The following is a 115,343-nucleotide window of genomic DNA, read 5'->3' on the forward strand; positions in this document are numbered from 1 at the left end:
GGGCTGCCGTTGCCGAAACGGCCCAGCCCGGCGGGTGCCCGGCCGCGGTCCGCCAGGGCGACCCGTTCGGGCAGGCTGAGCGGCTTGCCCTCGGCCTGCTTGCGCCGGACCTCCTCGACCCAGCGCGCGTGCCGGGCGTGCGGCAGTTCGGCGCCGTCGGACGGGGAGAGGTAGAGGCCCACCGCGAGCCCGGCCTTGCGGGCCGCCCGTACGTACGCGCCGACGACGTCCGGCTGCCCGGGGCTCGCCTTCACGGTGTGCGGGGTGTAGCGGCTGGGGTAGAGCACGAAGCCGTCGTGGTGCTTCACGGTCAGCATGACCTGTTCGGCGCCCGCCGCCTTGTACGCGCGCATCCACTGGTCCGCATCGACACGCGGCGGCGCGAACCACTTCGGGTCCTCCGTGCCGGAGCCCCACTCGCGACCGGTGAAGGTGTTCATGCCGAAGTGCGTGAACGCGGTGACCTCCCGCTCCTGCCAGGCGCGCTGCGCGGCGGTCGGCACGACGTGGGCGGCCTTCTCGATGATCCGCGCCGGGGTGTCGCAGGGCAGGACGGTCATCTGGGAGGCGGGGCGCACGGGGCCCTGGCAGGGATCCGCGCCGGATGGACGGGCGAGGACCGGCGGCCGGTCGGGTTCCGGCCGGCCGGCGGCGGTGGCCTGGAACGGCAACGGCAGCGCGAGGGCAGCGGCGGCGAGCGCCGAGACGGTACGGAAGCGGGAGCGTGATCGGCTTCTTGCCATGGTTCCCTCCAACTCCCCGACCGGGAAGGGTCGGATCTCTTGGACGGCGTCCACGGCATGGTGCCGTACGGCCGGGGCGGCCGGAAGACGGCCGCACGACGGGTGCGGGCCGCCGTACTTTCCGGCCGTACCGGCCCGACTACCGCCGCGACATGCGCAGTTCCCTCATCAGCGCATGGAGGCGGGGGGAGGCGGTGATCTCCTCCAAGGACAGCGGGCGCCCCGCCGGATCGGCGATCGGCAGCCGCCAGTTGGGGTATTCGTCCCATGTCCCCGGGAGGTTCTGCGGCCGCCGGTCGCCCACCGCGTCCGGCAGCCACACCCCGACCATGCGGGCGGGCGTCCCCAGCAGGTAGCGGTGCAGGGCCTTGACCGCCGCCTCCTCGTTCCCCCGCCCCTCCGGCAGCAGCCCCAGCCGGTGCAGCGTCTCCAGCCACTCTCCGACCTCGACCGCCTCCGCCGCCTGCTCCTCGTGGAGCGGGCGGTCCAGCAGCCCGAGGCCGTGCCGGAGCGCGGCGTGCTGTCCGGTGAGCCGGGCAGCCGTGCTGGGCAGGTCGTGCGTGGTGACGGTGGCCAGACAGTCGGCGCGCCAGTCGCCGGGCGGCAGCGGCCGGGCCGGCTCCTTGGTGTAGTCGCGTTCGAACCACAGGACGGACGTGCCGAGCACCCCCCGTCCGGCCAGCTCCGTACGGACCACCGGCTCGACCGTCCCCAGGTCCTCACCGATGACGGCGGCGCCCGCGCGGTGTGCCTCCAGGGCGAGGACGGAGAGCATCGCCTCGGCGTCGTAGCGCACGTACGCGCCCTCCGTCGGCGGCCGGCCCTCCGGCACCCACCACAGCCGGAACAGGCCCATGACGTGGTCGATGCGCAGGGCGCCCGCGTGCCGCAGCAGGCCGCGCAGCAGACCGCGGTACGGGGCGTAGCCCTGGGCGGCCAGCGCGTCCGGCCGCCAGGGCGGCAGGCCCCAGTCCTGGCCGCGCGAGTTGAAGGCGTCCGGCGGCGCGCCCACGGACATGCCGGCCGCGAAGGCGTCCTGCTGGGCCCAGGTGTCGGAACCGGAGGGGTGGACGCCGACGGCCAGGTCGTGCACCAGACCGATGCCCATCCCGGCCTCCTCGGCCGCGCGCTGGGCGGCGGCGAGCTGCTGGTCGGTGAACCACGCGAGGCGGCAGTAGAAGTCGATGCGGTCCAGCAGGCTGCCGCGCATCCGTGCCGTCCGGGCCGAGCGCGGGTCGTCCAGGCCGGCGGGCCAGCCGCGCCAGTCGGACCCGTACCGCTCGGCCAGCGCGCACCAGGTGGCGTGGTCCTCCAGGCTCGTGCCCTGCTCGGCGAGGAAGTCGCCGTAGGCGGCGCGCCGCCCGGGGCTCAGCGGCACCTTCCAGAGCAGCTCCAGCGCTTCCTTCTTCAGCTCCCACACGGCGTCCCGGTCGATCAGCGCGCCCTTGCGGAGCACCGCATCGCGCAGCGTCCGGGCCCGTACGAGCAGCGCGTCGAACCGGGACCTGGCGTCGCCTTCGAGACAGCCCAGCTCGGGGACGTCCTCGATGCGCAGGTGAACGGGGTCGGGGAAGCGGCGGGAGGAGGGGCGGTACGGCGAGGGGTCGGTGGGCGCTCCCGGTACGGCCGCGTGCAACGGGTTGATCTGCACGAAGCCGCTGCCGAGCGTGCGTCCGGACCAGGCGGCCAGGTCGGCGAGGTCGCCCAGGTCCCCCATGCCCCAGGAGCGGCCGGAGAGCAGGGAGTAGAGCTGCACCATGAGGCCGTGGGTACGGCCGGGCGGCGCGGGCATCCGGTCGGGGGCGACGATCAGGTGGGCGCGGGCGGAGCGGCCGTCGGGCGTGTGGGCGCGCAGGGTGTGGATGCCGAGGGGGAGACGGCCCACGGTGCCGCCGGGAACTCGGTCGGGGATGCGAGCGGAGGCTCGGCGCGGTGTGCGGGCACCGTCCCGGTCCCGGGCGGGCGGCTCGTACCCGTCCTCCGGGCGGCCTCCGGGGTCCGGGCCCCAGTCGAGCACCTCGCCCGACTCGGTCTCCACCCGCAGGGCGGTGCCTTCGGGCAGGCGCGAAAGCTTCGGCGGGCGCCCCGGGCGCACCACGACGGTGGGCGGGAGCAGGGCCCGGCCCGCGCCGTGGTCGTACGCCTCCAGGGCGGCGCGTACGGCGTGCGGAGTCGAGGCGTCGACCCCGAGCGCGGCGAGGACGGCGACGACGGTGTCGTCACCGACGTGTTCGATACGGCCCGGTGCGGGCTCATAGGACGTGCACACACCGTGCAGACCGGCGAGCCGCGGTCGGCCCATCAGACCTCCATGGTCTCCGTACCCAGGCCGGCCGCGGTGGGCTCGCTGGTCAGCGGCAGCTCGGCGGCGATCGGGGACTCACTGGTGAGCGGGGCGGCGTCGGCGAGCGGGGGCTCGCTGGTCAGCGGCAGTTCGCAGAAGCAGAGCGAGCCGGAGCCGTCCAGGCCGGAGTCGGGGTCGGAGACGCCGTCGAACAGATCCGGCTCGACGGGTTTCTCCGGCCGGAAATCTTCCGGCTCGGAGGGTTTGACGCGCTCTGCCGGGTACTCGGGGGCGGACGACAGTGCGTCGAGGAGAAGCTGAGCGGACGCGGCCACGGAGGGCCTCCCGTTCGTCGGTAGTGGGACACGACCTGCCCTACCCACTCCGGGCGGTCGCAGACGTATCCATTCAACCAACGTGGTCCAGGTCACACATCCCTCGTGCAGGCGATTTGCCGGTGGCGGACGGGTGACGGCGCACGGCTGCCCACCGGAGAGGCTTTCCGGCGGAAGTCCTTCGGCGCCCCGCCGCGCCTCCGCCGCCCCTCCCCGGGAGCCCCCGAGCGCCCCTGGACACCCGCGTGACACGTCGCGACACGCCGGTCGCACAGGGCAAACCCGGCACTTGGTGTACTGCCGTTGACACCCTCACCGCCATAGTGGTGGGCTCACTGCCGAAGGCTGGTCCGGCGGGTTTCCACGGGGTACGAGGCCCCCGCCGCGTCAGCCGGCTCAGGGGCGCGCGGCCGCGGGGCGGCCGGGCTGCGGCCGTCCGGTGCGTCACCGGTCGGCCGGTGAGTGGGACGACGGGGACTGAGGAGAGACCGTGCGAGTCCGGAGCGGCGTTCGGGACGCCGGAAGGGTCGGCAGGCAGGGCGAGGGAACCGGCGGGGCCGGGGAGGGCAGAGCGGAAGAGGGCGACGCCTTCCGGGCCGGGGATGCCGCGGCCCGCCGGTCCGGGGATGCCGCCGCCCCGCTGACCGGCCCCACCAGCATCGGTGCCGGCAGCCTCGACCCGGGCGGCATCGGCCGTTTCGGCGCCGTACGGGCCGGGGCTCGCGCGCGCGTCGGGGCCACCGCCCTCGCCGCCGCCGTCATCGGCGGGCTCCTCGGCAGTACCTCCCCCGTCCACGCGGCCCCCGCCGACCCGGCCGTCGGCACGCCCGACCTGCCGGGGCAGTCCGACGGCACCGGCCGGGCCGTTTCCGCCGGGCAGTTGCCTGCCGTTTGGCCGCGCCCGCAGTCGATGCGGTCGGGCGGCGCGTCCGTAGCGCTGGACGGCGAGGCCACCATCGTCGCCGGTCCGGACACCGACCCGTACGCGCTGAGCGCGCTGCGCGCCGTGCTGCGCGACGCCGGGGTCCGTACGGTCCACGAGTCCGCCCCGGGCCGGGCGCTGCCCGGCGAGGGCCCGGTGTTCCGCGTCGGCGGCCCGGACGCCGAGACCGCACTACGGGCCCTGCGCGCGCCGGCCCGCGGGGACCTGCCCGCCGGCGGCTACCGTCTCGCGGTCGGCGAGGTGGCGGGCCGGGACACGGTCGCCCTGGACGGCGTCGGCCCGGACGGCCTCTTCCACGCCGTACAGACCCTGCGTCAGCTGGTCGTGGAGCGGTCCAAGAACGACAGCACGGCAGGCGGTGGCGAGGCCGACCGTGGCGAGGCCGGCGGCAAGGAGCTGGCCGCGGCCGTCGTACGGGACTGGCCCGGCACCGCCGTACGCGGCACGACCGAGGGCTTCTTCGGCCAGCCCTGGACCCGCGAGCAGCGCCTGGCCCAGCTCGACTTCATGGGCCGGACGAAGCAGAACCGCTACCTCTACGCGCCCGGCGACGACCCGTACCGCCAGTTCCGGTGGCGCGACCCCTACCCGGCGGCGCAGCGTGCGGACTTCCGCGCGCTGGCCGCCCGGGCCCGTGCCAACCATGTGACGCTGGCCTGGGCCGTCTCCCCCGGGCAGGCCATGTGCATGTCCTCCGAGGACGACCTGAAGGCACTGCGCCGCAAGGTGGACGCGATGTGGGCGCTGGGCGTGCGCGCCTTCCAGCTCCAGTTCCAGGACGTCAGCTACAGCGAGTGGCACTGCGACGCGGACGCCGACACCTTCGGCTCCGGCCCCGAGGCCGCCGCGAAGGCGCACGCCAAGGTGGCGGACGCGCTCGCCGCCCACCTCGCCGACCGGCATCCCGAGGCGGCGCCGCTCAGCCTGGTGCCGACCGAGTACTACCAGGACGGCTCGACCGCCTACCGGAAGGCGCTGGCGGCCGCGCTGTCCGACCGGGTCGAGGTCGCGTGGACCGGCGTCGGCGTCGTCCCCCGCACCATCACCGGCGGCGAACTGGCCGAGGCCCGCAAGGTCTTCGGCCACCGGATGGTCACGATGGACAACTACCCGGTCAACGACTACGCGCAGGACCGTATCTTCCTCGGCCCCTACACGGGCCGCGAACCCGCCGTCGCCGTCGGCTCCAGCGCGCTGCTGGCCAACGCCATGGCACAGCCCACCGCGTCCCGCATCGCCCTGTTCACGGCCGCCGACTACGCCTGGAACCCGCGCGGCTACCGGCCCGGCGCCTCCTGGCAGGCCGCCATCGACGATCTCTCCGGCGGGGACGCCGCCTCCCGCGCCGCGCTGCACGCGCTGGCCGGCAACGACGCCTCCTCGGTCCTCGGCACCGACGAGTCCGCGTACCTCAAGCCGCTGATCGAAGCGTTCTGGAAGGCCCGCGCCGACGCCACCGACAGCGACGCCCGGGCCGACGACGAGCAGTACACCAGGGCCGCCGCCCGGCTGCGGGCCGCCTTCCACACGATGAGCGGCGCGCCGGAACGCCTCTCCCCCGGCCTGGCCGACGAAGTACGTCCTTGGGCGCGGCAGTTGGCGCGTTACGGTTCGGCGGGCGAGCGGGCCGTCGACATGCTGGTGGCGCAGGCCCGCGGCGACGGCTCCGCCGCGTGGACCGCACAGCGCGCCGTCCAGGACCTGCTGAAAAAGATCAAGAAGAGTCCGGTGACGGTCGGAAAGGGCGTTCTGGGCCCCTTCCTCGACCGCGCGATGACCGAGTCCGACGCCTGGACCGGCGCCCGCTCCGACCGCTCCGACACCGCCCCGCCGCCGGACCAGGCCGCCCACCCCACCTCCCTGACCGTCCCCTTCGGCCGTCCCCGCCCGCTGACCGCGGTCACCTCGCTCACCGAGCCGAGTCCGTCCGCGGCCGCCGTGTCCGTGGAGGCGCACGTACCCGGCGAGGGCTGGCGGCGCCTCGGCGGCCTCTCCGGCACCGGCTGGACGCAGACCGAGGCGCGCGGCATGAAGGCCGACGGCATCCGGCTGGCCTGGAAGGACGGCGCGACCGCGCCGTCCGTGCACTCCTTCACCCCGTGGTTCGCCGACACCCCGGCGGCGGGCCTGGAACTGGCGCACGACGAGATCGACGCCGACACCGGCGGCACCTTCTCCGTGGACGCCCGGATCTTCTCCCGGCGCCCCGCCGACGTGGAGGGCAAGCTCACGGCGAAGGCGCCCGAGGGCTTCACCGTACGGGCGCCGGAGCACGTCACGGCCCCGCGCGGCGGCACGGCCACCGCCCGCATCCGGGTCACGGTCCCGCGCGACGCCAAGACCGGCACGTACGAGATCCCGGTCACCTACGGCGACCAGAAGCGGACACTGACCGTCCGGACCTACCCGCCCACCGCGGGCCCCGACCTGGCCCGCGGCGCCGCCGCCACCTCCTCGGGCGAGGAGACGCCCGAGTTCCCGGCCGGCGCCGCCACCGACGGTGACCCGAAGACCCGCTGGTCCTCCCCCGCCCAGGACGACGCCTGGCTCCAGTTCACCCTGCCGCGCCCCGCCCGCCTGGGCCGCCTCACCCTCTCCTGGCAGGACGCCTACGCGGCCGCCTACACGGTCCGGGTGTCGTCCGACGGCGTCACCTGGCGTACGGCAGCCACCGTCCGCGACGGCAAGGGCGGCCGCGAAACCCTCCGCATGGACGCGAAGGACGTCCGCTTCGTACGTATCCAGGGGGACAAGCGCGCGACCCGCTTCGGCTACTCGCTGTGGAGCGTGGAGGCGTACGCGGTGAAGGGCCCGGACCGGCCCGCACCGCCGCCCGCCCGGCCGCCCGGCCCCGGCCCCGGCGGCGGCCGGCCCGGCACACCGGCGCGGCCGGCGAAGACCGGGGGCACCTCCGGGAGCGGCCCGTCGGCCCACGAGGCATGGCCGGGCGACGGGCGGTAACGGGCGCACGACCGGGGCCGGGGCCCCGGTCCGTCCGATCCCCGCTCACCACACAAAAGACCCGGACCTATGCCGATACGGCATCGATCCGGGCCAGCGCGTCATCCGCCCCGTACGGCTGCAGATATGGCAGCCACCGGGGGTCCCTATGCCCCGTGCCGATGATCCGCCAGGCCAGGCCCGACGGCGGCGCGGGCTGATGCCGCAACCGCCAGCCGATCTCGGCGACATGCCGGTCGGCCTTGACGTGGTTGCAGCGGCGGCACGCGGCGACGACGTTCTCCCAGGTGTGCTGCCCGCCACGACTGCGCGGGACGACGTGGTCGACGCTGGTTGCGACGCCACCGCAGTACATGCACCGCCCGCCGTCCCGGGCGAAGAGGGCACGGCGGGTCAACGGGACGGGGCCGCGAAAAGGCACCCGCACGAACCGCTTGAGGCGGACCACACTGGGAGCGGGCATCACACGGGTCGCGCTGTGCATCAGGGCGCCGGACTCCTCAAGGCTGACGGCCTTTTCGTTGAGGACGAGGATGAGCGCGCGGCGGAGCGGTACGACGCCGAGCGGCTCGTACGACGCGTTGAGGACCAGGACATGCGGCACGGGTGCCTCCTTGTACGCCGGCGGCGCGTGGCTCGCGCCGGGACGATCTCTCCACAGTGTCCCCCGGTGCCTGGTCGGAGCGCCACCATCACCGGGTAACGGGTCCGAGGTGTTTTCGACCACACCGCTTTACTTCCCCCCAAACAGTCCCGTAATTGGTCCGGCCACTCTCGAACACCGGCGCGGACCGCCCTCGTTGCCCCGTTAGTGTGGTTGGTCTGCCCGGGGCACGGTAAGTCCCGACCCGGGTCTGCTGTCCCACACGGAGGTTCCTGCTGTGTTCTGGTCCGCTTCCCCAGCCGCCACGCCGCCCGGCGCGCACCGCCGGGCGTCGCTCGACGACGCCACGGAAAAGGCCACCAACGCCGCCGGATGGGTGGAGGAGAACTGGGCGACCTGGCTCACGTCCGCCCTGCAGATCGCGCTGATCATCATCATCGCCGTCATCCTGCGGCATGTGATCCGGCGCACGATCACCAAACTCATAGAGCGGATGAACCGCACCGCGACGGCCGCCCAAGGCACCGCGCTGGGCGGGCTCCTGGTCAACGCCGAACGCCGCCGCCAGCGCTCCGAGGCCATCGGCTCTGTACTGCGCAGCGTCGCGTCCTTCGTCATCATGGGCACCGCCGCCCTGACGGTGCTGTCCGTCCTCAAGATCAACCTGGCCCCGCTGCTCGCCAGCGCCGGCGTCGCGGGCGTCGCCATCGGCTTCGGCGCCCGCAACCTCGTCACGGACTTCCTCTCCGGCGTCTTCATGATCCTGGAGGACCAGTACGGCGTCGGCGACGAGATCGACGCGGGCGTGGCCACCGGTACGGTCGTCGAGGTCGGCCTGCGCGTCACCAAGCTGCGCGGCCCCAACGGCGCCATCTGGTACATCCGCAACGGCGAGGTCAAGCGCATCGGCAACCTCAGCCAGGGCTGGTCCACGGCCGCCGTCGACGTCATGATCGCCCCGGACCAGGACCTGGACCGCGCCCGCGAGATCATCACCGCCGTCGGCGAGGAGATGTCCAAGGCCGAACCCTGGAACGAACAGCTCTGGGAGGCCGTCGAGATCCTCGGCCTCAGCGAGGTCCACCTCGACTCCGTCACCATCAGCGTCTCCGCCAAGACCATGCCCGGCAAGGCCCCCGGAATAGAACGCGAACTCCGCTGGCGCATCAAGAAGGCCCTCGACGCCGAGGGCATCACCTTGGCCCCGCGCCCCCTCCCCACCCCAGCGGACGAACCCCAGACCCCCGACCCCACCGCCGCCGTATCGGCCCCGTCGGCCCTGGCCAGCCCGACGTCCCCACAGTCCCTGGCAACCACACCGATTCCGCCGCCGAACTTGGGGAAGTAGGGACCTCCGGCAAGCCGTCTGCTCTGCCCCGCCCTGCTCATGGGCCAGAGCAGACGGCTTCATAGTGGCCCTTTACTTTCCTCTTCGACGCCCTTGTCCGACATCACCCCAGCTGGCGCCTGCCCCCGGTGGCCACGGCTGCGACAAGTCGAAGAGCGAGGGCGCGTCGATGTCCCGGTCGGCCTTCCTCCAGGACGGCCGACCGGAGACCAAGAAGCCCTGCCCGTTCCCGGACTTCAGTACGTACGTGATACCTGGCTCGGCGCCTACTCCGTACCTGGTCGTGACATCCGCGACCCCGCTTTCATCTGCCGGTGCCACCGTCAGCCCGCGCATCAACGAATGCAGAAACATGGTTTGCACACCTCCCGCATAGATTTCGATGCGCGGCTGTACATTCATGGACAGATCTGTGTCACTGCGCAGCAGCAGCGTCTAATGGGAGACCGTGTACGCCCGTACCTTGAAGAGACGGTCCGGCTCTGCGAATTCCACCGCTCACCTGCCCAGAGCTTTGAATCGTCGTCTGCGGGACCGCAACGGTTCCGGCTCGGTATGTCGGGAACCACGCCCACGCCCGTCACCCGAAAACGCTCCGCACCTCGCCGCCTTCACCCAGGCCAGGTGCTCGGACACCCGCCACCGCGGCACCACCCTCGACCTCCGGCAATTCCGAGGGCTCTGCGGGCTCGGAAGATTCCGCCCCGGCTCCCACCGAGCCCCACGTCCCGTCCTCCCGCACCCGCTCCGGCCGCCGTCCCTCGATCAGCACGGCCAACCCGGCGAGCACCGACTCACCGAGATACCACCAACCCCCGTGGTTGACCATGAAGAGGCGACTCTGCTCGTCCACGGCCAGCAACGACTCTTCGCCATGGATGCCCAGCGGAAACGCACGGGAGCCGATCCGAGCACCGAAGTCATGGAAAGTCTGTGACGCGTAGCGGCCCTCGCGCGGATCAATGGAGATCCCACGCAATGCGACCTCCACGCCCGCGCCGTAAGCGACCGTCTCCAGGCCGTGGAATGCACGCAAGGCACGCTCAGCGGCGGGAAACATCTCCCACACCACACCTGATCGGGTGCCGACTGTGCTGACTGTTTCCAGAATCGCCAGCAGCGCGTCCGGTCCGGCGTCCCGCGCCGGATGCCAGCCCGCATCGGCAAGTACCGCGGCCGCGCTGCGCGCAATGCCGTTCGCACTTTCCTGCCCTTCGCCCACCTTTTATGCTCCGATGAACTCGATACCCAACTCGGTCAACAGCTTTCGGCAGGCAGAACACGGGGCCGTCGACTGGCCGTGCTCCGGGTCTCCGTGTTCACGTACCTTCTTGGACACCATGGCGGAACCGACAAAGTACGGCGCAGCATCAGCGAGAGAGAGCGAGGCGCCGGGACCCCCCGCATCGAGCCCCCACAGCTGGTCGGAAACCAGAGCGGACTCTGCGCAGTATCCGAGGAACGGCTCCCGGTCCTCTACCGGCAAACGATCGAAGAACTCCCGTACTGCTGGGTGCAGATTGGGCTCGCCGTCGCCGGTGAGATTGGTGTGGCTGAAAACCTTTCCCTGCACCAACAGCGACGAAGCCGTACCGGGAAGCAATCCTGACATGCGCTAACCCAATCCTTGATAGTTGTTCACCAGCCAATTGGCGAAAGCCTCACGCTCATTATCACCTAGGAAGTAACTGTCGGACCAATGGTGATAGTAGAAGCGCCCCGATTCATCAATCAGAATGCTCGCCGACTCAGGCTCATCGTACCCGACACGAAACAGTCCGACACCCAACTCCTCGGACAGTTCGGCGATATCCTCGAAGTCGCCCTCGTGCCCCCCGGCAGGGTTCGTCTCCAGCACCCAGTCAGACTTTCTCGGATGCCTGAGCTCCAGCAGCCCGTACGAATCAAGGAATCGCTTCGCAGCCTCGAACACCGGAGCAGGATGGCCGTCCTCCTCTGCTTGCCGAACGGCGTCCTCAATGAAGTCCGGAATCCGGTCGGAGACATCCCTTTCGGGCGTCCATCCGTTGCCACGAAGCCACTGATCGATGTCGTATTTCGATTTTCCGTCGGTCACGTCTCTCCCACAGGACAGCAGTTAACGATGAGCGATGATGCCCAACCTGTCCAGCATCGGCTGGCAGGAGTCGCAGGGCTTTTTGTACGCACCATGCGGCTTGTGCACGTACTTCTCCCTGGTTTCCGGGTCTTTTCTGATATCGTCTCCCAGCTGTCGAGTATGGATGACCCCGCCCTCCAGCGCCTGCCGAGCATCATCAGGAGTTCTTATCTTTGTTCCGTCCGGGTCCATCTGATGCAGGCGATCGGATATCAGCGACACCTCGGCACACTTTCCATGCCCGGCAGCAGGCTTCTCATCCATGTCCAAGAAACCCTGCTTCACATCATCGAGAACCTGTTGCAAAGCCGGGTGAGCCTTCGGGTATTCTTGAGGTTGTTCACCTCCCGATTTTAGAGCCCCAGAAGCTTTCCGGCGCGTGGAACTCGTGTGAGAGGTGATGATGCCATTGTGCAGAAAGCTTCCTGAACAACCGTCCTTGCGGTAATCCTTTCCCGGAACGTTGCTGTTCTGATGTTTCTTGTCCCTGGCCTCGTCGGCCAGCTTGACGGCCTCGTTCTCCAGATGGTTCAGCTGGGTCGGCCGGTCCTCGTCCGAGACATCGATGGGCTTACCACGATGGTGCCGCATCTGATCGGCGCTGTGCCCGTGCCACCAAGGATCACGTGCGCCGTCCCCGTTCCCACCGGTCTTTCCCTTCCCCGGTGGGCGACCTCCACCGCCCCCTCCACCGGCATTCACACTCTTCGGCCCCTTCGGGTCCGTCTTTCCTCCCCTGCCGAGGCCGGTGAAGTGGTCGGCGAGGCCCTTGTCGTTCTCCTTGTGGTTCTTGGCCATCTGTTTGACGCCGCGGGTCATGCTGTCGTCGAGGTGTTTGGCGGACTTCTTGACCGCGTCCTGGAGACCGTCGATGACCTTGTCGATCATGGGGTTGACCGCATCCGCGATCGCGTCCTTGCCGCGCGTGCGGCCATGGTGGCTCTTGGCGCGGCCGATCTTGCCGCCCGCGTTGTTGCGGAAGTGGCCGCCGGCGCTCTGCAAGCCGGTGACGGCCTTGTCGTGGGCGTCGTGGTCGAAGGTGAAGCCGCCGCTGCCGGAACCGCCACCGGCACCGCCGCCCCCGCCGCCCGCGCTCAGCAGCTGCATCGAGCTGCCGGCGGCGTCCTTGGCGCCTTGGACGCCCTGGGAGAAGCCCGCCTTGCCCGCTTTCGCCGTCTGGCCCAGGTCGACGCCGTCCTTGACTCCCAGCGCGTTGGCGCCGAGCTGGACGACCAGGTCGCCGACCATCGCGCCCAACGCCTCCTCGACGGGGGTCAGGGCGATGCTGACGACCTGTTCGGCGACCTGCTGGCAGACCTCCTTGAAGAGGCGCTTGACGATGACACGGGTGGTCTGGGTCGCCGCCAGGGCGCCGAGTTCGGACAGGCCGAAGGTGAAGGGGGCGGCGGCCTGCGCGGCGATGACCTCGGCGGCCAGGATGCCCAGCTGGACGATCGCGCCGAGCTTGGCGCCCTCGATCAGGACGGCGACGCCGTCCAGCGCGGTGGCGGCCAGCTCACCGCACTGGGCGAGTTTGGCCAGGTGGGTGCCGTTGACCTTGCTCCAGTGGGCGTTCAGGGCCTCCGCGGCCTGGCCCCCGCCCGCCGAGGAGACCAGCGCCTGCACCGCCTCGTGCGCCTGACCGGCCCCGTCGTTGATGTCGCCGGCGAACTCGCGCATGGCCGTCGCCATCTCGCGGTAGTCGTCCTCATCCACATTCGGCCAGGACACGCCGATGATGTCGAGAATCTCGTCGGCCCACCCCGGCAGTACTACGCCCATGCAGAACACACCCCCCGTTGAGCACACCTGGACACACTGGTAACAGTCCGGAGGACGCTGCCACCTGCGTAAACGGTTCTTCAAGAGAGGAACGAGCCGACTTCCCCGCCTTCTTTGGCAGGTCCATGACGGCACTGTGACGGCACATCGATCACTCCGTCACCTGTATGCAGTCGTTTACCACCTCCGCTCCGGGTGACTCGGCTGATCATGGAGACCGAGATCAGACTGCGCGTCGACGGGCAGGTGCACGAGCTGACGGTGGATACGCGGACCACCGTGCTCGACGCGTTGCGGGAGCGGCTGGGGATCACCAGCCCCAAGAAGGGGTGCGACCACGGGCAGTGCGGGTCGTGCACCGTGCTGCTCGACGGGCGGCGGGCGACGACCTGTCTCGCGCTGGCCGTGTCGTACGACGGGTCGGAGATCACCACGGCCGAAGGGCTGGGCGAGGACGGCGAGCTGCACCCCGTTCAGCAGGCCTTCGTCGACCATGACGCGCTCCAGTGCGGGTACTGCACGCCGGGCCAGGTCTGTTCGGCGGTGGGCGTGCTGCGGGAGGCGGCGCAGGGGTGGCCCAGTGTGGTCACCGAGGTGGGTGCGGAGGGGGACATCTCGCCGGGAGCGCTGGATCATGACGAGATCGCCGAGCGGATGAGCGGCAATCTGTGTCGTTGCGGGGCGTATGTGAACATCGTTCCGGCCGTAGCGGCCGCCGCCGAGGCAGCGGGAGCGGGCCGGTGAAACCGTTCCGGTACGAGCGGGCCGCCGACGCCGCCGGGGCCGTGGCCACCGTGGCGGCGCACCCCGGGGCCGCGTTCCTCGGCGCCGGGACCAACCTCGTCGATCATCTGAAGCTCGGTATCGCCTCCCCCGACCTGCTGGTCGACGTCAGCCGGCTGCCCCTGGACCAGGTCGAGGAGCTGGACGGCGGTGGCCTCCGGGTGGGGGCCACCGTACGGAACGCCGACCTGGCCGCGCACCCTGCCGTACGGTCGCGCTACCCGGTCCTCTCCCAGGCCCTGCTCTCCGGCGCCTCCGGCCAGCTCCGCAACCTCGCGACCACCGGCGGCAACCTCCTCCAGCGCACCCGGTGCGCCTACTTCCAGGACCCCAGCGCCCCCTGCAACAAGCGTGACCCCGGCTCCGGCTGCGCGGCGCTGGAGGGCTGGACCCGCTACCACGCCATCCTGGGCGCCTCCTCGCACTGCGTGGCCGTGCACCCTTCCGACATGGCGGTGGCGATGACCGCCCTGGACGCGGAGGTCGTGACGCTGGGCCCGGACGGCGAGCGCCGGATCCCGGTCACCGCGTTCCACCGGCTGCCCGGTGACGCGCCGCACCGCGACACGGTGCTGCGGCACGGCGAGCTGATCACCGCCGTCGAGCTGCCCGCGCTGCCGTACGCCACCCGCTCCCGTTACCGCAAGGTCCGCGACCGTGCCTCGTACGCCTTCGCGCTGGTCTCCGTGGCGGTGGCGCTCGACCTGGAGGACGACGGCCGCACCGTACGGGAAGCACGGATCGCGCTGGGCGGGATCGCGCACAAACCGTGGCGGGCCGAGCGCGCCGAAGAGGCGCTGCGCGGGTTGCCGGCCACCGAGGAGAACTGCCGGGCAGCGGCCGAGGCGGAGACGGCGGACGCGCATCCGCTACGGGACAACGCGTTCAAGGTTCCGCTCGTGCACAACACGCTGGTCGCGGTCGTACGCGACCTCGTAGGACAGGGGGCCCCGGAGGCTCCGGGCGGTCTGGAGGGATCGCGATGACGACACGTACGTCCGAGAGCCGGACCCCGGACCCGGCCGCCCGTCCCCGTGCCGTCGGCGCCGACCGGGAACGCGCCGACGCCCGCGACAAGGTGCTCGGCCGGGCCCCGTACGCCTTCGAACACCCGATGAAACGTCCCTGCTACGCACACGCCGTGCTCTCCTCCGTGCCCCGCGGCCGCATCACGGCCGTCGACACCGAGGCCGCGTGCCAGGAGGACGGCGTCATCACCGTATTGACGTACGAGAACGCCGAGCGGCTGGCGTCCACGGACGACGCGGAGCTGGCGATCCTCCAGGAACCCGAGGTGGCCTTCCGCGGGCAGATCGTGGGGGCGGTGGTGGCCGAGAGCCCGGAGGCCGCCCGGGAAGCGGCGTCGCTCGTGCGCGTCTCGTATGCCGAGGAAGCGCACGTATCCGAACTGAAACCGGGCGAGAGTGAGCTGTATCGGCCGGAGACGGCCAATGGTGGGGCGGGTACGGACAGTGAGCTGGGCGATCTGGACGCTGCCATGGAGGCGGCCCGGGCGGACCCGGGCGCGGTCGCGCTGGACGAGACGTACGCGACCGCGATGACCCACTGCAACCCGATGGAGCCGCACGCGACGATCGCCGTGTGGCAGGGCGACGAGCTGACGCTGTACGACTCCAGCCAGAGCGTGCACGGGCACCGCGACACGCTGGCCGAGGTGTTCGGCCTCGACCGGGCGCGGGTGCACATGATCTGCCCGTACGTCGGCGGCGGCTTCGGTTCGAAGGGCGAACCGCACGCCCACTCGGTGCTGGCGGCGCTGGCCGCGCGGGCGGTGCCCGGTCGGCCGGTCAAGCTCGCGTTGACGCGGCAGCAGATGTTCACCCTCGTCGGCTACCGCACCCCCACGTACCAGCGGGTTCGGCTCGCGGCCGGTGCGGACGGGTGGCTGACCGGCATCGGCATGGACGCCGTCGAGCAGACCTCGCGGATTAAGGAGTTCGCCGAGCAGTCCGCCAACCCGACCCGCACCATGTACGCGGCGCCGCACCGGAAGACCACCCACCGCCTGGCCGCCCTGGACGTGCCGGTGCCGTCCTGGATGCGGGCGCCCGGCGAGTGCCCCGGCATGTTCGGGCCCGAGGTCGCGATGGACGAACTCGCCGAACGCCTCGGCCTGGACCCCGTCGAGCTGCGCGTCCGCAACGACGCGCCGACGGACCCGGAGACCGGCAAGCCCTTCTCCAGCCGCAACCTGGTCGCCTGCCTGCGCGAGGGGGCGCGCCGCTTCGGCTGGCAGGACCGCGACCCGCGTCCGGGCGTACGGCGGGAGGGCCGCTGGCTGATCGGTACGGGCGTCGCCTCCTCCGCCTACCCGGTCAACCGCCAGCCCGGTTCGGTCGCCGCGGTCCAGTACCGGGACGACGGGCGCTACCGGATCGGCATCGGCGCCGCGGACCTGGGCACCGGCGCCTGGACCGTACTGGCCCAGATCGCCGCTGACGCGCTGGACGTTCCGCTCGACCGCGTCGAACTGCGCATCGGCGACACCGCGCTCCCGAAGGCGACCGTCGCGGGCGGGTCCTCCGGGACGGCGATGTGGGGGTCGGCGATCGTGGCGGCGGCGGAGACGTTCCGCAAGCGCCACGGACACGACCCGTCGCCCGGCGACCACGCCCAGGCCGAGACGCCCGGCAATCCGCACGCCGAACGATTCGCCATGCACGCCTTCGGTGCACAGTTCGTCGAAGTACGGGTGGACGCCGACACCGGCGAGGTACGGGTCCCCCGCCTCCTCGGCGTCTTCGCCGCCGGCCGCATCATCAACCCGCGCACCGCGCGCTCCCAGCTCATCGGCGGCATGACGATGGGCCTGTCCATGGCCCTTCACGAGGAAACCGTGACGGACCCGCGCCACGGCCTCTTCGTCAACCACGACCTGGCGAACTACCACATCACGGCCAACGCGGACGTCCAGCAGATCGAGGCCCACTGGATCGACGAGGACGATCCGTACGTCAACTCCCTGGGCGCCAAGGGCATCGGCGAAATCGGCATCACGGGGACGGCGGCGGCCGTCGTCAACGCGGTCCGGCACGCGACGGGGGTACGGGTGCGGGAGGTGCCGGTGACGTTGGACAAGGTGCTGGAGGGACTCAGTAACGGTCCGCCTTCAGGGCAGTGAGGAAGGCCGCCCAGGCCGGGGCGGGGAACAGCAGGCACGGCCCGCCCGGGCGCTTGCTGTCCCGTATGGGGAGGAGTGAGCGGGCGGCAAGGCCGTCGGCTATCTCCAGGCATTCACCCTGGCCGCCGCTGTACGTGCTCTTGCGCCAGGTGACGCCCGTGAGATTCATGCCGTGAACTCCTCGGAGACGGCGATGCGTTTGATCCTGGCCACCGACTCCTCAGGTGACAGGGCCGACCTTCGGGCGTCGTCGAAGAGGTCACGGTAGCGCGCCACCTCCGATTCCCGCTCCAGCCAGATGTGGCCGGTGGGGTGCTCCATGAGAACAACGTCCAGGGCCGACACCTGCGGGAGGCTCAGCAGCAGGTAGGGCCCGAACATACCCCCATGGGCGCCACGCGAGAACGGGAGGACCTGAACCGTCACGTTCGCCAGCTCGGTCATGGCGACGAGGTGTTCCAACTGCGCGCGCATCACATCGACGCCGCCCACCCGTTGATGCAGCACGCCCTCGGCCACGACCGCCCAGACGGACAGCGGCTGTTCAGCGGTCAGCCGCTCCTGACGGGCAGCTCTCACCTTGACGAACTGCTCGATCTCGTCCGGTGTCCGCCAGGCTTTGGAGGCGACGGTCACAGCCCACGCATACGCCGGCGTCTGCAGCAGCCCCGGGACCAGTTGGCTCTGAAACGTCCTGATGCTGTCGGACGCAGCCTCCAGGGCGATGTAGTCACGGTAGGCGTCCTCCAGCACCGGCCCGTACTGGTCCCACCAGCCCTCGCGCCGCCGTGGGTTGACGGAGCGGGCGAGAGTGGTGAGCCGCTTCAGGACGGCGTCGTCGCCGATCCCGTACGCGTGCAACAGAGCCGTCAAGTCGGGGACGCGCACCGGAACGCGACCGTTCTCGATCCGGCTGATCTTCGCCTTGGTGCAGTCGAGCGCTTCGGCGGCCACTGCCGTGGACAGCCCGGCAGCTTCCCGGTACCGCCTCAGCTCGTCGCCCAGTTGCCGGCCGAGCACGGTGGACGGCTGGGCGGTGACGTTACGTACGGACATGCAACCTCCCCTGGGGAGCGCCAAGTTTGGCGACTCGCAAGCGCGGGGTGCAACACAACTTCACCCTTTCGTGGCAGCGAGAAACGTTGCTCGAAGTGGCGGCCCGGGTGCGGTCTGCTGTACGTCCGTCCTCATCCCCTTCGAGGGTTTCGCCATGAACGGGATGTCACTGCTTCGCCCAGCCCCCGTGACCCATCACTTCCCGCGGAACCGGCGCAGCCCCGGCCGGGCGCGTGCGGCCTATCGGGAGTGGGCGGCCGCCCAGGAACTCGGCCCCGCGACCGTCGAGACCGGTGAGCTGATTCTCGGCGAGCTGACCGCGAACGCGGTGCCGGCCGCCACCGGGCCGGGGCGATGGAACGAGGTGCGGTTCGCGCTCGACCAGGCGGCGCTGCGCGTCGAAGTATCGGACGCCGGGGGCGGCGCCCCGGTCGTCCGGGTGCCGAAGCTGCTCGACGGGCACGGCCGGGTCATGGTGATCGTCAGCACGCTCGCGGACGGGCGGGGCGTGACCGTCAGGCCGGGGCAGGGTAAGACCGTCCGGGCGGCGCTGAAACTCAGTGGTCCAGACCCATTGACGGCGTACTGACGCGGCGCTTACGTTCCTGTGCATCGATTGGAAACTTTCCTAACAGATCGCGCAGCGAAGGGCGGGGCGGGCGTCATGGCCGGAGGGCAGGGCGGGCAGGGGACCCCTGGGACGCCGCGGGTGTTGCGGGCCATGAACGACCGGGCCGCGCTCGACCTGCTCGTGGCGCAGGGGCCGTTGACGCGGACCCAGATCGGAGAGCTGACCGGGCTGTCCAAGCCCACCGCATCGCAGTTGCTGGGGCGGCTGGAGGCGGCCGGCCTGGTGCGGACGACGGGGAACGTGACCGGGCGGCCGGGGCCGAACGCCCAGCTGTACGAGGTCGCTCCGGACGCCGCGTACGTGGCCGCGCTCACCGTCGACCAGGGCGGGATCACCGCCGCGGTCGCCGATGTCACCGGGCGGGTGCTCGGTGAGGAGCGGGTCGGTACGGATGCCGTGGGCGAGGGTGCGCCGAGCAGGACGGCGCGACTGGTGGCGGCCGCCGTGGACGGCGCGCTGGCCAAGGCCGGTCTGGAGCGGGAGCGGCTGCACGGGGCGGTGATCGGGACGCCGGGCGCGCTCGATCCGCAGACCGGGGTGCTGCGGTACGCGCCGCACCTGCCCGGCTGGCAGTCGCGGACGCTCCGAGAAGAGCTGGCCGGGGTGCTGGGCGTGCCGATCCTCATCGAGAACGATGTGAATCTGGCAGCGGTCGCCGAGCAGCACGACGGCGCCGCGCATAATGTCGATGACTTCGTGTTGGTGTGGGCCGACGAGGGGGTCGGTGCGGCCATCGTGCTCGGCGGGCAGTTGCTGCGCGGGGCCACCGGTGGCGCGGGCGAGATCGGCTACATGCCGCTGCCGGACGCGCCGCTCGCGCGGGACGGCGACCGCAGCGCGGCCCGGCCGGACGCCGGCGGAGGCTTCCAGCGCCTGGTCGGGGCGCCGAGCGTGGTGGAACTGGCCCGGGAGTACGGGGTACGCGACGCTCGTACGGTCGAGGAGGCGCTGGCCGACGACGGGGTGCGGGCCGAGGTCGCGCGGCGGCTCACGACCGGGCTGGCCGCGGTGGTCGCCGTCGTGGACCCCCGGCTGGTGGTGCTCTCCGGCGAGGTCGCCCAGGCGGGCGGCGAGCCCCTGCGGGAACTGGTCGAGGGGGAGTTCACCGGGCTGGCGCTTCCCCGGCCGGAACTCCGCCTCAGCAATATCGAGGGGAACCCGATTCTCATCGGCGCGCTGCGAACGGCGCTCGCCGAGGCGCGTAACACCGTGTTCGACACGGCCTGATGAGACGGTACAGCGGTGACGTGACGGGCCGATTATCCTCCGGCCACCGCACCACCACCGCCAGCGTCGGCGCGGTCGCGGGCGCCGCAATTCCCGCGCACCTCAACACCCGCAGCACCTTCTGTCATCACCCCTGCCGTAAAGGAAGTCCGCCATGCGTCCGCGTATGCGCATCTGCCTGTCGGCGGCGCTCGCCGGAGCCGGTCTGATTCTTTCGGGCTGTGCCAATCCGAGCGTCGGCAGCGATCGCGACGACCCCACCCAGCCCGTCACGCTGAAGTTCTGGCACGGCTGGTCCAACACCGCCGAGGTGAAGGCGATCGACGACAGTATCGCCCGCTTCGAGAAACTGCATCCGAACATCACGGTGGAAACGGTCGGCAACGTCAGCGACGCGACGGTGAACCAGGCGCTGCGGGCCGGCGGAGACGACGCTCCGGACGTGGTGTCGTCGTTCACCACCAACAACGTGGGGCAGTACTGCTCGTCCGGCATGTGGGTGAATCTCGACCCGTTCATGAAGAAGACGGGGGTGGAGAAGGCGAAGGTCTTCCCCAAGGCCTTCCTGGACTACACGCAATACCAGGGAAATCAGTGCGCCCTGCCGCTGCTCGCGGACTCCTACGGGCTGTACTACAACAAGGACGCGTTCAAGGAGGCCGGTATCGAGCGGCCGCCGCGCACCATGTCCGAGTTCAAGCGCGACGCGGCCAAACTGACCAAGCGGAAGCCGAACGGGTCGCTGGAGCGCGCCGGGTTCGTACCGAACTTCCGGCTGTACCAGAACAGCCCGGACCGGCTGTTCGCGCAGTGGGGGCCGACCTATTTCGACAGCAAAGGGAAGGCGCGGCTGTCGAAGGACCCGAGCAGCAAGCAGTTCTTCGCGACGCAGCGTGAGCTGATGGACGTACAGGGCGGTTATGCCGCGCTGGAGAAGTTCCGTACGTCGTTCGGTGACGAGATGTCGTCGCAGAGTTCCTTCATGACACAGAAGGCGGCGATGCATCTGGACGGCGAGTGGCGCGGTCTGATGCTGAAGGACGCGAAGGCGAAGTTCGACTGGGGGACGGCGCCGCTGCCGGTGCCGGACGATCAGCCGGAGACGTACGGCCGGGGCTTTCTGACCGGCACGGTCGCGGGAATCGCGCACAGCAGCAAGCACCAGAACGCGGCGTGGGAGCTGGTGCGGTTCCTGACGGTGGACACGGACCAGGTGGTGCGGTTCGCCAACGCCATCCGCAATGTGCCGTCCACCATCGAGGCCCTCAACTCGCCGAAACTCGATGCCGACCCGTCGTTCCGCACGTTCCTCGACATCGCGCGGAACCCGCACAGTACGGCGCTGCCGCCGTCCGTCAACGGCGGGCAGTACGTGGTGTCGCTGCAGGACTTCTCGTACTCCGTCGAGGCCGGAAAAGTGCCCGACCTCGACAAGGGCCTGCGCGAGCTCGATGCCCAGATAGACGCCGACAATCTCCAGTCCGTGAACTGACGGAGTCCTGCCATGTCCCTCGTCGAATCCCCCGAGCGTCCGGCGGTCGCCGCCGCGCCGGGTCCCAAAGCTCCCGCGCTGCGCCGCAAGCACATCCGGCAGCGGCTGCGTACGCTCGGTTTCCTCTCCCCCTGGCTGGTCGGTTTCAGCGTCTTCTTCGGCTATCCGCTCCTCGCCACCGTCTATTTCTCGTTCATGCACTACAACCAGATTCAGCAGCCGTCGTTCGTCGGGCTGCGGAACTGGAAGTACGTCTTCACGCAGATGCCACTGTTCGGCCCGGCACTGTGGAACACGCTGTGGCTGGTCGTGGTGATGGTGGCGCTGCGCGTGGTCTTCGGGCTGGGGATCGGGCTGCTCGTCACGAAGATCAAGTCGGGTGTCGGATTCTTCCGTACCGCCTTCTACCTGCCGTACCTCGCCCCGCCGGTCGCGGCGACGGTCGCGTTCGTCTTCCTGCTGAATCCCGGCACCGGACCGGTCAACGGGCTCCTGGAGGCCGTCGGCATCCCGGCGCCCGGCTGGTTCAACGACGCGGCCTGGGCGAAGCCGTCGCTGGTCATGCTGTCCCTCTGGGGCATCGGCGACCTGATGGTGATCTTCATGGCGGCACTGCTGGACGTACCGAAGGAGCAGTACGAGGCTGCCGAGCTGGACGGGGCCGGCGCCCTGGCCAGGTTCCGGTACGTGACCTGGCCGTCGATCACGCCGATCGTGATGTTCGCGGTGGTCACCGGCGTCGTGCAGACCATGCAGTACTACACGCAGGCGCTGGTCGCCGGGAAGCTGGCCTCCGGCGTGAACATCGGCCCCGGCTCGGTCATCCAGCCCGGGTACCCCGACCACTCCACCCTCACCGTGCCGCAGCTCGTCTACTCGCTCGGCTTCCAGAACTTCAACACGGGCGCCGCGTGCGTGCTCTCGCTCGTGCTCTTCGTGATCGCGATGGCCGTCACCACCCTGCTGATGCGCAAGCGCGCCGGCCTGCTCCCGGCGGAGGACTGAACCGACATGACCACGACGACCCTGAGGGCGGGCAGCGCGCCGGCCCGTACCGGCTCCACCGACCGGGGGCCCGCCGCGGCCCGCGCCCGCCGCAAGCGGCTGCTGCACTGGATCGCCGTGCACGCCGTCGCCATCGCCGCCGCGCTGTTCTTCGTGCTGCCGTTCGTGTTCGTCTTCCTGACGTCCGTCATGAGCGACGACCAGGCGATGAGCGGTGAACTGTGGCCGCACGAATGGAACTGGTCGAATTACGCGACGGTCTTCACCACCCCGGGTTTCCTGGACTGGTGGAAGAACTCGCTGATGTACGCGGGGCTGGGCACGCTCTTCACCGTCTGCTCGGCGATCCCGGTGGCGTACGCGCTCGCCAAGTTCCGTTTCCGTGGCCGCCGTACGGCGATGGTCCTGGTGATCTCGACGATGATGCTGCCACCGCAGGTCATCGTCATCCCGATGTACCTGGTGTGGGCGCAGCAACTGCACCTGTCCGGTTCGCTGTGGCCGCTGCTGATCCCGATGGCGTTCGGTGACGCGTACTCCATCTTCCTGCTGCGGCAGTTCCTGCTGACGATTCCGCAGGAGTATCTGGAGTCGGCGAAGGTGGACGGCTGCGGCGAGGTCCGCACCCTCCTGCGCATCGTCGTGCCGATGGCGAAGCCGGGGATCGCCGCGGTCGCACTGTTCCAGTTCTTCTACTGCTGGAACGACTATTTCGGCCCGCAGATCTACGCCGCACAGAATCCCGCCGCCTGGACGTTGAGTTACGGACTCGAATCGTTCAAGAGCGCGCACAGCGTCAACTGGAACCTGACCATGGCCGCGACCCTGCTCGTCATGGCTCCCGTCATCATCGTCTTCTTCTTCGCCCAGAAGGCTTTTGTCGAAGGCGTCACGCTCACCGGAGTGAAGGGCTGATCGATTCATGCTGTCGTCCGCCGGGGGAACGCCCCCGCACCCCCATCTCAAGATCGCCGTGGTCGGTGGAGGATCGACCTACACCCCCGAACTCATCGACGGGTTCGCCCGGCTGCGGGACGCGCTGCCGCTGGCGGAACTGGTCCTGATCGACCCGGCCGCCGACCGGCTGGACCTGGTCGGCGGCCTGGCCCGGCGGATCTTCGCCCGGCAGGGGCACCCGGGCCGGATCTCGTGGACGTCCGACGTCGACGCCGGCGTGGACGGCGCCGACGCCGTCCTGCTCCAACTGCGCGTGGGCGGGCAGGCCGCCCGCAACCAGGACGAGACCTGGCCGCTGGAGTGCGGCTGTGTCGGGCAGGAGACGACCGGCGCGGGCGGGCTGGCCAAGGCGCTGCGCACCGTCCCGGTCGTCCTGGACATCGCGGAGCGCATCCGCCGCCGCAACCCCGACGCGTGGATCGTGGACTTCACCAACCCCGTCGGCATCGTCACCCGGGCCCTGCTGTCGCACGGCCACAAGGCCGTCGGCCTGTGCAACGTGGCCATCGGCTTCCAGCGGAAGTTCGCGCGGCTGCTCGGCATCGCCCCGGAGCGGGTCGAGCTGGAACACGTCGGGCTGAACCACCTGACGTGGGAACGGTCCGTGAAGGTGGACGGCGAGGACGTGCTGCCCCGGCTGATCGCCGAGCACGGCACGGCCATCGCCGAGGACCTGCACATGCCGCGATCCCTCGTGGACCGGCTCGGCGTCGTGCCGTCGTACTACCTGCGCTACTACTACCAGCACGACGAGGTCGTGGAGGAGCTGCGCAGCAAGCCGTCGCGCGCGGCGGAGGTCGCGGCCATCGAGAAGCAGTTGCTGGACATGTACGGCGACCCGACGCTGGACGAGAAGCCGGAACTCCTGGGCAAGCGCGGCGGCGCGTTCTACTCGGAGGCGGCCGTGGCACTGACCTCCGCGCTGCTCGGCGACACCGGGGACGTGCAGATCGTCAACACGTTCAACAACGGCACGCTGCCGTTCCTGCCCGACGACGCGGTGATCGAGGTACCGGCGACGGTGGACGCGTCCGGGGCGAAGCCGCTGCCCGTACGACCGCTGGAACCGCTGTACTCCGGGCTGATCGCCAACGTCACCGCGTACGAGCACCTGGCGCTGGAAGCGGCCCTCAAGGGCGGCCGGGACCGGATCTTCGAGGCGCTGCTCGCCCACCCGCTCATCGGCCAGATCGCGTACGCGGACCGGCTGACCGACGAACTGATCGCGCACAACCGGGAGCACCTCACGTGGCTCTGAGCGAAGCCGAGGGGGGCGGGGTGGTGGCCGGGGGCGCGTGCACGTCGTCCTCCGCCGGTCCGGGCGCCGACGCTCCGGCGCGTGCCGCCGATGCTCCGGTGCGCGCCGCCGACGGCCTGGCGCTCGCCGTCGACGCGGGCAACAGCAAGACCGACGTGGCGCTGGTCGGCGCGGACGGGACGGTGCTGGCGACGGCCCGCGGCGGCGGCTTCCAACCGCCCGTGGTCGGCGTGGCGCGGGCCGTCGGCGACCTGGCCGTACTGGTGGACGCGGTACGGGAACGGGCCGGCGTGACCGGCCCGGTGGGCCAGGTGTCGGCCTACCTGGCCAACGCCGACCTCCCCGCCGAGGAGACCGAACTGGCCGCGGAGATCACCTCGTACGGCTGGGCCCCTACGGTCACGGTCGCCAACGACACCTTCGCGCTGCTGCGCGCCGGGCTCCCGGATCGCGTCGAACCGGTCGGCGTCGCCGTGGTGTGCGGCGCCGGGATCAACTGCGCGGGGCTGGGACACGGCGGCCGTACCGCGCGGTTCCCGTCCATCGGGCGGATCTCCGGCGACTGGGGCGGCGGCGGGCACCTGGCCGAAGAGGCCCTGTGGTGGGCCGCACGGGCCGACGACGGACGCGGCGAACCGAGCGCGCTCGCCCGCGAGGTGCCCGCCTACTTCGGGCTGGCGACCATGCCGGAACTGATCGAGGCGCTGCACCTGGGCCGCATCCCGCGTGAGCGCCGTTACGGGCTGACGCCGCTGCTGTTCGCGGTGGCCGCCGCCGGCGACGCGGTCGCGCAGGCCCTGGTGACACGGCAGGCGGAGGAGATCGCGCTGCTGGCGTCGGTCGCGCTGGACCGGCTTGGCCTGCTGGACGAGCGGACGCCGGTGATCCTGGGCGGCGGTGTCCTGGCCGCACGGCACCCGCTCCTGCACGACCAGGTGACCCGGCTGCTGGCAGCGCGCGCTCCGAAGGCGGAGCCCCGTGTGGTCACGGCCCCGCCGGTCCTGGGGGCCGCCCTGCACGCGCTGGACCGGGCGGGGGCGGAGACGGAAGCGTATGCGCGGGTGCGGGAGGAGTTCGGCTGAGGGGGCGTTGCCGGGTTCGGCTGGGGGCGTTGCCGGGGCCGGAGGAGGTGCGCTGCTGCCCGGTTGTACGCGGGAGGTCGCAGGCGGGAGACCGTACGCCGGAACCTCGTACAGCGAAGGCCCGTACGCCGGAACCTCGTACGCCGAAAAGCCGTACACGCGTGCCCATTTCGGGAACCGCGCCGACGGACCGCGCGTCGTGGGGGGCGGGGACAGGGGAAAAGCCCACCGGACGGGAGGATTCGGCGGGGCCTGATCCGCACATGATCCAGGCAATAACGGTGTGGTTGTCAGTCCCTGCGGCCATACTGACTGCTGGCCGTGCATCTGTTCCCGTGTGCCCGTCGCGCGGGGCCGGGGCCGCCGTCCGCGACCAGGGGGAGGTTCCGTGTCCAACCCGCAGACCGGCACTGCGCCGCCGACGTCGCCGTCCGGCCGCGCCGCCGGCTCCCCCGCCGCCTCCGCGGGCACGGGCTCCGCTGCCGGACCGGGCCTCGGCGGTGCGTACCCGGGCGGCGCGGACCCCGCCCAGGCCGCCCGGCGGCGTACCGCCTGGGCCGACGGGGTGGACCAGCTCCGGGCCACGGCCACGACCGAGCCCGGACGGCTGCGGATCATCGGCGCCGTACTGGCCTTCCTCGTCCTGGCGTTCGGCGCCGCCACGGCCTGGCAGGTCGCCGACCGGTCCGCCGCCGCGCGCGACGTCGTGGAGCGCAGCCAGCCGCTGACCGCCGACGCCGCGGACATCTACCGTTCGCTCGCCGACGCCGACACCACCGCCGCCGCCGGTTTCCTGGCGGGCGGCAAGGAGACCCAGGCCACCCGCGAGCGGTACGAGACCGACATCGCGACGGCCGCCCGACTGCTGGCCAAGGCCTCGTCCAACACCAGCGGTTCGGACGCCGCGGCCCGCCAGATAGGAAAGCTCAACAGCCTCCTCCCCCGGTACACGGGCCTGATCGAGACGGCCCGCACCAACAACCGGCAGGGCCTCCCCCTCGGCGGCGCCTACCTGCGCTACGCCAACGCGCAGATGCGCGACGAACTCCTTCCGGCGGCGCGCGAGTTGTACACGACCGAGACGGCGCGCCTGGGCGAGGACTACGACGCCGCGAAGGCGTGGCCCTGGCTCGCGCTCACCGCCGGGGTGCTGGCGCTCGGCGCCCTCACCTGGGCCCAGCGCCGCAACTACCGTAGGACGAACCGCGTGTTCAACCGCGGTCTGCTGGCCGCCACGACCGCCTCGGCCGTCGTGCTGCTGTGGCTGGTGGCCGGGCACTCCGTGGCCCGCTCGGGCATGAACACGTCGTACGAGAGCGGGGCCAGATCACTGAAGGTCCTCAACGAGGCCCGTATCGACGCCCTCCAGGCCCGCGGCGACGAGAACCTCACCCTGGTCGCGCGCGGTGCCGTGGTGACCAAGGACCAGCAGGACTTCTACGAGGTCGGCTACCGCGCCGGCATGCGGGACCTGGCGGGCCCTGGCCGTTCCGGCGCCGCCGCGGCGGACAGCAGACTGGGCACGGCCCTGACGCTCGCGGACGACGACACGGGCCGGCGCCCCGTCCGGGAAGCGGTCGAGACCGTACGGCAGTGGCAGGCGCGGCACGCCGAGGCCCGTGCCGCGGACGACCAGGGGGACTACGACCGGGCGCTGGCCAAGGTGATCGGCGGCGAGGCGGCGACCGGCCAGTCCTTCGACCGGGTGGACAGCCGGCTGGCCCAGGCCCTGGCCCATGAGCAGCAGGAGTTCCGGCGGGCCGCGGACGACGGGCGCGGGGCGCTGGACGGGCTGGTGGCCGGTGCCGTGGTGCTGGCCGTCCTGGGGGCGACGGGCGCGGTGCTGGGCATCGGGCGCAGGCTTTCGGAGTACCGGTGATGGGGCCTGGTGATGGCGACATGACGAAGCACGCGAGGGGTCTGCGGAACCTGCGGGCCGCGCTGGCCCCGGTGGCGGCGGGCGTGTGCGTGATGGCGGCGGCAGCCACCGTCCTCGTCCCGGTGCTCGGCCGGGACGCCCCGGCACCCCGCCCTCTGCCGCACGGGACGAGCACCACGCGCGCCGACGCCACGGCCGCGGACTGCACCCCCGGCAACGCCGCCGCGAGCCTGCGGCCCTCCCCGGACGACGGCCCCGCGGTGGACCGGATCAAGGCCCGGGGCCGGCTGATCGTCGGCGTCGACCAGAACACGTACCGCTGGGGTTACCGCAACCCCGCCACCGGCGACCTGGAGGGTTTCGACATCGACCTGGTGCGGGCGATCGCCGAGGACATCCTCGGCGCCGACCCGAAGATCACGTTCCGGGCGATCCCCACCAACCAGCGCATCCCCGCCCTCCAGGAGCGCACCGTCGACCTGGTCGTACGGACCATGACCATCAACTGCGCCCGCAAACGCCAGGTCGCCTTCTCGACCGCGTACTTCCAGGGCGGACAGCAGGTCCTCGCGCCGAAGAACTCCTCGATCACCGCCTTCGACGACTCGCTGAAGGGCAAACGGGTCTGTACGGCGGCGGGTTCCACGGGCGAGGCCCGGCTCGCCGAGGAGCGGCACGGCGCCCGGGTCGTGACCGTACCGAACCAGCTCGACTGCCTGGTGCGCCTCCAGCTCGGCGAGGCCGACGCGGTGGTGACGGACAACGCGCTGGCCGCGGCGCAGGCCGCGCAGGACCCGACGGTGCAGCTCAAGGGGAAGCCGTTCACCGACGAGCCGTACGGGGTCGCGGTCAACCGTGCCGACACCGACCTGGTGCGGCGGGTCAACAAGGTGCTGGAGGACTACCGCGACGGCGGCAGCGGGAGCCGGTGGATGGCCGCCTACAAGAAGTGGCTGCAGGCGGACCTGCCCGGCATAACCAAGGCGCCCGAGCCCCAGTACAGCGACTGATCCGTGCGGGGGCGCGGGCGCCGCGGCGCATATGGGGGGGGCCGGGCGGCGGGGTCGGGCGGCCCGGCCACGTCGGCCGGGCGGGAGTCGGGTGGCTCGTGGCGGGCCGGTGGCGTGCCGCGGACCGGCGTTCGCCCGCCGGTCGCGTCACCATGGAAGGAGCACCGCGGGCGCGGGGCCGGAGGGAGGGGAGGCAGCAGGGGCGTGCGGCAGGACCGCATGCAGGTGGGCGGCACACAGTTGCTCGCATGCGGCCGGGGCGATCGCGGTTGCCCGCATACGGCTGGGGCGATCGCAGTTGCCCGCATGCGGCTCGGGAAGCACGGCAGCGCCCGTCCCGTACCGCCGCACGGAAGCGCCCGCTCCGCCGTAATCGCCGCACCGGCTGCACACGCCGCAACCACCGCGACGACCGCGACCGTCACGACCGCCGCGCACAGCACGCACATTGGAGAGGTGATCGATGGGGGCCCCTGGACCCTTCCCCGGCTCTCCGGGGAAGTCCCAAGATCCGGTGCTGAGCCGTGAGGAGGTGGACCGCGCCCTGGGCCGGCTCGCTGCCGAGTACGAGGCGATCGAGACCTCGCTGCTCGCCCTCCAGGACCACGCGGGCCGCAGGCTCCTGGAGGGCGCCGAACTCACCGGCCTCACCAAGGAGCGCTGGGCCGCCACCGAACAGTCCATCACCGTGCTGTGGGCGCATTTCGACGCGTACACCAAAGCGCTCACCACCGCCCGCGAGCTGCGCGCCCGGCGTCGCTGGCCGTCCCCCGACGATCTCGCCGAACTGACCGAGCTGCTGCGCGGCACCCGCGTCACCGTCTCCGGCGCGGCCGCGGGCGGCGGCTCACCGCAGCCCGGCGGCGGCCCGGCCCGGCTGAGCGAACAGTTCAGCCTGGACGAACTGGTCGAGCGGATGAACGGCCTGTACGCGTCGGCGCTGGACGTGATCGTGTCCGCCGACGCCGTATGGTCCACGCTGCCCGCCCGGATAGACCTGCTCGCCGCCGAGCTGCGCCGGACCCTGTCCCTCGCGCGGTCGGTCGGCGTACGCCCCGGGGAGCACCCGACCGGCGACGATCTGGAACGCATCACGTACGAACTGACCCAACTGCGCGCCCAGGTGGTGTCCGACCCGCTGGCCTACTGGGTCCCGGACGCCGACCGCAGCGCCGCGCCCGGCGGCGGCCGCCCGGACACCGCCCGCTACGACCGCGCGGCGCTCGCCCTGGAGGACGCCCGGCGGGAGATCGAAGCGGTCCTGGACGTACGGCAGGACGCCGAGCGCCGGCTGATGCAACTGCGCGACGTGCTCTCCCGCGCGGACCGGACGCTCACCGAGGCGCGGCAGGCCCGCGGCGAGGTGCTCGCGAAGATCGCCGCCTCCGAGGTACCCGCCGTCAGTGGCCCGTCCACGGCGCTGCACGAGCAGTTGGCCACCGCGGCCGAGTACCGCCGGCACGCCCAGTGGCACCGCCTCTCCCCCTTGCTCGACAGCCTCGAACAACGCGCCGATGACGAACTGCACCGCGCCCGCGAGTCGTTGACGGCGGTCACCGCCCCACTGGCCGTACGGGCCGAACTCCGCGGCCGCCTGGACGCGTACAAGGCGAAGGCCGCACGGCACGGCCTGGCCGAGGACCCGCTGCTGATCGAGCGCTACGACGCCGCGCGGCGGATGCTGTGGAGCGCGCCGTGCGACCTGCGGGTGGCCGAACAGGCGGTACTGCGCTACCAGCGGACGGTGGCCGAGGCGCTCCAGCCACCGGGACCGGACCGCGGACCGGCGGACGGATCACAGGGGGAAACATGAGCGAGGAGCGGACCGGCGGCGTCCCGTGCCAGCGACGCGAGTGCCCGGGCACGTACGAGGACGTGGGCGGCGGCGAACGGTACTGCGACACGTGCGGCCTGGCGCCGGTCGTGTCACCGGAAGGGATGGTCGGCTCGCCGCCCACGGGGGTCACGGCGGCGGGGCGGGGGGCGGCCGGAGGGGTGGGGTTCGGGGAACCCGGGGGGTATGAGAGTTCGGGGGGATTTGCTGGTTCGGAGGGATTTGCTGTTTCGGGTGGGGCGGGCGGGGCCGATGGTCGTATCGGTCCCGACGGTTCGGCGGGCTCCGGTGGGGCGGGCGGGGCCGGCAGGGCCAGTGGCTCCGCCGGGGCCGGGGCGGCGGAGGGGCGCGGTTCCGTCTCCGGGACGTCCGCCGGCGGGCGTACGTCCGCTTCCGCTTCCGGCTCCGCCCGTTCCTCGACCTCGCGGCGCTCCGTCTCCGGCCGCCTCTCCCGCGCCCTGCCGGGCGCCTCGACGCGCTCGATGTCCGTGTCGGTACGCAGCGCGGGCCGCGGTTCCGGTACCGGGTCCGGACCGTCCCGCGGGCGGCTGGGAGCCGGTTTGGTGGCAATACCGGAAGTACCGCGTCCCGACCCGCGTACGGCCGTCCTGGAGAACCCGGAGGTCCCCGAGCGGAAGCGGTTCTGCAGCCGCGGCGACTGCGGCGCGCCGGTGGGCCGGGCCCGCGGTGACCGCCCGGGCCGTACGGAAGGTTTCTGCACCAAGTGCGGCCATCCGTACAGCTTCGTGCCCAAGCTGCGCCCCGGCGACGTGGTGCACGGCAGCTACGAGGTCGTCGGCTGTCTGGCGCACGGCGGTCTGGGCTGGATCTACCTGGCGATCGACCGCGCCGTCTCCGACCGGTGGGTGGTCCTCAAGGGTCTGCTGGACACCGGCGACGAGGAAGCCCTCGCCGTGGCCGCGTCCGAACGCCGCTTCCTCGCCGAGATCGAGCACTCCAACATCGTCCGCATCTACAACTTCGTCGAGCACCTGGACCGTACGACCGGCAGCCTGGACGGCTACATCGTCATGGAGTACGTCGGCGGGAAGTCCCTCAAGGACATCGCCAACGAGCGGCGTACGGCGCACGGCCGCCGCGATCCGCTGCCGGTCGAGCAGGCGTGCGCATACGGCATCGAGGCCCTGGAGGCGCTCGGCCACCTGCACAGCCGCAACCTCCTGTACTGCGACTTCAAGGTGGACAACGCCATCCAGCAGAACGACCAGCTCAAGCTGATCGACATGGGCGCGGTCCGCCGGATGGACGACGACGAGAGCGCGATCTACGGCACGATCGGCTACCAGGCGCCCGAGGTCGCCGCCACGGGCCCGTCCGTCGCCTCCGACCTCTACACGGTCGCCCGCACCCTCGCCGTGCTCACCTTCGACTTCCAGGGCTACACCAACGTCTTCGTGGACTCGCTGCCCGACCCGGACAACATCGAGGTCTTCCGCACGTACGAGTCCTTCTACCGGCTGCTGGTACGGGCCACCGATCCCGACCCGGCGCGGCGGTTCTCGTCGGCGGAGGAGATGGCCGAGCAGCTCACGGGGGTGCTGCGGGAGGTCATGGCGCTCCGGACGGGCGAACAGCGGCCCGCGCTCTCCACGCTGTTCGGGCCGGAGCTGCGTGTCGTGGACACGGACGTGGTGGCGCGCGCGGAGGGGGACACGTCGCTGCTCGGTGCGCGTGCGGTTCCGGTGCGGCAGAAGGGGCGGAAGGGGTGGGTGGGGCGGAAGGGGAAGTCGGTGGTCGGCCCGGCCATCGGGATCGGGGCGCCTGGGGGTGTGGGTACGGATGGGGGTACAGGTGGGAGCGGTGGTACGGCTGCGGTCGGCGTCTCCGCGCGGCAGGCCGCCGCCTCCCAGGCCGCTGTTCCCGCGCAGGTGGCCTACGAAGTCACGTCGGCCACCGGCCCGCAGACGATGAGCGGCGCCGCCGGAACGACGACCGGAACGGTGGCCGAGCCCGTCACCACGTCCGCCTCCGGAAGCACCACGGGAAGCGCTGCCGGAAGCACCGCCGGGGTGGCTGCCGTGACACCCGGCGGCGTACGCGGCGCGCCCGCTCTCCGTCCGCTCGACACCGGCCTCGCCGTACTCGCCCTGCCCGTACCGCGCGTCGATCCCGCCGACCCGAACGCGGCTTTCCTGGCCGGCTTGCTGGCCGCCGCCCCCGCCGAACTGGTCAGCGCCCTGCGCGCGGCCCCCGCCGACACCATGGAAATCCGGCTGCGCAGGCTGCGGGCCCACTTGGAGACGGGGGACGGCGCGGCGGCCCTGCGCGAACTGCGCGCCGTCGAGACCGAGCCCGGCCAGGGCTGGGACGAGGACTGGCGGGTGGTCTGGTACCGCGGCCTGGTGGCGCTGACGAACGACGACCACGAGACGGCGGCCCTGTCGTTCGACGCGATGTACGACGCCTTCCCCGGCGAGCCGGCGCCGAAGCTGGCGCTCGCCGTCTGCGCCGAGGTGCTGGGGCAACTGGACAACGCGGCGGAGTACTACCGGCTGGTGTGGGCCACCGACCACAGTTACGTCAGCGCGGCGTTCGGACTGGCCCGGGTGCGGCTGGCGGCCGGCGACCGGGCCGGGGCCGTGGCCGCCCTGGAATCCGTACCGGAGTCCTCCATTCACTACACTGCGGCGCGCATCGCGGCCATCCGGGCCCGGCTGCGGCAACGCCCCGGCCACGACGCACTGCTGGAGGACCTGCGGTCGGCGGCCGAGCAGGTCGAGCGGCTGGCGGACTCCGGGCTGGACGCGGAGCGCCGCGAACAACTGACGACCGAGGTGCTGGGCTGTGCCCTCGACTGGGTACTCTCCGGTAGCCGCGGTGCCGAGCAGCAGGGGCGTACATTGCCGTCCGGGGCCCCCGGCCCCGGCTCCGGCGGCACCGCCGCCCGGCCCGGTCTGCTCGGCAGCGCACTGGACGAACGCGGCCTGCGGTTCGGCCTGGAGCGGTCGTTCAGACTGCTCGCCCGGCTGGCGCAGCGCGGCGAGGAAAGGATCGAGCTGGTGGAACGGGCCAACCGCTTCCGCCCCAGGACGTGGGTGTGACATGGGTGTGACAGGGCCGTTCCGGTGTGCGAGCTGCAGCGAGCCGCTCGAACCGGGGGACAACTACTGCGGATTCTGCGGCGCCGACGTGGTGGCACCCGCCGGGCCGGGCGGGGCCGGTGACCGCCCCACGGTCCCGCTGGGCGACACGGCGCATCCCGCGTCCGGGGCGGGGGCCGCCCCGCCGGGACCCGTGGCGCTGCCCGCGTCGTTCTTGATGCCGGGGGCGGGAGGGGCGGTGGTGGGGCAAGAGGGCCCGGGGGCTCCGGGGGCTCCGGGGGCTCCGGGACAGGTTCCGGCGTCGCCGTCCGTGCCGTCCTCGCCGCCCTCGTCGTCCGTACCACCGTCGCCGTCCGTCTCGCCGCCGGCAGTCGTCCCGCCACCGGTGGCCGCGCCTGTCCCGGCTCCGTCGTACGGCGGGCCGACCCCGTCGTACGACGCGGAAGCCCGGCACGACAGCGGACCCGCGTACGCGTCGGGACCGGCCCACGCGAACGGATCGGTGCAGACCCCGCACGCCCCACACACCTCACACACCCCACACCCACCGCACGCCCCCGTACCGCCGCCGGCCTCGCCGGACTACGTACAAGGAGGGCAGCGGGCCCACGCGCCGGCCGGGGTCGGCGTGCAGACTCACGCGCAGGGCGACGCACAGTCCTGGGCGCCCCATGCGGAGGCAAGTGTTCCGCCATCGGCCGGCAGTCCGTACGGAGGCCATGCGCACCAGGCCGCCGCCTCCCACGGCGGAGCGCCGGACCCCCGTATCGCCGGTTACGACCTCGCCGCCGAGGCAGCGCACCGCTCAGCGGACGCGAGCGGCACCGGCCCGGAGCCCGGCCCGACCGGCCCGACCGGCCCGACCGGCCCGACCGGTCCGACCAACCCGACCGGCCCCGGCCCGCAGGCGCCCGGCGGACCGGCAGAAACACCAGCCCACCCCTCCGCCACTCCCGCCACTACCGCCGTCTCCTCCCCCACCCCTGAACACCAGACCCCCGCCCAAGGCACCCGTATCTGCGCGCTCTGCCACGCGGGGACGGTCACCGGCGACGGTTACTGCGAGAACTGCGGCCACGCCCAGCCACGCGAACGCGACCACATGGAGCGGGAGCTCCCGGGTGTGGCCGCGGTCACCGACCGGGGCCGCCGCCACCACCGTAACGAGGACTTCTTCGCGGTCGCCGAGGGAGCGTTGCCGGACGGCTCGCCCGCCGTACTCGCCATCGTCTGCGACGGCGTCTCCTCCGCCTCGCGGCCCGACGACGCGTCCGCCGCCGCGTCCGGCGTGGCGGCGCGGACGCTGCTGGCCGCCCTGCCCGGCGGTACGCACCCGCAGCGGGCCATGCACGAGGCGATCCTCGCCGCCGCCAAGTCCGTCAATGCCCTGGCCGCCGCGCCCAACCAAGCCCAGCAGCACGACCCGTACCGCCAGCAGAACGCCCCCGCCTGCACGTTCGTCGGCGCGGTGGTCGGCGGTGGGCTGCTCGTCATCGGCTGGGTCGGCGACAGCCGCGCGTACTGGGTCCCCGACGACCGCAGCGCGCCCGCCGTCCGCCTCACCGAGGACGACTCCTGGGCGGCGCAGATGGTCGCCAACAACCTGATGTCGGAGGCGGAGGCGTACGCGGACGACCGGGCGCATGCCATCACGGGCTGGCTCGGCGCCGACGCGTACGAACTCGAACCGCACACCGCTTCCTTCAAGCCCGACGGACCGGGTGTAGTGGTGGTGTGCACGGACGGGCTGTGGAACTACGCCGAGGCCGCGGAGCAACTGGCCGCGGTGCTGCCGGAGGATGCGCACGACCGGCCGCTGCACAGCGCGCGGACCCTGGTCGCCCACGCACTCACCGGTGGGGGCCACGACAACGTAACAGTGGCGGTGATGCCGTTCCCGGCGCCACCGGGACGGGCAGGATCGGCCTGAGCGTCCGCCCGGGGCGCGCCACCCGCCCTCGTCGGCCACGGTGGCCGGGAGCCGTGCTGCTCCCGGCCCCGCCCGGCTGACCCGTATCAGGAGCAAGGCGCCAACGGGGGGATGGTCACGGGGACTTCCGCCCGCCCAGGTGTCTCTTCACCGCCGCGACGACTGCGCTGCGGAGCCTCGCGGCGGCACAAAGGAGCGGAACAGATGGCCAATTTCTCCAAGTCCGGCGTGCCGCGGTTCGCCGCCGAGGTGTACCAGAACGCGTACCTGCCCGAGGGCGGGCGCGAGGTGAACGCCATCGTCACCGTCACCGCCACCGGGGGCGGCACCAGCGGTCGGCTGCCGCTCTTCGCAGCCGGTACGGACCCAGCCGGGAGCGGGAGCGGGGCCGGAACCGGAACCGGAGCCGGGGCCGGAGCCGCCCGCAGCCACGGCGGCGTACGGCACGCCGGCGTCGTGATCATGGTGGACTGCTCCGGCTCGATGGACTACCCGCCCACCAAGATGCGCAACGCGCGCGACGCGACGGCCGCCGCGATCGACACCGTACGGGACGGCGTCGCCTTCGCCGTGGTGGCCGGTACGCACCAGGCCGCCGAGGTCTACCCGGGCGGCGGGCGGCTCGCCACCGCCGGCCCGACGACCCGCGCGCAGGCCAAGGAGGCACTGCGCAAGCTGAGCGCCGGCGGCGGCACCGCCATCGGCACCTGGCTACGGCTGGCCGACCGGCTGCTGGCCGACGCGGACGTCGCCGTCCGGCACGGCATCCTGCTCACCGACGGACGCAACGAACACGAGTCGCCCCAGGAACTGCGCGCCACCCTCGACGCCTGCGCCGGCCGCTTCACCTGCGACGCCCGCGGCGTCGGTACGGACTGGGAGGTCAAGGAGGTCACCGGCGTCGCCTCGGCGCTGCTCGGCACGGCCGACATCGTCGCCGACCCGGCCGGGCTGGCCGCCGACTTCACACGGATGATGGAGGCCGCGATGGGCAAGGAGGTGGCGGACGTCACCCTGCGGCTGTGGACCCCGCAGGGCGCGCAGGTGGCCTTCGTGAAACAGGTGGCACCGGCCGTCGAGGACCTGACCGGCCGCCGTACCGAATCCGGCCCGCGGACCGGCGACTATCCGACAGGTTCCTGGGGCGACGAGTCCCGCGACTACCACGTGTGCGTACGCGTCCGGGCCGCCGAAGTGGGTCAGGAGATGCTGGCCGCGCGGATCTCGCTCGTCCTCCCCGCACCCGACGGTGGCACGCAGACCCTGGCCCAGGGGCTCGTACGCGCGATCTGGACGGACGACATGACCGCTTCGACCAGTATCAACCCCCACGTCGCCCACTACACGGGACAGGCCGAACTGGCCCAGGTCATCCAGCAGGGACTGGATGCCCGCAAGTCGGGCGATGCGGACGGCGCCACGGCGAAACTGGGCCGGGCCGTGCAACTGGCGAGCGCGTCCGGGAACGAGGACACTGCGAAACTGCTTGCGAAGGTGGTGGACGTCGTCGATGCGGCGACCGGTACTGTGCGACTGAAGGCGAAGGTCACAGAGGCGGACGAGATGACGCTCGAAACGCGCTCGACCAAGACAGTTCGCGTCAAGAAATAACAACTAGACGTACTACCGAACACAATCGGTACTGAGGGGGAAGATCCGACATGCCGACCTGCCCGAACGGCCATCAGTCGGTGGCCGAAGACTGGTGCGAGGTGTGCGGCCACCGGATGGCGGGCGCTGTTCCCCCGCCGCCCTCCCTGCCCGCGGGATTCCTCAACACCCCTCCGGCCGGCCAGCCGACTCCGCCGCCGTCCGCTCCGCAGGGCGGCCCGGGCCCCCGGAACGGCCCCGGGGCCCCCGGCGACACCGGCGCTCCCGGAACCCCCGGCGCTTCCGGCGCTTCCGGCGCTTCCGGCGCTCCCCAGGGCGGGCAGGGCTTCCCCGGCCAGACCCCGCCGCCTCAGCAGCCCCTCTCGCCACAGCAGGCCCCTTCGCCGCAGCAGACCCCGCCGCCGCACCAGGCTCCGGCCCCCCAGCCCCCGCTTCAGCAGGCTCCGCCCCCTCAGGCCCCGCCCGCGCCCGCACCGCAGGGCCCGATGGGCCAGGGCCCCGGCCCGGCTCCCGCCCCCGGCCCGCACGGCAGCCAGGGCGGTCACGGCAGCCAGGGCGGTCAGGGCGGCCCGGGCTCCCAGGGTGGCCAGGGCGGCTACGGCTTCCCGCCCCCGGCCCCGGCTCCCGGCCCGAACACCCCGGCGCCCCCTCCGCAGCAGGGCTTCGGCCCCGGCCAGCAGTCCCAGCCGGGCGCCCAGCCGGAACTGTGTCCCCAGTGCCGTACGCCGCGCGAGGCGATGGCCCCGTTCTGCGAGGAGTGCCGCTACAACTTCCTGACGCACTCGGCCACCTCGTACGCTCCGCCGCCCCCCGCCCCGCTGGGCGGCCCGGGCTCCCAGGGCGGCCAGGGCGGTTACGGCTTCCCGCCCCCGCACCAGGGCTCGCCCACCCCGCCCCAGCAGTACGAATACCAGGGCTCCCGCCCGTCGCAGATCAACCGCCCCGCCGAACCGCTCTCCCCGGACCAGTCGGGCCAGTTCGGCTCGCCCGACCAGCCCGGTCCTTTCGGCCGGCCCGACCAGCCGGGTCAGTTCGGCGCTCCCGACCAGCCCGCCCCGTTCGGCAACCCCGCACCCAGCGGCCAGCCCGGCCAACCCGGCCCGCACGGAGCCCCCGCCAGCCGGCCCGGTCCGACGCGCCCGCCCCGGGCAGCCGACGACGACTGGCCGCTGCCTCCCCCCAACTCCCAGTCTTCTCCCCAGTCCCCGCCCCAGACTCCGCCTCCGCAGCCCGCGCAGCCGGGGCCGCAGGGCGGCCAGGACCACAGCCAAGGCGGTCACGTCAGCCAAGGCGGTCAGGGCGGCCCGGGCTCCCAGGGTGGCCAGGGCGGCTACGGCTTCCCGCCCCCGCACCAGGGCCCGCCCACCCCACCCCGGCAGCAGGGCCCGTACGAGCCCCAGCAGCCTCCCCAGCAACAGCCGCCGCAGGCCTCGTACGACCCCCAGGCCGCCCAACAGGTTCCGCCGCAGGCTCCGTTCGAGCCGCAGCAGCCCGCCCCCTTCGGCCAGCCGCCGCAGCAGCCGGACGCACACCAGCAACCGCAGCCCGACCAGCAGTGGAACCAGCCCGCACCGGGGCCCGCCGCCCCGCCCGGACCGCCGCCGGTCGTCGGTGACGGTTGGGTCGTGGCGATCGCCCCCGACCGCGAGTACTTCATGGCGATGATGGGCCGCAGCGGCCCGGAGGCGGCCGGCCTGAACCTGCCCGCCTACTCCCCGGAGCAGCAGATCCCGCTCACCGGGACCCAGATCGCCATCGGCCGCCGCCGGCACAGCACGGGCGAGTCCCCGGACATCGACCTGGGCCGTCCCCCGGAGGACCCGGGCGTCTCGCACCAGCACGCCCTCCTGGTCCAGCAGTCCGACGGCAGTTGGGCCGTGGTCGACCAGAACTCCACCAACGGCACCACCGTCAATCTCGCCGAAGACCCGATCCAGCCCTACGTCCCGACCCCTCTCCACGAGGGCGACCGCATCCACGTGGGCGCCTGGACCACCATCACCGTCCGCCGGGCCTGACGACGGCAGTCCCCCGGCAGACAGGCCAAGGCCCGGAAAACGGCAGAAGGCGCCGGCTTCAGTGCACCCGCTGCGGCCGGCGCTTCCTGCTGTCGGACACCGTTCCCGCGAGATGCGGGGCAGCATCCATCCGTCCTAGCTCCCTGGCAACACCCACCGGTGCGGGCCCTCGGGAGAATCGAGCCACGCGTACTGACCAGTGCCGTGCACGGTGACGCCGAAGCGTTCCCGAGGGGGGCGGTTCTGCTGGTGCCACAGGGTGTGGGCTTCTTGCGGGGTGAGGGTGTCGGCGGTGAGGGTGCGGAGGAAGTGGAAGCGGTCGTCGCGGAGGGCTTCGCGGGGGAGGTGGTGGCGGCTTCGGTGTCGTCCGCCGCATTCGGCGGGTGGGCCGGGCTGCTCGGGGGCATCGGGGTGGGGCGGCTGTGCGGTGGGGTCGGGGCGGGCTCGCAGGGGGACGAAGTAGGCGGGGGTGGCCAGGAAGCGGCCCTCCGCCCGTACGGCATCGGGGTCCGTCACGCGGAGCGCGATCAGGCCGGTCGCCAGAGGAGCCAGGATCAGGGCTCCGGGGACGGACTGCGCGATCCACGCCGGCGGGACGGCGGGCAGGGCGCAGGTGGCGATGATCCGGTCGTACGGTGCGCGTTCCGGGCAGCCCCGGGCGCCGTCGCCGGTCACCACGGTGGGGCGGTGTCCTGCGGCGGCCAGCCGGTCGCGCGCCGGGCCGGTGATCTCCTCGTCCAGGTCGACGGTGGTCACGTGCTCCGCGCCCAGCCGGTGGGAGAGCAGGGCGGCGTTGTAGCCGGTGCCCGTACCGATCTCCAGGACGCGGCAGCCGGTGTCCGAGGGCTGCTTCTCGGCCTCCCCTGTCTCCCTGGCCTCCTTCGCCGCTTCGATCTCTTCGACGCGCAGTTCTTCCAGCATGATCGCCATCAGCGACGGCTGGCTGCTGGTCGACACCAGCTCGCCGTCCCGCATGTACGTCGCCAGCGCCCCGTCGGTGTAGACGCCTTCCAGCCAACGTGCCCGTCGCGCGGGGTCGGGATCGGAGCCGGAGAGCCGCTCGTAGCCGCGGGGTGTGGCCACGAAGTAGTACGGAACGAAGAGGTGCCGCGGAACCTCTTGGAAGGCGGCCCGCCAGCGCGGGTCGCCGAGGTGGCCACCCGCTCTGATCTGCCGGATCAGCTCGGCGCGGGCCGCGGCCGTCGGCTCGTGGTCCGGCTGCTGACCGGACGGTGTACCGCTCATGTCTCCACTGTCCTACGTCGCAGGTCCTCGGCCGAGCACGCCGGCACCGCCGAGTCGTCTGACACCATGGACGGGTGAACAAGATTCCGCGCGGCACGCTTCAGGAACAGACTTTTTACGAGCAGGTCGGTGGCGAGCCGACGTTCCGCCGCCTGGTGCACCGTTTCTACCAGGGGGTGGCCGAGGACCCGCTGCTGCGGCCGATGTACCCGGAGGAGGACCTGGGCCCGGCCGAGGAGCGGCTTGCGCTCTTCCTCATGCAGTACTGGGGCGGCCCCCGTACGTACAGCGACGGCCGTGGCCACCCGCGACTGCGGATGCGGCACGCTCCCTTCACCGTGGACCGCGCCGCCCACGACGCCTGGCTCAAGCACATGCGGGACGCGGTGGACTCTCTGGAGCTGTCCCCCGAGCACGAGACGCAGCTGTGGAACTACATGATGTATGCGGCGGCGTCGATGATCAATACGGCTGAGTGAGGCCGTAGCGGCTCAGGCCGACGCGGGTGGGGCGTCGGGGCGGGGCGTGAGGACCGGGCGTGTCCTGTCCGGTCGGCCTCTGCCCACCGGCCTCTGCCCGCCCACCCCGCGCTGACGTGGCCTCCTGGCGGACGTCTCAAGCGGGTGTCACCGGGAGCGCCGACGGCCCGCCCGTGCGGACCGCGACCGACCCGTACGGTGTCCGCAGCCGTAGCCAGCCGCCTGCGGCCAGCAGGGTCAGCGCTGGCGGTTCCGCCAGTGCGGCTCCTGCTCCCGCGGAGCCGGAGCAGGAACCGGAGCCGGAACCGCGGCCATCGCCCGCCAGCCCGTGAGCGCCGGCCTGCGCCTCGACCCGGACGGGACGCAGGAAGCCCAGGGACTGCGCGGCGTGCGCGGCGCGCAGCGGCAGGTGGGTGTCGCCCAAAGTGCGGGACCAGATCTCGCGGCCGATGCGGTCGCGCTCGGCGCGCGTCCGGCGTTCCGGCGGCAGCGCCTCGTCCCGGGCACGGAACTCGGCGACGGCGAGTGCGACAGTCCTGCCCAGCGCCTGCGGCGAGGGCAGTCCCGGCATCTGCTGCCAACCGCCCCGGGGCGGCAGGACGCCGGCCCACGGCGGGCCGGTGACGGCGGCGGGCAGCGTCAGGCTGTCCGCCGCCTCGTCGATGCCTTCGAGCAGGTCTCCGGCGGAGACGGTGAGGTCGAGACCGGCGGCGGGAGAGGCACCCGTACCGGCTTGCGGGCCGGTACTGGTCTGCCGACCGGTACCGGTCTGCGGGCCGGTGCCGGTGCCGGCCCCGCTGCCGGGGGGCCCGGTCGGCGCCAGGCGTGCCGTACGGATCGCCAGCACCTCGAACGACGGCGGGCGCCCGAAGACGGCGAGCACCCCGCCGCCCGCCTGCAACCGCACCGCGGCGGCACGGTCGTAGTGAATCAGCCGGGCCAGGAAGGCGGCGAGATCCGCCGCCTCCCCGGCATCGGCCAGGCGCAACGCCGTCATGCGGCGACGGCCCCCTCCTGCTGCTGGGCGCCGTCCGCGTCGTCCGCGCCGTCCGGGTCGTCCATGTACTCCTTGAGGAAGGACTTCTCCTCGGCGGTGATACGGCGGGGCCGCTCCGCGCCGAAGTCGTACGGGACGACGACGGTCGAGGCGCGGACGTACACCGTGTCCTCGTCCTTGATCTCGTAGGCGATCGTCATCGACGCGGCGCCTATCTTCGTCACCCACGACTCGACGGTCACCGGCGCGTGCCGGTGCACCAGCGGCCGTACGTAGTCGATCTCATGGCGGGCCACGACGGACCCGCCGGAGAAGGACGTACTGCCCTCGCCCGGCGCCAGCCGCCACATGAAGTCGATCCGCGCCTCTTCCAGGTAGCGGATGAACACCGCGTTGTTGACATGGCCGAAAGCGTCCATGTCGGACCAGCGCAGCGGGCAGGAGTACAGGTGTCGCACGCGGCTCAGCCCCGGGTGAGCTTCTTGTACGTGGCGCGGTGCGGACGAGCCGCGTCCGGGCCCAGCCGCTCGACCTTGTTCTTCTCGTACGACTCGTAGTTGCCCTCGAACCAGAACCACTTGGACTCGCCCTCGTACGCCAGGATGTGCGTGGCGACGCGGTCCAGGAACCAGCGGTCGTGGGAGACGACCACGGCGCAGCCGGGGAACTCCAGCAGCGCGTTCTCCAGCGAGGACAGGGTCTCGACGTCGAGGTCGTTGGTCGGCTCGTCGAGGAGCAGCAGGTTGCCGCCCTGCTTGAGGGTGAGCGCCAGGTTCAGGCGGTTGCGCTCACCGCCGGAGAGCACACCGGCCGGCTTCTGCTGGTCCGGGCCCTTGAAGCCGAACGCCGAGACATAGGCGCGGGACGGCATCTCGACCTGGCCGACGTTGATGTAGTCCAGTTCGTCGGAGACGACGGCCCACAGCGTCTTCTTGGGGTCGATGTTGGCGCGGTTCTGGTCGACGTAGGAGATCTTGACCGTGTCGCCGACCTTGATGCTGCCGGAGTCCGGCTCCTCCAGGCCCTGGATCATCTTGAACAGCGTGGTCTTGCCGGCGCCGTTCGGGCCGATGACGCCGACGATGCCGTTGCGCGGGAGGGTGAACGACAGGTCGTCGATGAGGACCTTGTCACCGAACGCCTTGTTGAGGTTCTCGACCTCGACGACGATGTTGCCCAGCCGCGGGCCCGGCGGGATCTGGATCTCCTCGAAGTCCAGCTTCCGGGTCTTCTCCGCCTCGGCCGCCATCTCCTCGTAACGGGACAGCCGCGACTTGGACTTGGCCTGGCGGCCCTTGGCGTTGGAGCGGACCCACTCCAGCTCTTCCTTCAGACGCTTCGCGCGCTTGGCGTCCTTCTGGCCCTCGACCTTCAGGCGGGTCTGCTTCTTGTCGAGGTAGGTGGAGTAGTTGCCCTCGTACGGGTGCGCACGGCCGCGGTCGAGCTCAAGGATCCACTCGGCGACGTTGTCGAGGAAGTACCGGTCGTGGGTGACGGCGACGACGGTGCCGGCGTACTGGGCGAGGTGCTGCTCCAGCCACTGCACGGACTCGGCGTCCAGGTGGTTGGTGGGCTCGTCGAGGAGGAGCAGGTCGGGGGCCTCCAGCAGCAGCTTGCACAGCGCGACGCGGCGCTTCTCACCACCGGAGAGGTTGGTGACCGGCCAGTCACCGGGCGGGCAGCCCAGCGCGTCCATGGCCTGCTCCAGCTGGGTGTCCAGGTCCCAGGCGTTGGCGTGGTCCAGGTCCTCCTGGAGCTTGCCCATCTCCTCCAGCAGCGCGTCGGAGTAGTCGGTCGCCATCAGCTCGGCGACCTCGTTGAAGCGCTTGAGCTTGTCCATGGTCTCGCGGGCACCGTCCTGGACGTTCTCCAGGACCGTCTTGGACTCGTCCAGCGGCGGCTCCTGGAGGAGCATCCCGACGGAGTAGCCCGGGGAGAGGAACGCGTCGCCGTTGGACGGCTGCTCAAGACCGGCCATGATCTTCAGCACCGTCGACTTGCCGGCGCCGTTGGGGCCCACGACACCGATCTTCGCGCCCGGCAGGAAGTTCAGCGTCACGTCGTCAAGGATGACCTTGTCGCCGTGCGCCTTACGCGCCTTGCGCATCGTGTAGATGTACTCAGCCAAGAGAAACCGTCCGGCAGTCTGGATCTGTCATGGTCAATGCGGCTCCGCCGCGTGGGCCGATGAGCGGCTCCGCCGCGCGAGGGCAGATACACCCCATCTTGCCGTACGGCCAGCCCGCGAAGGAAACGAGTACCTCGGGGGCACGGGGATTCGGGGTGGTGGGGCGGGTGGCGGTGCGGGTGTCGGGGCGGGCGTCGCGGTGGGGTGGCGGGCCGTGGGTGCCAGGTCCTGAGCCTTGGTCCCGGCCGGGCTTGCCGCCGCGCAGAAGGACTCTGCGGGGCGTCACCCCTCCCTGACACCTTGATCCCGGGCGGGAACGCCGCCGCCCTCCGTGGCCGAGGAGCGGTTTCGCTCGGCCACGGAGGGCGGTGGGTGGTGCGCGTACGGTCATGGGCGGCCGGGGCCGAGGCCGTGGGCGCGCCTCGTCAGACCGGGGTCAGGGCTGCGGCGCACTTCGTCAGACCGGGGTCAGGGCCCCGGCGCACCTTGTCATGCTGGGGTCACGGCGGCCGGAGCGTGCCTTGTCACTCCGGGTTCCGGGGAGCTTCCGCGCCCCGGAACCCGGGTGACGTCCGTACCTCGGTGATCTCGGTGACCTCGGTTACGGGGTGACGCCCGCCTTCTTCTTGCGCAGGAAGAAGACCGCGCCGCCGCCGACGACGACCAGTGCGGCCGCGACGCCCGCGATCACCGGGGTGGCGTTGCTGGAGCCGGTCTCGGCGAGGTCGCCGCCCGCGCCGCCGCCGGTGCCGCCGGCGCTGGTGCCGCCGGCCGAGGCCGGGCTGGGCTGCGAGGAGGGCTTGCCGGGAGTGGTGCCGGCGGTCTTGCAGTCGAGGACGCCGGTGAAGGTCTTCTTGAAGCCGCCCTCACCCGCGATCGTGATCTCGTACGCCTGGTCCTCGCCGACCGGGACGGTGATCGTCTCGGACTTGCCCGGCGCGATCACGTGCTCCTTGCCGGAGAGCTGGAACTTGAACGGCGCGTCGCCCTTGTTGGAGGCCGTGACGTCCACGCCGCCCTTGGAGCAGTTCTTCTCCGCGGTGACGGCCGGGGCCGCGCCCTCCTTCTTCCAGGAGGCGGTGGCGGTCGCGGTGGCGGTGGACTCGCTGGAGCCGGCCAGGATCATGGTCTGGCTCTTGACGGTGCCGACGCTGCCGGTGAAGGCGCGACCGACCGAGACCTTCGTGGCGGCCTGCGCGGTCAGCGAGGCGGCGCCGTCCTTCGTGCCGGCGGGCACGTCGAAGAAGAGCTTGGTGCCGTTGACCGCCTTGGTGACGGGCTTGCCGTCGGCGCCGACCACCTTGACACCGGCGGGGGTACCGGCGGCCGGGGAGACGGTCACGCTGTTGGCATTGGTGCGGACCGTGACCGGGCCGAGCTTGCTGCCGGACTTGCCGGAGACGGCCGGCGAGTCCAGCTTCAGCGACGCCTCGGGCTCGGCGAGGCTCTTCGCGTTCTTCTCCAGGTAGTCGGCGAGCTTCTCGGCCGCGGGATCGACGGCGTCGACCTTCACGTGGTCGGAGAAGCGCCAGATCGCGACCTGGGTACCGGCGGCAGCGGTCTTCTCGCTCAGGCTCCCGGCACCGGCCTTCTGGGCGAGCGAGGCCAGGTCGTTGACCTGCGGGTAGGAGTTCTGCAGGATCCAGCGGATCTTGCCGGCGTCCTGGTTGTCGTGCAGCGACGAGGCGCTCCAGGGCACCTCCTTGTACTTCGCCAGTTGCTGCGTCGGCGTGCCGATGTCGATGCAGTACGTCTGGAGGGTGCCGCCGTTGTCGACCTTCATCTCGAAGAGCCCGGCGCCGATCCGCTGGTCGTGGCCGTCGGCGTGCAGGACTGCCTGACCGTAGGTCTTCAGACCGTCGAGCGTCGCACTGGCGCCGCCGTGGACCGGCGCCGCGTCGTCAGCCGCGGCGGGACCCGCGGTGGCTATCGCGCCCGCCGCGACCAGGCCCGACGCCAGGACCGCGGCGGCAAGGCGGGCTGCGCCCCGCCTCTTCACTGAAAGCATGAATTTCCCCTCTGGGCGAGGCGGGATCGATTGGGGAGTTGCCTCGCCGGAATGAACCCAAAGAACTCAACAGCCGAATAAGTCAGGCCCCCGTGAGTACTCGTGAGTACCCGACGGATCCTAGAGAGCGGGCGCAACACGATCCCCCGCAATACCGTCCTATAAGCGATCCGAATCGCAATCGTTACCGACCACACCCCCCTTGACCTGGCAATATCGACAAATCACCGGGACTTTCCGGGCACTGATAGCTTCTCCGGCGTACTGCGCATCGGGGATGCGGCAGAGGGTCAGGCCGAGGCAATACCGCCCTTCTCGCGAGTGGGTGTCGGGGGCGGCGACGACCAGTCAGGTTCGGTATCGGACACGGAGTCTGGGGGCGTTGCGAAGTCTGCGGGGATCGGGGAGGCAGAGGGCGATGGGGAAGCGGCGGGCGTCGGGGAAGCGGCGGGCGCTGGAGAGACTGAGGGCTCTTGTGGGGACGGAAGGGATGGAGAGGGCGCCGGGAGCGGAGGGGCCGCGGCCTCGGTGGCCCCTCCCCCGCCACCCGGTCGGCCGTTCGGCGGCGTGGGATCCGTACCCGTCCGGTTGATCCGCCGGAAGGCGGAGGTGCCACGCGACAGGTCGTGCCCGACGGCCACGGCGTCCACCTCGACCGACACCCGCCGCTGTCCGCCCTTCTCCTCGGGCAGGTCCCGCTCCCACACCCGCATGCGGCCGTGCACGACGAGGGGTTCGCCGCGCGAGACCGAAGCGGCCAGGTGGTCCGCCAGCGACCGCCACGCGCGGACGGTGTAGAAGCTCGGGTCCCCGTCGACCCAGCACCGGCGCTCCTTGTCCCAACGCCGCGCGGACGTCGCCAGACGGAACCGCGCCGCCGAATCACCGGTCGTCGTCAGCCGGTGCTCCACCGCCGTCGCGGCGTTCCCCACCAGCGTCACCATCGTTTCGTACACAGCCGTCGCCTCCCCCGTCGTGGGCCCCGGCGGGCCCTGCGGCCCGGTCCCGGGCCTGCGTGGAACCCATGCTGCACGGAATCGCCGGAGCCCGCCGGGCCCTGTGTGCTACCGCGGGGTTGTGGACAACTTCGTCACCCCGGCGGGGGCTTCATCGAGTCGAAGCGTCCTCACAACGCCCCGGCGGGGCAGCGCCCGGAACCCGGCGCCCCGGCCCTCCGCCCCGCCGCCTCACAACCCGGCCGCCACCGCGTACTGCTCCCGCACCTCCCGGTAGCGCAGCAGTTCGGCGGCGACCGGTTCCAGCACCGCGGCGCGGCCGCAGCCCGCTGCCGCCGTACGCAGCCGGCGTTCCGCTTCCTGGCCGTACCGGCGGGCCGCACCGCGCCCCGACACCCCGCACACCCACGACACGACCGGGCCGCCCGTCGCCCCGATGGCCGTCACCAGCAACGCGGACAGCCACTCCCCCGCCTCCGCCGCGCCCACCACCACGGCCAGCAGCCACAGCACCCCGGTCACCAGCAGCATCGTCAACAGCCCCTGCGCCACGGCGGCCACCGACCACCACCGCGGCCGCACCAGCGGCCCGGCGCGCAAGTCCCCTTCCGAGACCGCCGCCGCCCGGTCCAGCGCCTCCGGCAGCCCCTCGGCACCCCGGAACGCCGCCTCGCGCACGGCCTGCGCCCAGGGCGCCGGAAGCCCTTCCGACGCCTCCCCCGCCACGGCCCGTACGGCCTGCTCGACCAGCGGCCGCGCCGTCGCCCGCCCGTCCACCGGTACCCAGCCGCTCACGGTGCCGTACTCGTCCTCACCGCCCGCTTCGTCCGCTGCGTCCGCCTCCGTGTACGCGTCCGGGTACGCGTCCCGGTGCCACAGCTTGGATCGTCCCGTACGCCCCGGGCTCGTCCGCCCGGACCGCCCGCGCACCGCCCCCGGCCGCCGTCTGCGCAGCCTCAGGCGCAGCCACGGCGTGCCGCAGGCCCGTTCCCCGTGGCGCAGCCAGTCGCGTTCCGCCGCACTGCCCATCGCCCCGGCACCGACCGCCTCGGCGAGCCAGTCCTCGAACTCCTCCCGAGCCGCTTCCGTCAGCCCGTACCGCCCGTCGGCCACGTACACCGGCCACAGCCGCCCTGCCGCCGCGTCCACGTCCGCGGTCAGCCGCCGGTCCGCCGCGCCGCGCTCCGCGACGAACTGGCGGAGCGCCTCCCTCAGGTCCCCGACGCCCTCCCCGGTGGCCGCCGACAGTGCCAGTACGGCGGCGCCCGGTTCGCCGTGCTCACCGAGCGCCAGACCGTCCTCGTCGAGCAGCCGCCGCAGATCGTCGACCACCTGTACGGCGGCGTCCCCCGGCAGCCGGTCCACCTGGTTCAGGACGACGAACATGACCTCGGCGTGGCCCGCCAGCGGCCGCAGATACCTTTCGTGCAGCACCGCGTCCGCGTACTTCTCCGGGTCGACCACCCAGATCACCGCGTCCACCAGCTCCAGCATCCGGTCGACCTGCTCACGGTGCCCGGCCGCGGCCGAGTCGTGGTCGGGCAGGTCCAGGAGGACGAGACCGGGCAGCGTGGCCGAGCCGGCGGCCGGCGCGTGCCTGCGGCGTACCGGTACTCCGAGCCGGTCCAGCAGGCCGTGCGCGCCCGGCTGCCCACCCGACCACACGCAGGCCACCGGCTCCGAGGTCGTCGGCCGGCGCGCCCCCACGTCGGAGTGGTCCGCCCCCACCAGCGCGTTGAACAGGGACGATTTTCCACTGCCGGTGGCTCCCGCGACGGCGATGACAGTGTGTTCCCCGGACAGCCGGTAGCGCTCGTCGGCCGCTCCGAGCACCCGTCCCGCCTCGGCGAGCGTCGCCCCGTCCAGGCGCGTCCGGGACAGTCCGACGAGTTCCCGGAGAGCGTCCAGGCGGGGGCGCAGCCGCTGCGCGGGGGTGGGCCGGGCTCCGGGGCCTCCAGGGGATCGGGAGGACCTGGTCCCGCCTGGGGCCACAGAGTCTTCGTGGTCTTGGGGGTTACCGCGTTCTCTGGTGCTTCTGGTGCTCTTGGTGCTTCTGGTATCTCTGGTGCCTCTGGTGTATCTGCTGTCTCTGACACCTCTGAGCCCCTTGGCGGTCCGAGGGTCAGGGGCGCACTCCTTCGCCTCCTGTGCACGGCCGCGCCGGCCCCGTGGCTCCTGTACGGGCTCCGCGGGGTCCTGGAGTACGGCGAGTACGGCTTCGAGTTCGCTGTCGCCCTCGTCCTCCCACTCCTGCCAGTCGCGCTGCTGGTGCCACTCGTTCCCGTCGTCCAGCCATCCGTCCCCGTCCCCGTCCCCGCCCGGGTGGGATCTCCGGTCCCGGTCCTCCCACTCCAGCCACTCGGGCCACTCACGCCAATCGGGCTGTCTGCCTTCGCGCGGCTCCGCCGCCGCTTCCCGCGCACGGGCGTGGCGCCGCTCGGCTGCGGGCCTCGCGTCGGCACCGTCCTTCGCGCGGCGTGCGATCAGCCCGTCGTTCCAGGAGGAGAGCGCCTCGACCGGCTCCGAGGCCGGCCGGGCCGCTGCCGCCTCCGGGGCCGCCGGGTCTGCCGGGTCTGCCGGGGCCACCTGGCCTGTCAGGGCCGCCGGGGTTGCCGAAGCTCCCGAGGCACTCGAAACCTCTGAGGCTGCCGTCGAGGCCGTCGCGGAGACCGCGTCTGCGGCCTCCGCCGAGTCGACGGCGGCCATCACCGGCTCAGCGGCCAAGACCGTGTCGGCAGCCATCGGCAGGTCGGCAGCCATCACCGGCTCCCCCGCCACCACCGACCGCGCTCCATCACCCCCTCCCGCACCCCGGCTCGCACCCACACCCACATCCCCGCCCGCGCCCACATCCCCACCCACATCATCCGTACGCCCCACACCAGCAGTCACCGCGTCACCTTCTCCTTCTGCAGTAGAGACAGCGCGGCGATCAGCGCGGCCTGGTGGTCCGGCCGTACGCCCAGCGACTCCAGCGGCGTCAGGCGCCGCTCCCGTTCGCCGTCCAGCGCGCGCTGGAGGTACGTGTCGAGCAGTCGGCCGCCCCGGTCGCGCAGCCGTACCGCGGCCTGTGCGCCCAGCAGGTCGGCGAGGGCCTCGCCCGCTGTACGGGCCCGGCGTCCACCCAGCAGGGTGGTGGCCAGCAGCGCCGCGGCCTCCTCCGGGTCGGCGGCGGACTTCGCGCGCTCCCCGGCCCGCGCCCCGCGCGCCGCGCGTCCGCCGCGTGGCGCGCGCGCTTCCCGTACGCCTTCCTCCGCCAGTTCCTCCAGGCAGCGCCGCCACCGCCGTACGACCACGCCCAGGCGGGCGGCCGAGGCCGCGGCGTCCGCCACCTCCGTCAGGGCCGCGTCCGCCGCCGCGGGGTCCCGGCGCCACGCCTCGGCGGCCCGCTCGTCGGCTTCTTCCACCGCGCAGCGCAGCAGGGAGGCCAGCCCGTGGGTCAGGGCGTCCAGCAGTTCGTCGGGGCGCCCGCCGAGTTCGTGGTCCCGCCAGTGGGCGCGGGCGTCGCCGGACAGCACCTCGCCCTGTTCGACCTCGCGGCGTACCCGGATCGCGGCCTCCTCGTACGCCTGCTCCACCTGGTCGGCCAGCCGCAGGGTGGCGGCGTGCTGGGAGGCGGAGGCCCCGGCGAGGGCCGGCATCCGGGAGCGCAGCGAGGCCAGGACGCCAGCGGTGGTACGGGCGGCCGCCGCGTTCCGGACCTCGGGGTCCTGCGCGTGCCGTTCCAGCCAGCGCCGCAGTGCCGCCACCGCCGTGGCGGGCAGCAGCCCGCTGCCGCCGCCGGCCGATTCGGGCAGCTCGGGAATGGTGAAGCGGGGTACGTCGCCGAGCCCGGCTCGGGTCAGCAGGGCGGCGTACCGCGCCGAGATGTCGGTGGCGATCTGGTGCGGCACCCGGTCCAGCACGGTGACGAGGGTGACGTCGTACTCCTTGGCCGTACGGAGCAGGTGCCACGGCACCGCGTCCGCGTACCGGGCGGCGGTGGTGACCAGTACCCATACGTCGGCCGCGCAGATCAGCTCGGCGGCCAGCTCCCGGTTGCGGGCGACGAGCGAGTCGATGTCGGGGGCGTCCAGGAGGGCCAGTCCGCTGGGGAGGGCCGGGTCCGTCTCGATGCGCAGGGGCGCCATGCCCACCGCGCTCCGCGCCGCGCCGCCGCCGTCCTCCTCGTCCGCACCTTCGTAGGTGTACTCGCACTCGCGTTCACACGCGTCGTCGTACGCGTCGAGTTCCTCGGGGCCGTCCTGCTCGGGCACCCAGACCCGGGTGAACTGCGGCAGTACCCGCCGCCCCGCGAACCAGTGGTGGTCGTCGGGGTGGCACACGAGTACCGGCGTACGTGTCGTGGGCCGCAGTACACCGGCCTCGCTGACGCGCCGGCCCACCAGAGAATTGACGAGCGTGGACTTGCCGGCCCCGGTGGATCCGCCGACGACCGCGAGCAGCGGAGCCTGAGGAGCGCGCAGCCGGGGCATCACATAGTCGTCGAGCTGGTCCAGCAACTCGGACCGGGTACGCCGGGCGCGGGCGGCGCCGGGCAGTGGCAGCGGGAAGCGCGCGGCGTCGACGCGGTCGCGCAGCGCGGACAGGACGTCAAGGAGCCGGGGTTGTACATCCAAGGTTGCCACTCGTGCAGAATGCCCAATTTTGGCAGGTTTTTGAAGCGTATAGCCCTCTGTGCGTGCCGCGTAAACCCGTACAGATCGGGATCAGCGACGCATGAGGCAGCCGCGATCAAAGGGGCTCAGGCATAACGAGTGCACAACACCCGACGCGTGAGGCCCCAAAAACGGTGCAGAATTCGTACCTGCCTGCGATTATCGGGACCGCTTCACCGAACCTCCACAACGTGCCACGGAGGTGAAGCAACCGGGACGAGGCACACGGAGCCCTATCCTTGTCGGCGGCCCGTGTGATCCACGCCCACCACCTGGCCCCCGTAGCTCAGTGGATAGAGCAGGTGCCTTCTAAGCACTTGGCCGCAGGTTCGAGTCCTGCCGGGGGCGCCACTTCTTCGGCCGTCGAGACTGCCCGGGTGGCGCGGTCGCCGCGCGGAAGCGGCAGCCGCCGTACGCCCGGCTACTTCGCCTGTTCGCGCTTCAGCAGGCGGCGCTCGCGGACGTTGGGATGGCGGACGATCACGCCGGCCATGCCGGCGGACCCGGTGAGCCGGATGAGCGGCGTGTCCGGGAGCCGCTCGGGGGTGGTCTTGTTCCTGAGGGCGCCGAGGCCCGTCGCGACACCGTCGCAGTTCGCGGCCCACCCCTCCGGGATGACGACCGTGACGCCCGCCATCTCCCCGTGCACCTCCACCTCGACTTCCGGGAGTCGGCACTCGGTACGGGTGAAGTCGAGCCGGACGCCGCCCATGCCGCCGTGCGCGGTGATGTGCGCGGGCACCTCCCAGCGCCCCGTACGGGACGCGCCGTGGATGCCGCCCTTGAGGACCAGCGCCTCGCCCGGGTCCGCCGCGGAGACGGCCTGCGGCAGGTCGGCGGTGAGCGGCGCGAGGTCGGCGAACGTCTTGGCGGTCAGCGCCCGTTCCAGCCGGTCGTCCAGCTCCGCGAGGTCGATCCGGCCCTCGGCCGCCGCCTCCCTCAGCCGTTCCACCACGGCCTCCCGGTCGGCGTGGGAGGCGCGCAGTTCGCCCCAGGAGGCGGATTCCGGAGTCTTGGCGGTCATGAGCCGATGATACGAACGATCCGGACAACAGCGGGCCCTGTACGGAGAGTACGAGGGGTGGACCAGCCACCGGATCCGCCCGCAGGGTGCTGTCCCCCTGGGCCTCGGTGAGGTTTGCCCCACCCTGATACGGGTTCTGGCCCGACTGCTTCCGCCGGCTTCTCGCACCAGCATGGAAGGCGATCACCCCATCACCTTCATGACGGACCCCCGGCAGGCCCGTGGCACGCCCATGCGCCGACCGTGTGCGAGAAGAGGAAAGCTGCCATGCGGAACGCCTTCATACGGGACGCCTCCCTACGGGAAGCCGCGATGCGGAATGCCTCCGTACGGGAAGCCGCGATGCGGAAAACTGCCGTGCCGCGTGCCACGGACAGGGCGGGTTCCGGAGCATGAGCCTGGACGAGCGGTCCCGTCCGCACATACCGCTGCCCGGCACGACCGGCCGCCTCCCGGTGATCCAGCGCGACCGGGCCGTCGACGGACTGCGGGCGCTGGCCCTGCTGGCCGTGCCGACCGGCCACTGGCTCGTCGGCGGCTTCGTCCGCGACCCCGACAGCTCGCTGCACAACGCCAGTCCGCTCTCCGCGTTCGCGCCGCTCGCACCGATCACCTGGGTGCTCCAGATGCTGGGCATCTTCTTCCTCGTCGGCGGCTACGCCTCCGTGCTGTCCTACCGGCGCGCCATCGGGCGGGGCACGTCACCGGGCGACTGGCTGCGCGGCCGGCTGGCCCGGCTGTTGCGGCCCGCCGTCGGCGTCACCGCCGTATGGGCCGTGCCGGCCGCTGTCCTGTACGCGGCCGGGGTTCCCCTCACGACGCTGCACACGGCCGCCACACTGGTCGTCCAGCCCCTGTGGTTCGTGGGCGTGTACGCGGTGGTGACGGCGCTGACGCCGTACTGCATGGCAGCCTCGCGGTGGCTCGGGGGCTGGGCGGCGGCCCCTCTGGCGGCGGTCGTCGCTGTCGTGGACTTCCTGCGTTACGGCCCGTACGCCGACTCGGTCCCGTACTGGGCCACACTGATCAGCGTCATCCCGGGCTGGCTGTTCGGCTACCAACTGGGCGTCTCCTGGGGCGAGAAACGGCTCGGCAAGCGCGGCGCCCGGCTACTGCTCGTCGGCGGCGCCGCCCTCTTCGCGGTACTGCTCCTCGTCTTCCACTACCCGGCGAGCATGGTCGGCGTCCCCGGCCAGGACCGTACGAACTCCCACCCACCGTCCCTGCTGGTGATCGCCCTGGCCGCGGCGCAGTCGGGCGCGGCGATCCTGCTCCGCGACCGGATCACGGCCCTCCTGCGGCGGCCCGCGCTGTGGACGCCGGTGACGGCCGTCAACCGGTCCGCGATGACGATCCTGTGCTGGCACCAGACCGCCATGCTGGCCGTCGCCGTACCGGCCTCGTTCGTCGGTACGACGGTGGAGGGCCTGACCACCGCGCCGGACTTCGCCGCCTGGATGGCGACCCGGCTGCCGTGGCTGCCGCTCTTCGCCGTCGTCCTCGTCCTCGTCGCCCGGGTGGCGCGGCGGCTGGAGATGCCGTGGACGGGGATCTCCCGGGGGCAGCGGGTGTGGGCAGGGGTGCTGGCGGTGGGATTCGCGGCGTTCGCACTGCGGCTGACGGTGGTGTGACGGTGATGACGGCGATGTGACAGTGAGGCAGGGGCGCCCCGAGCGCCGTCGGAAAGCGAAGAGCACCCGTTCCGGGACCGGAGCGGGTGCTTTCGCGTGGGGCAGGCGGCAGGCGGGAGGCTCAGTCGGCCATGGCCTCCGCCAGGCTGCGCGGCCGCATGTCGGTCCAGTGCTCCTCGACGTAGTCCAGGCACGCCTGCCGGCCCTCCGGGCCGAACACGCTCTGCCAGCCGGCCGGGATCTCCGCGAACGAGGGCCACAGCGAGTGCTGGTTCTCGTCGTTCGTCAGGACGTGGTACTGCGCCTCCGGGTCTTCGAAGGGGTTCGTCATGCGAGTGGCCTCTCGGTGAGGGAGTTACCAGTGGAGAATTGGATTATGCGTGAGGTTGCGCCGGCGTCGAAGTGCGGGGGGAGGAAATGGCGGGATTTGTGGCTGTTCCGTGCGGTTCGGCGGGATGCGTCAGGGCGGGGCGAGGTACGTCCGCGGGCGAGGTACGTCCGGAGGGGTGATCTGCGTCCGTAGGCGTGATCTACGCGAGATCACGCCTACGGAAGTCTGGGCGTACGTCCGAGGGCACCCCGTTAGCGGGCACGGAAAGGCGCGAGGGCTGCGGTGCCAGTGAGGCCCCGCAGCCCTCGCGCCCGTTTCTCGATAATCGATTTTCCATCCCCCGTCCGCTCCCCGCGGCCCTCAGCGTCTCCCGGGGCCCGCCGCATGACGCCGGCGGAGCGTGGGCCACACCGGCAGCAGGGTGCCCGCCGCGACCGTCACCGCCACCACCGCCACGATCACCCCGGCCTGCGCGGGTGGCAGGTACGGCAGCGTCCCGGCCAGCGGCAGGCTGAGCGCGATCAGCGGCACCAGCGCGACCACCGCGCCGACCACCAGGCCCGACAGCCCCACGACGGCCGCCTCGATACGCAGCATCCGCCGGATCTGGCGCCGTCCCGCGCCCACGAGGCGCAACAGTTGGATCTCCTGCCGACGGCCGATCATGATGAGGGTGAGGGTGCTGAGTACGGCGATGACGGTGAAGCCGCCGATCACGCTCACCGCGACCACGGTGATCACTTCTCCGACGCCCCGGTCCTCGGCTTCCCGCTGCTCCCCGGCCGGGTCCGGCACGAGACGCGCGCCCGGCGCGGAGTCCGCCAGTACCCGCTGCACGGCGGCCTGCACCCGACCCGCCGGGGAGTCGAGGCCGAGCAGGACGCGGGAGTGCAGGGGCGCGGCCATATGGGGCGCCAGCTCCTCGGTGGCGAAGAGGAAGTCGCCCAGGGCCAGCGAACGTTCGTAGATGGCCGCCACGCGCAGCGAAACGTTTGCCCCGTCGCCGTACCGCAGCGTGACGGCGGACCCGATACCGAGCCCCAGCGACCGCGCCCGGTCCTTGCCCACCGCGACCGTGCCACGGCCCAGCTTCGCCGTATCGCCCTCGACCACGCCCGGGTCCAGTACGCGTGGCAGCGCCGCGGGGCTGACCGCCAGCACCGGCAGCCGGTCCAGTCGCGGGTCGCCGAGGTCGTCCCGCGCCAGGACGACCGTGCTGTGCAACACTCCCGAAGCGGCTGCCACGCCCGGTACCCGCCGGACACGGTTGGCCGTCTCCTCCGTGATACCCGGGCCGTCCGCGACGACCGCCAGGTCGGCGCGTACCGCGTCCTCGCCCTGCCGGCCGCCCTGCCGGTCCAGCGTCGCGCCGCCCGAGAGCTGCACCGTGACGAAGGCCACCATCAGCACGATCGGCGTGATCGCGGCGCCCAGCCGACGTGAGTTGGCCTGTGCGGCGGCGGCAGCCAGATAGCCGCCCGCTCCGCCGAGCCGCCGTGCGGGTGCGCCGAGCACCCGCAGGGCGCCGCGGGCGATCCAGGGGCCGAGCAACGCGCACCCGATCACCAGCGTCACCGCCGCGGTGCTCGCGGCCATCGCGGCCACCTCGCCGAACTGGAGCACCGCCGTACCGGCCGACGCCACACCGAGAAACAGCGTCACGAGACCGGTCACGGTACGGCCGCGGCCCGGCCGCTCCGGCTCGCCCTGCGCCTCGCCCATCGCCTGCGCGGGGCGCACCCTGGCGATCCGCCGGCAGGACAGGGTGCCGGCGATCCACGCCACGAGGACGGTCAGTCCGGCGGTCAGCAGGGGCACCGCGTACAGCCACCAGGGCGTGGGCAGTTCGAGGCCCGCGGGTACGGCGTCGCGGCTGCGCAGCAGGCGGAGCAGGAGCCCGAAGACCGGTACCGCGCCGACCGCGCCGGTCACGGCGGCGACGACGGCGACCGTACGGACCTCCCGGCTCACCGTCGCGCGCAGTTGCCCCGGCGTGGCGCCGACCGCGCGCAGCAACGCCATCTCACGGGCACGCTGGTGCACGGCCTGCGCGACCGTGCCGGCCACCACGAGTACGGCGATCATCACGATGAGAGCGCAGACCGACCCCAGCAGTTGCAGCAGACTCCAGCGGCTGGGAGCCGCGTCGAGGAACTCCGGTTCCCCGCGGCTGTCGCCGGTCAGCACTCGCAGCGCGGTGCTGTCCTCTTTGTAACGCTGGCCGGCGGTGACGCTGCGGGCCGGATCGGCGCCGTCCAGTGCCGCACGTACCCCGGCGTGGATCTTCTCGTCACTCACCCCGGGTTCGGCGAGTACACCGATGGCGTCGGTGCTCCCGGGGTGCCCGGCCAGTTGCCGCGCGCGCTGGTCGGTGAAGAAGACGGCGCCCTGGTGTCCCAGTCCGGTGCGGTCGCCCTGCCCCTTGGGGGCGGCGATACCGCGGACCTCGTATGTCGCGGGGGCGCCGAGCGACTGCACCGTGATCTCGTCACCCACGCGTACGCCCGCGCGGTCGGCCAGGTGGCCGTCGAGGACCACCTGCCGGGGGCCGGTGGGGGCGCTTCCTTCGCGCAGCGTGAAGGGAGCGAGGGCGGCGGCTTGCCAGGAATGTCCGTAGATGGGGGCGGAGGTGGTCTCGGGGTCGGGGGTGGCCTTGGGGTCGGAGGCGTTCTCGGTGTTGGAGGAGGGGGCGGCGGATGAGGTGGAGGTGGGCTTCGCGGATATGGCGACCGGGAAGGCATCGTCCGCAACGGCGGCCCGTACGCCCGGCACGGCCGCGATCCTGGGCAGCACCGAGCGCGGCACCCGCACCCGTTCTGTCAGCTCCGTCGACGTCGAGTGGGTCTCGCCCAGGGCCTTCACCGTGTAGCGGGTGCTCTGGTCGCCGGTGACGACCGCGGCGGCGCCCGCGTAGCGCTCCACCCGCGCGTGACCGGCCACCGCGGACAGCGTGGCCAGTGCGAAGCCGCCGAGTACCAGAGAGGTGAGCACCAGTACCGCGAACACCGCGGCCCATGCCTTGCGGTGCAGCTTCAGCGAGCGGGCAGCGAGAAAGCGGGCGGTACGACCGGTGCGTACGGAGCTGTCGTGGGGCGCGTACGTCATGGCCTCGCGCCTCCGCCCAGCCGCTTCATCGCCTGCGCGACGCCGTCGGACTGCGGCTGGTCCAGTACGCCGACGACGCGCCCGGCGTCGATGAAGAGCGCCCGGTCCGTCCAGGAGGCGGCGACCGGGTCGTGGGTGACCATCACCACCGTGTGCCCCGCGCGGTCCACCGCGCCGCGCAGCAGGGTCAGTACGTCGATGGCGGTGACCGGGTCGAGGGCGCCGGTCGGCTCGTCCGCGAAGATCACTGCGGGGTCGGTGACCAGCGCCCTGGCGATGGCCACCCGCTGCTGCTGCCCGCCGGAGAGCAGCAGCGGGGAATCGTCGGCCCGGTCCGCCAGCCCCACCGACTCCAGGACGCGCAGCGCCCGCGCCCGTACGTCCGCGCTGTCCGGTGCCTCGCCGCCCAGCAGCAGCGGCAGCGCGGCATTCTCGACGACCGAGAGCGAAGGCACCAGGTTGAGCGACTGGAAGACGAAGCCGACGCGTTCGCGGCGGAGCCGGGTGAGGGCGGCTTCGCCGATCCGGGACAGGTCGGTGCCGTCGATGCGTACGGTCCCCGAGGTCGGCCGGTCCAGGCCGGCGGCGCACTGGAGGAACGTCGTCTTGCCGGAGCCGGAACGTCCCATCACGGCCACGAAACTGCCCCGGGGAACCGTGACGCTGACGTCGTCCAGGGCGGCTACGGTCCCGGCGCCGCGTCGGTAGCTGCGGGTCACGGACTCCAGCGTCAATGCGGCGCCGTCGTCACCGGGTGCGCGGAGCGGCTCCGCGTCCCTCGTCGCTCTGCCGCTTTCCCGCGGGCGAAGCCTGATCATTCCGTAACCCCTCCGGCCTTGCGCTTGCTCGCCGATGTTTCGGCTGCTCAGACGCTATGAGCGGAGCGTGGCGGTGACGAGGGCGTCCGCACCCCACTTGAGGGGGCACTCAGCAACACCATGGGGGTGGGGGCGACGGCACCGGGCGGCGGGGGGCGGGAGGCGGGAGACGGGAGGCGGGAGACGTGGGGCGGGAGACGTGGGGCGGGACCTCGCAGGCAGGAGCCCTGTACGGCCGGGGAAGGCCGACGAACGGCCGGCGGACGCCCACATGCGAACGCTGACCGTCCAGGAATCAACCCCGAACGGCCAGCGCACGATCATCGGCAATCAATCAGCCGACGGCTTCGGTCGATCAGCTACCGGCGAGCGAGTGCAGATACCGCATCAGCGTCATCAGTACGTCCCGGCTGGAGGTTCGCAGCCGGGCGTCGCAGTCGATGATCGGCACCTCGGCGGGCAGGTCGAGGGCGCCCCGGATCTCCTCGATGGCGTGGACGGGGGCGTCCGGGAAGGAGTTGATGGCGACCACGAAGGGGACGCCGCGCTCCTCCAGGCGGCCGATGACGTCGAAGCTGACCTCCAGTCGACGGGTGTCGATGAGGACCACCGCCCCCAGCGCACCGTCGAACAGTCCGTTCCACAGGAACCAGAAGCGCTGCTGGCCCGGCGTACCGAACAGGTACAGCACCAGTTCGTCGTTGAGGCTGATGCGGCCGAAGTCCATCGCCACGGTCGTCGAGGTCTTGCGCTCGACACCGACGATGTCGTCCACGCCGACACCGGCCTGAGTCATCGTTTCTTCAGTGGTCAGCGGGCGGATCTCGCTCACCGATCCCACCAGGGTCGTCTTGCCGACCCCGAAGCCGCCCACGATCACGACCTTGACCGCGGCGGCGGCCGTCTCGGGCAGTTCGTCCTCGCTCCGCGGCCCCTGAGCGGGGCGCTCGACGAGCGTTTCAGAGCTTTTGAAGTCCATGGATCACCGCCTCAATAAGGGCACGGTCGGGAAGTTGGGCGGGAGGTACGGGCGCGCGTGCCACCACCCGCCCGTCGGCCAGCAGGTCACCGAGCAGGACGGTGACCACGCTGACCGGCAACTGCAGGTAGGCGGAGAGCTCCGCCACGGACAGCGGGGAATGGCACAGCCGCATGATCGACGCCTGCTCCGGCTGCATCCCCGGCTTCGGCCCGGCCTTCGACACGATCAGCGTGACCAGGTCGAGGGAGGTGGTGTGGCCGGAGGCGCCGCTGCGCCCGCCGGTGATCACATAGAGCCGCTCGGGGCTCTGTTCCTCCCAGTCCTGGTCCGCTCCGCTCATGCCGTGTCCCCGCTTCGCCCCGCCGTACCCGCGCGCGGCCCACGCCGCCGGCCGATCCGCTCGCTGCGCCCGCTCATGCGTCCTGTCCGTCGTGGCGCGGTGGGCTGCTGAGGTGCTCGCCGATACGGGCCACCAGGTCCCGCATCCGCTGTCCTATCAGCCCGGCGTCCACACCCTCATCGGCCAGGACGGCGAGGTACGCGCCGGCGCCCGCCGCCATCAAGTAGAAGAAGCCACCGTCCAGTTCGATCACGACCATGCGCATCCGGCCGTCGCTGTGCGGGAACTCCGCGGACACCGCGCCCGCCAGACTCTGGAGTCCGGCGCAGGCCGCCGCCAGTCGGTCGGCGGTATCGGTTTCCGTACCGTACTGGGCCATGCGCAGGCCGTCCGAGGACAGCACGACCACGTGACGGGTCTGCGGAACGCTCTCCGCGAGATCCTTGAGCATCCAGTCCATGTTGGGCCGGTGCTGAATCATGGCTACTCACTCTTTTCCGACGACTCGTCACTCTTCTCACTGGCTGCACTTGCGGCACTGACTGAAGTCCCCGTACCGGCGGCCGGGCCCGGGTGGCCGGCCCAGCCGGCATCCGGGCCGGGACGCTCGGCGGCTCCGCCCCACCGGCCCTGCTGGCGCTGCCGGCCCTGCCGGTCGTTGGCCGACTGGCCGTACTGGTCGTACTGGCCGTGGTCCTGCTGCCCTTGGCCCGGCTGACCGTACTGGTCGCACCGGCCGTGGTCCTGCTGGCCGTACTGGTCGTGGTTCGGCTGGGGCTGGGCGTGAGGTTGAGGCTGCGCCTGGGCGTGAGGCTGCGCCTGGGCTTGAGGCTGCGCCTGGGCGGGAGCCGGGGTCGGCGGCTGGGCCTGCTGTCCTCGGGGCGGCTGCGGCTGCGACTGGCCCGAGGCACCCGACCCGCTCTCGCCGGACAGGCCGCTCTGGAACGCGGCGAGCCACATACCGGGCTGCACCGGCGCGGCCTCCTCCGTCCCGGCGGCGGGAGACGTGGGAGCGGGTGCCGCGTGGGCGCCGGGGGCCGCCGGGGGCACGGGCGCGGTGACGCGGGACTTGCGGCGCCGCTGCGGCAGTCCGTTGGCGGTCCGCTCGGTCACGAGAGGAAGGTCATCCTGGGTCTCCTCCCGGACGTCGTCCCGGAACTGCGGGGGCGCTGCCGCGGCGGCAGGCGCGGGCGCCGCGGGTACGGACAGCGCGGCCGGAGCTGGGGCAGACTGCGCGGACGGGGTCGCCGCGGCGTGCCGGGGACCGGCGGCCTGCGGGGCCGCGTTCACCTCGCGGCGCTCCGTACGGACCGTACGCGGGCCCGAGGACGCGCCGATGCCGTGCGCCCGTCCGGTCGCCGCGGCGGTGGTGATCAGGTCCTGCGGAACGATCAGTACCGCGCGGACACCGCCGTACGCGGAAGGCCGCAGCGACACATGGAAGTTGTACGCCTGCGCCAGCCGGCCGACCACGGCGAGACCCAACCGCGGCGTCTCCCCCAGGTCGTTGACGTCGATGCCCTGCTGTGCCTGCTGGAGCATCCGCTCGGCCCGCGCGCGGGCCTCCTCGCTCATGCTGACGCCGCCGTCCTCGATCTCGACGGCGATACCGGACTGCACCTCCACGGCGGTCAGGTGCACCCGGGTCTGCGGCGGGGAGTAGCGGGTGGCGTTGTCGAGCAGCTCGGCCAGCGCGTGGATCAGCGGTTCGACGGCGGTGCCGACGACCGCGACCTCCGAAACGGAGTGCAACTCGACGCGCTGGTAGTCGATTATTCGCGACATCGCGCCGCGCAACACGCTGAACAGCGGGACCGCGCGGCTCCACTGGCGGCCCGGGCGCGCGCCACCGAGAACGGCGATGGAGTCGGCGAGACGGCCGATCAGCGCCGTACCGTGGTCCAGGCGCAGGAGGTCGCCGAAGACCTCCGGGGACTGACCGTGCCGGTCCTCCATGTCTCGGAGTTCCTGCGCCTGTTGGTGGACGATCGCCTGCACGCGGCGGGCGATGTTCACGAAGGCGCGCTGCGCGGACTCGCGCAGGTCCTCCTCGGCGACGACGGCGTCGAGGACGGAGCGCAGCACCGCCTGGTGCGCCGCGGTGAACTCGGGCGTCAGCCCCGACTCCCGCCCCTGCCGCGTCACCTCCTCGGTGATCGCCGCGTGCACGTCCTCGGGAAACTCGCCGCGGCCGAGCCGGGCCACCACGTCGGGGAGCAATTCCTCGGCCAGCCGTACGGTCTCGGCCTCCTGCCGGCCCAGCGCCGCCTGCTGCGCCGCGGCCTGCGCACGGAGCGCGGCGAGCGCCCGGCCCCGGCGGGTGACCTCGCCGGTGACCAGCGCGACCGCCACAGTGGCGACCGCGCCGATCCATACCACCGGCGTAGTCGCCTGCGGGGGGACCGTCACCGCGGCGACGGCCGCGGCCACGGCGGTCGCCGCGGCGGGCAGTATCCACGCGAGAACCGAGGCAGGACGCGGCCCCTCGGGCGACGATCCTTCTCGAACCATCTGCACCCTAAAACCCTCAAAACATCGACAGATCACAGGACGTCTAGCGGGTCCCAGCTCCCCGTTCGGCGCCGCCACAGAGGTACCTGCGGTAACTGCCTTCATACACTGGGCCGGTAGTAGCATAACCGCCTTTGATCAAGGACTGACGCCAGGTCACTCCTCGGCCTCCGCAGGCGGATCCGCGCCCTCCGCCGGGGTGGCCGGTGGCGGAGCGCGGACCGGGACAAGTGGATGAAGAAACGGTTACCTGGAGCTGGATCGCCCGTGGATTCAAGGCGCATGGGCGCCGGCGGTTACCGTTACCGGTCACCCGTTGCCCGTGCGACGTCGGTGCCATCCGCCAGGCGTCCACGCCCCGCTCGTCAGGCGTCCACACCCGGTTCGTCAGACATCCACGTCTACGTCCGTGTCCACGTACACATCCGTGTCCACGTCCACTTTCACGTTCGCGTCCGATCAGAGCTCTTCGCCCGACAGCAGCGGTTCGAAGCGTTCGTAGGCCGCGTAGTCGCGGAAGTGCCGTGCGTACAGGTCGGCATCCTGTGTCAGGTCCTCGTCCAGCGCCGCGCTCACGTCCACCACGCACTTGAAGCACCAGGACACCGTCTCGCCCCGGTCGTTGAGGTAGCTCGTCTCCCGGGAGCGGGCTCGCCGCTCGGCCCGGCGCCGCGCGTCCGCCTCGTCCGTCGCGTACACGAGCAGCACACTCTCCTCGTACAGCGGATCACCGCCGCCTCCGCCCCGCGATCCGCCACCGCTCTCGCCCGGCGATCCGCCACCCTCGCTCGGCGTTCCGCCACCCTCGCCCGGCGACTCCATGAGGACCACCGCGATGTACGGTCTGGGCCCGCTGTCCCGGACCTCTTGCTGTCCGCCGGTTGCCACGGCGCGCTCACCGTCCTCGACGACCGACCGGGCGTGTGCCACGGCCCAGCGGCGTTGCGGGACCGAGCCCGTCCGCACCCGTTCAGCCGGCTGGAAGACCTTCGCGTTCAGCATGGGAGCCCGCTTCCCGCAACCGGCCCCGTGTCGATCATGAACGCCAACCGGTTCGGCATGATCGTTCCTCCAGGGTGAACGCTGACTCACCACGACCGGCCTCGCAGCCGGCGCAATCATCTTCACCCGTTTCAGGGGTTACCGCACGTCGACGGCTTCCGGCGGGGGACGGACGGGAAGCGGGCCCGCCGGCTCGGCACGGCGCCGCGCGCCTCAGAGCCGTACGGCCTTCCGCGGCTGCTCCATGGCTCCGGCCAGCAGCCCCTGCAGCGTGGCGAATTCGTCGACGCACCGGCCCGTACCGTTGACCACACAGTCCAGCGGGTCGTCGGCGACCACCACCGGTACGCCCATCTCCTGACGCAGCCGCTGGCTGAGGCCCCGCAGCAGCGCGCCGCCACCGGTCAGCGCTATACCGCGCTCGATGATGTCCCCGGAGAGCTCGGGCGGGCACTCGTCGAGGGTGCGGTGCACGGCCCGTACGATCGCGTCGACCGGTTCGGCGAGCGCCGAACGGATCTCCTCCTCGGTGATCTCCTGGATCCGCGGCAGCCCGCTGACGTGGTCCCGGCCGCGCACAGTGTAGGACGTACGGCGCTCGGGCTCGCCCTCCTCGTCCACGTCGACCGGGGTCCAGGCCGCCGAGCCGATCGCGATCTTGATGTCTTCGGCGGTGCGCTCGCCGATCGCCAGCGAGTGCTTCTTCTTCACGTACGAGATGATCGCCGCGTCCAGCGCGTCGCCCGCGACCCGTACCGACTGGGCGGTGACGATGCCGCCCATCGAGACGACGGCCACCTCGGTCGTACCGCCACCGATGTCCACCACCATGCAGCCGACCGGCTCGGCCACCGGCAGACCGGCGCCGATCGCCGCCGCCATCGGTTCCTCGATCAGGTGCACCTCACGGGCGCCGGCGCTGCGCGCCGAGTCGATGACGGCCCGCCGCTCGACGCCGGTGATGCCGGAAGGCACGCAGATCACGACCCGCGGCTTGGAGAAGCGGCGGGTGGGCAGCGCCTTCTTCATCAGGGCGCGCAGCATCTGTTCGGCCGCGTCGAAGTCGGCGATCACCCCCTCCTGGAGCGGGCGCATCGCGGTGATGCCGGACGGGGTGCGGCCGATGGTGCGCTTGGCCTCCGACCCGACGGCGATCACCTCGCCGGACGCGTTCACGGCGACGACGGACGGCTCGTTCAGGACGACGCCCTTGCCGCGTGAGTAGACCAGGGTGTTGGCGGTGCCGAGGTCGATGCCTATGTCGTACGTACCGGACGAAGTGCTGGACGCCATGGGAGGTTCGCTTGCTCTCTCTCGACTGGACGACAGGGCCCCGCGCGCAGGGCCCTCGAACATCGCGCCCCGGGCGGCACGGATGGCTCGCTGAGCCGCTCGGGCAGTGAAGTCCACCGAGCTCGTCAAGCTCGCCAATGGCGCCATTTGCGGGCAATTATCAAGACTACAGGCGGCGCCGAATGGTTCCGGGTGGCGCCGGGCGGTTCGGCGACACCGGACGGTTCCGCTCCGACACAGCCGGCCCGACGTGTCCGGCCCGACGCCTTCCGCCCGACGCGTCCAGACCGACGCCTTCAGCCCGAGGCGGACGTCCGCGGGATTCCCGGTCCGCCGTTCTCCCGCGCCACCCTGGTGCCTCCCGTGTCCCCCACTTTCCGTGTCTCTCCGGTATCCCCCACTCTCCGCAGCCCTCCCGTGTCCTTGGCCCCCCGCGTCGCCCGGTTCTTGCCGCCGGGGCCCCGTGACAGGGCCTCGGCCAGGTCGTCCAGCGCGTCCAGGAGCAGGTCGGCGCCGCGCAGCGCGACGCCGCGGGTCTCCGACTGCGCGACCCACTCCTCCCATACGGCGCGCAGCGCGCTCCAGTCCAGGTCGCGCCGCTCCCGTACGGCATCGACCGCGCGCGGCAGGGACTCGCGCAGCTCTTCCGTGAACGTCTGGGCACCCGGTGAAGGTTCCGCGTCCTTGTCCGGAAGATGCGCTTCCAGAATCATCACCACCCGGCCCATCGTGGACAGGGCGGACTGTGCCGACGCTGCCGCGCTCAGCGACAGCCCACGGTGGCGCACCGGTTCCTTCTCGGCGCGTGCCTCGCTCTCCTCCCAGGCGGCTCGGGCGGCGCGGGCGTCCAGGAGGGCTTCGCGGACCTGGCGGGGGCGGCGTTCGGCGGGCCGCGCGTAGATGTCGAAGACGGCGACGGCGTACCGGCCGTTGGCCTCCAGCCACTGGGCCAGCCGTTCGCGCAGCCGCGGCGTCTCCCAGGCGGGGAAGAGCGCGTAGGACAGCATGGCCAGCAGTCCGCCGAGGAGGGTGAGGACGACACGTTCCTGCACGGTCTGTTCCCAGCCGGCGCCCGCGATGCCGAGCAGGAAGACGACGTACGCGGCGACGCACGCCGAGGTCACCGACACCCCCGTACGCATCAGCAGGTACATCGCCAGGACGCACACGACCGCCAGCGCCGCGCTGACGTACAGGTTCGGATGGGTGAGGCCCATGATCGCGCCGCCCACCGCGACCCCGACCAGGGTGCCGATGAACCGTGCGACACCGCGCGAGTACGTCTGCCCGAAGTCGGGCCGCATCACCATCACCGAGGCCAGCGGCGCCCAGTACCCGTGGCCGAAGGGCAGCGCCTGGCCGATGAGGTACCCCGTGGCGGCCACCGCGCTGACCCGCAGCGCGTGCCGGAAGATGTGCGAGGACCAGCGGATCTCCCGGCGTACGGCACGCAGTGCCACCGGCACCAGCTTCGGCACACTCGGGCGCAACAGGTGCCCGCGCTCCGCCTCGGTGGTGGGCCGGGTGGCCTGGACGGGCTCGTCGGTGAACTCCACGGCGTCGGCGAGCAGCGAGATCAGCCGCAGCGCGGAGCGGCGGGCGGCGCCGGTCAGCCGCGGCCCGTCACCGTCCTGCGGCATTTCGAGAGTGGCCATCGCCTCGGGCGGCAGGCGTACGGGTTTGCCGCGCCGGATGGCGGTCGCGACGGCGTCCAGTACGGTGGCGGCCGCGCCGAGCAGTTCGCGCGCCCGGTCGCGTTCGGGCCCTTCCACCGGCGCGCCGACGACCGGGTCGGCGAGCGACGCCAGGACCGGTCTGACCTGCTCGGCCAGCGCCCGGGGCCCGTGCAGCTGGACGGGGCGGCGCTTGGCCTGACGCGGGGTCACGGCGGAGGCGAGGCGCGCGTTCATCAAGGGCTGCGGGTCGAAAGGAGCGACCGGGTCGTGCCGCAGCCGGCGTGCGTAGTCCGCTTCGGCGGCCAGCGCGTCGGCGAGCGCGTCGCGCTGCACACCCCAGGGCCGTACGGGAAAGAGCACGATGAGCGCGGCCTGGACGAAGCCGCCGAACGCGATGATGGCCGCGTGCTCCAGGGCACCGAGGATCGAGGTCGGCAGCGTGACGGTGACGAGCATGACCGAGACGGTCTGGGTGCCGACCAGCCCGGACACCGGCCCGACCGACCACGCCAGGCCGGCCAGGAAGGTCCACAGGGAGAGCAGGACCAGGAAGCCGACGATGTGCGCGGCGGCCAGGTAGCCGAGGAAGGTGGAGACGGAGAGGCCGCCCGCGACCGCGAGGGCCAGCACGGGCCGGGGCCGCCAGCTGCGCTGGAAGGTGGCGATGCCGGCGGCGAACGCGCCGAAGGCCGACGAGACGGCGAGGGCCGGGTTGCCGAGACAGAGGCACAGGCCGATGACGATGGCGACCCCGACCGAGCCGCGGATCGCGATCAGCGGGGTGAGCTTGGCCTTCTCGATGGTCAGCCCGGAGCGGGCGGTCTTCTTCAGCGCTCGCGACCAGGTCATGCCCCCGAGAATACGTACTCGCAAGCGCCGAAACGGAATGATCTGCGCCGGTTTGCGGACGGGTCGCGACGGGCACTCGGACGGGTTCACGCAGGGGGCGCGGAGGGGCGTGCGGAGGGGTGCCCGGGTGGGCGCGCGGGCGGGCTGCCGACGGCGGTGCGGGCGCGGGCGGGCGTGCGGGCGGGCGGGCGTGCGGGCGGGCGCGGTCGCGCAGACGGGGTAGCCGCTCGGACGGGACGGCCCGGACACCGCCGAGGCGGACCAGCCGTAGAGCCCGCCCGCCGCGCAAGCTCCCCCCTCCCGGCGATTCGCCGAGAAAATCACCGTAAAGGCGGTTTCTGCGACAGGTAAACCGCGCAGGTCACAGACGTGTCTCGCCGACGACGCCGATCCGCGTGGGCAACCCGACCGCCGGGAAGGGAAACCCCTGCACCGGCCGCACCCTCTTGTTCGGCAGCCGGACGCCCTCCGGCCCGCTCAGCAAGGAGAAGGTCCCGTGCGCAAGACCCTGCTCACCCCGGTGGTCGTACTGACCACCCTGGCCGCCCTCGCCGCCACCGCCGGCTGTGGCTCGGGCGGATCCGACGACACGCCGGTGCGCTTCGGTGACGCCCCCGGGTCCGGCTCGCACGGCGCCCAGCGGCCGGGCCAGGCATCGCTCGCCCGAATGCCGACCAACCCGATCAGCTTCAAGGAGCAGCGCAAGGTCGGCGGCGCCGGGGACGGCACGCCGATCGGTGTGGCCACGTACCACGGCCCCAAGTCCGGGTTCACCGGGAAGGTGTGGGTATGGGCGCCGCCGGAGTACTACGAGAAGAAGAACGCGGACAAGGGATTCCCGGTCCTGATGGCGCTGCCCGGCGCCGAGGGCTACCCGGTCAACTACTGGATCGGCGGCGACCTGAAGCTGGAGGAGAATCTGGCGCAGTGGTCGAAGGAGGGCAAGAGCCTGCCGTTCATCGTCGTGATGCCGGTGCTCAACCCCGACGCCAAGCAGTACTACGACGCCAGCGACATACCCGGCCGGCCGAAGATGGGCACCTGGCTGAACGAGGACGTCCCCGACTTCGTCCGGCAGAACTTCCGTACGCTCAAGGGGCGGGACGGCTGGGCGATCATGGGGTCCTCGTCCGGCGGTTTCGCCGCGCTGAAGAACGTCCTGCAGCACCCGGAGACCTTCAAGGCCGCGATACCGAGCGGCCCGGACATCGTGCCGGACTCACCACTCTGGCGCGGGCACGCGAAGGAGCAGCGGGAGAACAACCCCGAGGTCCTGGCCCAGCGGCTGATCGCCAAGGGCGGGCCCGATGTCTATCTGGGCTTCCAGGACGGTTCCAAGGAAGCCACGGTCGTGCCGAAGGTCAAGAAGTTCATCGCGCGCTACGGACGCGGCCCGGTCAAGACGCGGCTTCAGACGGTGGCCGGCGGAATGCACGGCGCCGACACCTACGTGAAGGGGATGGGCGAAGGCACGATGCAGTGGATCAGCGCCCACATGCAGGGGCCGGCGGAGTAACTTCCGCCCCTTCCCGCGCACAGGGCCCGTCCGGCCCACCGCATCGTGTCCCCTCCTTCTCGCCCCTCCCTCGGACCCCCGGGAGCGCGCCTCACTCCGCGGACTTCGCCCGCGCGCGCCCCGCGTCTCGCGCCCCTGGCCTCACACCGAGCAGGCCACGTCCAGCAAGGCGATGGGCCGCGTCGCGTCCAGGTCCACGTACGCGGTGAAGTGTTCCTCGCGGTTCCCGCTCCAGTACGTGGTGACGGTCGCCCAGCCGACGCGGGCGGACTGGGCGGTGGTGACCTTGCCCACGGAGATGTTGCGCGGCGTGTTCTGAGCGCACAGCAGCAGGTCGTAGTCGGGCGTCTCGGCTGCCTTCTTCTTGAGCTCGGCGGAGACCTGGTGCTCGCGCTTCCAGGCGCTGGGTCCGTGCTTTCCGTAGAAGGAGGCCAGGAAGCGGCGGATCTCCTCGGCGGTGTAACGGCCGTTCGGGTCGGTACGCAGGTCGGCCCGGGACTGCTGCTGTACGGAAGCGTCCGGGGCGGCAGCGGCCGGAGCGGCGGAGGCGGCGGGTGCGACAGCCAAGGTGAGGGCCATGGCGGTCGCTATGGCGATGACAGTGGCAGTGCCGGTGATTGTGGAAGTGGCGGTGCCGGTACCAGCGGCAGTACCGGTCGCGGTGGTGCGCGAAGCGTGACGGAGCATGAGATGTCCTCGACTTCCGACTTCTGTCCTATGTGCGCATTGCCGGTCTTCACCCACTGAGACAACCGGGAGTCCGAGTTGGTTGCGGGCTTTCGCACCCACCACCCGACTGGAGCAACGAGCCCGCCGGGCCCCACTCCGCTACGACACGATGTCCTTCTTCCCGAACCCCCGGAACGCCAGCGCGAACAGCACCAGCGCGTACGCCACGGAGACCGCCGCCCCCTGGAGCATGCCCGTACCGTCGAGCTGCGGCTGGAGCGCGTCGGCCCAGGCGAACTGCCAGTGCGCCGGCAGGAAGTCGCGCCACTGCTCCAGGGCGGTGACCTGGTCCAGCACATTGCCGACGATGGTCAGGCCGACCGCGCCGCCGACCGCGCCCAGCGGCGCGTCCGTCACTGTGGAGAGCCAGAAGGCGAGGGCTGCCGTGACGAGCTGGCTGACGAAGATGTACGCGACGGCGAGCGCGAGGCGGGGCAGTGCGTCACCGGCGGCGAGCGCGCCCCCGGTGGGCAGTTGCAGCGGCCCCCATCCGTACGCGGCGGTTCCGACGCCGAGGGCGACCAGCGGCAGCAGCACCATCGCCGCCGCGCTGAACAGCAGGGCCACGGTGAGTTTGCTCAGCAGCAGCCGGGTGCGCGGGACGGGCGCCGCGAGCAGATAGCGCAGTGAGGACCAGCTCGCTTCGGAGGCGACCGTGTCCCCGCAGAACAGCGCCACGGGAACGACCAGCAGGAAGCCCGCCGAGACGAACAGGACGGTCGCGGTGAAGTTGGCACCGGAGGCGGTCGCGGTGTCCATCAGGGTGACCCGGTTGTTGCGGCCGCCCGGGTCGCCGCCGATCGCGAAGGCCGCGACCAGGACGAACGGCAGGGCCGCCAGAATCGCCCCGATGACCAGCGTGCGGCGCCGTTTGAGCTGCCGCATCGCCTCGACGCGCAGCGGCAGGGTCCGGCGCGGGCGGTAACCGGGAGCGTGCGGCGCGCCGGACACGGACGAGCCCGCGGGCCCGCCGGAGAGCGTGGAGCCACTGGCGCGCGCGGGCCCGTCGGAAGGCGCGGGCTGCCCGTCGTGGCCGGGCTCGGTGACAGGGGTCACCGGTCACCTCCGATCATGGTGAGGAAGGCGTCTTCCAGGCGACGGTGGGGGCCGATACGGGCCACCGGGATCTCCAGCCGGAGCAGTTCGGGCAGCAGGCGCGAGGTGCTCGTCGTGCCGTCGAGCGTGACGAGCAGCCCCTCGTCGGCCCGGACGGCCGCCGCGATCCCGGGCAGTGCGGCCACCTTCTCCAGGAGGACGTCGGACAGCGGTTCGCCGCCCTCCACACCGACGAGCAGGGTGTCTCCGGTGCCGACGATGTCGGCGACGGGCCCCGCCTGGACGAGTTGGCCACGGTCCATGACGACCAGATGCGTACAGGTCTGCTCGACCTCGGCCAGCAAGTGACTGGAGACGATCACCGTACGGCCGCCGGCCGCGTACCGGATCATCACATCCCGCATCTCGCGGATCTGCGGCGGGTCGAGTCCGTTGGTCGGTTCGTCCAGGATGAGCAGGTCCGGAAGGCCCAGCATGGCCTGGGCGATGGCCAGGCGCTGTCGCATCCCCTGCGAGTACGTACGCACCGCGCGCTGCAACGCGTCGCCCAGCCCGGCGATCTCCAGCGCCTCGTCGATGTGCGCGTCCTCGGCCGGGCGGCCGGTGGCCTGCCAGTACAGGTCCAGGTTGGCGCGCCCCGACAGGTGCGGCAGGAAACCCGCGCCCTCGACGAACGCACCGACCCGCGACAGCACCGGCGCGCCGGGCCGGATCGCGTGCCCGAAGACGCGGATCTCACCGGCGTCCGGCCCGATCAGGCCCATGAGCATGCGCAAGGTGGTGGTCTTGCCCGCGCCGTTCGGCCCGAGCAGCCCGAGCACCTGGCCCTTCTCGACGCGGAAGGAGAGGTCCCGTACGGCGTAGCGGTCGGCGGACTTGGCGTACCGCTTGCTCAGACCGGTGATCTGCAGCGGTACGTCCGCCAGGTCCGGGTCGGGCGCGCCGGCCGCGGCCCGTCGCCGCCCGACGAGCAGGAGCAGTACGGCCACGGCCGCGCCCGCGGCGGGCAGCGCCCAGGTCCACACGGGCAGCGGGGCCGCCGCGCTCTTGACCGCGGGCGCGGTCGGCACGCTCAGGACGCCGCCGCTCTCCCCGTCGCCACCGCCTTCCAGGGAGGCGGTGTACGTGGCGGGCTCGGCGGGCGAGGCGTACGCGAGGTCCGTCGAGGAGAGCACCAGGCGCAGCCGGTGTCCGGCCGCGAACTCGTGGTCGATGGCCGGCATCCGCAGTTCGACGCTCTTGCCGGCCTTGGCGCCGGTGATGCGGTACGGCTCGGCGAGCCCGGCGGGCAGCACCGGCCGGCTGCTGCCGTTCGGCCCGATGTCGTACACCTTGGCGAAGAGCACCGCGTCGTCGCTGGTGGAGCCGATGCGTACGCGGGCGGTCGGCGCGCCGGTGACGCGCAGCGGATCGCGGAGCGGCTGCGACTCGAACCGGGCGTACTGGCCCGGGGAGTCGAGGGAGAGCCCCGCGCCGACACTGGAGAGGCTGTTGAGCGCGCCGACGCCGGGCACGGTGGAGATGGACGGCGGGCTCGCCCCGGCCGGATTGGCGAACCGCTGTTCGCGGCCGGTCAGGCGGACCGGCCGCGGATCGTTGTCCAGGCCGGGGTAGTGGTCGCCGCTCGCGCCGCGCAGCCGGGCGGCGCCGTTGGTGGAGTCCACGGCCCCGCCACGGCTGACGCGGAACGCCGGCCCGGTGTCCGCGCTCTTCTCGTCCTTCAGGTAGCGGTCGAACCAGGCCTTCGTACGGTCGGCGAGGCGGCCGGTCTCGCGGTCGCCGCCGTCGTGTCCGCCGGCGAGCCAGTCGACGGATACGGGGGCGCCGTTCGCGCGGAGTGCCTGGTACATCGCGTCGGCCTGGCCGAGCGGGAACAGCGAATCGGTTCTGCCCTGCATGAGGAGCGTCGGAACCTTGATCCGGTCCGCGACGGCGGAGGGGCTGCGGGCTTCGAGGAGTTCGCGGGCGGCGGCGTCGGGCTTGCCGGAGACGGCGATCCGCTCGTACATCTCGCACAACTGCCGCTCGAACCGGCCGCAGCCGTCGGTGCTGTCCTGGGGCCGGGGCGCGGTCTCCGCGGCGGACTTCCCGCTGCCACCGGCGCCCGATCCGCCGGTACCGGTACCGGCGTCGCTACCGGTGCCGGAATCGCTGCCGGCGCCACCGCCGTTGCCGGCTCCCGAGCCCCCCGTCGTCCCAGCCCCCTCGCCCCCCTCAGCCGCACCGACCGACCCCGTCGAGAAGAACATTCCGGCCCACAGCTTCTTGAAGACGCCGTTGGGAAAGAGCGCGTCGGCCAAGTTCCAGTACGTGATCTGCGGGGCGATCGCGTCGACGCGCTTGTCGTGACCGGCCGCCAGCAGCGCGATCGCTCCCCCGTACGAGCCTCCGGCCACGCCGACCCGCGGGTCGCCCGCGCCGTCGAGCCGTACCTCGGGACGCTCCGCCAGCCAGTCGATCAGCCGGCGGACGTCGGCCACCTCCCGGTCCGGGTCGTTGAGCCCGATCTTTCCGGTGGACTTGCCGAAACCGCGCGCCGACCAGGTCAGCACGGCGTACCCGTCCCGCGCGAGCTGTTCGGCCTGCCCGCGTACCGACTCCTTGCTGCCGCCGAAGCCGTGCCCGAGGAGGACGGCGGGACGGCGGCCGGTGCCGCCCGCGGTGAAGTAGGACGCGTCGATCCGGACCTTGCCCTCCCCGGGGCCGCCCGTCTCGCCCCCGCCGGCCCCTGCGCCACTGCCTTCGTCGGCGCCCCCGGCGCTCTCAGGCATGGCGAACGTCCGGTCCTCCCGGTGTACGGCGGGCGGGTCGTCCGCGGCCACGGCCGCCCACGTGCCTGACCCGGCGAGTACGGCCAGCACGGCCGCCGTCGCGTACAGCCGTCGTCCGCGGAGTCGGAAAGTCATACGGTGAATCCTAAGGACGTTCCGCTGCGGGCCACCGAGCCGCCGGGGCGAACCCGTACACCTCCTCCGGCAGTACGGCCGCCGCCACGCGTACCGCGCCCGTAGTACGGACAACGCGTCCGTGCGCCCCGTGGCCCTCTGTACACCGCACAACCCCGCCGCTACAAAAGACGATGTGGGGGCGGGCCGGGTCGGCCCAGGGGAGGCGGCAATGCGCAGGATCGCCATCGTCGGCGCTGGGCAGGCGGGGCTGCATCTCGCCCTGGCTCTCCTCGCCGCGGACTACGACGTCACGCTGGTCACCGACCGTACGGCGCAGGAAGTGCGCGCCGGGCGGGTGATGTCGACGCAGCTCATGTTCGGCCCGGCGCGGCGTCTGGAGCGCGCCGCCGGGCTCAATCTCTGGGACGCGACCGCGCCCGGCTCGGGTTCGCTGCGGGTGACGGTGTGGGATCCGCCCGGGAAATCCGCGCTGACCTTCACCGGGCAGTTCGACGAGCCGCCGCACTCCGTCGACCAGCGGGTGAAGACGGCCGGCTGGCTCGGTCTGTACGAGGCCAGGGGCGGCCGGGTCCGGTACGGCTCCGTCACACCCGCCCTGCTCCCCGCGCTCGCCGCCGAACACGATCTGACGATCGTCGCCTCCGGGCGCGGCGACCTCACCCGGATCTTCGCCCGCAATCCGCTGTACTGCCCCTTCGACCGGCCGCAGCGCACGCTGGCCTGCGTGTACGTGCACGGCATCGCGGCGCCGGCCGGTGAACCGGAGCCGCAGACGCGGATCAACGCGGTGGCCGGGGCCGGCGAGGTCTTCGTGCTGCCGGCGCTCACGACCGGCGGGCCCTGCGGCATCGTGCTGTTCGAGGCCCTGCCGGGCGGGCCGTTCGACTGCTGGCACGACCAGCCGTCGCCGGACGGCTGTGTGTCCCGCGCGCTGGGGCTGCTGCGTACGTATACGCCCGGGGAGTACGAGCTGTGCAAGGACGCCGTGCCCACGGACGCGGGTGCGACGCTGTACGGCGCGGTCACCCCCGTCGTCCGGCATCCGGTGGCCGAGGTCGCGCCGGACACGTACGTCCTGGGCCTGGCGGACGCGGTCGTGACCAACGACCCGATCACCGGCCAGGGCTCGAACACCGCCGCCCGCGGCGCGGCCGTCTACCTGGACACGATTCTGGAGCGCGGCGACGCGCCCTTCGATCCGGAGTGGATGCGGTCGGCCTTCGCCGCGTTCTGGCGGCACGCCCAGCAGGTCACGGAGTTCACGAACCTGATGCTGGAACCGCTGCCGCAGCATGTGCAGCGTCTGCTGGTGGCCGCCGCCGAACACCCCGCCGTGGCGCACCGTTTCGTCAACGGTTACGCCGACCCGGCGGACTACCACGACTGGCTGATGACGCCGGCGCTCGCCGAGGCCTACCTGGCCACCGCCACGGCGGGCACCAAGAGGTGAGAGCCGGCAGCCCGCCGGCCCTCCGCTCTCAGCCTCTGCCGCCCGTCTCCAGCGCCAGCGTGAAACGTTTCTTGTCCTTGCGGGTCGCGCCGAACCGGTCGTAGAAGCGGATCGCTCCGGCGTTCCAGTCGGGCGTGTTCCACTGCATCTCCGCGACGCCCAGCGCCTTGCCCTCGCCGATGACCGCCTCGACCAGCAGGGCGCCCAGCCCGAGTCCGCGGTGCTCGGCGCGCAGGTAGAGGCAGTCCAGGCTCAGGTATTCGCGGCCCTGCCAGGTGTCGAAGGCCGTCGAGCAGGTGGCGTACCCGGCCAGTTCGCCGCCGGACAGTTCGGCGACCAGGCAGCGCAGCCACTGCGGCCGCGGCCCGAAGAGCGCGTCCGCGAGCCGTTCCTCCAGGTCGGCGGCGGGCGGTGCCGACCGTTCGTACGCGGCGTGCTCCGCGGCCAGCGCGACCACGTCCGCCAGATCCGTACGGACCGCGTGGCGGATCACCGGGGCCCTCGTCATGGAGCACCTGCCGCGGCACGCTGCATCTCCACGGCTCCTGTGGGCTGTTGTTCGTCATTCATACGCAGCATCATGCGCCATCCGGCCAGAACGGTTCCCCGGTATTACGGCGGGATTTCCGCGACGGCGGTGACCGGCGGGACGCCACGGGCCCGTCCGGCCCCCGGCGCCCCGGCCGCCCGCGCCGACCGCCCACGCCTGCCGTGCCCGTGGACCCGTCACGCGCCGCCCGCGGATGTCCGCCGATGTCAGTGGTTGCTGGGGAAGCCCAGGTTGATGCCGCCGTCGGACGGGTCGGGCCAGCGGGTGGTGACGACCTTGCCGCGGGTGTAGAAGTGCACGCCGTCGTTGCCGTAGATGTGGTGGTCGCCGAAGAGGGAGTCCTTCCAGCCGCCGAAGGAGTGGTAGCCGACCGGCACCGGGATCGGCACGTTCACGCCGACCATGCCGGCCTCCACCTCCAGTTGGAAGCGGCGGGCCGCGCCGCCGTCCCGGGTGAAGATGGCGGTGCCGTTGCCCCACGGCGAGGAGTTCATGAGCGAGATCGCCGCGTCGTAGGTGCCCACCCGGACGACGGACAGCACCGGGCCGAAGATCTCGTCGCGGTACGCGTCCATCTCGGGCGTGACGTTGTCGAGCAGCGAGACGCCGATCCAGTGGCCGTTCTCGTGGCCGGCGACCGTGAAGTCCGTACCGTCGACGACGACGTCCGCGCCCTGGGCCGCGGCACCGGACACGTACGAGGCGACCTTGTCGCGGTGCGCCTTGGTGATGAGCGGCCCCATCTCGGAGGCCGGGTCGTCACCGGGACCGATGGTCAGCGCGGCGGCCCGCTCCTTGATCTTTTCGATCAGCGGGTCGGCGGTGTCGCCGACGGCCACCACCACGGAGACCGCCATGCAGCGCTCACCGGCCGAACCGTACGCGGCGTTGATCGCGGAGTCCGCGGCGAGGTCCAGGTCGGCGTCGGGCAGGACCAGCATGTGGTTCTTGGCGCCGCCGAGGGCCTGGACGCGCTTGCCGTTGGCCGTACCCGTGGCGTGGATGTAGCGGGCGACGGGGGTGGAGCCGACGAAGGAGACGGCGGCGATGTCCGGGTGCTCCAGGATGCGGTCGACCGCAACCTTGTCGCCGTTGACGATGTTCAGCACGCCGTCCGGCAGGCCCGCCTCGGCGGCCAGCTCGGCCAGCTTGAGGGCCGCGGACGGCACCTTCTCGCTGGGCTTGAGGACGAAGGTGTTGCCGCAGGCGATGGCGAGCGGGAACATCCACATCGGCACCATCGCCGGGAAGTTGAACGGCGTGATGCCGGCGACGACACCGAGGGACTGACGGATCGCGGCCACGTCCACGCGGGTGGAGACCTGGGTGGACAGCTCGCCCTTGAGCTGCTGCGGAATGCCGCAGGCCAGCTCGACGATCTCCAGACCGCGGGCGACCTCGCCCAGCGCGTCGCTGTGCACCTTGCCGTGCTCGGCGGTGATCAGCGCGGCCAGCTCCTCGCGGTGCGCGTCGATCAGCTCGCGGTAGGCGAACAGCACGGCCGTGCGCTTGGCCAGCGAGCTGGTGCCCCAGGTGCGGAACGCCTCCTTGGCGGCGGCGACGGCCGCGTCCACCTCATCCACCGAGGCGAAGGCGACCTGCTTCTCCTGGGCGCCGGTCGCGGGGTTGTAGACCGGGCCGAACGAGCCGGACACGCCCTCGGCGGGCTTGCCGCCGATCCAGTGGTTGACGGTCTTCATGCGGGGGCCTTTCTGGGTGACGGCGGTGAGCGGGTGCCGTGACGGGGGCGGTCGGTGGGCGGTGGGCGATCGGGGGGGAGGTGGCGGTTCGGGGGGGGGAGGCTGGCCGGGTCTGCGGGGAGCGTGGTTCAGAGATGGCGGCGGCGCGCGGTGGCGTGCCGGTCGTAGTCCTTACGGGCCTCGACCGCCGCCGGACGCGTCGCGATCTCGGCCACAGGGACATCCCACCAGGCTTGGGCCGCGGGCGCGCCCGGCACAGTGTCGGCCGTTGCGGTCTCGACATAGACACATGTGGGGCGCTCGTCGGCGCGGGCCGCGGCGAGCGCGGCGCGCAGGTCGCCGACGGTCGCGGCACGGATGACGTGCATCCCCAGGGACGCGGCGTTGGCGGCGAGGTCCACGGGCAGCGGGTCGCCCGTGTAGGAGGCGTCGGCGGCGCGGTAGCGGTAGGCCGTGCCGAAGCGCTCGCCGCCGGTCTGCTCGGACAGGCCGCCGATGGAGGCGTACCCGTGGTTCTGGACGAGCACGATGTTGATGTTGATGCCTTCCTGGACCGCGGTGACGATCTCGGTGGGCATCATCAGATACGTTCCGTCGCCGACCAGCGCCCACACGGGCCGGTCGGGCGCGGCCAGCCGCACCCCGATGGCGGCGGGGATCTCGTAGCCCATGCAGGAGTAGCCGTATTCGAGGTGGTACTGGCGGCGGGAGCGGGCCCGCCACAGTTTGTGCAGGTCACCGGGGAGCGAACCGGCCGCGTTGACGATCACGTCCTGGTCGCCGACGGTGGCGTCCAGCGCGCCGAGCACCTGCGTCTGGGAGGGGCGTACGGAGTCGTCGGGCGCGGCGTAAGCGGCGTCGACGAGGGACTCCCAGCGGGCTTTGGCGGCGCCGTACTCCGCTTCGTACGCCGGCGGGACGCGGTGTCCGGACAGGGCCTCGGTGAGCGCTTCGAGGCCGGTACGGGCGTCGGCGACCAGCGGGGTCGCGGCGAGCTTGTGGGCGTCGAAGGACGCGATGTTCAGGTTGACGAAGCGGACGCCAGGGGCGGCGAAGAGGGTGGCGGAGGCGGTGGTGAAGTCCGTGTAGCGGGTGCCGACACCGAGGACGAGATCGGCGCGGGCGGCCAGCACGTCGGCCGTGGCGGTGCCGGTGTGGCCGATGCCGCCCACGTCGGCCGGGTGGTCGTGGCGCAGGGAACCCTTGCCGGCCTGGGTGGAGGCGACGGGGATGCCGGTGGCGTCGGCGAGGGCGCGCAGGGCGTCCTCGGCCTCGCTGTGGTGGACGCCGCCGCCTGCGATGATCAGCGGCCGTTCGGCGGCGCGTACCGCCCGTACGGCGTCGGCCAGCGCGGCGACGTCGGGCGCGGGCCGGGGCACCCGCCACACCCGGTCGGCGAAGAACTCCTCGGGCCAGTCGTACGCCTCGGCCTGCACGTCCTGCGGCAGCGCGAGGGTGACGGCGCCGGTCTCCACGGGGTCGGCCAGCACCCGCATCGCCTGGAGGGCGGCCGGGATCAACGCTTCGGGACGGGTGACGCGGTCGAAGTGGCGGGAGACCGGGCGCAGGGCGTCGTTGACGGACACGTCACCCGCGTACGGGACTTCGAGCTGCTGGAGCACCGGGTCGGCGGGACGGGTGGCGAAGATGTCGCCGGGCAGCAGGAGCACCGGGAGGCGGTTGACCGTGGCGAGGGCCGCGCCGGTGACGAGGTTGGTGGCGCCGGGGCCGATGGAGGTCGTGACGGCGTGTGCGGAGAGGCGGTCGCGCTGGCGGGCGTAGCCGACCGCGGCGTGCACCATGGCCTGCTCGTTGCGGCCCTGGAGGTAGGGCATGGTCTCCGGGCCGGCCTCCAGGAGGGCCTGGCCCACACCGGCCACGTTGCCGTGTCCGAAGATGCCCCAGCAGGCACTGATCAGACGGTGCCTGGTGGGCGCGCCGTCCTGGCCACCGGGGGCCGCGGGGGCGTCCCGTTCCGTGTACTGGTGGGCCAGGAAGGTGACCAGGGCCTGCGCCACCGTCAGGCGTCGAGTGGTCATCGTGCGTCTCCCTCGGGGTGGGCTTCCGGGTCGGCTTCCGGGGCGTCGTTCAAGGGCGGGCGGGGGCCGGCTTCCGGAGCGTCGTACAGCGGCAGGCGGGGGTCGACGGGCTGGTCGGGCCAAGTGTCGCGGATCCAGCCGTGGTCCGGGTGGTCACAGATCAGCCACGCACGCTCCTCCCCCGGGCCGGCCATGACGTTGAGGTAGTACATGGTGTGGCCTGGTGCGGCGATGGACGGGCCGTGCCAGCCGTCGGGAATCAGCACGGCATCGCCGCTGCGGACCTCGGTGAGCACGTCCGTCCCGCGTCCGTTGCCGGAAGGGGTGACGCGCTGGTAGCCGAGTCCTCCGGAGCCGTGGGCTGGGGCGATCTCGAAGTAGTAGATCTCCTCCAGCTCGCTCTCCTCCCCCGGCCGGCACTCGTCGTGCTTGTGCGGCGGGTACGAGGACCAGTTGCCGCCGGGCGTGAGCACCTCCACGGCGATGAGCCGGTCGCACGCGAAGACGTCGGCCGCGCCGAAATTGTTGACCTGACGTGAGCAGTTGCCCGTACCGCGCAGTTCCACGGGCACGCCGCTCGCGGGGCCGTACCGCGCGGGCAGGCGGCGCGAGCAGCGGGCGCCGGTCAGCGCGAACCGGCCGCCGGCGGCGCTGCTGATCCGTGCCTCGGCGTCACGCGGTACGTACGCGAAGTCGGTGACCCCGCTGAACACGTCCTCGCGTCCGGTCAGTTCGAACGGAGCGCCGCCGTCGACCGCGACCGTACAGCCACCGTTCAGCGGTAGCACGATCCACTCGCTGTCGCCGGCGGCGAACGTGTGGCTCCCGCCGGGCGGCAGCCGGAGGACGCGCAGGGACGTGTACCGCAGGGCCGCAACCCCGTCAGCCGTCCGGCCCGGGTCGGTGTCCAGCTCGTACGGCCCGTGCTCGTCGGCCCCGTCACGAGCCCTGATGTGAAACTCGGTGTTGCGCAGCTCGGTCGTCATGGCTGCAAGTCTCCTCCTCACCACTGACAGTTACCGCGGTCGCTGCCGGGACGCGGTCGTCGCCGGGTCGCGGTCATCCGGAAAGCGGTCGTCGCCGGATCACGGTCGTCGCCGGACGCAGTCATCGCCGGAGCAGGGAAACGGCGGTGTCCACGGCCGCCGCCACGTCCCCGTCCGCCGGGTAGAGCAGCGAACGGCCCGCCACCAGCCCCTGCACGCTCGGCAGGCGCAGCGCCTTGCGCCACTTCTCGTACGCCGCTTCCTGGCCCCCGGCGCTGTCCTTGATGTCGCCGCCGAGCAGCACCGTCGGCAGCGTCGAGGTCTCGCAGACCTGCGCCATGTCGTCCGGGTCGTCGGTGACCGGCAGCTTCAGCCACGTGTACGCGGAGGTGCCGCCCAGGCCGGAGGCGATGGCGACGGCCTTCGTCACGGCCTCCGCGCTCAGGTCGTTGCGGACGTTTCCGTCCGCCCGCCGGGAGAGAAACGGTTCGACGAAGATGGGCAGCTCCCGCTCGGCCATCGCGTCTATGGCGCGGGCCGAGGACTCCAGAGTGGCCAGCGAGCCGGGGTCGCCGTAGTCGATACGCAGCAACAGCTTGCCGGCGTCGAACCGGAGCCGGGCGATGTCCTGCGGGCGGTGCCCGGTGAACCGGTCGTCCATCTCGAAGGAGGCCCCGGCGATGCCGCCGCGGTTCATGGACCCCATCACGACCTTGCCTTCGAGCGCACCGAGCAGGAGCAGGTCCTCCAGGATGTCGGCGGTGGCGAGCACACCGTCCACACCGGGGCGGGACAGTGCCAGGCACAGGCGCTCCAGGAGGTCGAGGCGGTTGGCCATGGCCAGCTTGCGGTCGCCGACGGCGAGTGCGCCCCGCGCCGGATGGTCGGCCGCGATGATCATCAACCGCCCACTGTCGCCGATCAGGGGGCGGCGGGTGCGGCGCGCCGCGGCCTGGGCGACGGCCTTCGGGTTCCGGGCCCGCAGCGTCACGATGTCGGAGATCCGAGTGGTCAAGGCGGTTCTCACCTTCTGGTGGGACGGGTTCGTACGGGGGCACCGGGCAGGGCGCTCGGATGGGCACTCGGGCGGGCTTTCGGCAGGGCGGAAGCTCGGTGACACCGAGAGGGGCGGGCCGGGCAGCCGGGCGTAAGACGGCCAGATCTACGGCGACCGCCCGCGGCGCTCACCGAGCGGCGAGGAACTCCTCGACCTCGGCGCACGTCGGCATGGCGGACGAACAGGCCAGCCGCGACGCGACGATCGCGCCGGCGGCGTTGGCGTACCGCATCATCGGCTCCAGCTCCCAGCCGGACAGCAGCCCGTGACACAGCGCTCCCCCGAAGGAGTCACCGGCACCCAGGCCGTTGACGACCTCGACGGGAGTGGGCGGCACCTCGGCAGTACGGCCGTCACGGTGCATGGCCAGCACGCCCTTGGGCCCCTGCTTGACGACGGCCAGTTCGACGCCCATGTCCAGCAACGTCTGCGCGCACCGCTTCGGTTCGCGGACACCGGTGGCGACCTCGGCCTCGTCGACGTTGCCGACCGCGACCGTCGCACGGGCGAGCGCGGCCTCGTAGTACGGGCGCGCCCGCTCCCTCGCCGCCTCGCCGGTGACGCCGCCGGCACCGGACGCGCCGCCCTCGCCGCCCCAGAACATCGGCCGCCAGTCCAGGTCGAAGACGGTGGTGCCCGCCTTGGCGCGCGCTTCCAGTGCGGCGAGGGTGGCCGTACGGCTCGGCTCCTCGCACAGTCCGGTGCCGGTCATCCAGAAGACGCGGGCGGCCCGTACGGCGTCGCGGTCCAGCTCTTCGGGGTGGATGACCAGGTCGGGCGCCTTGGGGCGGCGGTAGAAGTAGAGCGGGAAGTCGTCCGGCGGGAAGATCTCGCAGAAGGTGACGGGCGTCGGGTGCTCCGCGACGGGTGTCACCCAGCGGTCGTCCACGCCGAAGTCGCGGAGCGCTTGGTGAACATATTCGCCGAAGGGGTCACGGCCGGTGCGGCTGATGACCGCCGTCCGCCGCCCCAGACGGGCGGCGGCGACCGCGACGTTGGTGGCCGAACCGCCGAGAAACTTCCCGAACGTCTCGACCTGGGCAAGCGGAACGCCCGTCTGCAACGGGTAGATGTCCACTCCGATGCGGCCCATGGTGATCAGGTCGTACGGGCCGGTCTGTGCGGTCTGCCGCGGCTCGGTCATGTGCGCCCCTCCGGTTCGTCACTGAGCACAGGTCTAACCGGGCGCCCGAGACCCTGTCAATACTTTGTCCTTACATTCTGACGTCGAGGTCCGGGGTGCGGCGGTCGGCGCCACCACGGGGGTACCGGCCCGTACAAAGTCCTTAAGTCCTTATGTCATGACGAAGTCTTGACACTCCCCGGACCGGGATGGAGGCTGTGCCCCACAACCCAGCCCCGCGCCTCCCGGTCACCGGCGACCGGCGAGAGGAGAGCCGCAGCATGTCCGTTCCCCCTGCCGTCCCGCGCGTTCTGGACCGTCTGCGCATCGGATCGGCCCCCGACTCGTGGGGCGTCTGGTTCCCCGACGACGAGCAGCAGGTCCCGTGGCAGCGCTTCCTGGACGAGGTCGCCGAGGCCCAGTACGAATGGATCGAACTCGGCCCCTACGGCTACCTGCCCACCGACCCCGCCGTCCTCCACACGGAGCTCGCCCGGCGCGAACTGAAGGTCTCCGCCGGCACGATCTTCACCTCGCTGCATCACGGCCCGGACGTATGGGACAAGACCTGGGCGCACGTCAGCGAAGTCGCCACCCTCACCCGGGCGATGGGCGCGAAGCACCTGGTGGTCATCCCGTCCTTCTGGCGCGACGACAAGACCGCGGAAGAACTGGAGCCGCGCGAACTGACCACCGAGCAGTGGCACCACCTGAACAGCGGCATGGAACGGCTGGGCAGGCGGGTACGGGAGGAGTTCGGCCTGGACATCGTCGTGCACCCGCACGCCGACACCCACATCGACACCGAGGAACACGTCGAACGCTTCCTCGACGGGACCGACTCCTCCCTGGTCAGCCTGTGCCTGGACACCGGGCACTACGCGTACTGCGGCGGCGACAACGTCAAACTCATCAAGACCTACGGTGAGCGGATCGGCTACCTCCACCTCAAGCAGGTCGACCCGGAGATCCTCGCGGACGTCGTCGCGAAGGGCACGCCCTTCGGGCCCGCGGTCCGGCAGGGCGTGATGTGCGAACCGCCGCTGGGCGTCCCGGCGCTGCCGCCCGTCCTGGAGGCCGCTCAGGACCTGGACGTCGACCTCTTCGCCATCGTCGAACAGGACATGTACCCCTGTCCCGCCGACCAGCCCCTGCCCATCGCGCAGCGCACCCGCCGCTTCCTGCGCTCCTGCGGCGCCTGAGTCCCGACCGTACGGAGCGAGGAGTACCAGAAATGAGCCAGCAGCACGGAACGCTCGGCGTGGCCGTCATCGGCACCGGCCGCATGGGCGCCGACCACGTACGCCGTATCAGCGACGTCATCAGCGGAGCACGGGTGGCCGCGGTCGTCGACATCGACGCGGACCGGGTGAAGCGCGTCGCCGACGCCGTCGAGGGGTGCACGCCCTACACCGAACCGGCGGCCGCCATGGCGGACCCGGACGTCGACGCCGTACTCGTCGCCTCGCCGGGCGTGGCCCACGAGGACGCGCTGTCCGCCGCGTTCGCGCGCGACCTGCCGGTGCTGTGCGAGAAGCCGCTCACCCCGGACCCGGCTTCCGCGCTGCGCGTCCTGGAGGCCGAACAGCGGCTGGGCCACCGGTGCGTACAGGTCGGCTTCATGCGCCGGTACGACGCCGACTACCTCAAACTCAAGTCGCTGCTCGACCAGGGCGCGTACGGCCGCCCCCTGATGCTGCACAACAAGCACCGCAACGCCGGCACACCACCCGGCTTCACCAACGCCATGATGATCCACGACTCGGCCGTCCACGAGATCGACGTGACGCGCTGGCTGCTGGACGACGAGATCACCGCCGTACGCGTACTCCGCCCGACGCCCCTCGGCAACGCGCCCGACGGCCTCAGTGACCCGCAGCTCATCCTCTTCGAGACCGCCGCCGGGCAGATCGTCGACACCGAACTGTTCGTCAACTGCGGCTTCGGATACCAGGTCAGCTGCGAGGTGGTCTGCGAAGGCGGCACCGCGCGGATCGGCGACGACCACGGCGTGTTCGTCAACGCGGCCGGCAAATGGGGCGGCTCCATCACTCCGGGCTTCGTGGAACGCTTCGAGGAGGCGTACGACCGGCAGGTGCAGCGCTGGGTGGACGCCACGCGGCGCGGCGCGGTCGAGGGCCCGAGCTGCTGGGACGGCTACGCGGCGGCCGCGGTGTGCGCGGCGGGCGTACGCGCCCAGGCCACCGGCGAACGTGTCGAGGTCGAGCTGGGCGAGCGGCCGGCGCTGTATCGCTGAGTCGCGGTCGGTTTCCGTTCCGTACGCGTCGTACGTGCCGTACGCGTCAGCCGTGTCGCCATTCTTGGCATAGCGGCGCGCCGTTGCGTTGTGCCGCGGTCGGCGCGCCGCTGCCTACGAGCGCGGCCTGCGTGCCGCCCGACTTTCGTTGCGACGGGGTGCAGGCCACTGTCCGTTTCGACGGGGGGGCGCGGGCCACTGTCCGTTTCGGCGTGCGCGCTGTCGCTCGTCGCGGTCGGTACATCACGTCGCGTCGCGGCCGGCACAACGTCTCGCGTTACGTCCCGTGCAGCACCTCGCGTTACGTCCCGTGCAGCACCGCACGACCGCAGTTGGCGCGCCCCCTTCACGCCCCACCCGCACGCCCCCGCACGTCCCGGCCGTCTCGCCACCTGCCGCACGTCCCGTGCGCCGCCGCCCCACGCCACAGCGCGCGTTCCGGCCTGCCCCCGAACGATGACGCGGCACGCATCACCGGCCGAAAGGTCTACGTCAAGAAGAACTGGAGCCGCTGCCCATGGCTGCACCCAGCAGGCCCCCCACACCCCCCACGCCTTCTGCCCCCTCTACCTCGTCCACACCACCGTCCACAACTCCCGTGTGCACCACACCATCTGAACCTAACGCCTCTCTTCACCCTTCCTCCTCTCCCGCCCCTCCTGCCCTTCCCGCCCCTCGCAACGCCAAGCGCTTCGTCCTCGGTATCGCTGCCATCGCCGCTCTCGGCGGCGCCCTCTTCGGTTACGACACCGGCGTCGTCTCCGGCGCGCTCCCCTTCATGGAGTCACACTTCGGCCTCACCTCACTCGGTGAAGGCATCATCACCAGCGCACTGTTGATCGGTGCCGCGTTCGGCTCGCTGGCCGGCGGGCGCATGTCGGACAAGCTGGGGCGGCGCACCGCGCTGCTGTGGGCGGGCGCGGTGTTCATCGGCGGCGCCGTGGCCGTGGCGCTCGCCCCCACCGTCCCCTTCATGGTCGTGGCGCGCTTCGCGCTCGGTCTCGCGGTGGGCAGTGCCTCGGTGATCACACCGTTGTACCTCTCGGAAATCGCACCCCCGCACATCCGCGGCCGACTGGTCTCCTTCAACTCCCTCATGATCGTCAGTGGCCAGCTGCTGGCGTACCTGATCAACGCGGTGCTCGCCCGCTGGGAAGCGTGGCGCTGGATGCTGGGCCTGGCGGCGCTACCGGCCGTTGCTCTGTTCGTCGGGCTGTTCTTCCTGCCGGACACGCCACGCTGGTACATCAGCAAGGGACGTACGGAGCAGGCCGCGAAGGTTCTGCGGCGCACCCTGCCCGCCGAGGAGGCCGAAGGGGAACTGGCCCGCATCGGCCAGGCCCGCGCGCTGGAGGCCGACGCGCGACGCGGTGCCTGGCAGGAACTGCGTAGGCCCTGGGTACGGCGCATCCTGCTCATCGGCGTCGGGTTGGCGATCGTCCAGCAGATCACCGGTGTCAACGCGGTCATCTACTTCGCACCGAAGATCCTGGAATCCACGGGCCTGGACACCAACGCCGCGATCGCGGCCACCATCGCGGTCGGCGCCGTCTCCGTCATCGCCACCGCAATCGGCATGTCACTGATCGACAAGGTCGGACGACGACCGATGCTACTCACTGGCCTTTCAGGTATGACCATCTCACTGGTCCTCCTGGGAGCCTCCTTCCACCTCCCGAAGTCCACCGGAGTCAGCTGCCTCGTCCTCGGCCTCATGGTCCTCTACATGGGCTTCATGCAGGCGCCCTTGAACACCGGAGTCTGGCTGCTGCTCGCCGAAATGTTTCCGCTGACGGTGCGCGGCCTGGCCATGGGCGCGACGGTGTTCGTGATGTGGCTGGCCAACTTCACGGTGGCGCTGGTGTTCCCGGTACTCCTCGACACGGCGGGCGCGAGCATCACCTTCTGGCTCTTCGGCCTGATGTGCGCACTGTCCCTGCTCTTCTGCAAGCGGTACGCCCCGGAAACCAAGGGCATGGCCCTGGAGGACCTGGAGCACGAACTGCGCAGGACGGGTCGCGGAGGCGAAGACGGGAAGTGATGAGGCGAGCAGGTGAGGAGGCGCGGGTGTGAGGTGAGGAAGTGCGGGCGTGAGGTGAGCGGCGGTACGGAGATGGGAGAATCAGCAGCCTCCCCCATCCCCCATCCGCCTGCCTCTCCATCTCCCCGACCACTTCTCCACCCATCTCCCCCTTCTCCGTCCCGTGACAGCGATGCCCCGTTCGTCACAGCTGTCACCATTACGCGGGTCTTCCGTCACAGCCGATCAACAACCCCTCGCCCCTGCTCACCTGATGTCGTTCACCGGGCACAGGCTGAGTGATCACCAAACCGCGCGCGGTTCTTCCGTCGGCTCCCCCGGGCCGTCCCTGCGCGCGGCTGAGGGAGGTGCGAGACAGATGACCGACCGCAGACTCTGGTCGTACAAGGAGATCGCCGCACACATCCGAGTCCAACCGGACACCGTGCGGTCCTACCGGAAACACGGGCTACTGCCGCCACCGGACCTCGTGGAGGGCGGCAGACCGTACTGGTTCGCCGACACCATCCGCACCTGGGTCGCCCAGCGCCCCGGCCACGGCGGGCGCCGCGACAAGGACTGACGCCCCTCCTCCCCCGGGCCCCGCGCAATCGTCGCGCGGGGCCTCCGCACCCCGCCTGCGGCGGCGCTACGCTCGGCACATGCCGCGCATACCCGTACCGGCCGAGCCTGTTCGCATCGCTGTGATCGGTGGCGGCGCGATCGGCGGATTCGTGGCAGCACTGACCCGCCTGACCGGGCACGACGTCACGCTGTGCCTGCGCACACCGGTGGACCGGCTCGTCCTCGAAACGGACGGCGAGGTCATCGACGCCCCCGTACGTTTCGCCGTCGACCCGCAGACGGCCGAGCCCGCGGACTGGGTCTTCCTGGCCACCAAGGCCCAGGACACCGCCGGCACCGCCGGCTGGCTGCGCCGACTCTGCACCTCCGGCACGGTCGTCGCCGTACTCCAGAACGGCATCGACCACACCGAACGCGTGGCCCCGCACGCCCCCGGCGGTACGGACATCCTGCCCGCGGTCATCTACGCATCTGTCGAATGCACCGCCCCCGGCCGCGTCAGGCACTACGCGGGCAACGAGATCCACGTACCCGAAGGACCGTTGGCCACCCGCCTCGCCGGTCTCCTGACCCCCTGCCGCCTCAAGGTCGTGCCCGTACCGGACTTCACGACGGTCTCCTGGCAGAAGCTCCTCGCCAACCTCGCGGCCAACCCTCTCACCGCCCTCCTCCAGCAGCGCATGGGCATCTTCACCGATCCCGGTATGGCCGCCCTCGCCCGGGACATCCTGAGCGAAGCGGCCGCGGTCGCGCGGGCCGAGGGCGCGGACATTCACGACGCCGACATCGACCGCGTACTGGGGATGTACGCGATGGTCCCACCGGACGGCGGCTCGTCGATGCTCTACGACCGCCTGGCCGGCCGCCCCTTGGAGCATGAACACATCACAGGTGCCGTGGTACGTGCCGGGGCTCGCCACGGCATCCGCACTCCGCTCAACGGGATGCTGCTCACTCTTCTGCGCGCGGTCGACCGCGAAATCGCCGCCGGTAAGAACACGGGCGAACAGCACGCGAAGCCGTAGGAAACGCCTCGCCACTGAGCTGTCGGAGCACCCGAGCGCCTACCGCCAGGGGTTGACATCAGTATGTCATTACATGCACGCTGCGGCGGGGCCTTGGCGAGCCCCAGGCGGCCACAGCCCCAAGCCCTAAGCCGCTCGATCCCGAAGCCTCACCCCCCAAGCGCCGCGAAGAAACGTTCCCTCAACCGGCCGCCGTCCATCCAGACGACAGGAGCTGGCACATGAAGATCGGCCTGATCGGCACCGGACGCATCGGAGCGTTCCATGCCGAGACCCTGAAGTCCGTCCCCGGCGTGGACAGCATCGTCGTCGCCGATGCCGACGCGGCCCGCGCACGCGTGCTCGCGGACACCCTCGGTACCGAGGCAGCCGAGACTCTCTCCCGGCTGTACGCGGGCGGCCTGGACGGCGTAGTGATCACCGCAGCGACGAGCGCGCACGCCGGACTGATCCACCAGGCCCTGGACGCCGAGGTACCGGTCTTCTGCGAGAAGCCGGTGGCATTGGACGTCGCGGGCACGCTCGACGTCGTGAAACGTTGCAGCGCCGCCGGCACCGTTCCCGTACAGATCGGTTTCCAGCGGCGTTTCGACCGCGGCTACCGGGCTGCCCGCGAGGCCCTGCGGTCCGGTGACCTCGGCTGGGTCCACACGCTCCGCGCCTGCACCAGCGACCAGTCGCCGCCGCCCGCGGCGTTCATCCCCTCCTCCGGTGGGCTCTTTCGCGACTGCAGCATCCACGACTTCGACATCCTGCGCTGGCTCACCGGCCGCGAAATCGTCTCCGTGTACGCGCTAGGCGCCAACCGCGGCGACCCCTTCTTCGCCGACGGCGACGACGTGGACACCTGCGCCGCCCTCCTGCGCTTCGACGACGACACGTTGGCCACGGTCACCGCGACCCGCTACAACGGCGCAGGACACGACGTCCGCCTGGAAGTGTGCGGCTCCAAGGGCGCGCGCATCGTCGGGCTCGACGACCGGGCCCCGCTGCCGAGCGCCGAACCGCACGTCTCCTGGCGGCAGTCCGCCCCGTACGCGACGTTCATGGAACGTTTCCGCGACGCGTACATCACCGAGCTGGCCGCCTTCGTCGACGTGGCCGCCGGCCGTACGGAGAGCCCGTGTTCGCCTGCCGAGGCCCTGGAGGCGCTGTACGTCGCCGAGGCGTGCGACCGCTCCCGCCGCTCCGGCGAACCGGTGAGAGTCGCGGATGTGCGCACCGCCGCGTAAGGCACAGAAGGCACAGAAGCCGCAGCGGAAGCGGGTGCGTACGACCCCGACGACGCGCGCTCCCTCGGAAAGCGCGGAGCGGAGCGGAAAGCCCGGGGTGAGCGGCGAGGCCGGAGAGCACGCGGAGGACGGCAAGGCCGGAGAGCGCGCGGAGGCCAAAGCGGGCGAGGGAACCTGCCCCGCTCACCAGGACTCCGACGCCCCCTTCCGCGGCCCTTCCGGAATCGGCGTCAACCCTTCCGCGCCCGCGCGCAGCCGCATGGCCACCAGCGGGAAGACCAGCACGGAAATCATCGCCGCCCCCACCATGGCCGCCGCCTCGCCGGCGTCGAGCACACCGCTGTCCTGACCGATCGTGGTGATCGCGACGACCAGGGGCAGCGCCGTCGACCCGTACAGCATCAGCGCGGCGCGGTCCTTGCGGCCCAGGTCGCGCGGCGCGAGCAGGACGAGCGGCAGTCCGCGCACGACGAGCAGTAGAACGAGGAAGAGCGGGAGCAGCAGGAGTGAGCGTCCGTTCTCGAACAGGGACGACAGGTCGAACTCGATTCCGGTGACGATGAAGAACAGCGGCACCAGGAAGCCGAACCCCATCGCCTCCAGTCGCCCGAGGATTTCCTGGCTGCTGTCCGGCGCGGCCTCGTGCAGGACGAGGCGCATGATGATCCCGGCCGCGAACGCGCCCAGCAGGATGTCCAGCCCGAACACCTGCGAGATGCCGAGCATCACGGCCAGCAGCAGAACGAACAGCCGGATGGCGAACTGGCCACTGCTGTGCAGCGTGCGGGCGATGATCCGGTAGAACCAAAGGGGGCTGGGCTTCAGAGCCCAGTAGACGGCACCGGCGGTCAACAGGGCGAAGGCGAAGAGCAGGATGGTCGATTCGCCGGGGTCACGTCCGCTGAGCAGCAGCGCCATCGCGATGATCGGCCCGAATTCGCCGACCGCACCGGTGGCCATCATCACCGATCCGAAGCGGGTTCCCAGGTCGCCGGAGTCGCGCAGTACGGGCAGGACGGTGCCGAGCGCCGTACTGGTGAGCGCGGTACCGACCACGATCGCCTTGGTGAAGTCGCCGGCGGCGAATCCGAGCGCGACGGCCAGGCCGAGCACGAGCGCGGCAATCCATGCGTAACCGGCGCGCTTGAGGGTGTCGCCGCGGACCTTGGCGAACTCGATCTCGTACCCGGCGATGAACATCAAGGTGGCCAGCCCGAGGTCGGAGAGGGCGTTGATGACCTCTCCGGAGTGCGCCCAGCCCAGGACGTCCGGGCCGATCAGGATGCCCAGCACGATCTCGAAGATGACCAGAGGTACGGGCAGCCAGCGGCCGAGACCGTACGCGAGGAGCGGAGCGGCCACGGCGATCGCCATGATCAATACGAGCGTTGCGGACTGCGACATAAGCCGCTTTTCTACCACAGAGGACAGAACGGTCTCACGCCGCAGGGCGACAGGCCGGACACCTCTTCCGACTCGTCGACCAACGCGCCCGTCCACCCCGCCATCGCGCACGGCGGACACGGCAGACACAGCAAGCACGTCAGGCCCGACGGATTCGACGGATACGGCGAACGCGGCGAATCCCGGGATACACCGGCATCCCGTTCCCCACTCCTCCATTGCCGCCCCTGGACGGCGCAACGACCGACACGCCGCAGCACCCGTTCAGCATTCATCCGCGAGGAAGTCCGCTCAGGACCCGCTCCAGGAACATCCGCCTTCACACCCGGTGAAGCATCCCGGACCGTACGGGACCGCCGGAGCACCATGCAACCAGGCACCTCAACAGATCACCGAAGACCGCGCCACCCCTCCCCCCTGCCCCCATCGACACAAGCACACACCTGGCATCCATACCCCCTAGGGGTATAGAGTTGTGGCCGTCGGGAAGCACCGGGGACTCCCGGAACGTCGGAATTCCCGCGCCACACGTGCATGTCAGTGAAAACTTCGAGCACGGCGACCACACGCACCAAGGAGAAACCCATGACTGCCGAACAGACCAACGGTTCCTGCTGCTCCCCCGAGGGTTCCTGCAACTCCGGGGCCACCGACGTCCAGGTGGGCGATGTCACCACCACCTACAAGGTGAGCGGCATGACCTGCGGTCACTGCGAGGGCGCCGTCTCCGCCGAGATCTCCGAGATCCCGGGCGTGCACTCGGTGCAGGCGTCCGCCGCCACCGGCCTGGTGACCGTCGCCTCCAAGGCGCCGCTCGACGAGGCGGCCGTGCGCGCGGCGGTCGACGAGGCCGGCTACGAACTCGAAGGTCCGGCGGCCTGAGTCCGATGAGCGGTACGACCACGCAGGCGCGGGTCGAGCTCGCCATCGGCGGCATGACCTGCGCCTCGTGCGCGGCGCGCGTGGAGAAGAAGCTCAACCGGATGCCGGGCGTGAGCGCCACCGTCAACTTCGCCACCGAGAAGGCACGGGTCGAGTACGGCGGCGAAGTCTCTGTCGACGATCTGATCGCGACAGTCGAGAAGACGGGCTACACCGCGCAGCGGCCCGCGCCCGCCGTATCCGCCAATCCGCCGGAGCCCTCCCCGGGCGGCACTTCCGGTCAGGGCGCCGCGGCCTCGTCCACCACGGAGGACGGATCCGGCTCGTACAACGGCTCACACGACGGCTTTCACGACCGGGAACTGGCCGGGCTGCGCCAGCGGCTCATCATCTCCGCTGCGCTGGCCGTTCCCGTCGTCCTGCTGTCGATGGTCCCCTTGCTCCAGTTCCAGAACTGGCAGTGGCTGTGCCTGACGCTGGCCGCACCCGTCGTGGCCTGGGGCGCATACCCCTTCCACCGGGCCGCCTGGACGAACCTGCGGCACGGGGCCGCCACCATGGACACCCTGGTGTCTCTCGGGACGCTCACCGCCTTCGGCTGGTCCTTGTGGGCGCTGTTCTTCGGCGACGCGGGGATGCCCGGCATGCGGCACGGTTTCGACTTCACGGTGGTCCGCTCGGAGGGCTCCTCGGCCATCTACCTTGAGGCCGCGGCCGGGGTGACGGCGTTTCTGCTGCTCGGCCGCTACCTTGAGGCGCGTTCCAAGCGGAAGGCGGGCGCTGCGTTGCGTGCGCTGATGGAGCTGGGCGCGAAGGACGTGGTGGTACTGCGGGCCGGGCGCGAGGTGCGCGTCCCGGTGGAGCAGTTGGCCGTCGGCGACCGGTTCGTCGTACGTCCTGGAGAGAAGGTCGCCACGGACGGCACGGTCGTGGAGGGCTCTTCCGCCGTGGACGCTTCGATGCTGACCGGCGAATCGGCGCCGGTCGACGTGGCCCCCGGTGACAGCGTGACGGGTGCGACGGTGAACACCAGCGGCCGACTGGTGGTAGAAACCACCCGGGTGGGCAGTGACACGCGACTGGCGCGCATGGCGACTCTGGTCGAGGACGCGCAGAGCGGCAAGGCCGAGGCGCAACGGCTCGCCGACCGCGTCTCCGCTGTCTTCGTCCCTGTCGTGCTGCTGGTGGCGCTCGGCACTCTGGCCGGGTGGCTGTTGGCGACCGGCGATGCGACCGCGTCGTTCACGGCGGCCGTCGCCGTACTGATCATCGCCTGCCCCTGCGCTCTCGGCCTCGCGACGCCCACCGCCCTGATGGTCGGGACGGGCCGAGGCGCCCAGCTCGGCATCCTCATCAAAGGGCCCGAGGTCCTGGAGTCCACCCGCCGCATCGACACCGTCGTGCTGGACAAGACGGGCACGGTGACCACGGGACGGATGAGTCTGTACGAGGCCGTGCCGGCGCCGGGCGTCACGGAGGACGAGCTGTTGCGGCTGGCCGGGGCGCTGGAGCATTCCTCGGAACATCCGATCGCGCGCGCTGTCGCCGAGGGAGCGCGTGAGCGGCTGGGCACGCTCCCGGAGCCGGAACACTTCGAGAACGTGGCGGGCCTCGGTGTACGTGGCGTGGTGGAAAACCGTCGCGTCCTCGTCGGGCGCGAGCGGCTGCTGCGCGAGGACCCGGAAGGCGGGACGGCGTCCGGCACCCTTCCTGAGGCCCTGAGCGCCGCCAGGGACGCCGCCGAGACCGCGGGAAGGACCGCCGTGCTCGTCGCCTGGGACGGGCGGCCACGCGGCCTGCTGTCGGTCGCCGACACCGTCAAGGAGGGCAGCGCCGAGGCGGTACGCCGTCTGCGCGCGCTGGGGTTGTCGCCGGTACTGCTGACGGGCGACAACCAGGCGGTGGCCGACGCCGTGGCGGCCGAGGTGGACATCGACGAGGTGATCGCGGAGGTACTGCCCGAGGACAAGGTCGCGGTGGTCGAACGGCTCCGCGGCGAGGGCCGCAGCGTGGCGATGGTCGGCGACGGCGTCAACGACGCGGCCGCCCTGGCCGCCGCCGACCTCGGCCTGGCGATGGGAACCGGCACGGACGCGGCCATCGAGGCGGGGGACCTGACCCTCGTACGCGGCGACCTGCGGGTCGCGCCGGACGCCATCCGGCTGGCCCGCCGGACACTCGCCACGATCAAGGGAAACCTCTTCTGGGCCTTCGGCTACAACGTCGCGGCCATTCCGCTGGCGGCGGCCGGCCTGCTCAATCCGATGATCGCGGGGGCGGCGATGGCCTTCTCGTCGGTCTTCGTGGTCAGCAACAGCCTCCGGTTGCGGCACTTCCGCTGACGGATGCGCGCGGCGCGGACTTTTTTCGCCTTCACAACTTCCCTACAACTGACACAGCACCCATACGGAAGGGTCTCGATCTGCAGATCGAGGCCCTTGACCGCATTCGCCCAGTTATGGCAAGAGACCCAGATCACACCGCTTCGAACGTAACCATTGTGGGGGGTCGCGAGTCTAACCGTGCGGTGCAGGCACCTCGGCGGGGCCTGTACCGCAACGGCCAGGCTGGTCTTGGGGGACTTTGCCCGGCAACGCGTGGCCGGGGCGACGTGCCCGGGGAGCTTTGAGCGGCCCTCCCGTACGTGCGCGTCCCGGCAGATCGCGGGCACCACCCTGAAGCGCCCGGACGGATCCCGTGGGGGGAATCCGACCCGGGGAACAAGGGAAGCGCCCCGCGCTCCGGACCCGTGGGGGGATCTGGAGGCGGGGCGCTTTCTGCTGGACGGACCGGCCCGGGCCGCCACACGGGCGGCCGGCCGGTCAGCAGCTGTCCCGGCGGACGGAGTCGCTCAGCGCTCCTCGACCGGGACGAAGTCGCGCTCGACGACTCCGGTGTAGATCTGGCGCGGGCGGCCGATACGGGAACCCGGCTCCTTGATCATCTCGTGCCACTGGGCGATCCAGCCGGGCAGCCGGCCGAGCGCGAACAGCACGGTGAACATCTCGGTCGGGAAGCCCATGGCCCGGTAGATCAGACCGGTGTAGAAGTCCACGTTCGGGTAGAGCTTGCGCGAGACGAAGTAGTCGTCGGAGAGCGCGTGCTCCTCCAGCTTGAGCGCGATGTCCAGCAGCTCGTCGGACTTGCCGAGCGCCGAGAGGACGTCGTGCGCCGCCGCCTTGATGATCTTCGCCCGGGGGTCGAAGTTCTTGTAGACGCGGTGCCCGAAGCCCATGAGCTTCACGCCGTCTTCCTTGTTCTTCACCTTGCGGATGAAGGCGTCGACGTCACCGCCGTCGCGCTGGATGCCCTCCAGCATCTCCAGCACCGACTGGTTGGCGCCGCCGTGCAGCGGGCCCCACAGCGCGTTGATGCCGGCCGAGATCGAGGCGAACAGGTTCGCCTGCGAGGAGCCGACCAGGCGCACGGTGGAGGTCGAGCAGTTCTGCTCGTGGTCCGCGTGCAGGATGAGCAGCTTGTCCAGAGCGCTGACCACGACCGGGTCGAGGTCGTACTCGGCGGCCGGCACCGAGAAGGTCATACGCAGGAAGTTCTCGACGTAGCCGAGGTCGTTGCGCGGGTAGACCACCGGGTGGCCGACCGACTTCTTGTACGCGTACGCAGCGATCGTCGGGAGCTTGGCCAGCAGCCGGATCGTCGAGATGTGGCGCTGCCGCTCGTCGAACGGGTTGTGGCTGTCCTGGTAGAACGTCGACAGCGCGCTGACCACGGAGGACAGCATTGCCATCGGGTGGGCGTCCCGCGGGAAGCCGTCGAAGAACCGCTTGACGTCCTCGTGCAGCAGGGTGTGGTAGGTGATGTCCTGCTTGAAGGTCGCCAGCTGGTCGACGGTGGGCAGCTCACCGTTGATCAGCAGGTAGGCGGTCTCGACGAACGTGCTGCGCTCTGCGAGCTGCTCGATCGGGTAGCCGCGGTACCGAAGAACCCCGTTCTCACCGTCCAGATAGGTGATCGCGGATTTGTACGCGGCAGTGTTGCCGTAACCGGAATCCAGGGTCACCAGACCGGTCTGGGCGCGCAGCTTCGAGATGTCGAAGCCCTTGTCGCCGACGCTGCTGTCGACGACCGGGTAGCTGTATTCGCCGTCCCCGTAACGCAGTACTACAGAGTTGTCGCTCACGTCATCCCTCACCGACGTTGTGCCTCTTCTTCGAGGTGCCCTGACTGCCTATACCTTCCCCCATTTGGACCTTGGCTGTGCACTCGGGGTCGGCCATAGGGCCTGTGGGCGGCACTCAGTGCCGCTCCAGCTGCCCATCCTGCTCCCCTTCGCCCCGATTGGGGAAGAGGTGACCACGCACCGCACCGACGAGTCGGTGGCGCAGCGCGGTCCACCTTCGACCGGCGGACACGGTGCGTACAGCCTGCCCCAAAGCCTTGCGCGAGCCGACCAGCACCACCAGGTTCTTCGCCCGGGTGACGGCCGTGTAGAGCAGGTTCCGCTGCAGCATCATCCACGCGCCGGTGGTGACCGGAATCACCACCGCCGGATACTCACTGCCCTGGGAACGGTGGATGGTCACCGCGTAGGCGTGCGCCAGCTCGTCCAGCTCGTCGAAATCGTACGAGATCTCCTCGTCCTCGTCCGTGAGCACCGTCAGCCACTGCTCGTCCCGGTTGATCTTGGTGACGACACCGACCGTGCCGTTGAAGACGCCACTGTGCCCCTTCTCGTAGTTGTTGCGGATCTGCGTCACCTTGTCGCCCACCCGGAAGACCCGGCCTCCGGAACGCCGCTCCGGCGCTTCGGGCCGTGCCGGGGTGAGGGCCTGCTGGAGGAGGCCGTTCAGCGTGCCGGCACCGGCCGGGCCGCGGTGCATGGGGGTGAGCACCTGGACGTCCCGCCGCGGGTCCAGGCCGAACTTCGCGGGGATACGACGCGCGACCACGTCGACCGTGACCCGGCCGGCCTCCTCGGAGTCCTCCTCGACGAACAGGAAGAAGTCGTTCATCCCCTCGACGATCGGCAGGACGCCCTCGTTGATGCGGTGGGCGTTGGTGACCACGCCGGAGTGCTGGGCCTGGCGGAAGATCTGGGTCAGCCGTACGGCCGGGACCGGGCAGTTCTCGGCGAGCAGATCCCGCAGCACCTCACCCGCCCCCACCGAAGGAAGCTGGTCCACGTCGCCCACCAGGAGGAGGTGGGCGCCCGGCGGCACCGCCTTGATGAGCTTGTTGGCGAGCAGCAGGTCGAGCATGGACGCCTCGTCGACCACCACCAGGTCGGCGTCGAGCGGCCGGTCCCGGTCGTACGCGGCGTCCCCGCCCGGCTTGAGCTCCAGCAGCCGGTGCACCGTGGACGCCTCGGCGCCGGTGAGCTCCGCCAGCCGCTTGGCGGCCCGGCCCGTGGGAGCCGCGAGCACCACCTTGGCCTTCTTCGCACGGGCCAGCTCGACGATCGAGCGGACCGTGAAGGACTTGCCGCAGCCGGGCCCACCGGTGAGCACGGAGACCTTCTCGGTGAGCGCCAGCCGTACGGCGGCCTCCTGCTCGGGCGCCAGCGAGGCTCCCGTACGGTTGGCCAGCCAGGCCAGCGCCCTGTCCCACGCCACGGTCCGGAACGACGGCATCCGGTCCTCCTGCGTCCGCAACAGCCGCAGGAGCTGCGCCGCGAGAGAGGTTTCGGCCCGGTGGAACGGGACGAGGTAGATGGCCTTTATGGGGCTGCCGCCCTCCGGCGACGGCACGGTCTCGCGGATCACTCCCTCCGGGTCGCCCGCCAGTTCCCCCAGACAGTCGATGACCAGCCCCGTGTCGACCTGGAGCAGCTTGACCGCCGCGGCGATCAGGTCTTCCTCCGGGAGGTAGACGTGCCCTTGGTCGGTGGACTGCGAGAGCGCGTACTGCAGGCCCGACTTGACCCGGTCCGGGCTGTCGTGCGGGATGCCGACGGCCTGCGCGATGCGGTCGGCGGTCAGGAAGCCGATGCCCCAGACGTCGGCGGCGAGGCGGTAGGGCTGGTTCTTGACCACGGAGATCGAGGAGTCGCCGTACTTCTTGTAGATGCGCACCGCGATGGAGGTCGAGACGCCCACCCCCTGCAGGAAGATCATGACCTCCTTGATGGCCTTCTGCTCTTCCCAGGCGTCACCGATCATCTTCGTGCGTTTGGGGCCGAGCCCGGGCACCTCGACGAGGCGCTTGGGCTCCTTTTCGATGATGTCGAGGGTGTCGAGGCCGAAGTGTCCGGTGATGCGGTCGGCCATGACCGGCCCAATGCCCTTGATGAGGCCGGATCCGAGGTAGCGGCGTATGCCCTGGATCGTCGCGGGCAGGACCGTCGTGTAGTTCTCGACGGTGAACTGCCGTCCGTACTGCGGGTGGGAGGCCCAGCGGCCTTCCAGCCGCAGCGACTCCCCCGGCTGCGCGCCCAGCAGCGAACCGACGACAGTGAGGAGATCGCCGGAGCCGCCCGTGTCGACACGCGCGACCGTGTAACCGGTCTCCTCATTGGCGTAGGTGATCCGCTCCAGGACCCCTTCGACCACGGCTGGAATGAACATGAACCGACGGTACCGCCGAGGTCCGACATCGCGTTCAGGCCTGTGGATAACTCGGTCGGAAGGCTCTGTGGTGCGGCCCGACGACTGCTGTCCGGCGACTCCCACAACCGTCACGGACAACTTCGCCGCGCCGGATCGCCACCCGTGCCGAGACGCTTCGAGGGGCCCGGTCCGAAGACCGGGCCCCTCGATTCCCCCTCCGTGCGGCCCCCAGATCCCCCCTCGGATCCCCCCGGTTCCCTCTCCCCTCGGGAGCCCGACGACAAGTACGACCCGCCGGGCCCGGGAACGGTTGCACGGATCCGTTGAGTTATCTCATCGTTACCTGGCGTGCATGACGTGGCGGGCGAACCGCTCGACGACTTCGGCCAGCACCTCCGTCCCCGGCCGCTCCCACAGCGCCGGATTGAAGATCTCCACTTCGACGGGCCCCCGGTAGCCGGCGGCGTCCACCTGCTCCCGGAACCAGCGCAGGTCCACCACGCCGTCCCCGAGTTGCCCCCGCCCGAGCAGTACGCCGGCGGGCAGTGGCGTCACCCAGTCGGCGAGCTGGAAGGCCGCGATACGGCCTCCGGCACCCGCGCGGCCGATCTGCGAGCCGATCGTGTCGTCCCACCACAAGTGGTAGGTGTCCACGACCACGCCCACCTGCTCGGCCGGGAACCGTTCGGCCGGCGCCAGGGCTTGGGCGAGGGTGGACACGACACAGCGGTCCGCCGCGTACATGGGATGGAGCGGTTCGAGCGCGAGGCGCACCCCTGCCTCGGCTGCGTGCGGGACGAGTTCGCCCAGCGCGTCGGCGACACGTTCACGGGCACCGTGCAGATCGCGGCTGCCCGGCGGCAGCCCGCCCGAGACGAGGACGAGGGTGCTGGTCCCGAGAGTCGCAGCTTCCTCGATGGCGGCCCGGTTGTCGGCCAGCGCTTCCGTGCGTTCCTTCGAGTCGAGGGCGGTGAAGAAACCACCGCGGCAAAGGCTGGTGACGGTCAGCCCCGCGTCCCGTACGAGCCGGGCGGCGGCGGCCACTCCGTATTCCTGCGCAGGAGCGCGCCAGAGACCGACGCCGCGTACTCCCGTTTTCACGCAGCCGTCGACGAGTTCGGGCAGGGACCATTGCTTTACGGTCTGCTGGTTGATGCTGAAGCGGGAGAGCAGAGCTTCGTCCGTTTCTTCCGAACGAGGCGGCAGGGCGCTGCTCATTCCGTACCTCCGTACACCGAGGCGAGTCGGCGCATACGGGCCGCCGCCAGCTCCGGGTCCGGGAACAGGTCCAAGGCGTCGGCCAGTTCGTACGCCCGCTTCAGGTGGGGCAGCGAACGTGCCGAGTGGAGGCCGCCGACCATCGTGAAGTGCGCCTGGTGCCCCGCGAGCCAGGCGAGCAGGACGACGCCGGTCTTGTAGTAACGCGTCGGCGTCTGGAAAAGGTGGCGGGAGAGCGCGACGGTCGGGTCCAGCAGTTTGCGGAAGCCGACGGTGTCGCCGCCGTCCAGAAGGCGTACGGCGTCAGCCGCCAGCGGAGCGAGCGGATCGAAGATGCCGAGCAGCGCGTCACTGAAGCCGTGCGCGTCACCGGCGATCAGCTCGGGGTAGTGGAAATCGTCGCCCGTGTAGCAACGCACGCCCTCCGGGAGGCGCCGGCGCAGCTCGACTTCGCGGTCGGCGTCCAGCAACGACACCTTCACACCGTCCACCTTGGTGGGGTGCTCGGTAATGATCTGCAGAAACGTGTCGGTTGCCAGGTCCAGGTCCGGGCTGCCCCAGTAACCCTTTAGAGCGGGGTCGAACATCGGGCCGAGCCAGTGAAGGATCACCGGCGCGGCGGCCTGGCGCAGCAGATGCCCGTAGATTTCCACGTACGGTTCCGGTCCGGTGGCCGTCGCGGCGAGCTGCCGGGAAGCCATGACGACGGCTTGGGCGCCTGCCCCCTCCACGAGTGAGAGTTGCTCCTCATAGGCGGCACGGACATCAGCCAGGCTCGCTTCAGGCACGGTCAGTTGGTCCGTGCCGACTCCACAGGCGATACGCCCGCCCGTTGCCGCGGCTTCGGCGGCGGAGCGGCGGATCAGTTCGGCTGCCGAGGACCAGTCGAGGCCCATGCCGCGCTGCGCGGTGTCCATGGCTTCGGCGACGCCCAGGCCGTGCGACCAGAGGTGGCGGCGGAAGGCCAGGGTGGCGTCCCAGTCGATGACGGCAGGGCCTTCGGGCGTGGTGTCGGCGAAGGGGTCGGCTACCACATGGGCAGCGGCGAAGACGGTACGGGATGGGGTAGGAGGTGTGCCGGCCGTGGATGGCTCGCTGGATGCACCACTCCCCCGACCGCTCATCGCCCGAGCTCCGGTACGTCCAGGCGGCGGCCCTCCGCCGACGACTTCAGTCCCAGCTCGGCGAGCTGGACACCGCGCGCGCCCGCGGCCAGGTCCCAGCGCCAGGGTTCGTCCCGTACGACATGGCGCAGGAACAGTTCCCACTGCGCCTTGAAGCCGTTGTCGAATTCCGCGTTGTCCGGTACCTCCTGCCACTGTTCGCGGAACGGTTCGGTTGCCGGAATGTCGGGGTTCCAGACCGGCTTGGGAGTAGCGGCGCGGTGCTGAACGCGGCACTTCCGAAGCCCGGCGACGGCGGAGCCTTCCGTGCCGTCCACCTGGAACTCGACCAGTTCGTCGCGGTGAATCCGCACCGCCCACGAGGAGTTGATCTGCGCGACGATGCCGCCGTCCAGTTGGAAAATTCCGTACGCGGCGTCGTCCGCGGTGGCCTCGTACGGCTTGCCGTTCTCGTCCCAGCGACGCGGTACGTGGGTGGCGACCTGGGCCTGCACGGTGCGTACCCGGCCGAAGAGTTCGTGCAGGACGTACTCCCAGTGAGGGAACATGTCGGCCGCGATGCCGCCACCGTCCTCGGCCCGGTAGTTCCAGGACGGGCGCTGCGCCGACTGCCAGTCGCCTTCGAAGACCCAGTAGCCGAACTCACCCCGCACGGAGAGGATGCGCCCGAAGAACCCTCCTTCGACCAGGCGGCGCAGCTTGAGCAGGCCGGGCAGGAAGATCTTGTCCTGTACGACGCCGTGCTTGACGCCGGCCTCGTCGGCCAGGCGGACCAGTTCCAGCGCGCCATCGAGACTGGTGGCGGTGGGCTTCTCGCAGTACAGGTGCTTTCCGGCAGCAAGCGCTTTCTTTACGGATTCCTCGCGCGCGGCAGTGATCTGGGCGTCGAAGTAGATGTCGACGCTGTCGTCCGCGAGCACCGTGTCGAGATCGGTGCTCCAGTGCTCCAGGCCGTGGCGCTCGGCGAGCGCCCGCAGCTTGGGTCCGGCGCGGCCCACAAGAATGGGTTCCGGCCAGATCACCGTGCCGTCACCGAGATCCAGTCCGCCCTGTTCTCGCAGTGCGAGGAGGGATCGGACCAGGTGCTGGCGGTAGCCCATGCGTCCGGTCACGCCGTTCATGGCGATGCGTACGGTCGTGCGTGTCACGGTCCGGCCCTTCCTTACGGAGCACTCCGCTCACGGGGCACGAGCGCGGTACCAGCGCCGACGCGCACGGCGGGCGGAGGACAGTGGTTGACGTTTCATGACGACGATGGCCAAGCCGACGGCGAGCGCGGGCCAGAAACGCGTAGTAAGCGCTTTCCATCGCCGGAGAAGCTAGCCTGCGGCACGAGGCAAGGACAAGAGGCACGACAGCGGGCGGGACGATCGATGGCAGTGACACTGGCGGATGTTGCGGCGCGGGCGCGGGTTTCGACGGCGACCGTCTCGCGCGTACTGAACGGCAACTACCCGGTCGCCGAGAGCACCCGAGCGCGCGTGTTGCGCGCCGTGACGGACCTGGAGTACGTGGTCAACGGCCCGGCCAGCGCGCTGGCCGCCGCTACTTCGGATCTGGTGGGCATTCTCGTCAACGACATCGCCGACCCGTTCTTCGGAATCCTCGCCTCGGCCGTGCAATCCGAGGTGAGCGGTGGCTCGGGCACGCCGACGGCCGACGGAATGGGCACACGAACGGGTGACGGCGGTGCGCGCCGTCACCCCGGTCCCCCGAACCAGATGGTGCGGATCGACGAAAAGCTGGCCGTCGTGTGCAACACCAGTGGCTGCCCGGAGCGAGAACTCACCTACCTGACGTTGCTCCAACGGCAACGCGCGTCCGCAGTCGTTCTGACCGGCGGCGTGGTGGAGGACGCCGATCACGCTGAGGCTGTCGCCGCGGCACTGACACGGCTCGCCGGTGCGGGTACGAGGGTGGTGTTGTGCGGACGCCCGCCTGTTACGCCAGGGGCAGGCGGCGGGGAGCGCCCTGAGGCCGGTCCGGCCCCGCAAACGCGCACCACCGTGGGACGCTCCCATGACCGTGCCGCCTCTCATGGCGGCCTTTTCGCCCCGCCGCCAGTCCCCCCGCAGCTCGTCACCCTTGCCTTCGACAATCGGGGTGGCGCCCGACGTCTGACCGAGCACCTGGTCTCGCTCGGCCATCGGAACATCGGGTACGTCGCCGGGCCGCCCGGCCGTACCACTACCCGCCACCGCCTGGAGGGCCACCGGGCCGCCCTCGCCGCGCACGGCATCCCTGACCCGGCCCACCGCACCGTCCACGGCGCTTACGACCGCGCCGCCGGCTACGACGCCGCCCAGGAACTGCTGCGCCGTGACGCTTCCTTGACGGCCGTCGTCGCGGCCAACGACACCGCCGCTCTCGGAGTGTGCGCCGCGCTGCGCGACCGCGGCCTGCGGATACCCGGCGACATTTCCGTGGCGGGCTTCGACGATCTGCCGTTCAGCGCGGACGCGGCTCCGGCGCTCACCACCGTACGGCTGCCGCTTCAGGAGGCGGGCGCGCGGGCCGGGCGATTGGCGATGGGGCGTGAGGCGTCGCCGCCGGGAGAAGTCGCGACGCTCCGCGGCGAGTTGATGGTTCGCGCGTCCACGTCCGTCCCATACTCTTGACGCAGTCAACCTTGACTGGGTCAACGGTAAGGCGGGATGCGCCATGTCAGCCCACGAGGTGCAGGAAATCCGCAGGTTCAACCACTTCTACACGAACCTCCTCGGCGCGCTCGACTACGGCCGCCACCTCTACACCCCGTTCACGCTCACCGAAGCCCGGGCCCTGTACGAGATCGCGCACACCCAGCAGGTTGACGCCGCCGACCTGCGCGCCTCGCTCTCCCTGGACGCGGGCTACCTCAGCAGGCTGCTCAGCAGGTTCGAGGAGAGCGGTCTGATCACCCGCGGCCCTTCCGAGCGGGACGGGCGGCGGCAGCGCATCATGCTCACCGAGGAGGGCCGTGCGACAGCGGACCTCCTGGAGGAACGTTCGTGCGACTCCGTGGGAACGCTCCTCAACCGACTTGCCCCCTGGGACCGGGCGCGCCTCGCGGAGTCGATGGCGACCATAAGAGAGCTGCTCGGCGACACGGCGGAGCGCCCGGAGCCCGTGCTGCGGCTGCGCGCCCCCGCGCCCGGCGACCTCGGCTGGATGGTGCAGCGCAATGCGGCCCTGTACGCGCGGGAGTACGGCTTCGACCTCGACTACGAGGCGTTGGTGGCCCGTATCGTCGCCGAATACGGCGAACGTCGCGACGCGCGCTGGGACCGCGTCTGGATCGCCGATCTGGACGGCGAACGGGTGGGCGCCGTCATGTGCGTACGGGACGGTATCGACACGGTCATCGCCCCGGCGGACGAGACGCCTCCTCGAACGGCCCGGCTGCGGCTGCTCCTGGTCGAACCGGAAGCACGCGGGCGCGGCGTCGGCCAGGCTCTCGTGTCCGCGTGTGTCGGCTTCGCCCGCCAGGCCGGCTTCCGCGAACTGGTCCTGTGGACGAACTCCGTACTGAGCGCGGCGCGCGTCCTGTACGAGCGCGCGGGCTTCGAGCTGACCGCCGAGAAGCCGCATCACAGTTTCGGGCGGGACCTCGTCGGACAGGACTGGCGTTTGCCGCTCTGATCTGTGTTCACATGGTTCTCATGAGCGATATGCGATATGCGTTCTCGACACTCGGAGTGCCCGGGATGCCGGTGGGCGAGGTCGTGCAGCTGGCGGCCGGCGCCGGATTCGACGGGGTGGAGCTACGGGCCCACCCAGAGGAACAGGTGCATCCGCGCATCGGGCTGCGCGAACGTGCAGCGGTACGTCAGCAGTTCGCCGATGCCGGAGTGAGCATTCTGGCGGTGTCCGGGTACGCGCGAGTGGCCGCGGCCCATGACGAACGTGGCGAGGAGGAGCTGGCGGCGGAGCTGACCGAGCTGGTCGTCCTCGCTTCGGACATGGGAGCCAAGTTCGTGCGGGTGTTCCCTGGTGGGGGTGACCGTCCCGTCGCGGAAGCCGATGCGGAGGCGGCCCGGCACCTGGCCGCGGTCGCGCCGTTCGCGGCGGAGCGGGATGTACGCGTTCTTCTGGAGACGCACGACTCGCATCCCCGCGGTGCCGACGCGGCGCGGATCGTGGGCCCCGTGGGGCACCGGCACATCGGCGCGCTCTGGGACGTACTTCACCCGTGGCTCGGCGGTGAGGCGCCGGCCGACACGTTTGCGGCGCTCGCCCCGTATCTCGGGTTCGTGCAGGTCAAGGACGTTGCTTCGGCCGAGGACGCCACTCCCCTGGCGCTCGGCGCGGGCACGGTCCCGCTGGCCGACTGCATCGGGGCGCTCGTCCGCGCGCAGTGGGACGGTTGGCTGTGCTGGGAGTACGAGAAGCGGTGGTACCCACGCGCCGCCGACCTTCCCGGGCTGCTGAGCGCGGGGCGCGAGCACCTGGAGCGGCTGGTGGCGTCGGCTGCGGCCTGAGGAGCGCGGCATCGGGAGGCCGTGCCGCGTGCGGCCGTTTGTCGCGCCCGGCCGCGCGGGTGTCGTTCGGTAGAAGGCACCACGTGTTCAGGTACGCGACGGCGGCGGGCGCCGAGCCGGCCCGGACGGGCAGGGATACGGAGGTACGGGGGCTTCGGGGGTACCGGGTTACGGAGATACGGGGAGTACGAAGCCACGGCCGTACGAATCCCCGCCCACCGCGCCCGTTCCCAGAAACGTTTCTGCACCACTCGCTGCGGCCTCAAGAACACATCGCCCCACATCCGTACCTTTTCCCGTATTCACGCCGAACCGGGGAACCCACCCGGCCCGCCGACCGTCAAAACGGTGTGCTGTGTGACCCCGCAGTGCGGTGTCGGCCTCGCTGCTGGCTGCGTTGCTGACCACCCTCTCCGCCGCCTGCGGCCGGCAGCACCCGCCACCGGTGCACCCCCTCCAACGCGCCGGTGGCGGATCACCGCCCCCCCCGGGCCGGGCCGTCCGTCACCGGCGACCACCGCGTCCCCCGACTGGCAGAGCCGTCGAACATTGACCGGCCATCCTTTTCCGGCTACTCGTGACTTCTTGGAAGTTTCCTTCGGACCGCCGGGGCAGCACTCGGCGAGGAAGCTTTCCGGAAGGAGCGCCGATGCACTCCAGACGTACCGTCCTGACCACCGCCGCGGCCGCCGCCTGTGCCATGGGTACGGGCGGCGGCGCCGTTCACGCCGCCGCTTCCGGCCCGCGCGCCTCCGGGGCCACCGACGCCCGTGCTCGCGCGGCTCGGCTCGTTTCCCGGATGAATCTGGAGGAAAAGGTCGGCCAGTTGTTCGTGATGCGGGTCTACGGGCACTCCGCGACCGATCCGGACCCCGCCGACGCCGAGGCCAACCGTAAGGAGATGGGGGTCTCCAACGCCGTCGAACTGGTCGCCAAGTACCACCTCGGCGGCATCATCTACTTCGGCTGGGCGCACAACACCCGCGATCCCCACCAGATCGCCGACCTCTCCAACGGCATCCAGCGGGCCGCCGCCGCCCAGCGTGTCCCCGTACCATTGTTGATCTCCACCGACCAGGAGCACGGGATAGTGGCACGGATCGGCGCGCCCGCCACGCTCTTCCCGGGCGCGATGGCGCTGGGCGCCGGGCGATCGCGCGAGGACGCCCGTACGGCCGCACGGATCGCGGGCGAGGAACTGTGTGCGATGGGCATCCGGCAGGACTACGCGCCGGTCGCCGACGTGAACGTCAACCCCGCGAATCCCGTGATCGGCGTACGCTCCTTCGGTTCCGAGCCGAAGGCGGTGGCGCGGCTGGTCACCGCGCAGGTACAGGGGTACCAGCGCGCCGGGGTGGCCGCGACGGCCAAGCATTTCCCCGGGCACGGCGACACCGGCACCGACAGCCACGTGGGGCTGCCGTACATCCGGCACACCGCCGAGGAGTGGGAGCGGCTGGACGCCCCGCCGTTCCGGGCCGCCATCGAGGCCGGCATCGATTCGATCATGACGGCGCACATCGTCGTGCCCGCGTTCGACGCGAACGAGGACCCGGCCACGCTGTCCCGGCCGATCCTCACCGGCGTCCTGCGCGAGCGTCTCGGTTTCGACGGTGTGGTGGTGACCGACTCGCTCGGAATGCAGGGCGTACGGACGAAGTACGGTGACGCCCGGGTGGCCGTGCTCGCGCTCAAGGCGGGGGTCGACCAGTTGCTCAATCCGCCGGACATCGCCGTCGCTTTCGCGAGCGTGCTCAAGGCGGTACGGACGGGCGAGCTGACCGAGCAGGACATCGACGAGAAACTGATGCGCATTTTCCTGCTCAAGGAGCGGCGCGGGCTGTTCGACGATCCGTACACGACGCACCGCGCGGTGGAACGTTCCGTCGGTACGCGGCGGCACCTCGCCACGGCGGACCGGATCGCGGACCGTACCACCACGCTGCTCGTCAACGACGGCGGGCCGTTGCCGCTGTCCCGGCGCGCGCAGCGGCGTCTGCTGGTGACCGGCGCCGACGCGGCATCGCCGTCCGGGACCGGGGGCCCGCCCACCAAGGTGCTCGCAGAGGCCTTCAATCAGCTGGGTTTCACGACGACCGCGCTCCCCACCGGCACCGCGCCCACCCGGGAACTGATCGACCGGGCGGTTTCGGCGCTCCGTACGCAGGACGCGGCGATCGTGGCGACGTACAACGTCACGGCGTCGTCGTCGCAGCGCGCCCTGGTCGCGGCACTGCTGGGCACCGGCAAGCCGGTGGTGCAGGTGGCCGTGCGCAATCCGTACGACATCGCGCAGTTGCCGGGCGTACGGGCGGCGCTGGCCACCTACTCCTGGACGGACGTGGAGCTGCGGGCCGCGGCCCGGGTGATCGCCGGGCGGCGCGATCCGCAGGGGAAGCTGCCGGTACCGGTGATGCGTGCTGATGCGCCGGGGAGCGTTCTCCACCCGGTCGGGCACGGGCTGTCGTACTGAGCCGACGGTGCCGGCGGCGTAAGCGGTATCGGCAGTGTCAGCGGTACTGGCGGTGTCAGAGGTGTCAGTGATGCCCACGGCGCCCACGGTGAATCTTCGTACGGGGCTTCGGCGCTGCCGGGCTCCGTACGGACCGTGTACCGCCGGCCCCGCAGCGCTGCGTACTGCGCGGCCCGTACCTCGTGCGCAATGCGTCCGTTACGCCTGGCGTGCGCCCGAATGGGCGGGCCAGGCTGAGGTGCACGCACCGGGGGACGCAGGGGGCCGCGATGCGCAGGGTCAAGGGGTACGGGAACGGCGCCGTGGATTGCGTGATGGCGGCTCTGCTGCTCGTGGCGTTGTCCGCCTGCCAGCGCGACGGCAGTGGCTCGGCCGCGAACGGTGACGGAAATGGGCAGGGGAACGGAAGCGGGGGCGGAAGCGGCGGCGGTGCGGCCACCGCGTCTCCGTATCCGTCTCCGGCAGCAACGTTTCTCGCCCCGGGTACGTGCAGCAGCCGCGGACGTACCGTCTTTTACCAAGTGTCCTGCCGCAGCGAGAGGGCCGCTGCCCTGGTGCTCTCCCGGCACGACGGTCCGCAGGCGCAGGGCCCGCTGTGTCCGGAACGGACGGACTTCGTGCTGCACATCAGCGAACGCCGGCCCGCTTCCGACGAGAACGGTGACGGCGCGGTACCGCAGGGCTACGCCTGTATGCGCAATCTGGAAGCGCCGCACCCCGGTGATCCCGGCGGGGGCGGCGGCCCGCGCACCATCGTCGGGGACTGCGTCCGCCCGTCGCGGCAAGGCGAGGTGAAGGAGACCGCATGTGACGGGACGGGGGCTCGGGCGCCGCAGTTCACAGTGACAGCGGCGGTCCGTTCTCGTTCTGCCTGTCCGGCCGACACGGACTTGTACGTGCAGTTGGGCGGCGGGGCACCGGTAGGGTGCGCCCGCCGCCTGTGAACCGCCGGCCCGTGCTCCAGGCCGTCCCTCAGTCGTGACGCGTCTCGCGTCATACGCCACGCGCCACACGTCACGCATCCGGCGTCGTACGTCACGCGTCTCGCACCACACGTCACACGTCACAAAGAACGCGTCGCACGAGACGCATCACACGAGACGCGTCACACACCGCGCGCCGACATCACGGACGCAGCATCTGCATCTCCGAGACGTCCCGCTTGTCCAGCTTCTTGTCGTACGGGGCCAGCGGCGCGGCCTCGGCGCCCTGCGGAGCGTCGACGTCCGCCCAGTCGAGCAGGGCCTCGGTCGCCTTCTTGCGGTCGGGCTCCCGCAGCTTCGCGATGTTCGAGCCGTGGTTGCCGCCGGGAACCTTGTAGACGTACGAGTCCTCGGAACCGGAGCCCAGCCGGAACGGCTCGGAGCTCCACGGGTCCCACTCACCGTTGACGAACATCATGCGCTCACCGTGATGACGCACCCACCGGTCCACGTCCCGCATCGCGTTCTTGTCGAAGTGCAGGGGGATGTCGCGCGGCACGAAGGTCCGGGAGTTGTTGATGCCCGGGTAGCGCAGCAGGTCCTTGAGGTGGTCGTACTTGTAGCTGGGCTCGCCGAGCTGGGTGCCCGCCTGGTAGTAGTACGGCAGATTGCGCTCAAGGCCCTGGTCGGTGTAGCTGTCGAAGCCACCGACCTTGTCGATCCACTTCCACAGTTCGTCGGTGGTGGCGGTCTTCTTGGGGACCTCGGGGCAGGCGGTGGCAGCCGGCTGGTACTGCCAGAAGCCGAACACCAGGTCGGTGACGAGGACCTCGTACGCCTTGTCGATGGTGCCGACGAGCTTGAAGGTCTTCTTGTTGTCCTGCGCCCACTTCGCGTAGCGGTTGACGATCTCGCCGCGGCGCAGCAGTGCCTCGCGCTCCAGCGCCGCGAGGTCCTTGCGGCACTGGGCGGTGCCGACGGTGCGGAGGAACCGGTCGTACGCCGAGTCCTCCTTGTTGTTCACGTCGTTCGGCGCGACGTAGGCGACGGTGCCGTCCATGTCGTCCGGGAAGAAACGGCGGTAGTACGTGGCGGTCATGCCGCCCTTGCTGCCGCCGGTGGATATCCAGTTCTGGTCGTAGATCCGGTGCAGCGCCTTGAAGATGCGGTGCTGGTCGTTGGCTGCCTGCCGGATGGTGAGCTTCTTCCAGTCGGCGGGCTGCGGCCGCGACGGCGTGAAGTACCGGTACTCCATCGACACCTGGTTGCCGTCGATGATCTGCGTCGGTTCGCTGCGCCGTACGTCCGTATTGAGGTTGTAGCCCGAGGTGAAGAAGACCGTGGGCCGGTCGACGGACTTGTGCAGCAGGGTCAGCCGCTGCTGGAAGGTCCCCTTGGAGGGGTGCTGGTGATCGATCGGCTGGGTGTAGTTGAGGACGAAGAAGCGGTAGCCGTCGACCGGCTTCTCCTGGACGAGACTCATCCCCGGGATCGCCAGGATCCGGTCCTTGATGTCGGTCGCTTTCGGCTTCACGGCGGTGGCCGCGGTCGCCGACGCCGTGCCCGCACTCGCCGTGCCTATGAGCACCGCGAGTGACAGCAGGCATCTGATGGCCTTGCGCATTGCACCCTCCCCTTGGGACAGCAAAGGTCGGGGTGAACCTATCGGCGCGGCAACGGTCCCACCAGCCCCTTCTTTTCGGAGAGGAACGGTGGTAAGTGGTCGCGCCACCCGGCGCCCACCGCCCACCGCCCGCCACCCGCCACCCGACGTCGTCGTCCGTCGTCGTCGTCCGGTCAGCTCAGCGGCCGACCGGACGCCGGTGCGCACGGCACCTTGGCGGGCAGGGCGTCGTCGCGGGCGTTCAGGCAGCCACCGGCTCTTCCTCGCCCGTGAACGCGCGCCACAGTTCGGCGTAGCGTCCGCCCCTGGCGAGGAGTTCGGCGTGGGTTCCGTCCTCGGCGACCCGGCCGTGGGCAAGGACCACGACCCGGTCGGCGCGGGCCGCGGTGGTCAGGCGGTGCGCCACCACGAGCGTCGTACGCCGTCCAGACAGCCGGTCCGTGGCCTCGTTGACCGCGGACTCGGTGGCCAGGTCGAGCGCGGCGGTGGCTTCGTCGAGCAACAGGATGTCGGGATCGACGAGTTCGGCGCGGGCGAGCGCGAGCAGTTGGCGCTGGCCTGCGGAAAGGTTACGGCCGCGTTCGGTGACCTCATGGAGATAGCCGCCGTCCAGCCCGGCAATCATGTCGTGGGCGCCGACCGCCCGGGCCGCGGCCTCCACCTCGGCGTCGGTGGCGTCCGGGCGCCCGTACGCGATGGCGTCGCGCACCGTACCGGGGAACAGGTAGGACTCCTGCGGTACGACGCCGAGGCGGTGCCGGTAGCCGGTGAGGTCCAGTTCGCGCAGGTCCGTACCGTCGACGCGGACGGTGCCGGCCGTCGGGTCGTAGAACCGCGCCACCAGCTTGACCAGGGTGGACTTGCCCGCACCGGTCTCACCGACGAAGGCGACGGTCTGCCCGGCGGGGATGGTCAGGTCGATGCCGGAGAGGGCTGTGGCGGTGGAGCTGTCGGAGTTTTCGGAGGCGTTGGAGCTGTCGGTGGCGTTGGGGCTGCTGGAGGCGTGTGAGGCTCCCGTGGCTTCGGAGACGGTGCCGGTTTCGCTTTCGGAGGCGGCACCCCCGTACCGGAAGTGCACGTCCTCGAAGGTGATCTCGCCCGCCAGCTCGCGCACCGCGCGCGGATTCTCGGCCTGGGGTGTGGTGGTCGGCTCGCGCAGCAGTTCCTGGATGCGGCCGAGCGAGACGGCGGCCTGCTGGTAGCCGTCGAAAACCTGCGAGAGCTGCTGTACGGGGGCGAAGAACAGGTCGATGTAGAGCAGGTACGCGACCAGCGCGCCCGCCGTGAGGGTGCCGGCGCCGACCCGGCCGGCGCCGACGATCAGGACGAGCGCCGCGGCAACGGAGGACAGGAGCTGGACGAACGGGAAGTAGACCGAGATCAGGAACTGGCCGCGGATGCGGGCCGCGCGGTAGGCGTGGCTGCGTTCCGCGAACCGGTCGGCGCCGCTGCGCTCGCGGCGGAACGCCTGCACGATCCGCAGTCCGGCGACGCTCTCCTGGAGGTCGCCGTTGACGACGCTGATGCGTTCGCGGGCGAGTTCGTACGCCTTCACGCTCTGCTTGCGGAAGAAGTACGTACCGATGATCAGCGGCGGGAGGGTGGCGAAGACGACCAGGGCCAGCTGGACATCGATGACCAGGAGCGCGACGAGGATGCCGAAGAAGGTCAGTACGGAGACGACGGCGGTGACCAGACCGGTCTGCAGGAACGTGGACAGGGCGTCCACGTCCGTCGTCATCCGGGTCATGATCTTTCCGGTCAGTTCGCGCTCGTAGTAGTCGAGGCCGAGGCGCTGGAGCTGCGCGAAGATTTTTACGCGCAGCGAGTAGAGGACGCGTTCGCCGGTGCGGCCCGTCATGCGGTTCGAGCCGATCTGGGCCGCCCACTGGGCGAGTACGACGAACAGCGCGAGGCCGGCGGCCGTCCAGACGCCCGCCAGTTGTGCGCGCCGTACGCCGTCGTCGATGCCGTGCCGGATGAGGACCGGGAGCAGCAGTCCGGCGACGGCGTCGACGGCGACCAGGGCGAGGGCGACGGCCAGCGGGCCGCCGAAACCGCGCAGGAGCCGGCGCAGACCGTAGGACTTCTCGGGGCGGGCGGCCCGCTCCTCGTCGATGTCGGGGGTGTCGGTCGCGGGCGGGAGGGCGGCGACCCGGGCGAGGAGTTCCGGGCTGGCGGCCATGCCGGGCGCGGCTTCGGGGGCTTCGGGGGCTCCGGCGGCCGTGCCGGGCCCGGTGTCAGCTTCCGTGTCGAAGCGTTTCCACAAATGGGGAGTGATGCCGTTGACGCGGTGGTCGGGTACCGCTTCGGACGGAGCGGGCGCGCCGGAATCCGCCGTAACCGGGCGTTCCAGCAAACCGCTCGCCGCGGACTCTCCGCCGAAGCCGGGGCGCTCCAGGCTGGTACCGCCCAGCTCGCCGGAGCCTCCCAGCTCATCGACCCCACCCGGCTCGTCGGCACCGCCTGGTACACCGGTACCGCCTGGTACACCGGTACCACCCAGCTCGTCCGGATCGGTCAGCAGGCGGCGGTACAGCTCGCAGCGTCCTTCCAGTTCCTCGCGCGTACCGATGTCGACCAGCCGGCCGCCGTCCAGGACGGCGACGCGGTCGGCGAGGGCGAGGGTGGAGGCGCGGTGGGCGATCAGCAGCGTCGTACGGCCCGCCATCACCCCGCGCAGGGCCTCGTGTATCTCGTGCTCGACGCGGGCGTCGACGGCGGAGGTCGCGTCGTCCAGGACGAGCAGCCGCGGGTCGGTGAGGATCGCGCGGGCCAGCGCGACGCGCTGGCGCTGGCCGCCGGAGAGGGTCAGGCCCTGTTCGCCGACCTCGGTGTCGTACCCGTCGGGCAGGGCGGATATGAAGCCGTCGGCCTGTGCGGCACGCGCGGCGATACGTATCTGCTCGTCGGTGGCGTCCGGGGTTCCGTAGGCGATGTTGTCGCGCAGGGAGTCGGAGAACAGGAAGCTGTTCTCCGGTACGAGGCCGATGGCCGCGCGCAGCGACGCGAGGCTCAGGTCGCGTACGTCGTGGCCGCCCACCAGAACCCGGCCCGCGGTCGCGTCGTAGAAACGGGGCAGCAGCAGCGAGACGGTGGACTTGCCGCTGCCGGACGTGCCGACGACGGCGACGGTCTCGCCGGGCTCGATGCGCAGCGAGAAGTCCTCCAGCACGGGCCGCCCGTTGCCGTAGCCGAAGGAGACCTGCTCGAACTCGACAGTGGCCGGCGCGTCGGCGGGGAGTTCGAGCGCGTCCTGGCGCTCTTCGATCATCGGCTCGGTGTCGACGAGTTCGAAGACCCGCTCCACACCGGCCCGTGCCTGCTGTCCGACGGTCAGCATCATCGCGAGCATCCGCACGGGCGCGACGAGCTGCGCGAGGTAGGTGGAGAAGGCGACGAAGGTGCCGAGGGTGATCTGCCCGTTGGTGGCCAGCCAGCCGCCGAGGGCCAGCATGGCGACCTGCCCGAGCGAGGGCACGGCCTGGAGGGCGGGGGTGTAGCGGGCGTTCATCCGTACGGTACGGAGCCGGCCGGCGAAGAGGCGGCGGCTGACCGTACGCAGCTTGCCGGTCTCCTGCTCCTCCTGGCCGAAACCCTTGACGACGCGGACACCGGAGACCGCGCCGTCGACGACGCCCGCGACGGCGGCGGCCTGGCCCTGCGCGTACCAGGTGGCGGGGTAGAGACGGTTGCGGCTGCGCTGGGCGATGAACCACAGGGCGGGGGCGACGGCCAGGGCGACGACGGTGAGCAGTGGGGAGAGCACCACCATCACGACCAGCGAGATCGCGAAGAGCAGTACGTTCCCGATCATCATCGGCAGCATGAACAGCAGGCTCTGGATGAGCTGCAGGTCGCTGGTGGCCCGGCCGACGACCTGGCCGGTGCTCAGTTCGTCCTGCCGGTGCCCGTCCAGCCGCGCGATCGACCGGAACATCCGGGTGCGCAGGTCGTGCTGGACGTCGAGCGCCAGCCGTCCGCCGTAGTAGCGGCGTACGTACGTCAGCGCGTAGACGGCGAGCGCGGCGACGACCAGCAGAGTCGCCCACGGGGCGAGCGGGCGGTCGCGGCTGACGATGACATCATCGATGATCAGCTTCGGGATGAGCGGGACGAGGGCCATCACGCCCATTCCGGCGAGTGACGAGCCGAGTGCGAGCAGTACGTCCTTCTTGTACTGCCAGCACAGGCGCGTCAGCCGCCGTGCCCAGCCGCCGCCCTTTTCCGCTGGACCGCTCCCCGTCCCCGTCACGCGCTGCCTCCCGCGTCTCGTCGTTCACCAGGAGGCTCCAACGCCGTGGGCAGCGGATTTCATTCCGCCGCAACAATCGGGAACGGGAAAACCCTTGACGCCGTCAACGATTAACGGCCGCCGGGCCGCACCGTCAGGCTGTAGAGGCGGGTGATCTGCTTCGGGCTCTCGTTGTCGTCGCTGACCAGGATGACGCGCAGCCGCCCGCCGGGCGCGCGGCCGGTGATCGCCATGCCCTCGATGTTGTCCAGCAGCGGATTGGTCTGCGGCTGGTGTGCGGGGGCGCCCAGGGAGGGGCAGGCGCCGAGGTCGGCGAGGAGCTTCTTGCGGGCGGGGCGTACCGCCTTGCCACCGGGGAGTGCGCCGATGCCGCTGACGTCGCTCGCCCGGCGCGGATCGGCGAGATAGAGGCGCACCGTGTTGCCGACGCCGGCGGTGAAGCCGCGTTCCAGGACGAGCAGCCGGCCGTCGGTGAGCGCGGCGATCTCGGAGACGCCCAGTCCGGCGTCCACCGGGTACGCGTACTGCCTGCTCAGCCGGTACGGGGCAGGGCGGGTTCCGGAGCCCTGCCGCTGCCAGGTCTGGAAGCGCAGCAGGGGGCGTCCCGCGCTGTCCTTGCCGTCGCCGGTGAGCTGTCCTTCCATGGCGGCGGTCAGCGTGCCGCTACCGGGGGCGAGCGTGAGGCCCTCGAAGGTCTGGTTGGACTGGGCGCGCCCGGCCGGCGCCACTTGGAGCGCCTCGGGGAGGGGCAGCCGTCCGAGGAGCGCGCCGGAACGGTCGTAACGCCGTACGGAAGGTTCCGTCTCTGACGAGACGAGGTAGCGCCCGCCCGGTTCGACGGCCAGGCCCTCGGCGTCGAGAACGGCCCCCTTCTCGTCAGTGATCTTGGTTGTCCGTGCCGGCCGGTGGCTCCGTCCGTCCAGGCCGATCAGTACGGAACGGTCGGAGAGGGCGGCGAGGGAGCCGTCGGTGTCGCGGGCGAGTGCGGAGAGGTTGCCTACGAAGGTGCCCTGGAAGGTGGTCTTGTCCAGGGCGTCGGAGTAGCGGTCGAGGGAGACGGACGGGGAGCAGGGATGGCCGCCCGCGGCCGAGGAGCGGTCGTTGTGGTCCG

General features: G+C 71.5%; 81 protein-coding genes, 1 tRNA gene and 1 pseudogene (2 of these 83 cut by a window edge). 36 read left to right on the forward strand and 47 right to left on the reverse strand.

Features of this window, described 5'->3' with window-relative positions:
• The 3 genes from ACZ4QV_RS06420 to ACZ4QV_RS06430 form a co-directional block, all read right to left on the reverse strand.
• Positions 1–743, reverse strand: partial view of an alpha-L-fucosidase gene (locus tag ACZ4QV_RS06420; RefSeq protein WP_361582437.1) — the 5' end (the start) only. 988 nt of this gene lie to the left of the window's left edge; 743 of the gene's 1,731 nt are visible here — the first part of the coding sequence; its start codon is at positions 741–743; its stop codon lies off the left edge, out of view.
• 139 nt (positions 744–882) lie between these two features.
• Positions 883–3,045 (reverse strand): 4-alpha-glucanotransferase, encoded by a 2,163-nt coding sequence (gene malQ, locus ACZ4QV_RS06425; protein WP_361582440.1) that lies wholly within the window; start codon positions 3,043–3,045, stop codon positions 883–885.
• The gene (locus tag ACZ4QV_RS06430; protein WP_361144346.1) at positions 3,045–3,362 is read right to left on the reverse strand and encodes a hypothetical protein; all 318 of its coding nucleotides are present in this window, start codon (positions 3,360–3,362) and stop codon (positions 3,045–3,047) included. Before ACZ4QV_RS06430 ends, malQ begins: the two co-directional genes overlap by 1 nt.
• 688 nt (positions 3,363–4,050) lie before the next feature.
• On the opposite strand from ACZ4QV_RS06430, the gene ACZ4QV_RS06435 reads away from it, so the two are divergent.
• Positions 4,051–7,266, forward strand: a complete 3,216-nt coding sequence (locus tag ACZ4QV_RS06435; protein WP_467762703.1) for a beta-N-acetylglucosaminidase domain-containing protein — start codon at positions 4,051–4,053, stop codon at positions 7,264–7,266.
• A gap of 67 nt (positions 7,267–7,333) precedes the next feature.
• On the opposite strand, the gene ACZ4QV_RS06440 is transcribed toward ACZ4QV_RS06435, so the two are convergent.
• Positions 7,334–7,870: an HNH endonuclease gene (locus ACZ4QV_RS06440; protein WP_003982442.1), complete on the reverse strand. Its 537-nt coding sequence runs from the start codon at positions 7,868–7,870 to the stop codon at positions 7,334–7,336.
• A 277-nt stretch (positions 7,871–8,147) separates the two neighbouring features.
• Between ACZ4QV_RS06440 and ACZ4QV_RS06445 the strand changes: the two genes are divergently transcribed.
• Complete coding sequence (locus tag ACZ4QV_RS06445) at positions 8,148–9,218, forward strand: mechanosensitive ion channel family protein (protein WP_361615868.1); 1,071 nt, start codon at positions 8,148–8,150, stop codon at positions 9,216–9,218.
• A gap of 580 nt (positions 9,219–9,798) precedes the next feature.
• Here the strand turns inward: ACZ4QV_RS06445 and ACZ4QV_RS06450 are convergent.
• From ACZ4QV_RS06450 to ACZ4QV_RS06465, 4 genes are read right to left on the reverse strand one after another with little or no spacing between them, the layout of a single operon-like run.
• Positions 9,799–10,440 carry an SUKH-3 domain-containing protein gene (locus ACZ4QV_RS06450; protein ID WP_361615870.1) on the reverse strand — a complete coding sequence of 214 codons (642 nt, stop codon included), beginning with the start codon at positions 10,438–10,440 and terminating at the stop codon, positions 9,799–9,801.
• A 3-nt stretch (positions 10,441–10,443) separates the two neighbouring features.
• Positions 10,444–10,830, reverse strand: coding sequence for a YwqJ-related putative deaminase (locus ACZ4QV_RS06455; protein ID WP_361615871.1), 387 nt, complete (start codon positions 10,828–10,830; stop codon positions 10,444–10,446).
• Positions 10,831–10,833: 3 nt separating this feature from the next.
• The gene (locus ACZ4QV_RS06460) at positions 10,834–11,295 is read right to left on the reverse strand and encodes an SUKH-3 domain-containing protein (RefSeq protein WP_361615873.1); all 462 of its coding nucleotides are present in this window, start codon (positions 11,293–11,295) and stop codon (positions 10,834–10,836) included.
• 21 nt (positions 11,296–11,316) lie between these two features.
• Positions 11,317–13,119 carry a YwqJ-related putative deaminase gene (locus tag ACZ4QV_RS06465; protein WP_361615875.1) on the reverse strand — a complete coding sequence of 601 codons (1,803 nt, stop codon included), beginning with the start codon at positions 13,117–13,119 and terminating at the stop codon, positions 11,317–11,319.
• 210 nt (positions 13,120–13,329) lie between these two features.
• Between ACZ4QV_RS06465 and ACZ4QV_RS06470 the strand changes: the two genes are divergently transcribed.
• Genes ACZ4QV_RS06470 through ACZ4QV_RS06480 form a run of 3 tightly spaced genes read left to right on the forward strand, consistent with a single transcriptional unit; the run spans position 13,330 to position 17,044 of the window.
• Entirely contained in the window at positions 13,330–13,863 is a 534-nt protein-coding gene (locus tag ACZ4QV_RS06470; protein WP_361582458.1) for a (2Fe-2S)-binding protein, read from the forward strand.
• Entirely contained in the window at positions 13,860–14,888 is a 1,029-nt protein-coding gene (locus ACZ4QV_RS06475) for an FAD binding domain-containing protein (RefSeq protein ID WP_361582461.1), read from the forward strand. Before ACZ4QV_RS06470 ends, ACZ4QV_RS06475 begins: the two co-directional genes overlap by 4 nt.
• Positions 14,885–17,044 (forward strand): xanthine dehydrogenase family protein molybdopterin-binding subunit, encoded by a 2,160-nt coding sequence (locus tag ACZ4QV_RS06480; RefSeq protein WP_467762628.1) that lies wholly within the window; start codon positions 14,885–14,887, stop codon positions 17,042–17,044. The genes ACZ4QV_RS06475 and ACZ4QV_RS06480 overlap by 4 nt, the downstream gene beginning before the upstream one ends.
• Here ACZ4QV_RS06480 and ACZ4QV_RS06485 read toward each other — a convergent pair.
• Both ACZ4QV_RS06485 and ACZ4QV_RS06490 read right to left on the reverse strand, forming a co-directional pair.
• Positions 17,016–17,213, reverse strand: a complete 198-nt coding sequence (locus tag ACZ4QV_RS06485; RefSeq protein ID WP_467762629.1) for a DUF397 domain-containing protein — start codon at positions 17,211–17,213, stop codon at positions 17,016–17,018. The genes ACZ4QV_RS06480 and ACZ4QV_RS06485 overlap by 29 nt on opposite strands.
• Positions 17,210–18,100, reverse strand: coding sequence for a helix-turn-helix domain-containing protein (locus tag ACZ4QV_RS06490; protein WP_467762630.1), 891 nt, complete (start codon positions 18,098–18,100; stop codon positions 17,210–17,212). The genes ACZ4QV_RS06485 and ACZ4QV_RS06490 overlap by 4 nt, the downstream gene beginning before the upstream one ends.
• Positions 18,101–18,287: 187 nt before the next feature.
• Between ACZ4QV_RS06490 and ACZ4QV_RS06495 the strand changes: the two genes are divergently transcribed.
• From ACZ4QV_RS06495 to ACZ4QV_RS06560, 14 genes are all read left to right on the forward strand, one after another.
• Positions 18,288–18,689, forward strand: a complete 402-nt coding sequence (locus ACZ4QV_RS06495) for an ATP-binding protein (protein ID WP_467762631.1) — start codon at positions 18,288–18,290, stop codon at positions 18,687–18,689.
• A 132-nt stretch (positions 18,690–18,821) separates the two neighbouring features.
• Positions 18,822–19,958: an ROK family transcriptional regulator gene (locus ACZ4QV_RS06500; RefSeq protein ID WP_467762632.1), complete on the forward strand. Its 1,137-nt coding sequence runs from the start codon at positions 18,822–18,824 to the stop codon at positions 19,956–19,958.
• Between the two features lie 154 nt (positions 19,959–20,112).
• Positions 20,113–21,450 carry an ABC transporter substrate-binding protein gene (locus ACZ4QV_RS06505; RefSeq protein WP_361615887.1) on the forward strand — a complete coding sequence of 446 codons (1,338 nt, stop codon included), beginning with the start codon at positions 20,113–20,115 and terminating at the stop codon, positions 21,448–21,450.
• 12 nt (positions 21,451–21,462) lie between these two features.
• A complete protein-coding gene (locus tag ACZ4QV_RS06510; RefSeq protein WP_361144376.1) occupies positions 21,463–22,455 on the forward strand; it encodes a carbohydrate ABC transporter permease in 993 nt (330 codons plus the stop codon).
• 6 nt (positions 22,456–22,461) lie between these two features.
• Positions 22,462–23,370: a carbohydrate ABC transporter permease gene (locus ACZ4QV_RS06515; RefSeq protein ID WP_361144379.1), complete on the forward strand. Its 909-nt coding sequence runs from the start codon at positions 22,462–22,464 to the stop codon at positions 23,368–23,370.
• Between the two features lie 7 nt (positions 23,371–23,377).
• Entirely contained in the window at positions 23,378–24,670 is a 1,293-nt protein-coding gene (locus ACZ4QV_RS06520) for a 6-phospho-beta-glucosidase (protein ID WP_361582475.1), read from the forward strand.
• Between the two features lie 98 nt (positions 24,671–24,768).
• On the forward strand, positions 24,769–25,752 hold the full coding sequence (locus tag ACZ4QV_RS06525; protein WP_361615911.1) for an N-acetylglucosamine kinase: 984 nt from the start codon (positions 24,769–24,771) through the stop codon (positions 25,750–25,752).
• A gap of 388 nt (positions 25,753–26,140) precedes the next feature.
• Positions 26,141–27,631 (forward strand): hypothetical protein, encoded by a 1,491-nt coding sequence (locus tag ACZ4QV_RS06530; RefSeq protein ID WP_361615892.1) that lies wholly within the window; start codon positions 26,141–26,143, stop codon positions 27,629–27,631.
• Between the two features lie 20 nt (positions 27,632–27,651).
• Positions 27,652–28,641, forward strand: a complete 990-nt coding sequence (locus ACZ4QV_RS06535; RefSeq protein WP_361615895.1) for a glutamate ABC transporter substrate-binding protein — start codon at positions 27,652–27,654, stop codon at positions 28,639–28,641.
• 463 nt (positions 28,642–29,104) lie between these two features.
• Positions 29,105–30,454 (forward strand): hypothetical protein, encoded by a 1,350-nt coding sequence (locus tag ACZ4QV_RS06540; protein ID WP_467762633.1) that lies wholly within the window; start codon positions 29,105–29,107, stop codon positions 30,452–30,454.
• Entirely contained in the window at positions 30,451–33,537 is a 3,087-nt protein-coding gene (locus tag ACZ4QV_RS06545; RefSeq protein ID WP_361615897.1) for a serine/threonine-protein kinase, read from the forward strand. The genes ACZ4QV_RS06540 and ACZ4QV_RS06545 overlap by 4 nt, the downstream gene beginning before the upstream one ends.
• A 502-nt stretch (positions 33,538–34,039) precedes the next feature.
• Complete coding sequence (locus ACZ4QV_RS06550) at positions 34,040–35,467, forward strand: PP2C family protein-serine/threonine phosphatase (protein ID WP_467762634.1); 1,428 nt, start codon at positions 34,040–34,042, stop codon at positions 35,465–35,467.
• A 204-nt stretch (positions 35,468–35,671) separates the two neighbouring features.
• Entirely contained in the window at positions 35,672–37,078 is a 1,407-nt protein-coding gene (locus ACZ4QV_RS06555) for a vWA domain-containing protein (RefSeq protein WP_361582488.1), read from the forward strand.
• A 50-nt stretch (positions 37,079–37,128) separates the two neighbouring features.
• A complete protein-coding gene (locus ACZ4QV_RS06560; RefSeq protein WP_467762635.1) occupies positions 37,129–39,096 on the forward strand; it encodes an FHA domain-containing protein in 1,968 nt (655 codons plus the stop codon).
• A gap of 135 nt (positions 39,097–39,231) precedes the next feature.
• Here ACZ4QV_RS06560 and ACZ4QV_RS06565 read toward each other — a convergent pair whose 3' ends face one another.
• Positions 39,232–40,341: a methyltransferase domain-containing protein gene (locus tag ACZ4QV_RS06565; protein ID WP_467762636.1), complete on the reverse strand. Its 1,110-nt coding sequence runs from the start codon at positions 40,339–40,341 to the stop codon at positions 39,232–39,234.
• Between the two features lie 74 nt (positions 40,342–40,415).
• Here ACZ4QV_RS06565 and ACZ4QV_RS06570 point away from each other — a divergent pair, with 74 nt between their 5' ends.
• A complete protein-coding gene (locus ACZ4QV_RS06570) occupies positions 40,416–40,820 on the forward strand; it encodes a globin (protein ID WP_467762637.1) in 405 nt (134 codons plus the stop codon).
• 136 nt (positions 40,821–40,956) lie between these two features.
• Here ACZ4QV_RS06570 and ACZ4QV_RS06575 read toward each other — a convergent pair whose 3' ends face one another.
• The 7 genes from ACZ4QV_RS06575 to ACZ4QV_RS06605 form a co-directional block, all read right to left on the reverse strand.
• The gene (locus tag ACZ4QV_RS06575) at positions 40,957–41,817 is read right to left on the reverse strand and encodes a DUF8010 domain-containing protein (RefSeq protein WP_467762638.1); all 861 of its coding nucleotides are present in this window, start codon (positions 41,815–41,817) and stop codon (positions 40,957–40,959) included.
• Complete coding sequence (locus ACZ4QV_RS06580; protein ID WP_361144412.1) at positions 41,814–42,275, reverse strand: acyl-CoA thioesterase; 462 nt, start codon at positions 42,273–42,275, stop codon at positions 41,814–41,816. Before ACZ4QV_RS06580 ends, ACZ4QV_RS06575 begins: the two co-directional genes overlap by 4 nt.
• A 5-nt stretch (positions 42,276–42,280) precedes the next feature.
• Positions 42,281–43,945 carry an energy-dependent translational throttle protein EttA gene (gene ettA, locus ACZ4QV_RS06585; protein WP_361144415.1) on the reverse strand — a complete coding sequence of 555 codons (1,665 nt, stop codon included), beginning with the start codon at positions 43,943–43,945 and terminating at the stop codon, positions 42,281–42,283.
• A gap of 601 nt (positions 43,946–44,546) precedes the next feature.
• A complete protein-coding gene (locus ACZ4QV_RS06590) occupies positions 44,547–45,953 on the reverse strand; it encodes a Cys-Gln thioester bond-forming surface protein (protein WP_361144419.1) in 1,407 nt (468 codons plus the stop codon).
• Positions 45,954–46,243: 290 nt separating this feature from the next.
• The gene (locus tag ACZ4QV_RS06595) at positions 46,244–46,897 is read right to left on the reverse strand and encodes a single-stranded DNA-binding protein (protein WP_467762704.1); all 654 of its coding nucleotides are present in this window, start codon (positions 46,895–46,897) and stop codon (positions 46,244–46,246) included.
• Positions 46,898–47,140: 243 nt separating this feature from the next.
• A complete protein-coding gene (locus tag ACZ4QV_RS06600; protein ID WP_467762639.1) occupies positions 47,141–49,669 on the reverse strand; it encodes a GTPase in 2,529 nt (842 codons plus the stop codon).
• A 128-nt stretch (positions 49,670–49,797) separates the two neighbouring features.
• Positions 49,798–51,528 carry a dynamin family protein gene (locus tag ACZ4QV_RS06605; protein ID WP_361145287.1) on the reverse strand — a complete coding sequence of 577 codons (1,731 nt, stop codon included), beginning with the start codon at positions 51,526–51,528 and terminating at the stop codon, positions 49,798–49,800.
• Positions 51,529–51,842: 314 nt separating this feature from the next.
• Here ACZ4QV_RS06605 and ACZ4QV_RS06610 point away from each other — a divergent pair.
• Positions 51,843–51,918 (forward strand) — tRNA-Arg (locus ACZ4QV_RS06610).
• A 70-nt stretch (positions 51,919–51,988) separates the two neighbouring features.
• On the opposite strand, the gene ACZ4QV_RS06615 is transcribed toward ACZ4QV_RS06610, so the two are convergent.
• Positions 51,989–52,591 carry a DUF1707 SHOCT-like domain-containing protein gene (locus ACZ4QV_RS06615; RefSeq protein ID WP_361144425.1) on the reverse strand — a complete coding sequence of 201 codons (603 nt, stop codon included), beginning with the start codon at positions 52,589–52,591 and terminating at the stop codon, positions 51,989–51,991.
• A 392-nt stretch (positions 52,592–52,983) separates the two neighbouring features.
• Here ACZ4QV_RS06615 and ACZ4QV_RS06620 point away from each other — a divergent pair, with 392 nt between their 5' ends.
• A complete protein-coding gene (locus ACZ4QV_RS06620; RefSeq protein WP_467762640.1) occupies positions 52,984–54,222 on the forward strand; it encodes an acyltransferase family protein in 1,239 nt (412 codons plus the stop codon).
• Between the two features lie 121 nt (positions 54,223–54,343).
• Here ACZ4QV_RS06620 and ACZ4QV_RS06625 read toward each other — a convergent pair whose 3' ends face one another.
• The 10 genes and pseudogenes from ACZ4QV_RS06625 to ACZ4QV_RS06670 form a co-directional block, all read right to left on the reverse strand.
• Entirely contained in the window at positions 54,344–54,553 is a 210-nt protein-coding gene (locus tag ACZ4QV_RS06625; protein WP_030018958.1) for an MbtH family protein, read from the reverse strand.
• 360 nt (positions 54,554–54,913) lie between these two features.
• The gene (locus ACZ4QV_RS06630; protein WP_467762641.1) at positions 54,914–57,658 is read right to left on the reverse strand and encodes an FtsX-like permease family protein; all 2,745 of its coding nucleotides are present in this window, start codon (positions 57,656–57,658) and stop codon (positions 54,914–54,916) included.
• Entirely contained in the window at positions 57,655–58,476 is an 822-nt protein-coding gene (locus ACZ4QV_RS06635; RefSeq protein WP_467762642.1) for an ABC transporter ATP-binding protein, read from the reverse strand. The genes ACZ4QV_RS06630 and ACZ4QV_RS06635 overlap by 4 nt, the downstream gene beginning before the upstream one ends.
• A 355-nt stretch (positions 58,477–58,831) precedes the next feature.
• Positions 58,832–59,455 carry a GTP-binding protein gene (locus ACZ4QV_RS06640; RefSeq protein WP_361144437.1) on the reverse strand — a complete coding sequence of 208 codons (624 nt, stop codon included), beginning with the start codon at positions 59,453–59,455 and terminating at the stop codon, positions 58,832–58,834.
• Positions 59,436–59,798: a DUF742 domain-containing protein gene (locus ACZ4QV_RS06645; protein WP_031004537.1), complete on the reverse strand. Its 363-nt coding sequence runs from the start codon at positions 59,796–59,798 to the stop codon at positions 59,436–59,438. The genes ACZ4QV_RS06640 and ACZ4QV_RS06645 overlap by 20 nt, the downstream gene beginning before the upstream one ends.
• Before the next feature lie 73 nt (positions 59,799–59,871).
• A complete protein-coding gene (locus tag ACZ4QV_RS06650; protein ID WP_030018953.1) occupies positions 59,872–60,279 on the reverse strand; it encodes a roadblock/LC7 domain-containing protein in 408 nt (135 codons plus the stop codon).
• Between the two features lie 407 nt (positions 60,280–60,686).
• Positions 60,687–62,309, reverse strand: a pseudogene (locus ACZ4QV_RS06655) (sensor histidine kinase); the annotation flags it as partial.
• 459 nt (positions 62,310–62,768) lie between these two features.
• Positions 62,769–63,311 (reverse strand): DUF4288 domain-containing protein, encoded by a 543-nt coding sequence (locus tag ACZ4QV_RS06660; protein ID WP_361633279.1) that lies wholly within the window; start codon positions 63,309–63,311, stop codon positions 62,769–62,771.
• A gap of 213 nt (positions 63,312–63,524) precedes the next feature.
• Positions 63,525–64,604, reverse strand: a complete 1,080-nt coding sequence (mreB, locus tag ACZ4QV_RS06665; RefSeq protein WP_361144443.1) for a rod shape-determining protein — start codon at positions 64,602–64,604, stop codon at positions 63,525–63,527.
• Between the two features lie 296 nt (positions 64,605–64,900).
• Complete coding sequence (locus ACZ4QV_RS06670) at positions 64,901–67,129, reverse strand: FUSC family protein (protein ID WP_361633276.1); 2,229 nt, start codon at positions 67,127–67,129, stop codon at positions 64,901–64,903.
• A 496-nt stretch (positions 67,130–67,625) separates the two neighbouring features.
• Between ACZ4QV_RS06670 and ACZ4QV_RS06675 the strand changes: the two genes are divergently transcribed.
• Positions 67,626–68,645 carry an alpha/beta hydrolase gene (locus ACZ4QV_RS06675; RefSeq protein ID WP_361144449.1) on the forward strand — a complete coding sequence of 340 codons (1,020 nt, stop codon included), beginning with the start codon at positions 67,626–67,628 and terminating at the stop codon, positions 68,643–68,645.
• Positions 68,646–68,786: 141 nt separating this feature from the next.
• On the opposite strand, the gene ACZ4QV_RS06680 is transcribed toward ACZ4QV_RS06675, so the two are convergent.
• The 3 genes from ACZ4QV_RS06680 to ACZ4QV_RS06690 all read right to left on the reverse strand — a co-directional run bounded on the left by ACZ4QV_RS06680 (position 68,787) and on the right by ACZ4QV_RS06690 (position 73,336).
• Positions 68,787–69,224, reverse strand: a complete 438-nt coding sequence (locus tag ACZ4QV_RS06680) for a hypothetical protein (RefSeq protein WP_361582523.1) — start codon at positions 69,222–69,224, stop codon at positions 68,787–68,789.
• Positions 69,225–69,473: 249 nt separating this feature from the next.
• The gene (locus ACZ4QV_RS06685) at positions 69,474–70,259 is read right to left on the reverse strand and encodes an ABC transporter permease (protein ID WP_361145290.1); all 786 of its coding nucleotides are present in this window, start codon (positions 70,257–70,259) and stop codon (positions 69,474–69,476) included.
• A 167-nt stretch (positions 70,260–70,426) separates the two neighbouring features.
• Positions 70,427–73,336: an alpha/beta fold hydrolase gene (locus ACZ4QV_RS06690; protein WP_361633273.1), complete on the reverse strand. Its 2,910-nt coding sequence runs from the start codon at positions 73,334–73,336 to the stop codon at positions 70,427–70,429.
• Between the two features lie 211 nt (positions 73,337–73,547).
• Here ACZ4QV_RS06690 and ACZ4QV_RS06695 point away from each other — a divergent pair, with 211 nt between their 5' ends.
• Positions 73,548–74,789 carry a styrene monooxygenase/indole monooxygenase family protein gene (locus ACZ4QV_RS06695; RefSeq protein ID WP_361144456.1) on the forward strand — a complete coding sequence of 414 codons (1,242 nt, stop codon included), beginning with the start codon at positions 73,548–73,550 and terminating at the stop codon, positions 74,787–74,789.
• A 28-nt stretch (positions 74,790–74,817) separates the two neighbouring features.
• On the opposite strand, the gene ACZ4QV_RS06700 is transcribed toward ACZ4QV_RS06695, so the two are convergent.
• The 6 genes from ACZ4QV_RS06700 to iolC all read right to left on the reverse strand — a co-directional run bounded on the left by ACZ4QV_RS06700 (position 74,818) and on the right by iolC (position 82,265).
• Positions 74,818–75,297 carry a GNAT family N-acetyltransferase gene (locus ACZ4QV_RS06700; RefSeq protein WP_361144459.1) on the reverse strand — a complete coding sequence of 160 codons (480 nt, stop codon included), beginning with the start codon at positions 75,295–75,297 and terminating at the stop codon, positions 74,818–74,820.
• A gap of 248 nt (positions 75,298–75,545) precedes the next feature.
• Positions 75,546–77,039, reverse strand: coding sequence for a CoA-acylating methylmalonate-semialdehyde dehydrogenase (locus ACZ4QV_RS06705; protein ID WP_361633270.1), 1,494 nt, complete (start codon positions 77,037–77,039; stop codon positions 75,546–75,548).
• Positions 77,040–77,167: 128 nt separating this feature from the next.
• The gene (gene iolD / locus ACZ4QV_RS06710) at positions 77,168–79,078 is read right to left on the reverse strand and encodes a 3D-(3,5/4)-trihydroxycyclohexane-1,2-dione acylhydrolase (decyclizing) (protein ID WP_361582535.1); all 1,911 of its coding nucleotides are present in this window, start codon (positions 79,076–79,078) and stop codon (positions 77,168–77,170) included.
• Complete coding sequence (iolB, locus tag ACZ4QV_RS06715; protein WP_361582538.1) at positions 79,075–80,064, reverse strand: 5-deoxy-glucuronate isomerase; 990 nt, start codon at positions 80,062–80,064, stop codon at positions 79,075–79,077. Before iolB ends, iolD begins: the two co-directional genes overlap by 4 nt.
• Before the next feature lie 121 nt (positions 80,065–80,185).
• Positions 80,186–81,079, reverse strand: coding sequence for a Cgl0159 family (beta/alpha)8-fold protein (locus tag ACZ4QV_RS06720; protein WP_361144470.1), 894 nt, complete (start codon positions 81,077–81,079; stop codon positions 80,186–80,188).
• A 169-nt stretch (positions 81,080–81,248) separates the two neighbouring features.
• Positions 81,249–82,265 carry a 5-dehydro-2-deoxygluconokinase gene (iolC, locus tag ACZ4QV_RS06725; protein WP_361582541.1) on the reverse strand — a complete coding sequence of 339 codons (1,017 nt, stop codon included), beginning with the start codon at positions 82,263–82,265 and terminating at the stop codon, positions 81,249–81,251.
• A gap of 260 nt (positions 82,266–82,525) precedes the next feature.
• Here iolC and ACZ4QV_RS06730 point away from each other — a divergent pair, with 260 nt between their 5' ends.
• From ACZ4QV_RS06730 to ACZ4QV_RS06755, 6 genes are all read left to right on the forward strand, one after another.
• The gene (locus ACZ4QV_RS06730) at positions 82,526–83,446 is read left to right on the forward strand and encodes a sugar phosphate isomerase/epimerase family protein (RefSeq protein WP_361144476.1); all 921 of its coding nucleotides are present in this window, start codon (positions 82,526–82,528) and stop codon (positions 83,444–83,446) included.
• A gap of 32 nt (positions 83,447–83,478) precedes the next feature.
• Complete coding sequence (locus ACZ4QV_RS06735; protein WP_361633262.1) at positions 83,479–84,501, forward strand: Gfo/Idh/MocA family protein; 1,023 nt, start codon at positions 83,479–83,481, stop codon at positions 84,499–84,501.
• A gap of 598 nt (positions 84,502–85,099) precedes the next feature.
• Positions 85,100–86,542, forward strand: coding sequence for a sugar porter family MFS transporter (locus tag ACZ4QV_RS06740; RefSeq protein ID WP_467762643.1), 1,443 nt, complete (start codon positions 85,100–85,102; stop codon positions 86,540–86,542).
• A gap of 358 nt (positions 86,543–86,900) precedes the next feature.
• The gene (locus ACZ4QV_RS06745) at positions 86,901–87,104 is read left to right on the forward strand and encodes a helix-turn-helix transcriptional regulator (RefSeq protein ID WP_030018934.1); all 204 of its coding nucleotides are present in this window, start codon (positions 86,901–86,903) and stop codon (positions 87,102–87,104) included.
• A 79-nt stretch (positions 87,105–87,183) separates the two neighbouring features.
• A complete protein-coding gene (locus ACZ4QV_RS06750; protein WP_467762644.1) occupies positions 87,184–88,131 on the forward strand; it encodes a 2-dehydropantoate 2-reductase in 948 nt (315 codons plus the stop codon).
• Between the two features lie 221 nt (positions 88,132–88,352).
• Positions 88,353–89,363, forward strand: a complete 1,011-nt coding sequence (locus tag ACZ4QV_RS06755) for a Gfo/Idh/MocA family protein (protein WP_361144487.1) — start codon at positions 88,353–88,355, stop codon at positions 89,361–89,363.
• 183 nt (positions 89,364–89,546) lie between these two features.
• On the opposite strand, the gene ACZ4QV_RS06760 is transcribed toward ACZ4QV_RS06755, so the two are convergent.
• Positions 89,547–90,767: a cation:proton antiporter gene (locus ACZ4QV_RS06760; protein WP_361144490.1), complete on the reverse strand. Its 1,221-nt coding sequence runs from the start codon at positions 90,765–90,767 to the stop codon at positions 89,547–89,549.
• A 585-nt stretch (positions 90,768–91,352) separates the two neighbouring features.
• Between ACZ4QV_RS06760 and ACZ4QV_RS06765 the strand changes: the two genes are divergently transcribed.
• Positions 91,353–91,649, forward strand: coding sequence for a heavy-metal-associated domain-containing protein (locus ACZ4QV_RS06765; protein WP_030018930.1), 297 nt, complete (start codon positions 91,353–91,355; stop codon positions 91,647–91,649).
• 5 nt (positions 91,650–91,654) lie between these two features.
• Positions 91,655–93,991, forward strand: coding sequence for a heavy metal translocating P-type ATPase (locus tag ACZ4QV_RS06770; RefSeq protein WP_361633253.1), 2,337 nt, complete (start codon positions 91,655–91,657; stop codon positions 93,989–93,991).
• A gap of 509 nt (positions 93,992–94,500) precedes the next feature.
• Here ACZ4QV_RS06770 and ACZ4QV_RS06775 read toward each other — a convergent pair.
• From ACZ4QV_RS06775 to ACZ4QV_RS06795, 5 genes are all read right to left on the reverse strand, one after another.
• Positions 94,501–95,790, reverse strand: a complete 1,290-nt coding sequence (locus ACZ4QV_RS06775) for a citrate synthase (protein ID WP_030018929.1) — start codon at positions 95,788–95,790, stop codon at positions 94,501–94,503.
• A 115-nt stretch (positions 95,791–95,905) separates the two neighbouring features.
• Positions 95,906–98,173, reverse strand: a complete 2,268-nt coding sequence (gene recD2 / locus ACZ4QV_RS06780; RefSeq protein ID WP_361144495.1) for an SF1B family DNA helicase RecD2 — start codon at positions 98,171–98,173, stop codon at positions 95,906–95,908.
• Positions 98,174–98,494: 321 nt separating this feature from the next.
• Positions 98,495–99,373: a sugar phosphate isomerase/epimerase family protein gene (locus ACZ4QV_RS06785; protein WP_467762645.1), complete on the reverse strand. Its 879-nt coding sequence runs from the start codon at positions 99,371–99,373 to the stop codon at positions 98,495–98,497.
• Positions 99,370–100,497: a dihydrodipicolinate synthase family protein gene (locus ACZ4QV_RS06790; RefSeq protein ID WP_467762646.1), complete on the reverse strand. Its 1,128-nt coding sequence runs from the start codon at positions 100,495–100,497 to the stop codon at positions 99,370–99,372. The genes ACZ4QV_RS06785 and ACZ4QV_RS06790 overlap by 4 nt, the downstream gene beginning before the upstream one ends.
• Complete coding sequence (locus tag ACZ4QV_RS06795) at positions 100,494–101,645, reverse strand: Gfo/Idh/MocA family protein (protein WP_361144504.1); 1,152 nt, start codon at positions 101,643–101,645, stop codon at positions 100,494–100,496. The genes ACZ4QV_RS06790 and ACZ4QV_RS06795 overlap by 4 nt, the downstream gene beginning before the upstream one ends.
• Positions 101,646–101,870: 225 nt before the next feature.
• On the opposite strand from ACZ4QV_RS06795, the gene ACZ4QV_RS06800 reads away from it, so the two are divergent.
• The 4 genes from ACZ4QV_RS06800 (at position 101,871) to ACZ4QV_RS06815 (ending at position 107,430) form a co-directional block, all read left to right on the forward strand.
• On the forward strand, positions 101,871–103,115 hold the full coding sequence (locus ACZ4QV_RS06800) for a LacI family DNA-binding transcriptional regulator (protein ID WP_467762705.1): 1,245 nt from the start codon (positions 101,871–101,873) through the stop codon (positions 103,113–103,115).
• A 43-nt stretch (positions 103,116–103,158) separates the two neighbouring features.
• Entirely contained in the window at positions 103,159–104,118 is a 960-nt protein-coding gene (locus tag ACZ4QV_RS06805) for a bifunctional helix-turn-helix transcriptional regulator/GNAT family N-acetyltransferase (protein WP_467762647.1), read from the forward strand.
• Positions 104,119–104,147: 29 nt separating this feature from the next.
• On the forward strand, positions 104,148–104,957 hold the full coding sequence (locus tag ACZ4QV_RS06810; protein WP_361145296.1) for a sugar phosphate isomerase/epimerase family protein: 810 nt from the start codon (positions 104,148–104,150) through the stop codon (positions 104,955–104,957).
• A 649-nt stretch (positions 104,958–105,606) separates the two neighbouring features.
• The gene (locus tag ACZ4QV_RS06815) at positions 105,607–107,430 is read left to right on the forward strand and encodes a glycoside hydrolase family 3 protein (RefSeq protein ID WP_361582570.1); all 1,824 of its coding nucleotides are present in this window, start codon (positions 105,607–105,609) and stop codon (positions 107,428–107,430) included.
• A 1,125-nt stretch (positions 107,431–108,555) separates the two neighbouring features.
• Here the strand turns inward: ACZ4QV_RS06815 and ACZ4QV_RS06820 are convergent.
• The 3 genes from ACZ4QV_RS06820 to ACZ4QV_RS06830 form a co-directional block, all read right to left on the reverse strand.
• On the reverse strand, positions 108,556–109,977 hold the full coding sequence (locus tag ACZ4QV_RS06820; RefSeq protein WP_361144515.1) for a S28 family serine protease: 1,422 nt from the start codon (positions 109,975–109,977) through the stop codon (positions 108,556–108,558).
• Between the two features lie 241 nt (positions 109,978–110,218).
• Positions 110,219–114,232, reverse strand: a complete 4,014-nt coding sequence (locus ACZ4QV_RS06825) for an ABC transporter ATP-binding protein (RefSeq protein ID WP_361582576.1) — start codon at positions 114,230–114,232, stop codon at positions 110,219–110,221.
• A gap of 110 nt (positions 114,233–114,342) precedes the next feature.
• On the reverse strand, positions 114,343–115,343 hold the 3' portion of the coding sequence (locus ACZ4QV_RS06830; protein WP_361144519.1) for an esterase-like activity of phytase family protein. The gene runs 268 nt beyond the window's last position; the window shows 1,001 of its 1,269 coding nt (coding positions 269–1,269); the start codon falls outside the window, past its right edge — the gene reads right to left on this strand; its stop codon occupies positions 114,343–114,345.

The sequence above is a fragment of the Streptomyces sp. NPDC026394 genome (assembly GCF_055567735.1).

Excerpts from the sequence above, each read along its gene's own strand:
- malQ (WP_361582440.1), bottom strand. The coding sequence starts at position 3,045 with ATGGGCCGACCGCGGCTCGCCGGTCTGCACGGTGTGTGCACGTCCTAT.
- ACZ4QV_RS06455 (WP_361615871.1), bottom strand. The coding sequence starts at position 10,830 with ATGTCAGGATTGCTTCCCGGTACGGCTTCGTCGCTGTTGGTGCAGGGA.
- ACZ4QV_RS06465 (WP_361615875.1), bottom strand. The coding sequence starts at position 13,119 with ATGGGCGTAGTACTGCCGGGGTGGGCCGACGAGATTCTCGACATCATC.
- ACZ4QV_RS06470 (WP_361582458.1), top strand. The coding sequence starts at position 13,330 with ATGGAGACCGAGATCAGACTGCGCGTCGACGGGCAGGTGCACGAGCTG.
- ACZ4QV_RS06480 (WP_467762628.1), top strand. The coding sequence starts at position 14,885 with ATGACGACACGTACGTCCGAGAGCCGGACCCCGGACCCGGCCGCCCGT.
- ACZ4QV_RS06485 (WP_467762629.1), bottom strand. The coding sequence starts at position 17,213 with ATGAATCTCACGGGCGTCACCTGGCGCAAGAGCACGTACAGCGGCGGC.
- ACZ4QV_RS06490 (WP_467762630.1), bottom strand. The coding sequence starts at position 18,100 with ATGTCCGTACGTAACGTCACCGCCCAGCCGTCCACCGTGCTCGGCCGG.
- ACZ4QV_RS06500 (WP_467762632.1), top strand. The coding sequence starts at position 18,822 with ATGAACGACCGGGCCGCGCTCGACCTGCTCGTGGCGCAGGGGCCGTTG.
- ACZ4QV_RS06505 (WP_361615887.1), top strand. The coding sequence starts at position 20,113 with ATGCGTCCGCGTATGCGCATCTGCCTGTCGGCGGCGCTCGCCGGAGCC.
- ACZ4QV_RS06510 (WP_361144376.1), top strand. The coding sequence starts at position 21,463 with ATGTCCCTCGTCGAATCCCCCGAGCGTCCGGCGGTCGCCGCCGCGCCG.
- ACZ4QV_RS06515 (WP_361144379.1), top strand. The coding sequence starts at position 22,462 with ATGACCACGACGACCCTGAGGGCGGGCAGCGCGCCGGCCCGTACCGGC.
- ACZ4QV_RS06520 (WP_361582475.1), top strand. The coding sequence starts at position 23,378 with ATGCTGTCGTCCGCCGGGGGAACGCCCCCGCACCCCCATCTCAAGATC.
- ACZ4QV_RS06535 (WP_361615895.1), top strand. The coding sequence starts at position 27,652 with ATGACGAAGCACGCGAGGGGTCTGCGGAACCTGCGGGCCGCGCTGGCC.
- ACZ4QV_RS06540 (WP_467762633.1), top strand. The coding sequence starts at position 29,105 with ATGGGGGCCCCTGGACCCTTCCCCGGCTCTCCGGGGAAGTCCCAAGAT.
- ACZ4QV_RS06545 (WP_361615897.1), top strand. The coding sequence starts at position 30,451 with ATGAGCGAGGAGCGGACCGGCGGCGTCCCGTGCCAGCGACGCGAGTGC.
- ACZ4QV_RS06555 (WP_361582488.1), top strand. The coding sequence starts at position 35,672 with ATGGCCAATTTCTCCAAGTCCGGCGTGCCGCGGTTCGCCGCCGAGGTG.
- ACZ4QV_RS06560 (WP_467762635.1), top strand. The coding sequence starts at position 37,129 with ATGCCGACCTGCCCGAACGGCCATCAGTCGGTGGCCGAAGACTGGTGC.
- ACZ4QV_RS06565 (WP_467762636.1), bottom strand. The coding sequence starts at position 40,341 with ATGAGCGGTACACCGTCCGGTCAGCAGCCGGACCACGAGCCGACGGCC.
- ACZ4QV_RS06575 (WP_467762638.1), bottom strand. The coding sequence starts at position 41,817 with ATGACGGCGTTGCGCCTGGCCGATGCCGGGGAGGCGGCGGATCTCGCC.
- ACZ4QV_RS06590 (WP_361144419.1), bottom strand. The coding sequence starts at position 45,953 with ATGCTTTCAGTGAAGAGGCGGGGCGCAGCCCGCCTTGCCGCCGCGGTC.
- ACZ4QV_RS06595 (WP_467762704.1), bottom strand. The coding sequence starts at position 46,897 with ATGGTGACGCTGGTGGGGAACGCCGCGACGGCGGTGGAGCACCGGCTG.
- ACZ4QV_RS06600 (WP_467762639.1), bottom strand. The coding sequence starts at position 49,669 with ATGGCTGCCGACCTGCCGATGGCTGCCGACACGGTCTTGGCCGCTGAG.
- ACZ4QV_RS06615 (WP_361144425.1), bottom strand. The coding sequence starts at position 52,591 with ATGACCGCCAAGACTCCGGAATCCGCCTCCTGGGGCGAACTGCGCGCC.
- ACZ4QV_RS06620 (WP_467762640.1), top strand. The coding sequence starts at position 52,984 with ATGAGCCTGGACGAGCGGTCCCGTCCGCACATACCGCTGCCCGGCACG.
- ACZ4QV_RS06625 (WP_030018958.1), bottom strand. The coding sequence starts at position 54,553 with ATGACGAACCCCTTCGAAGACCCGGAGGCGCAGTACCACGTCCTGACG.
- ACZ4QV_RS06630 (WP_467762641.1), bottom strand. The coding sequence starts at position 57,658 with ATGACGTACGCGCCCCACGACAGCTCCGTACGCACCGGTCGTACCGCC.
- ACZ4QV_RS06635 (WP_467762642.1), bottom strand. The coding sequence starts at position 58,476 with ATGATCAGGCTTCGCCCGCGGGAAAGCGGCAGAGCGACGAGGGACGCG.
- ACZ4QV_RS06640 (WP_361144437.1), bottom strand. The coding sequence starts at position 59,455 with ATGGACTTCAAAAGCTCTGAAACGCTCGTCGAGCGCCCCGCTCAGGGG.
- ACZ4QV_RS06645 (WP_031004537.1), bottom strand. The coding sequence starts at position 59,798 with ATGAGCGGAGCGGACCAGGACTGGGAGGAACAGAGCCCCGAGCGGCTC.
- ACZ4QV_RS06650 (WP_030018953.1), bottom strand. The coding sequence starts at position 60,279 with ATGATTCAGCACCGGCCCAACATGGACTGGATGCTCAAGGATCTCGCG.
- ACZ4QV_RS06660 (WP_361633279.1), bottom strand. The coding sequence starts at position 63,311 with ATGCTGAACGCGAAGGTCTTCCAGCCGGCTGAACGGGTGCGGACGGGC.
- mreB (WP_361144443.1), bottom strand. The coding sequence starts at position 64,604 with ATGGCGTCCAGCACTTCGTCCGGTACGTACGACATAGGCATCGACCTC.
- ACZ4QV_RS06670 (WP_361633276.1), bottom strand. The coding sequence starts at position 67,129 with ATGACCTGGTCGCGAGCGCTGAAGAAGACCGCCCGCTCCGGGCTGACC.
- ACZ4QV_RS06680 (WP_361582523.1), bottom strand. The coding sequence starts at position 69,224 with ATGGCCCTCACCTTGGCTGTCGCACCCGCCGCCTCCGCCGCTCCGGCC.
- ACZ4QV_RS06685 (WP_361145290.1), bottom strand. The coding sequence starts at position 70,259 with ATGCGGCAGCTCAAACGGCGCCGCACGCTGGTCATCGGGGCGATTCTG.
- ACZ4QV_RS06690 (WP_361633273.1), bottom strand. The coding sequence starts at position 73,336 with ATGACTTTCCGACTCCGCGGACGACGGCTGTACGCGACGGCGGCCGTG.
- ACZ4QV_RS06695 (WP_361144456.1), top strand. The coding sequence starts at position 73,548 with ATGCGCAGGATCGCCATCGTCGGCGCTGGGCAGGCGGGGCTGCATCTC.
- ACZ4QV_RS06700 (WP_361144459.1), bottom strand. The coding sequence starts at position 75,297 with ATGACGAGGGCCCCGGTGATCCGCCACGCGGTCCGTACGGATCTGGCG.
- ACZ4QV_RS06705 (WP_361633270.1), bottom strand. The coding sequence starts at position 77,039 with ATGAAGACCGTCAACCACTGGATCGGCGGCAAGCCCGCCGAGGGCGTG.
- iolD (WP_361582535.1), bottom strand. The coding sequence starts at position 79,078 with ATGACCACTCGACGCCTGACGGTGGCGCAGGCCCTGGTCACCTTCCTG.
- iolB (WP_361582538.1), bottom strand. The coding sequence starts at position 80,064 with ATGACGACCGAGCTGCGCAACACCGAGTTTCACATCAGGGCTCGTGAC.
- iolC (WP_361582541.1), bottom strand. The coding sequence starts at position 82,265 with ATGACCGAGCCGCGGCAGACCGCACAGACCGGCCCGTACGACCTGATC.
- ACZ4QV_RS06730 (WP_361144476.1), top strand. The coding sequence starts at position 82,526 with ATGTCCGTTCCCCCTGCCGTCCCGCGCGTTCTGGACCGTCTGCGCATC.
- ACZ4QV_RS06735 (WP_361633262.1), top strand. The coding sequence starts at position 83,479 with ATGAGCCAGCAGCACGGAACGCTCGGCGTGGCCGTCATCGGCACCGGC.
- ACZ4QV_RS06745 (WP_030018934.1), top strand. The coding sequence starts at position 86,901 with ATGACCGACCGCAGACTCTGGTCGTACAAGGAGATCGCCGCACACATC.
- ACZ4QV_RS06750 (WP_467762644.1), top strand. The coding sequence starts at position 87,184 with ATGCCGCGCATACCCGTACCGGCCGAGCCTGTTCGCATCGCTGTGATC.
- ACZ4QV_RS06755 (WP_361144487.1), top strand. The coding sequence starts at position 88,353 with ATGAAGATCGGCCTGATCGGCACCGGACGCATCGGAGCGTTCCATGCC.
- ACZ4QV_RS06760 (WP_361144490.1), bottom strand. The coding sequence starts at position 90,767 with ATGTCGCAGTCCGCAACGCTCGTATTGATCATGGCGATCGCCGTGGCC.
- ACZ4QV_RS06765 (WP_030018930.1), top strand. The coding sequence starts at position 91,353 with ATGACTGCCGAACAGACCAACGGTTCCTGCTGCTCCCCCGAGGGTTCC.
- ACZ4QV_RS06770 (WP_361633253.1), top strand. The coding sequence starts at position 91,655 with ATGAGCGGTACGACCACGCAGGCGCGGGTCGAGCTCGCCATCGGCGGC.
- recD2 (WP_361144495.1), bottom strand. The coding sequence starts at position 98,173 with ATGTTCATTCCAGCCGTGGTCGAAGGGGTCCTGGAGCGGATCACCTAC.
- ACZ4QV_RS06785 (WP_467762645.1), bottom strand. The coding sequence starts at position 99,373 with ATGAGCAGCGCCCTGCCGCCTCGTTCGGAAGAAACGGACGAAGCTCTG.
- ACZ4QV_RS06790 (WP_467762646.1), bottom strand. The coding sequence starts at position 100,497 with ATGAGCGGTCGGGGGAGTGGTGCATCCAGCGAGCCATCCACGGCCGGC.
- ACZ4QV_RS06800 (WP_467762705.1), top strand. The coding sequence starts at position 101,871 with ATGGCAGTGACACTGGCGGATGTTGCGGCGCGGGCGCGGGTTTCGACG.
- ACZ4QV_RS06805 (WP_467762647.1), top strand. The coding sequence starts at position 103,159 with ATGTCAGCCCACGAGGTGCAGGAAATCCGCAGGTTCAACCACTTCTAC.
- ACZ4QV_RS06810 (WP_361145296.1), top strand. The coding sequence starts at position 104,148 with ATGCGATATGCGTTCTCGACACTCGGAGTGCCCGGGATGCCGGTGGGC.
- ACZ4QV_RS06815 (WP_361582570.1), top strand. The coding sequence starts at position 105,607 with ATGCACTCCAGACGTACCGTCCTGACCACCGCCGCGGCCGCCGCCTGT.
- ACZ4QV_RS06820 (WP_361144515.1), bottom strand. The coding sequence starts at position 109,977 with ATGCGCAAGGCCATCAGATGCCTGCTGTCACTCGCGGTGCTCATAGGC.